Origin of the sequence: Superficieibacter sp. BNK-5 (assembly GCF_047456055.1) — a bacterium.
Taxonomy (GTDB): domain Bacteria; phylum Pseudomonadota; class Gammaproteobacteria; order Enterobacterales; family Enterobacteriaceae; genus Superficieibacter.
This window is the reverse complement of record NZ_CP179893.1, coordinates 1601832-1717174: the sequence shown is the minus strand read 5'-3', so window position 1 is coordinate 1717174 and position 115343 is coordinate 1601832. Positions and strand designations below refer to the sequence as shown.

Annotated in this window: 106 protein-coding genes, 1 tRNA gene and 4 pseudogenes (2 of these 111 cut by a window edge); 54 read left to right on the top strand and 57 right to left on the bottom strand. The window is 54.6% G+C overall.

What is annotated here, in order from left to right:
- The 7 genes from ugpA to livK form a co-directional block, all read right to left on the bottom strand.
- On the bottom strand, positions 1-631 hold the 5' portion of the coding sequence (gene ugpA / locus ACMGGS_RS08225; RefSeq protein ID WP_414165715.1) for a sn-glycerol-3-phosphate ABC transporter permease UgpA. 257 nt of this gene lie to the left of the window's left edge; the window shows 631 of its 888 coding nt (coding positions 1-631); it begins with the start codon at positions 629-631; its stop codon lies off the left edge, out of view.
- A 225-nt stretch (positions 632-856) separates the two neighbouring features.
- Positions 857-2173, bottom strand: a complete 1317-nt coding sequence (ugpB, locus tag ACMGGS_RS08220; protein ID WP_414165714.1) for a sn-glycerol-3-phosphate ABC transporter substrate-binding protein UgpB — start codon at positions 2171-2173, stop codon at positions 857-859.
- Positions 2174-2432: 259 nt separating this feature from the next.
- Positions 2433-3146, bottom strand: coding sequence for a high-affinity branched-chain amino acid ABC transporter ATP-binding protein LivF (gene livF, locus ACMGGS_RS08215; RefSeq protein ID WP_194207409.1), 714 nt, complete (start codon positions 3144-3146; stop codon positions 2433-2435).
- Between the two features lies 1 nt (position 3147).
- Positions 3148-3915 carry a high-affinity branched-chain amino acid ABC transporter ATP-binding protein LivG gene (gene livG, locus ACMGGS_RS08210; protein ID WP_176919432.1) on the bottom strand — a complete coding sequence of 256 codons (768 nt, stop codon included), beginning with the start codon at positions 3913-3915 and terminating at the stop codon, positions 3148-3150.
- Entirely contained in the window at positions 3912-5189 is a 1278-nt protein-coding gene (gene livM / locus ACMGGS_RS08205; RefSeq protein WP_176919433.1) for a branched chain amino acid ABC transporter permease LivM, read from the bottom strand. Before livM ends, livG begins: the two co-directional genes overlap by 4 nt.
- A complete protein-coding gene (livH, locus tag ACMGGS_RS08200; protein ID WP_176919434.1) occupies positions 5186-6112 on the bottom strand; it encodes a high-affinity branched-chain amino acid ABC transporter permease LivH in 927 nt (308 codons plus the stop codon). The genes livM and livH overlap by 4 nt, the downstream gene beginning before the upstream one ends.
- 48 nt (positions 6113-6160) lie before the next feature.
- Positions 6161-7270, bottom strand: a complete 1110-nt coding sequence (gene livK / locus ACMGGS_RS08195; protein ID WP_414165713.1) for a high-affinity branched-chain amino acid ABC transporter substrate-binding protein LivK — start codon at positions 7268-7270, stop codon at positions 6161-6163.
- Between the two features lie 422 nt (positions 7271-7692).
- Here livK and panM point away from each other — a divergent pair, with 422 nt between their 5' ends.
- Positions 7693-8076 carry an aspartate 1-decarboxylase autocleavage activator PanM gene (panM, locus tag ACMGGS_RS08190; RefSeq protein ID WP_194207412.1) on the top strand — a complete coding sequence of 128 codons (384 nt, stop codon included), beginning with the start codon at positions 7693-7695 and terminating at the stop codon, positions 8074-8076.
- A gap of 303 nt (positions 8077-8379) precedes the next feature.
- Complete coding sequence (locus tag ACMGGS_RS08185; protein ID WP_414165712.1) at positions 8380-10389, top strand: DUF2207 domain-containing protein; 2010 nt, start codon at positions 8380-8382, stop codon at positions 10387-10389.
- Positions 10390-10401: 12 nt separating this feature from the next.
- Here the strand turns inward: ACMGGS_RS08185 and ACMGGS_RS08180 are convergent, their stop codons facing one another.
- The 8 genes from ACMGGS_RS08180 to ftsY all read right to left on the bottom strand — a co-directional run bounded on the left by ACMGGS_RS08180 (position 10402) and on the right by ftsY (position 18671).
- Positions 10402-10932 (bottom strand): GNAT family N-acetyltransferase, encoded by a 531-nt coding sequence (locus ACMGGS_RS08180; protein ID WP_414165711.1) that lies wholly within the window; start codon positions 10930-10932, stop codon positions 10402-10404.
- A gap of 3 nt (positions 10933-10935) precedes the next feature.
- Positions 10936-11205, bottom strand: a complete 270-nt coding sequence (locus ACMGGS_RS08175) for a DUF1778 domain-containing protein (RefSeq protein ID WP_176919441.1) — start codon at positions 11203-11205, stop codon at positions 10936-10938.
- Positions 11206-11559: 354 nt separating this feature from the next.
- Positions 11560-12663, bottom strand: a complete 1104-nt coding sequence (gene livJ, locus ACMGGS_RS08170) for a branched chain amino acid ABC transporter substrate-binding protein LivJ (RefSeq protein ID WP_103675794.1) — start codon at positions 12661-12663, stop codon at positions 11560-11562.
- A gap of 217 nt (positions 12664-12880) precedes the next feature.
- The gene (locus tag ACMGGS_RS08165; protein ID WP_414165710.1) at positions 12881-14146 is read right to left on the bottom strand and encodes a 4-aminobutyrate--2-oxoglutarate transaminase; all 1266 of its coding nucleotides are present in this window, start codon (positions 14144-14146) and stop codon (positions 12881-12883) included.
- Between the two features lie 175 nt (positions 14147-14321).
- Entirely contained in the window at positions 14322-15176 is an 855-nt protein-coding gene (rpoH, locus tag ACMGGS_RS08160) for an RNA polymerase sigma factor RpoH (protein ID WP_176919445.1), read from the bottom strand.
- 270 nt (positions 15177-15446) lie between these two features.
- Entirely contained in the window at positions 15447-16505 is a 1059-nt protein-coding gene (gene ftsX, locus ACMGGS_RS08155; RefSeq protein ID WP_414165709.1) for a permease-like cell division protein FtsX, read from the bottom strand.
- Positions 16498-17166 (bottom strand): cell division ATP-binding protein FtsE, encoded by a 669-nt coding sequence (ftsE, locus tag ACMGGS_RS08150; protein WP_276161680.1) that lies wholly within the window; start codon positions 17164-17166, stop codon positions 16498-16500. The genes ftsX and ftsE overlap by 8 nt, the downstream gene beginning before the upstream one ends.
- A 2-nt stretch (positions 17167-17168) precedes the next feature.
- Complete coding sequence (gene ftsY, locus ACMGGS_RS08145; RefSeq protein ID WP_414165708.1) at positions 17169-18671, bottom strand: signal recognition particle-docking protein FtsY; 1503 nt, start codon at positions 18669-18671, stop codon at positions 17169-17171.
- 195 nt (positions 18672-18866) lie between these two features.
- Here ftsY and rsmD point away from each other — a divergent pair, with 195 nt between their 5' ends.
- The 4 genes from rsmD to zntA all read left to right on the top strand — a co-directional run bounded on the left by rsmD (position 18867) and on the right by zntA (position 22784).
- A complete protein-coding gene (gene rsmD / locus ACMGGS_RS08140) occupies positions 18867-19463 on the top strand; it encodes a 16S rRNA (guanine(966)-N(2))-methyltransferase (RefSeq protein ID WP_414165707.1) in 597 nt (198 codons plus the stop codon).
- A complete protein-coding gene (locus ACMGGS_RS08135; protein ID WP_176919449.1) occupies positions 19453-19725 on the top strand; it encodes a DUF1145 family protein in 273 nt (90 codons plus the stop codon). The genes rsmD and ACMGGS_RS08135 overlap by 11 nt, the downstream gene beginning before the upstream one ends.
- A 160-nt stretch (positions 19726-19885) precedes the next feature.
- Positions 19886-20512 (top strand): lysoplasmalogenase, encoded by a 627-nt coding sequence (locus ACMGGS_RS08130; protein WP_414166228.1) that lies wholly within the window; start codon positions 19886-19888, stop codon positions 20510-20512.
- 76 nt (positions 20513-20588) lie between these two features.
- Positions 20589-22784, top strand: coding sequence for a Zn(II)/Cd(II)/Pb(II) translocating P-type ATPase ZntA (zntA, locus tag ACMGGS_RS08125; protein ID WP_414165706.1), 2196 nt, complete (start codon positions 20589-20591; stop codon positions 22782-22784).
- A gap of 217 nt (positions 22785-23001) precedes the next feature.
- Here the strand turns inward: zntA and tusA are convergent, their stop codons facing one another.
- Positions 23002-23247, bottom strand: coding sequence for a sulfurtransferase TusA (gene tusA / locus ACMGGS_RS08120; protein WP_414165705.1), 246 nt, complete (start codon positions 23245-23247; stop codon positions 23002-23004).
- Between the two features lie 167 nt (positions 23248-23414).
- Between tusA and ACMGGS_RS08115 the strand changes: the two genes are divergently transcribed.
- Together ACMGGS_RS08115 and ACMGGS_RS08110 are read left to right on the top strand one after the other, a co-directional pair.
- A complete protein-coding gene (locus ACMGGS_RS08115; RefSeq protein WP_176919456.1) occupies positions 23415-24080 on the top strand; it encodes a 7-cyano-7-deazaguanine/7-aminomethyl-7-deazaguanine transporter in 666 nt (221 codons plus the stop codon).
- 75 nt (positions 24081-24155) lie between these two features.
- Positions 24156-24716 (top strand): DcrB family lipoprotein, encoded by a 561-nt coding sequence (locus tag ACMGGS_RS08110; protein ID WP_414165704.1) that lies wholly within the window; start codon positions 24156-24158, stop codon positions 24714-24716.
- On the opposite strand, the gene ACMGGS_RS08105 is transcribed toward ACMGGS_RS08110, so the two are convergent.
- The gene (locus tag ACMGGS_RS08105) at positions 24717-25961 is read right to left on the bottom strand and encodes an MFS transporter (protein WP_414165703.1); all 1245 of its coding nucleotides are present in this window, start codon (positions 25959-25961) and stop codon (positions 24717-24719) included. It lies immediately after the preceding gene.
- Between the two features lie 209 nt (positions 25962-26170).
- On the opposite strand from ACMGGS_RS08105, the gene ACMGGS_RS08100 reads away from it, so the two are divergent.
- The 27 genes and pseudogenes from ACMGGS_RS08100 (at position 26171) to nikR (ending at position 48622) form a co-directional block, all read left to right on the top strand.
- On the top strand, positions 26171-27220 hold the full coding sequence (locus ACMGGS_RS08100) for an AI-2E family transporter (RefSeq protein WP_414165702.1): 1050 nt from the start codon (positions 26171-26173) through the stop codon (positions 27218-27220).
- 276 nt (positions 27221-27496) lie between these two features.
- Positions 27497-27874 carry a hypothetical protein gene (locus tag ACMGGS_RS08095; RefSeq protein ID WP_414166227.1) on the top strand — a complete coding sequence of 126 codons (378 nt, stop codon included), beginning with the start codon at positions 27497-27499 and terminating at the stop codon, positions 27872-27874.
- 67 nt (positions 27875-27941) lie between these two features.
- Positions 27942-29003: a methyltransferase gene (locus ACMGGS_RS08090; protein ID WP_414165701.1), complete on the top strand. Its 1062-nt coding sequence runs from the start codon at positions 27942-27944 to the stop codon at positions 29001-29003.
- A 40-nt stretch (positions 29004-29043) separates the two neighbouring features.
- Positions 29044-29766: a beta-ketoacyl synthase chain length factor gene (locus tag ACMGGS_RS08085; RefSeq protein ID WP_414165700.1), complete on the top strand. Its 723-nt coding sequence runs from the start codon at positions 29044-29046 to the stop codon at positions 29764-29766.
- A complete protein-coding gene (locus ACMGGS_RS08080; RefSeq protein WP_194207431.1) occupies positions 29745-30578 on the top strand; it encodes a lysophospholipid acyltransferase family protein in 834 nt (277 codons plus the stop codon). The genes ACMGGS_RS08085 and ACMGGS_RS08080 overlap by 22 nt, the downstream gene beginning before the upstream one ends.
- Complete coding sequence (locus ACMGGS_RS08075; RefSeq protein ID WP_414166226.1) at positions 30559-30816, top strand: phosphopantetheine-binding protein; 258 nt, start codon at positions 30559-30561, stop codon at positions 30814-30816. Before ACMGGS_RS08080 ends, ACMGGS_RS08075 begins: the two co-directional genes overlap by 20 nt.
- Before the next feature lie 12 nt (positions 30817-30828).
- Positions 30829-31080: an acyl carrier protein gene (locus ACMGGS_RS08070; protein WP_414165699.1), complete on the top strand. Its 252-nt coding sequence runs from the start codon at positions 30829-30831 to the stop codon at positions 31078-31080.
- Positions 31081-31086: 6 nt separating this feature from the next.
- Positions 31087-31668, top strand: a complete 582-nt coding sequence (locus ACMGGS_RS08065; RefSeq protein ID WP_414165698.1) for a hypothetical protein — start codon at positions 31087-31089, stop codon at positions 31666-31668.
- Positions 31665-33014, top strand: coding sequence for an AMP-binding protein (locus ACMGGS_RS08060; protein ID WP_414165697.1), 1350 nt, complete (start codon positions 31665-31667; stop codon positions 33012-33014). The genes ACMGGS_RS08065 and ACMGGS_RS08060 overlap by 4 nt, the downstream gene beginning before the upstream one ends.
- Entirely contained in the window at positions 33001-33354 is a 354-nt protein-coding gene (locus ACMGGS_RS08055; protein WP_414165696.1) for a hydroxymyristoyl-ACP dehydratase, read from the top strand. The genes ACMGGS_RS08060 and ACMGGS_RS08055 overlap by 14 nt, the downstream gene beginning before the upstream one ends.
- Entirely contained in the window at positions 33345-35036 is a 1692-nt protein-coding gene (locus tag ACMGGS_RS08050) for a glycosyltransferase family 2 protein (RefSeq protein ID WP_414165695.1), read from the top strand. Before ACMGGS_RS08055 ends, ACMGGS_RS08050 begins: the two co-directional genes overlap by 10 nt.
- Before the next feature lie 3 nt (positions 35037-35039).
- Positions 35040-35462: an acyl-CoA thioesterase gene (locus ACMGGS_RS08045; protein ID WP_194207436.1), complete on the top strand. Its 423-nt coding sequence runs from the start codon at positions 35040-35042 to the stop codon at positions 35460-35462.
- Positions 35459-36064, top strand: a complete 606-nt coding sequence (locus tag ACMGGS_RS08040; protein WP_414165694.1) for a LolA family protein — start codon at positions 35459-35461, stop codon at positions 36062-36064. The genes ACMGGS_RS08045 and ACMGGS_RS08040 overlap by 4 nt, the downstream gene beginning before the upstream one ends.
- Positions 36033-38351: an MMPL family transporter gene (locus ACMGGS_RS08035; RefSeq protein ID WP_414165693.1), complete on the top strand. Its 2319-nt coding sequence runs from the start codon at positions 36033-36035 to the stop codon at positions 38349-38351. Before ACMGGS_RS08040 ends, ACMGGS_RS08035 begins: the two co-directional genes overlap by 32 nt.
- The gene (locus ACMGGS_RS08030; protein WP_414165692.1) at positions 38348-38932 is read left to right on the top strand and encodes a DUF3261 domain-containing protein; all 585 of its coding nucleotides are present in this window, start codon (positions 38348-38350) and stop codon (positions 38930-38932) included. Before ACMGGS_RS08035 ends, ACMGGS_RS08030 begins: the two co-directional genes overlap by 4 nt.
- Before the next feature lies 1 nt (position 38933).
- The gene (locus ACMGGS_RS08025) at positions 38934-40103 is read left to right on the top strand and encodes a beta-ketoacyl-[acyl-carrier-protein] synthase family protein (RefSeq protein WP_414165691.1); all 1170 of its coding nucleotides are present in this window, start codon (positions 38934-38936) and stop codon (positions 40101-40103) included.
- On the top strand, positions 40100-40576 hold the full coding sequence (locus ACMGGS_RS08020; RefSeq protein ID WP_414165690.1) for a 3-hydroxy-fatty acyl-ACP dehydratase: 477 nt from the start codon (positions 40100-40102) through the stop codon (positions 40574-40576). Before ACMGGS_RS08025 ends, ACMGGS_RS08020 begins: the two co-directional genes overlap by 4 nt.
- On the top strand, positions 40573-41304 hold the full coding sequence (locus tag ACMGGS_RS08015) for a 3-ketoacyl-ACP reductase FabG2 (RefSeq protein ID WP_414165689.1): 732 nt from the start codon (positions 40573-40575) through the stop codon (positions 41302-41304). The genes ACMGGS_RS08020 and ACMGGS_RS08015 overlap by 4 nt, the downstream gene beginning before the upstream one ends.
- Entirely contained in the window at positions 41301-42530 is a 1230-nt protein-coding gene (locus ACMGGS_RS08010) for a beta-ketoacyl-ACP synthase (protein WP_414165688.1), read from the top strand. The genes ACMGGS_RS08015 and ACMGGS_RS08010 overlap by 4 nt, the downstream gene beginning before the upstream one ends.
- Position 42531: 1 nt before the next feature.
- Positions 42532-43107, top strand: coding sequence for a 4'-phosphopantetheinyl transferase AcpT (acpT, locus tag ACMGGS_RS08005; RefSeq protein ID WP_414165687.1), 576 nt, complete (start codon positions 42532-42534; stop codon positions 43105-43107).
- A pseudogene (locus tag ACMGGS_RS08000) lies at positions 43097-43183 on the top strand (hypothetical protein); the annotation flags it as partial. The gene acpT and the pseudogene ACMGGS_RS08000, both read left to right, overlap by 11 nt.
- Before the next feature lie 142 nt (positions 43184-43325).
- Positions 43326-44897 carry a nickel ABC transporter substrate-binding protein gene (gene nikA / locus ACMGGS_RS07995; protein WP_414165686.1) on the top strand — a complete coding sequence of 524 codons (1572 nt, stop codon included), beginning with the start codon at positions 43326-43328 and terminating at the stop codon, positions 44895-44897.
- Positions 44897-45841 carry a nickel ABC transporter permease subunit NikB gene (nikB, locus tag ACMGGS_RS07990; protein ID WP_414165685.1) on the top strand — a complete coding sequence of 315 codons (945 nt, stop codon included), beginning with the start codon at positions 44897-44899 and terminating at the stop codon, positions 45839-45841. Before nikA ends, nikB begins: the two co-directional genes overlap by 1 nt.
- Positions 45838-46671, top strand: a complete 834-nt coding sequence (nikC, locus tag ACMGGS_RS07985) for a nickel ABC transporter permease subunit NikC (protein WP_414165684.1) — start codon at positions 45838-45840, stop codon at positions 46669-46671. Before nikB ends, nikC begins: the two co-directional genes overlap by 4 nt.
- Positions 46671-47435, top strand: coding sequence for a nickel import ATP-binding protein NikD (nikD, locus tag ACMGGS_RS07980; protein WP_414165683.1), 765 nt, complete (start codon positions 46671-46673; stop codon positions 47433-47435). The genes nikC and nikD overlap by 1 nt, the downstream gene beginning before the upstream one ends.
- Positions 47432-48208, top strand: coding sequence for a nickel import ATP-binding protein NikE (gene nikE / locus ACMGGS_RS07975; RefSeq protein ID WP_414165682.1), 777 nt, complete (start codon positions 47432-47434; stop codon positions 48206-48208). The genes nikD and nikE overlap by 4 nt, the downstream gene beginning before the upstream one ends.
- A 12-nt stretch (positions 48209-48220) precedes the next feature.
- On the top strand, positions 48221-48622 hold the full coding sequence (nikR, locus tag ACMGGS_RS07970) for a nickel-responsive transcriptional regulator NikR (RefSeq protein WP_414165681.1): 402 nt from the start codon (positions 48221-48223) through the stop codon (positions 48620-48622).
- Between the two features lie 143 nt (positions 48623-48765).
- Here the strand turns inward: nikR and ACMGGS_RS07965 are convergent, their stop codons facing one another.
- Complete coding sequence (locus ACMGGS_RS07965; protein WP_414165680.1) at positions 48766-49182, bottom strand: hypothetical protein; 417 nt, start codon at positions 49180-49182, stop codon at positions 48766-48768.
- On the bottom strand, positions 49179-49649 hold the full coding sequence (locus tag ACMGGS_RS07960; RefSeq protein ID WP_414165679.1) for a L,D-transpeptidase: 471 nt from the start codon (positions 49647-49649) through the stop codon (positions 49179-49181). Before ACMGGS_RS07960 ends, ACMGGS_RS07965 begins: the two co-directional genes overlap by 4 nt.
- A gap of 498 nt (positions 49650-50147) precedes the next feature.
- Here ACMGGS_RS07960 and ACMGGS_RS07955 point away from each other — a divergent pair, with 498 nt between their 5' ends.
- The gene (locus ACMGGS_RS07955; protein WP_176919473.1) at positions 50148-50942 is read left to right on the top strand and encodes an SDR family NAD(P)-dependent oxidoreductase; all 795 of its coding nucleotides are present in this window, start codon (positions 50148-50150) and stop codon (positions 50940-50942) included.
- A gap of 259 nt (positions 50943-51201) precedes the next feature.
- On the opposite strand, the gene ACMGGS_RS07950 is transcribed toward ACMGGS_RS07955, so the two are convergent.
- The 4 genes from ACMGGS_RS07950 to ACMGGS_RS07935 form a co-directional block, all read right to left on the bottom strand.
- Entirely contained in the window at positions 51202-51558 is a 357-nt protein-coding gene (locus ACMGGS_RS07950; RefSeq protein ID WP_176919474.1) for a DUF1971 domain-containing protein, read from the bottom strand.
- Positions 51559-51582: 24 nt separating this feature from the next.
- Positions 51583-51921, bottom strand: coding sequence for a DUF1869 domain-containing protein (locus tag ACMGGS_RS07945; protein ID WP_414166225.1), 339 nt, complete (start codon positions 51919-51921; stop codon positions 51583-51585).
- Positions 51922-51931: 10 nt separating this feature from the next.
- On the bottom strand, positions 51932-52264 hold the full coding sequence (locus ACMGGS_RS07940) for a DUF1971 domain-containing protein (RefSeq protein WP_414165678.1): 333 nt from the start codon (positions 52262-52264) through the stop codon (positions 51932-51934).
- A 284-nt stretch (positions 52265-52548) separates the two neighbouring features.
- On the bottom strand, positions 52549-53763 hold the full coding sequence (locus ACMGGS_RS07935; protein WP_414165677.1) for an NAD(P)/FAD-dependent oxidoreductase: 1215 nt from the start codon (positions 53761-53763) through the stop codon (positions 52549-52551).
- 230 nt (positions 53764-53993) lie between these two features.
- Here ACMGGS_RS07935 and pitA point away from each other — a divergent pair, with 230 nt between their 5' ends.
- The gene (gene pitA / locus ACMGGS_RS07930) at positions 53994-55490 is read left to right on the top strand and encodes an inorganic phosphate transporter PitA (protein WP_414165676.1); all 1497 of its coding nucleotides are present in this window, start codon (positions 53994-53996) and stop codon (positions 55488-55490) included.
- 54 nt (positions 55491-55544) lie between these two features.
- On the opposite strand, the gene uspB is transcribed toward pitA, so the two are convergent.
- Complete coding sequence (uspB, locus tag ACMGGS_RS07925) at positions 55545-55880, bottom strand: universal stress protein UspB (protein ID WP_176919478.1); 336 nt, start codon at positions 55878-55880, stop codon at positions 55545-55547.
- A 392-nt stretch (positions 55881-56272) separates the two neighbouring features.
- On the opposite strand from uspB, the gene uspA reads away from it, so the two are divergent.
- From uspA to ACMGGS_RS07890, 7 genes are all read left to right on the top strand, one after another.
- A complete protein-coding gene (uspA, locus tag ACMGGS_RS07920; RefSeq protein WP_194207454.1) occupies positions 56273-56710 on the top strand; it encodes a universal stress protein UspA in 438 nt (145 codons plus the stop codon).
- Positions 56711-57189: 479 nt separating this feature from the next.
- Positions 57190-57999: a sorbitol-6-phosphate dehydrogenase subunit gene (locus ACMGGS_RS07915; protein WP_414165675.1), complete on the top strand. Its 810-nt coding sequence runs from the start codon at positions 57190-57192 to the stop codon at positions 57997-57999.
- Between the two features lie 91 nt (positions 58000-58090).
- Entirely contained in the window at positions 58091-59497 is a 1407-nt protein-coding gene (locus ACMGGS_RS07910; protein WP_414165674.1) for a PTS transporter subunit EIIC, read from the top strand.
- The gene (locus ACMGGS_RS07905) at positions 59494-59922 is read left to right on the top strand and encodes a PTS sugar transporter subunit IIA (protein WP_414165673.1); all 429 of its coding nucleotides are present in this window, start codon (positions 59494-59496) and stop codon (positions 59920-59922) included. Before ACMGGS_RS07910 ends, ACMGGS_RS07905 begins: the two co-directional genes overlap by 4 nt.
- Positions 59923-59959: 37 nt before the next feature.
- Positions 59960-60661 (top strand): DeoR/GlpR family DNA-binding transcription regulator, encoded by a 702-nt coding sequence (locus ACMGGS_RS07900; protein ID WP_228066284.1) that lies wholly within the window; start codon positions 59960-59962, stop codon positions 60659-60661.
- An 18-nt stretch (positions 60662-60679) separates the two neighbouring features.
- Positions 60680-61858, top strand: coding sequence for a mannitol dehydrogenase (locus tag ACMGGS_RS07895; protein ID WP_414165672.1), 1179 nt, complete (start codon positions 60680-60682; stop codon positions 61856-61858).
- Positions 61848-62132 (top strand): HPr family phosphocarrier protein, encoded by a 285-nt coding sequence (locus ACMGGS_RS07890; RefSeq protein ID WP_414165671.1) that lies wholly within the window; start codon positions 61848-61850, stop codon positions 62130-62132. The genes ACMGGS_RS07895 and ACMGGS_RS07890 overlap by 11 nt, the downstream gene beginning before the upstream one ends.
- A 64-nt stretch (positions 62133-62196) precedes the next feature.
- On the opposite strand, the gene hxpB is transcribed toward ACMGGS_RS07890, so the two are convergent.
- The 4 genes and pseudogenes from hxpB to ACMGGS_RS07870 all read right to left on the bottom strand — a co-directional run.
- Positions 62197-62853: a hexitol phosphatase HxpB gene (hxpB, locus tag ACMGGS_RS07885; RefSeq protein WP_414165670.1), complete on the bottom strand. Its 657-nt coding sequence runs from the start codon at positions 62851-62853 to the stop codon at positions 62197-62199.
- 82 nt (positions 62854-62935) lie between these two features.
- Entirely contained in the window at positions 62936-63493 is a 558-nt protein-coding gene (gene hxlB, locus ACMGGS_RS07880; RefSeq protein WP_414165669.1) for a 6-phospho-3-hexuloisomerase, read from the bottom strand.
- Positions 63490-64209 (bottom strand): ribulose-phosphate 3-epimerase, encoded by a 720-nt coding sequence (locus ACMGGS_RS07875; RefSeq protein WP_414165668.1) that lies wholly within the window; start codon positions 64207-64209, stop codon positions 63490-63492. Before ACMGGS_RS07875 ends, hxlB begins: the two co-directional genes overlap by 4 nt.
- A 171-nt stretch (positions 64210-64380) precedes the next feature.
- A pseudogene (locus ACMGGS_RS07870) lies at positions 64381-64788 on the bottom strand (RrF2 family transcriptional regulator); the annotation flags it as partial.
- Between ACMGGS_RS07870 and ACMGGS_RS07865 the strand changes: the two are divergent.
- A pseudogene (locus ACMGGS_RS07865) lies at positions 64787-65542 on the top strand (NAD(P)/FAD-dependent oxidoreductase); the annotation flags it as partial. The pseudogenes ACMGGS_RS07870 and ACMGGS_RS07865 sit on opposite strands and share 2 nt — an antisense overlap.
- Positions 65543-65794: 252 nt before the next feature.
- On the opposite strand, the gene rsmJ reads toward ACMGGS_RS07865, so the two are convergent.
- Entirely contained in the window at positions 65795-66544 is a 750-nt protein-coding gene (gene rsmJ, locus ACMGGS_RS07860; protein WP_414165667.1) for a 16S rRNA (guanine(1516)-N(2))-methyltransferase RsmJ, read from the bottom strand.
- Positions 66545-66550: 6 nt separating this feature from the next.
- A complete protein-coding gene (gene prlC / locus ACMGGS_RS07855; protein ID WP_414165666.1) occupies positions 66551-68593 on the bottom strand; it encodes an oligopeptidase A in 2043 nt (680 codons plus the stop codon).
- Positions 68594-68746: 153 nt separating this feature from the next.
- On the opposite strand from prlC, the gene ACMGGS_RS07850 reads away from it, so the two are divergent.
- The 3 genes from ACMGGS_RS07850 to gorA all read left to right on the top strand — a co-directional run bounded on the left by ACMGGS_RS07850 (position 68747) and on the right by gorA (position 71585).
- Positions 68747-69193 (top strand): hypothetical protein, encoded by a 447-nt coding sequence (locus ACMGGS_RS07850; protein WP_414165665.1) that lies wholly within the window; start codon positions 68747-68749, stop codon positions 69191-69193.
- A gap of 97 nt (positions 69194-69290) precedes the next feature.
- The gene (locus ACMGGS_RS07845; protein ID WP_414165664.1) at positions 69291-70133 is read left to right on the top strand and encodes a 23S rRNA (adenine(2030)-N(6))-methyltransferase RlmJ; all 843 of its coding nucleotides are present in this window, start codon (positions 69291-69293) and stop codon (positions 70131-70133) included.
- Positions 70134-70232: 99 nt separating this feature from the next.
- Positions 70233-71585, top strand: coding sequence for a glutathione-disulfide reductase (gene gorA / locus ACMGGS_RS07840; RefSeq protein ID WP_414165663.1), 1353 nt, complete (start codon positions 70233-70235; stop codon positions 71583-71585).
- Between the two features lie 197 nt (positions 71586-71782).
- Here gorA and ACMGGS_RS07835 read toward each other — a convergent pair whose 3' ends face one another.
- Positions 71783-72781, bottom strand: a complete 999-nt coding sequence (locus ACMGGS_RS07835; protein WP_414165662.1) for a CAAX protease — start codon at positions 72779-72781, stop codon at positions 71783-71785.
- A 740-nt stretch (positions 72782-73521) separates the two neighbouring features.
- Here ACMGGS_RS07835 and ACMGGS_RS07830 point away from each other — a divergent pair.
- Entirely contained in the window at positions 73522-75177 is a 1656-nt protein-coding gene (locus ACMGGS_RS07830) for an alpha,alpha-trehalase (protein WP_414166224.1), read from the top strand.
- On the opposite strand, the gene ACMGGS_RS07825 is transcribed toward ACMGGS_RS07830, so the two are convergent.
- Positions 75174-76760: an STY4199 family HEPN domain-containing protein gene (locus tag ACMGGS_RS07825; protein ID WP_414165661.1), complete on the bottom strand. Its 1587-nt coding sequence runs from the start codon at positions 76758-76760 to the stop codon at positions 75174-75176. The genes ACMGGS_RS07830 and ACMGGS_RS07825 overlap by 4 nt on opposite strands.
- A 199-nt stretch (positions 76761-76959) precedes the next feature.
- Here ACMGGS_RS07825 and ACMGGS_RS07820 point away from each other — a divergent pair, with 199 nt between their 5' ends.
- On the top strand, positions 76960-77427 hold the full coding sequence (locus ACMGGS_RS07820) for a lysozyme (RefSeq protein WP_414165660.1): 468 nt from the start codon (positions 76960-76962) through the stop codon (positions 77425-77427).
- Here ACMGGS_RS07820 and ACMGGS_RS07815 read toward each other — a convergent pair.
- A complete protein-coding gene (locus ACMGGS_RS07815) occupies positions 77424-78038 on the bottom strand; it encodes a LuxR C-terminal-related transcriptional regulator (protein WP_414165659.1) in 615 nt (204 codons plus the stop codon). The genes ACMGGS_RS07820 and ACMGGS_RS07815 overlap by 4 nt on opposite strands.
- A 395-nt stretch (positions 78039-78433) precedes the next feature.
- Positions 78434-79192 (bottom strand): SDR family NAD(P)-dependent oxidoreductase, encoded by a 759-nt coding sequence (locus ACMGGS_RS07810; protein WP_414165658.1) that lies wholly within the window; start codon positions 79190-79192, stop codon positions 78434-78436.
- Positions 79193-79309: 117 nt separating this feature from the next.
- Between ACMGGS_RS07810 and ACMGGS_RS07805 the strand changes: the two genes are divergently transcribed.
- From ACMGGS_RS07805 to ACMGGS_RS07795, 3 genes are all read left to right on the top strand, one after another.
- A complete protein-coding gene (locus ACMGGS_RS07805; protein ID WP_414165657.1) occupies positions 79310-80209 on the top strand; it encodes a LysR family transcriptional regulator in 900 nt (299 codons plus the stop codon).
- A 56-nt stretch (positions 80210-80265) separates the two neighbouring features.
- Complete coding sequence (gene yhjD, locus ACMGGS_RS07800) at positions 80266-81336, top strand: inner membrane protein YhjD (protein ID WP_414165656.1); 1071 nt, start codon at positions 80266-80268, stop codon at positions 81334-81336.
- A 274-nt stretch (positions 81337-81610) separates the two neighbouring features.
- Positions 81611-82936, top strand: coding sequence for an MFS transporter (locus tag ACMGGS_RS07795; RefSeq protein WP_194207482.1), 1326 nt, complete (start codon positions 81611-81613; stop codon positions 82934-82936).
- 213 nt (positions 82937-83149) lie between these two features.
- Here the strand turns inward: ACMGGS_RS07795 and ACMGGS_RS07790 are convergent, their stop codons facing one another.
- Entirely contained in the window at positions 83150-85210 is a 2061-nt protein-coding gene (locus tag ACMGGS_RS07790) for an AsmA family protein (RefSeq protein ID WP_414165655.1), read from the bottom strand.
- 125 nt (positions 85211-85335) lie between these two features.
- A complete protein-coding gene (gene pdeH, locus ACMGGS_RS07785) occupies positions 85336-86136 on the bottom strand; it encodes a cyclic-guanylate-specific phosphodiesterase (protein ID WP_414165654.1) in 801 nt (266 codons plus the stop codon).
- 233 nt (positions 86137-86369) lie between these two features.
- On the opposite strand from pdeH, the gene ACMGGS_RS07780 reads away from it, so the two are divergent.
- A complete protein-coding gene (locus tag ACMGGS_RS07780) occupies positions 86370-87299 on the top strand; it encodes a sugar kinase (protein WP_414165653.1) in 930 nt (309 codons plus the stop codon).
- A 262-nt stretch (positions 87300-87561) separates the two neighbouring features.
- Here the strand turns inward: ACMGGS_RS07780 and ACMGGS_RS07775 are convergent, their stop codons facing one another.
- From ACMGGS_RS07775 to ACMGGS_RS07675, 21 genes and pseudogenes are all read right to left on the bottom strand, one after another.
- Complete coding sequence (locus ACMGGS_RS07775; RefSeq protein WP_414165652.1) at positions 87562-89055, bottom strand: M16 family metallopeptidase; 1494 nt, start codon at positions 89053-89055, stop codon at positions 87562-87564.
- Positions 89056-89245: 190 nt separating this feature from the next.
- A complete protein-coding gene (gene dctA, locus ACMGGS_RS07770) occupies positions 89246-90532 on the bottom strand; it encodes a C4-dicarboxylate transporter DctC (protein WP_414165651.1) in 1287 nt (428 codons plus the stop codon).
- Between the two features lie 155 nt (positions 90533-90687).
- Positions 90688-92694: a biofilm formation regulator HmsP gene (hmsP, locus tag ACMGGS_RS07765; RefSeq protein ID WP_414165650.1), complete on the bottom strand. Its 2007-nt coding sequence runs from the start codon at positions 92692-92694 to the stop codon at positions 90688-90690.
- A 157-nt stretch (positions 92695-92851) separates the two neighbouring features.
- Positions 92852-93850 (bottom strand): glycosyl hydrolase family 8, encoded by a 999-nt coding sequence (locus ACMGGS_RS07760; RefSeq protein WP_414165649.1) that lies wholly within the window; start codon positions 93848-93850, stop codon positions 92852-92854.
- A gap of 13 nt (positions 93851-93863) precedes the next feature.
- Positions 93864-94331, bottom strand: coding sequence for a cellulose biosynthesis protein BcsD (bcsD, locus tag ACMGGS_RS07755; RefSeq protein WP_414165648.1), 468 nt, complete (start codon positions 94329-94331; stop codon positions 93864-93866).
- Positions 94331-98374 carry a cellulose synthase subunit BcsC-related outer membrane protein gene (locus ACMGGS_RS07750; protein ID WP_414165647.1) on the bottom strand — a complete coding sequence of 1348 codons (4044 nt, stop codon included), beginning with the start codon at positions 98372-98374 and terminating at the stop codon, positions 94331-94333. Before ACMGGS_RS07750 ends, bcsD begins: the two co-directional genes overlap by 1 nt.
- Positions 98361-100841, bottom strand: coding sequence for a cellulose biosynthesis cyclic di-GMP-binding regulatory protein BcsB (gene bcsB / locus ACMGGS_RS07745; protein ID WP_414165646.1), 2481 nt, complete (start codon positions 100839-100841; stop codon positions 98361-98363). Before bcsB ends, ACMGGS_RS07750 begins: the two co-directional genes overlap by 14 nt.
- Entirely contained in the window at positions 100838-102952 is a 2115-nt protein-coding gene (bcsA, locus tag ACMGGS_RS07740; protein WP_194207491.1) for a UDP-forming cellulose synthase catalytic subunit, read from the bottom strand. Before bcsA ends, bcsB begins: the two co-directional genes overlap by 4 nt.
- A gap of 17 nt (positions 102953-102969) precedes the next feature.
- Complete coding sequence (gene bcsQ, locus ACMGGS_RS07735) at positions 102970-103773, bottom strand: cellulose biosynthesis protein BcsQ (RefSeq protein ID WP_414165645.1); 804 nt, start codon at positions 103771-103773, stop codon at positions 102970-102972.
- On the bottom strand, positions 103764-104390 hold the full coding sequence (locus ACMGGS_RS07730; RefSeq protein ID WP_414165644.1) for a cellulose biosynthesis protein BcsO: 627 nt from the start codon (positions 104388-104390) through the stop codon (positions 103764-103766). The genes bcsQ and ACMGGS_RS07730 overlap by 10 nt, the downstream gene beginning before the upstream one ends.
- Before the next feature lie 539 nt (positions 104391-104929).
- Positions 104930-105949, bottom strand: coding sequence for a type II toxin-antitoxin system HipA family toxin (locus tag ACMGGS_RS07725; protein WP_414165643.1), 1020 nt, complete (start codon positions 105947-105949; stop codon positions 104930-104932).
- Positions 105949-106260 carry a HipA N-terminal domain-containing protein gene (locus tag ACMGGS_RS07720; RefSeq protein WP_414165642.1) on the bottom strand — a complete coding sequence of 104 codons (312 nt, stop codon included), beginning with the start codon at positions 106258-106260 and terminating at the stop codon, positions 105949-105951. The genes ACMGGS_RS07725 and ACMGGS_RS07720 overlap by 1 nt, the downstream gene beginning before the upstream one ends.
- The gene (locus ACMGGS_RS07715) at positions 106245-106568 is read right to left on the bottom strand and encodes a helix-turn-helix domain-containing protein (RefSeq protein WP_194207496.1); all 324 of its coding nucleotides are present in this window, start codon (positions 106566-106568) and stop codon (positions 106245-106247) included. The genes ACMGGS_RS07720 and ACMGGS_RS07715 overlap by 16 nt, the downstream gene beginning before the upstream one ends.
- A gap of 202 nt (positions 106569-106770) precedes the next feature.
- A complete protein-coding gene (gene dppF, locus ACMGGS_RS07710) occupies positions 106771-107784 on the bottom strand; it encodes a dipeptide ABC transporter ATP-binding subunit DppF (RefSeq protein WP_414165641.1) in 1014 nt (337 codons plus the stop codon).
- Positions 107781-108763 (bottom strand): annotated as a pseudogene (gene dppD, locus ACMGGS_RS07705) (dipeptide ABC transporter ATP-binding protein). Before dppD ends, dppF begins: the two are co-directional and overlap by 4 nt.
- Positions 108764-108773: 10 nt before the next feature.
- Positions 108774-109676 (bottom strand): dipeptide ABC transporter permease DppC, encoded by a 903-nt coding sequence (gene dppC, locus ACMGGS_RS07700; RefSeq protein WP_176920111.1) that lies wholly within the window; start codon positions 109674-109676, stop codon positions 108774-108776.
- A 9-nt stretch (positions 109677-109685) separates the two neighbouring features.
- Positions 109686-110705 (bottom strand): dipeptide ABC transporter permease DppB, encoded by a 1020-nt coding sequence (dppB, locus tag ACMGGS_RS07695; protein WP_414165640.1) that lies wholly within the window; start codon positions 110703-110705, stop codon positions 109686-109688.
- 169 nt (positions 110706-110874) lie between these two features.
- Positions 110875-112482 (bottom strand): dipeptide ABC transporter periplasmic-binding protein DppA, encoded by a 1608-nt coding sequence (gene dppA, locus ACMGGS_RS07690; RefSeq protein ID WP_276161320.1) that lies wholly within the window; start codon positions 112480-112482, stop codon positions 110875-110877.
- A gap of 676 nt (positions 112483-113158) precedes the next feature.
- Positions 113159-113235 (bottom strand) — tRNA-Pro (locus ACMGGS_RS07685).
- 91 nt (positions 113236-113326) lie between these two features.
- Positions 113327-115009 carry a kdo(2)-lipid A phosphoethanolamine 7''-transferase gene (gene eptB, locus ACMGGS_RS07680; protein WP_414165639.1) on the bottom strand — a complete coding sequence of 561 codons (1683 nt, stop codon included), beginning with the start codon at positions 115007-115009 and terminating at the stop codon, positions 113327-113329.
- Positions 115010-115235: 226 nt separating this feature from the next.
- Positions 115236-115343 carry the final stretch of an oxalate/formate antiport family MFS transporter gene (locus ACMGGS_RS07675; protein ID WP_176920108.1) on the bottom strand. 1101 nt of this gene lie beyond the right edge of the window, so the window shows 108 of its 1209 coding nt (coding positions 1102-1209); its start codon lies beyond the right edge, outside the window; its stop codon occupies positions 115236-115238.

Genomic DNA, 115343 nt, shown 5'->3' with positions numbered 1-115343 from the left:
TCAGCGGCAGCGACAGTTTAAAGAAGCGGCGTACCGGCCCCGCGCCGTCAATCGCGGCGGCTTCCACCAGCGAGCGGGGAATGGATTGCAGCGCGGCGAAGAAGAACAGGAAGTTATAGCTGATCTGCTTCCAGACCGAGGCGAACACCACCAGGAACATTGCCTGACCGCTATTTTGCGCATGGTTCCAGTCATAGCCGAATGATGCCAGCGCGTGCGTGATTAGCCCGCGTCCGGGGTTGAACAGGAAGATCCACAACACGGCGGCGACTGCGGGCGCGACGGCGTAGGGCAGCAGCATCAACGTCTGGTAGAAGCGGCTGCCTTTGACCACGTAATCCACCAGCGCGGCGAAAAACAGGGAGACGATCAGGCCACTGAAGGTGACCAGCGCACTGAATTTTATCGTCGTCCAGAAGGAATCAAGGTAATAGCTGTCGTGAAACAGGGCGATAAAGTTAGCCAGCCCGACAAACTGGCTGGAGAAGCCAAAAGGATCGACGCTTTGCAGCGAGTACCATAGCGCTTCGCCCGCAGGCCAGATAAAGAATATAACCGTAATGATCAGTTGCGGGGCGACCAGCGCATAGGGTAACCAGCGGGAACGGAATACCGGACGGGATGATGACATAAATCGACTCTTTCCAGAAAATGCCGGGTGGCGGCTTCGCCTTACCCGGCCTACAGGGTGCATAACGCAGGCCGGGTAAGCGCAGTGCGTATCGTAGTATCGTAGGCCGGGTAAGCGCAGCGCCACCCGGCATTTTAGCGCTCGTCGGCCGGAGAACGCGCAACCACCTCCGACGTTTAAACTCTCAATGCCGGACAAAACGAAGCCGCCCTCCGGCATTTCACATTACGATTTCGTCGACTGCTCAAAGCGGCGCAGCAGCTGATTACCACGCTCTACCGCCGAATCCAGCGCCTGTTGCGGGGTTTTCTTGCCGGTCCACACGCTTTCCAGCTCTTCATCCACAATGGTGCGGATCTGCGGCATATTGCCCAGACGCAGCCCTTTGGTGAACGGCAACGGCGGCTTGTTCAGCATCTGACGCGTAGCGATATCCGCCCCAGGGTTCTTGTCATAAAAACCCTGTTTGCGGGTCAGGTTATAAGCCGCTGTGGTGATCGGCAGATAGCCGGTTTTCTGATGCCATTCCGCCGCGTTTTCCGGCTTCGCGAGGAAGTCGAGGAACTTCGCCACGCCGGTGTAAATGTCTTTATCTTTACCCTGCATCACCCACAGGCTGGCCCCGCCGATAATGGCGTTCTGCGGCGCGCCTTTTACGTCCGCGTCATACGGCATCATGCCCACACCGTAGTTGAATTTGGCATAGTGGCGAATGTCCGCCAGCGAGCCGGACGAGGCGGTTGTAATGGCGCAATCACCGTTATAGAACTTCTCGGTCGATTCGTCCTTACGTCCGAAGTAGCTGAAATCGCCTTTCTTATTCAGATCTTCCAGCAAGGCGATATGTTTAACCTGCTCTGGCTTGTTGAACTCCAGCACCGCATCGGTGCCGTCGAAGCCGTTGTTTTTGGTCGCCACCGGCAAACCGTGCCAGGCGCTGAAGTTTTCAATCTGGATCCAGCCCTGCCAGCCGCTGGCGTAGCCGCACTTCATTCCTGCCGCTTTCAGCTTCGCAGTATATTCCGCCAGATCCTGCCAGGTTTTCGGCGGCTGCTCCGGATCTAAACCGGCTTTTTTAAAGGCGTCTTTGTTGTAATACAGGACGGGAGTGGAACTATTGAACGGCTGGGACAGCAGATGTCCGGTTTTAGAATCGGTGTAGTAACCGGAAACGGTCGGCACGAACTGCGACTCGTCGAAATTAATCCCCGCGTCTTTAAACACTTCATAGACTGGTTTAATGGCCTTCGACGCCATCATGGTCGCTGTACCGACTTCATAAACCTGTAAAATGGCCGGCGCGTTGCCGGTACGGAACGCTGCAATCCCCGCGCTCAGGCTCTGTTCATAGTTGCCTTTATAGGTCGGCACAATTTTGTAATCCGGATTGGCCTGGTTAAAACGCTGCGCCAGAGAATCGACTTCTTTACCCAGTTCCCCTTCCATTGAGTGCCAGAACGGAATGGTGGTAACGGCAAGGGCGTTGCCAGCAAATGCCAGACTTAACGCCATTGCCAGTGCTGTATGTCGTAACGGTGTCATTCGGTTATCTCTCTTGTTGTGCCGGATGCGCGGAATCACGCGTTTCGTGTTCGCGAATTAACATGACATGTGCGAATGACAGAAAAATAACTGTTTGATGACGAAGAAATGACAGCCAGGCGTCGGTGGGATGATGGATTGGTGAAGGTTAGATGGCGGGAAATAGCCGGGTGGCGGCTTCGCCTTACCCGGCATATGGGAACTGCGGCCTGTGCTTCCCTCCAGGCCCGGCAAGCGCAGCGCCACCGGGCAAAACGACTTACCCGCCCAAATACGCGCTTCTTACCGCCTCATTCGCCAGCAGGGCGTCACCGGTATCAGACAGCACCACGTGACCGTTTTCCAGCACGTAGCCGCGATCCGCCAGCTTCAGCGCCTGATTGGCGTTCTGCTCAACGAGGAAGATGGTCATTCCCTGCTCGCGCAGTTGCTCGATAGTATCGAAAATCTGCTGGATGATGATCGGTGCCAGTCCCAGGGAAGGTTCGTCCAGCAATAGCAGGCGCGGCTGGCTCATCAGCGCGCGGCCTATCGCCAGCATCTGCTGTTCGCCGCCGGACATAGTGCCCGCACGCTGAATACGACGCTCGTGCAGGCGCGGGAACAGTTCATAGACCCACTTGATACGACTCTGGAACTGATCGCGATCGGCAAAGAAGCCGCCCATCGCCAGGTTCTCTTCTACCGTCATACGCGAGAAGACGCGACGCCCTTCCGGGACAATCGCCACCGCCTCGCGCATAATTTTCGCGGTTTGCCAGTCGGTAATGTCTTTACCGTCAAACACAATACGGCCGCTGGTCGCGCGAGGATCGCCGCACAGGGTACCGAGCAGCGTGGTTTTCCCCGCGCCGTTCGCGCCGATCAGGGTGACGATTTCGCCCTGATTAATGGTCAGGCTGACGTCATGCAGCGCCTGAATTTTACCGTAGTGGGCGCTCACGTTATCGAAGGACAACATCTCTTTTTCCATCTTATGCCTCACCCAGGTAAGCGCGGATCACGTCCGGGTTATTACGAATTTGCTCCGGCGTGCCGTTGGCCAGCGGGGTGCCCTGATTGACGACATAAATGCGGTCGGAGATGCCCATCACCAGCTTCATATCATGCTCAATCAGCAGGATGGTAGTGTTATGGTGACTGCGCAATTCCACGATCAGCTCGTCCAGTTCTTTGGTCTCTTTCGGGTTCAGACCTGCTGCGGGTTCATCCAGCATCAGGATCTCCGGCTGCGTGACCATGCAACGGGCGATCTCCAGACGACGCTGATCGCCATACGCCAGGTTGCTGGCCTGGCGGTTGGCGTGTGCTAACAAACCAATACGCTCCAGCCAGGTGGCCGCACGATCCAGCGCCTCGCTCTGGGCGCGACGGAAGGACGGTGTTTTCAGCAGGCCGGAGAAGACGCCGCTTTTCAGTTGCTGATGCTGCGCCACCAGCAGGTTTTCAATCACCGTCATCTCACGGAACAAACGCACGTGCTGGAAAGTTCGTACCACGCCCATGCGCGCAATCTGCTGGCCCGGTAGCCCTTCCAGATGCTGATCGCGCAGCATAATAGTGCCGCCGGTCGGTTTATAGAACCCGGTCAGACAGTTAAAGACCGTGGTTTTCCCTGCGCCATTGGGGCCGATAAGCGAGACGATCTCCTGTGGATGCAGTTCCAGCGAGACGTTATTGACCGCCAGCAGGCCGCCAAAACGCATCATCAGACCGTTAACCGATAATAATGGCTGACTCATGCCTGCTCTCCTTTCGCCTGACCGTTTTTCAGTTTTAGCTGCGGACGGGTCATCGGCAGAAGCCCCTGCGGACGCCAGATCATCATCAGAACCATCAAACCACCCAGCATCAACATGCTGTATTCGTTAAAATCACGCATCAATTCGCGCGATACCACCAACAGGACCGCCGCCAGGATCACCGCAAATTGCGATCCCATGCCGCCCAGTACCACAATCGCCAGTACAAAGGCCGACTCGGCGAAGGTAAACGATTCCGGGCTGACGAAGCCCTGGCGTGCAGCAAACAGCGTACCAGCAAAGCCTGCGAATGCGGCGCTGATGGTAAAAGCCGTCAGCTTAATACGCGTCGGGTTCAGGCCCAGCGAGCGGCAGGCGATTTCGTCTTCGCGCAGCGCTTCCCACGCGCGGCCCAGCGGCATGCGCAGCAGACGGTTAATCACGAACAGCGAGAATACAACCAGCAGCAGCGCCACCAGATAAAGGAAAATCACCCGATCAGATGGATCGTATTTCACGCCAAAAAAGTTGCTGAAGGTATCCCAGCCGCCCTCGCGCGCGCTGCGGCTGAACTCCAGACCAAACAGCGTCGGTTTCGGGATCTGACTGATACCGTTCGGGCCACCGGTTACTTCGGTATTATTGAGCAGCAGGATACGAACGATTTCACCGAACCCCAGGGTCACAATCGCCAGATAGTCGCCGCGCAGGCGCAATACCGGGAAGCCGAGCAGGAAGCCCGCCGCCGCCGACACCAGCCCGGCCAGCGGCAGGCAGGTCCAGAAGCCGAGACCGTAATAATGATTGAGCAACGCGAAAGTGTAGGCACCGATGGCATAGAAACCGCCGTAGCCAAGCACCAGCAGGCCGGACAGCCCGACCACTACGTTCAGCCCCAGGCCAAGAATGATGTAAATCATGGTCAGGGTGGCGATATCCACCGTCCCGCGCGAGACCATAAACGGCCATGCCACGGCAATCACCAGCAGCGCCAGGAGAAACAGCTTCTGCTTAACCGTTGAGCCATCAATCGCTGGCAGGACAAACTTCGGCCCGGAGACGCTTTTCAGCGACTTCTGGACCACCGGGCGCAGCATCTGGAAGAAAAATACTACCGCCGTACCGATAAAAATCCACTGCCAGCGGATGTCCGCCGCCGTATCGACCACCAGTTTCGTCCCGTTCAGCTCCAGTTGAACGCCCATAAAGACGCCGGCGAGCACGAAGAACATCGCGGCAGAAAGCAACGCCATCGCAAAATGCATCGGTTTCATACTTTCTCTACCTCCGGGCGGCCCAGGATACCGGTCGGCATGACCAGCAGCACCAGAATCAGCAGAGCAAACGACACCACATCTTTATATTCCGTACTCAGATAGGCAGAGGAAAGCGCTTCGGCCACGCCCAAAATCAGGCCGCCGATCATCGCCCCCGGAATACTGCCGATGCCGCCGAGCACCGCGGCGGTAAAAGCTTTCATCCCGGCCATAAAACCGATGTAAGGGTTAATCACGCCGTAGAACTGTCCGAGCAGCACGCCCGCTACCGCCGCCATCGCCGCGCCGATAACGAAGGTCAGCGCAATCACCCGGTCGGTATTAATGCCCAGCAGACTTGCCATTTTCAGGTCTTCTGCACAGGCGCGACAGGCACGTCCCATCCGTGAATAGCGGATGAAAATCGTCAGCGCCAGCATTGCCACGAAGGTCACAATCCAAATCACCAGTTGCATGGTGGTAATGGAGGCAGAGAAGTTTTCGCTACTGCCGACGGTCCACTGGCCGTTAAACAGGCTGGGCAGCGCCACATCGCGCGATCCTTCGGTCAGGCTGACGTAGTTTTGCAGGAAGATCGACATCCCGATGGCGGAGATCAGCGCAATCAGGCGCTTGGAGCTGCGCACCGGGCGGTAGGCCACCCGTTCGATGCTCCAGCCGTAGGCGCTGGCAATCACAATGGCCCCGATGAAACCGGCGGCCACCAGCAGCCAGCCGGTATCAATACCCATCATCATCAGCGCGGCGATGATCATAAAGGAGACGTAGCTACCAATCATGTAAACCTCGCCGTGGGCGAAGTTGATCATGCCGATAATGCCGTAAACCATCGTATAGCCGATGGCGATCAGCGCGTAGGTGCTTCCCAGCGTGACGCCGTTAAACATCTGCTGCAAGAAATAGAGAAACTGCTCGGACATAAAATAACCTTTCTCAACCCGCCCGGACGGAGCCGGGCGGCGGGACTATTATTTGGCTGCCGTGGAAGATCCATCGGCGTGCCACTGGAAGACACCAAACTCAAATCCCTTCAGATCGCCTTTTTCATCCCAGTTCAGCGGCCCAATCACGGTATTTGCCCCGTGCGCTTTCAAATCTTTCACTAAATCCAGCGGTTCCTGACTGCCGCTGCGATCCATCGCCGTTGCCAGCGACTGCACGGCAGCGTAGGTGATCCAGACGTAAGGTCCGCTTGGATCTTTTTTCTCCGCCGTCAGCGCATCAACGATACCCTTGTTTGCCGGATCCTGGTCATAACGTTTTGGCATTGTGACCAGCATCCCTTCCGCCGCATCGCCGGCGATGTTGGAAAGCGAGGCGTTACCCACGCCTTCCGGTCCCATAAACTGCGTTTTCAGGCCGACGGATCGCGCCTGGCGCAGCATCTGCCCCATCTCCGGGTAGTAGCCGCCGTAATACACGAAATCGATATTCTCTTTCTTCAGGCGGGCGATCAGCGCGGAAAAATCTTTCTCACCGGCGGTGATGCCATCAAAGAAGACGATATTAGCATTGCCTTTTTTCAGGCCATCCTGCACCGAGCGCGCCAGCCCTTCGCCGTACTGCTGCTTGTCGTGAATAATGGCGATACGCTGCGGCTTCACCGTTTCCAGAATATATTTTGCAGCGGTCGGCCCCTGCGACGAATCCAGCCCGGCCGTACGCATGATGTGCTGATAGCCTCGCTGAGTCAGTTCAGGGTTAGTTGCCCCCGGCGTGATCATCAGAATGCCTTCATCCTCATAGATATCAGAGGCAGGCTGCGTCGAGGAGGAGCAGAGATGCCCGATAACATACTGGATGCCGTCATTGACGATTTTGTTAGCGACGGCCACCGCCTGTTTTGGATCGCAGGCGTCGTCATATTCCACGCCGACCAGTTTGTTGCCCTTTACGCCGCCTTTAGCATTAATGTCTTTAATCGCCTGACGCGCGCCGTTGAACTCCATATCGCCCCACTGGGCTACCGGACCGGACATTGCGCCGACGACAGCGACTTTAATGTCATCCGCCATTGCGGTGTGTGAGCACGCCAGCGCGATGATGCCCGCAATGAGTGTTTTTGCATTCCTTTTCATACTTCTGAATCCCCGTTCGTGATGATGTAAATATTTTGTTTTTTTATGGTTAAAAAGCATTCTGTACTTTTTGTAAACAACGCTACTTTTACCAGCATCTTTAATGGTTTAGCACTGTTTTATGGCGTAATGCAGACTAAAATCTCTATATTTCAGTCTATTAAGCAGAGATAATATTCTGTATTAAGGCGGAGATAAACAAAAAAAGTCCGCATCACAGCATAAAATAACGGGACAATACGCGGAATAAAACGCTACCTGTCAGGTTAAAATTCTGCTTATTTTTCGATCCTTACTGTTTCACGCTGCGCTTTGGACTTGTCAAAAATTAATCACCTGATGAATGCTTCAAAAAAGAGAAAGCGTATGCCAGAAGAAAATGAGTAAAATCGTCATACTTTTTTGCTTTGGATATGCCGCAAATGAAACTGACCATCATCCGCCTGGAAACACTGAGCGCTCAGGATTATGTCGATCTGGGTAAAATCTGGCCGGAGTATTCACCCTCTTCGCTACGCGTTGATGATACTCATCGTCTCTACGCGGCACGATTTAATGAACGGTTGCTCGGTGCAGTCCGCGTAACGTTAAGCGGTACCGAAGGCGCACTGGATTCCCTGCGCGTGCGCGAAGTGACCCGCCGTCGCGGCGTCGGTCAGTATCTGGTGGAAGAGATTGTGCGCGATAACCCTGACATCGCCTCCTGGTGGATGGCGGATGTCGGCGTGGAAGACCGGGGCGTGATGGCGGCGTTTATGCAGGCGCTGGGCTTTACCGCGCAGGCGAACGGCTGGGAGAAGCGGTAGCGCTACATGAGTTCACCTTTCGGCGCCGACATAAGGAGTTCTTGCAACGATACCCGCCATTACTGGGTGTTTACTCCCCCAACTTCGGTACGATAACCTTCATCACGCTTATTTCGCCTGTAAATAACAGGCAGACTGGCGGTTGAGCGTCAATAACGGTAGCCCATTTTTGCCTGACGGGCAGCAATAAATACGTCGGTACCGTTTTATTGATGACCATCGGACGCCTTTTATTTTCCCGGGGAATCATTCTTCACAGTACAAACACCTGAAGAAGCCCCTTGTTATTAAAGGGGTAATGCTATGACTGGTTTATTAGGGTGGCGAGCAGCCTTACTGGCACTCCTGCTGATCCTGATAACAGAGAATACCCCTGCCGCCGTGAATATGGTCCGATTACAGCCCAATGCGGCGCGAACCTATGAACATATTCTTTCCTTCGACTCCCGCGCCCGTTTCGCCCCGGACGGCCGGATGGAAGTGCAGGAAAATATCACCGTGATTTCGTTGGGCAAGGAGATCCGGCGCGGTATTTTTCGCACTCTTCCCCTCTCCTGGCATCGTCCTGACGACAAGATGTTCAGCGTCGATTATCAGATCCAGTCGGTTTCCCGCAACGAAGTAGCGGAACCTTACAGCCTTGAAACCTCAGGCAAGACGCTGACGGTGCGTATTGGCAACACCGATCGCACCCTGAAGCCAGGCATTTACCGCTATGAAATTCGCTATCAGGTCAGCAACCATTTCAGCCGTTGTTCTGACGGGGATGAGCTTTACTGGAACGTAACGGGCAACGACTGGAACTGGCCCATTAGCCAGGCCAGTTTTCATCTGCAATTGCCTGACGCAGCGGGTTATTTGAATGAAGACGGTAAAGATACCCGTCTGCGCTCAATCGATGTCTATACCGGGCCACTGGGGGCAAAACAGCATAATGCCATTTTGCGCCCTGATGGCGGCGTTGAAACCTCGCAGCCGCTGAAAAAAGGGGAAGGTCTGACCGTTGTTTATACCTGGCCACGCACGGTACTTGCCCGGGCACCCACCCCGCAAACCACTGCGCCCCTGGCGCATGTGCTGTTGCCGACGCTGAATACCAGCATACTGTGGCTCCCTGTGCTGCTGATGGGGTTGTATTACCTGCTCTGGTGGTGGAGAAACGTGACGCCAGACGGACTGAAAATGCCGCCTGTGACGCCGCAATATAGCCTCCCCGCCGGTATGTCGCCGGGCTACCTGCGCTTTATCACCCGCCGGATTTATGATGATGTGGCTTTTACCAGCGATCTGCTGGGGCTGGTAGCCAAAGGAGGTATGACGCTCAGTATGACCTCCGACAACGCCCCATCGTTAACCCGTCTGTCTGCCGGAGGGAATCCACGTTTAACGGCGGACGACCAGAAATTACTGAACATCCTTTTTGGCGGTAATGGCAGCCGTATCGATCTGCGCATCGCCCGTCAGCCGATGGTCAACCACGCGCGTAAATGGTTAACTCAGCGCTGTGAAGCGCAACGGGAACTGCTTTTCCGGAAATGGGGTAAACCCGTACGTCGCTGTATTTTGCTTGCCCTGTTCATTCCGCTGATTTGTGGAATATTTTTTAATACTCCGGTCGCAGTACTGACGCTGCCGGGACTGCTTATGCTGATTCCGGGACTGATACTTTTGCTGGTCTTCCTGATAGCGATCTTCAATCCGCGCGAAACCGGACGCAACAGAGGTCTGGTGCTGCTGTTTTCGTTTTTAGTCGGCGCGGGATTAATTACAGGATGTACGGTGTTCCTGTCGGCCATGCTGCCTCCCCTTGAGCAGATCCCGGCAGGTTATCCCGGCGCACTCGCCGTCGCTATCGTACTGTGCCTGCTTTTTTGCTGGATCACCCCGCGTTATACCCAGCGCGGACTGAATGCGCTGGCGATGGCAAAAGGGCTGAAGCGCTACCTCAAAATGGCGGAAAAACATCACCACCAGACGGTTTACCAGCCCCGTCAGACGATACTCAGTTTTGAAAGCCTGCTGCCTGCCGCGCTGGCGCTCGGCGTGGGAAAATCCTGGATGAATGGTTTTACGGCATATCTGAGCGGCATCGGCGCGACGTCAACCGCATTCTCCGGCGCTGACTGGACACATCTGCATCATCTTAACCACGCTATTTACAGTTCTTCTCAGGAGATGCCGACGTTTAACTCGCACAGCGGCTCATCCGATTCAGGCTCCAGCGGGTCGGATTCAGGTTCAGGCGGGTCGGGGTCATCGGACAGCGGTTCGTCCGGCGGCGGTTCGGGAGGCGGCGGTGGTGGCGGGTGGTAGATGATTTACACATTACGCTATATCTGACGCAAAAAGCGATTCGATGGATTTCACAGGATAAAAGAGCGCTTGATGATTCTCGCCTGATAGTGGAATAAACCCCAGGCTAAGATAAAACGCTCTGGCGTTATCATTTAGCGCCTCCACAAACATGCCGTGGATGCCGACAGCCTGAGATGCGCCAAAAATAACCTTCATAGCATGGGTTACAAGCATGGTTCCCCATCCCTGGCCCTGAAGCCTTTTGTCTACGGCCAGACGCCCGAGCGTGATGCTGGGCACGTTTCGATAAGGTGTTTGTTTCTGTTGCGTTTTTGAGGGAAGAGACGCTTTTTCAAAGCAGCTCCCGGAAAGCGTGTAGTACCCCAAAACAGCAGGAACAGGCCCTGTGGTTCTGAGCACATAGCCACGCAGGCTTTTTCTATGGTGCTGACGCCTGAGATGTTCAAATAAAAAGCGGTTTAATGTCTCTTCGCCGCAGTCAAATTCGTTGAGGTTATATTCTGTCGCGTCAGCAAAAAGCTCAATAATTAACTCGTCCACGCTTTACTCCATGTTTTGTAGACGTCTGGCTGCTTTTTTCAGTTTTTCATTGGGTTCAGGTGGGTTGCTGAGTGCATCCATCACACGCGCCCACGATTCATCATTCAGGACCATCCGACGATGTTGTTCAATCACCTGTGCGGCACGTTCAGACGCGCTGCGCAGCATAAATTGAGTGATTGTCTGGTTGGTGAGTACAGCCGCCTCTTCAATCATGCCTTTATCGTCATCGCTGAGCCTGAGATCGATGCGCTGTTTCTTTAGTACAGGCATAGTTCCTCTCAATATGTACGGTGTTAATCCGTACATATAATAATCCCAGTAAGCGCGTATTTCAACATGGGGGTGAGGAGAGTTTCCAAAGGAATACCCTCCCCTAAACGGCTGCCTCTCGTTCAGATCTCCTGATCATGATATTGATAACCATAACGAACAAACAAATGAATATATAAGCGCAAATGAAGAAACTGAAGGACGCTCCCCCGTAATCCGCCGTCACACGGCACCAGCGTTACTGGTCGATGAGGCCGACCATAGACAGAAAAGATTCAAAAAAATCCTCCGACAATGTTGCCGGAGGATTTGTGTATAAGAGGCACCCTTAACGGAGAGGGTTAAGCAAAATCATTACTTCGCGTCGGTCGCCGTGCCGTTGGCGTGCCAGTCAAAGACGCCGAATTCAAAACCTTTCAGGTCGCCTTTTTCATCCCAGGACAACGGCCCCATCACCGTCTCGACTTTATTCGCCTTCAGGTATTTAGCGATTTCTTCCGGCTCGTCAGACTGGTTCAGACCGGCCTGGAGAGATTGCAGCGCTGCGTAGGTGGTCCACACGAATGCGCCGCTCGGATCTTGTTTCTTCGCTTTGATCGCATCCACAATTGGTTTGTTCGCCGGAACCTGATCGTAGTTCTTCGGTTTGGTCACCAGCATGCCTTCGGCGGAGTCGCCGGCGATGTTAGACAGCGAGACGTTCGCTACCCCTTCCGGTCCCATAAACTGCGTTTTCAGACCCGCCGCGCGCGCCTGGCGCAGGATCTGACCCATTTCCGGGTGATAACCACCGTAGTAAACGAAATCGATGTTTTCTTTCTTCAGACGCGCCACCAGGGTGGAGAAATCTTTCTCGCCTGCGGTGATACCGTCGAAGAACACCACGTTCGCGTTGCCTTTCTTCAGGTTGTCCTGAACCGCACGGGCCAGACCTTCGCCGTACTGCTGTTTATCGTGAACAATCGCGATGCGCTGCGGCTTCACTTTCTCAAGGATATATTTCGCGGCAGTCGGCCCCTGATCGGAATCCAGACCGGTAGTACGGAGAATCAGCTTGTAACCACGGGCGGTCAGTTCCGGCGCGGTTGCCGCTGGGGTGATCATCAGAATACCTTCGTCTTCATAGATATCCGACGCGGGCTGAGTTGAGGATGAGCACAGGTGGCCGATAACATATTTAATGCCGTCGTTAACCACTTTGTTTGCTACCGCCACCGCCTGTTTCGGGTCGCAGGCATCGTCATATTTTACGATGGTCAGTTTGTTGCCTTTCACACCACCTTTGGCGTTGATATCGGCGACGGCTTGTTCAGCGCCGGTAAACTCCTGGTCGCCATACTGCGCTACCGGGCCTGACATTGCGCCGACCACGGCCACTTTAATGTCTTCAGCCAGCGCCATGTTGCTCAACGACAGCGCGATACATCCTGCCAGTAACGCTTTACCCTTCATTTTCATCCTGAGATTCCCCATTATTGCGGTTATTACGTGTGTTGTGATGTTGTTATGCGACACATTATTTTGATTGTAAGAGTGCCGATCGTGTCTTTTCAGCATTCTATGCTAAAACATACCCCATTTTTATGATTTTGGAATAGCTAATTTGTCGCAGTAATAAGAAGCGGCAGAAGGGGATCCCCGGCAAGCGCAGCGCTACCGGGGAAAAATGGCAGATTTAGCGCGTCAACGCGCGATAAATAATATCCAGCGCCTTGCGGAACTGCGCTTCCGGGATCGTCAGCGGGTAGAGAAAACGGATGACATTGCCGTAGACGCCACAACTCAGCAGCAGCAGTCCTTCGCCCAGCGCGGTTTCCAGCACCTGTCGGGTAAACTCTGGCGAAGGTTGGCCGGTCTGCGGATCGTTAAATTCAACCGCGACCATTGAGCCTTGCGCACGAACATCGGCAATGAATGCGCACTCTGAGCGGGCGTTATTAAGCACTTCCACCAGATGCGCCCCCAGTTCACGGGCGCGGGCGCACAACTGTTCTCCGTCAATCACATCCAGTACCGCATGCGCGGCGGCAATCGCCAGCGGATTCCCCGCATACGTTCCGCCCAGGCCGCCCGGCGCTGGCGCATCCATCACGTCAGCGCGCCCGGCCACGGCAGAGAGCGGCATGCCGCCCGCCAGACTTTTCGCCATGGTGATAAGATCCGCTTTTTGCGCGTAATGTTCCATCGCAAACAGTTTGCCGGTACGGGCAAAGCCGCTCTGAACCTCGTCGGCAATCAGCAAAATCCCGTGGGTGTCACACAATTCACGCAACGCCTGAATAAAGTCCGGCGGCGCGATGTTAAATCCGCCTTCACCCTGCACCGGCTCCAGAATAATAGCGGCCACTTGATCCGGCCCGATATCGGCTTTGAAAATACGTTCGAGACTTTTCAGCGCATCCGCCGTGCTGACGCCGTGCAGTTCGTTCGGGTAAAGCGCATGGAAGACGGAGCCAGGGAACGGGCCGAAGCCAATTTTGTAGGGCGCAACTTTGCCGGTCAGCGCAAGAGTCATAGAGGTACGGCCGTGGAAGCCGCCACCAAAAGCAATAATGCCCGGACGGCGGGTATAAGCGCGCGCTATTTTTACCGCATTTTCTACCGCCTCAGCGCCGGTGGTGAAGAACGCGGTTTTCGCCACGCCATCGATCGGCACCCGGGCGTTAATGCGCTCAGCCAGCGAAATATAGCTTTCGTAAGGAACGATTTGATAGGCGGTATGGGTGAACGCCTGAAGCTGTTTTTCAATGGCGGCCACCACGTCCGGATGGCGATGTCCGGTATTCAGCACGGCGATACCGGCTGCAAAATCAATAACTTCATGTCCTTCACTGTCCCACAGCGTCGCGTTTTCCGCCCGTTCGGCATAGAAGCCACACATGACGCCGATGCCGCGCGGTGTTGCCTGTAAACGCCGCTGATTGAGTGATTCATTACTCACGATAACCCCCTGCCACAAGAAGTCCGAAACCAATAGAGCGCACAGCTAATTGTTTGCCATAGCGTGAATTAACGCCAGTGAATGTAAGGAGTCAGACAGAGGAAAGGATTATGGTAGGGAGGCAGAAAACAAAAACCCCCGGACGTGTCCAGGGGTTATCGGGGTATGACGCGAATTACGCTTCGATAGCGGCGCGCAGTTTCTTCATCGCGTTCTTTTCGAGCTGACGCACACGTTCCGCAGAGACACCGTAACGATCGGCCAGTTCCTGTAGCGTGGACTTGTTATCGTCGTCCAGCCAGCGGGCGCGAATGATGGCCTGGCTACGCTCGTCGAGGCCCTGCATCGCATCGGTCAGCTTGTTCGCCGCCTGCTCTTCCCAGTTGTCGTCTTCAATGCCGTCGGCAAAGTTAGACGTTTTGTCCTGGAGGTAGAGCACCGGTGCCATTGGCTGACTATCGGACTCATCGTCGGAAGACATATCAAAGGTCATGTCCTGCGCCGCCATCCGCGATTCCATCTCACGCACGTCTTTACTGGTAACGCCCAGCTCACGCGCCACGATTTCCACTTCATCCTGGTTAAACCAGCCCAGACGCTGCTTGTTTTTACGCAGGTTAAAGAACAGTTTACGCTGTGCTTTAGTGGTGGCGACCTTCACGATACGCCAGTTACGCAGCACATATTCGTGAATTTCAGCTTTGATCCAGTGCACGGCAAAGGAGACCAGGCGCACGCCTACTTCAGGGTTAAAACGGCGCACGGCTTTCATCAGGCCGATGTTACCTTCCTGAATCAGATCAGCCTGCGGCAGACCATAGCCCGAGTAGTTACGAGCAATATGAACAACAAAGCGCAGGTGTGACAGGATCAGCGTCTTAGCTGCTTCCAGATCGCCCTGGTAATGCAGCTTTTCAGCGAGCGCCCGCTCTTCATCGGCCGTCAACATCGGCCATGCGTTCGCAGCCCGGATGTATGATTCCAGGTTACCAACAGGGGCTAAAGCTAAAGTTTGCATTTCTTTGGTCATTCAAATCCTCTCAATTTACAGCTTACCGGCAGCGGCTTGTTCTGGGGTACAGCAACAAACGTGCCAGTGCGTATGAGCAACGAGAATATCATCCACTCTTTTATCAGACCGTGATTTTATCCACAAGTTCAATGCAACTGTGTGAATAGATTACGCACAAAATGTGACAAATCATTGAAAGAGTCAGGCAAGGGAAGACGGGGATGGTTGACTACGCTTCCCCTGCACAGGGAATATTGCATTGCAGGGGAAGAGTATATCAGAAAATCATTAGTCAGGCGTAAAGTGACGTAAATGTTGCACCGTGGCCAGCCAGGCGGCCACCCAGCCAATCATCGAACACACCAGCAGCAGCAGCAGGCACTCATCAAAAGAGAGGCCGCTGAGCGAAAACTGGGTGCCGAACACTTTCGCCACTTCGGTCACCGCTGAAGATAAGCGCATGACTAAAATCTCTGAGAGGATCAACGACAGTAGCGCGCCGGAGAAACCCAGCACCGCCCCACCGTAGAGGAACGGGCGCAGAATGAAACCGTCCGTCGCACCGATCAGCTTTTGCACGTTAATGCTGTCACGGCGGGCAAAGATGCTCAGGCGCACGCTGTTACCGATGACCAGGAACACCGCGGCGATCATCAGTACGCCGATCATCGCCGATACCCGACCCACCAGCCCGGTGAGCGAGGCCAGACGCGCAAACCAGCTGTCGTCCATCCGCACTTCATCCACGCCCTGCACGCGGCTGACGCGGTCGCGCAGGGTATTAAGCGAGTCGGTGCTCTGGAAATCCAGTTTAGGGATCACTACCGCCACGGCAGGAAGCGGGTTCTCCTCCAGCATGTCCAGCGCGCCGCCAAAGCCTGACCAGTTACGGAACTCGCCCAGCGCTTCGTCACGCGACAGGTAGTTGACTTTATCGACGCCCTGCTCTGCCTGAAGCTGCCCCACCACGCGGGCTGCGGCATCGTCATCCAGCGCTTTGTCCAGATAGACAGTGATTTGCGGAGAAGGATAATACTGCGCCGCCGCTTCGCTGACGTTCTTGTACACCATATAGCAGACGCTCGGCAGCGTCAGGGAAATGGCGATCACCATCACGGTGAGGAAGGTCGCAAACGGCTTGCTTTTAAGATCCTGGACCGCGCCGTGCCAGGCATAACGCACCTGCTCGTTAAAGACGTTAGTCTTGCGGGAGGCAGCTTTTGGCGCAGGTTTACTGCGCTTTGGCGCACCGCGGTTACCGTCGCCGGACGCGCCCTTCGGCTTACGAAAGCGGTCGAATCGATTACCAAACTGCCTGATATGATTCACAGCGTCGCGTTTATTCACCGTGATGGCCTCCATGCAAATGACCGTCGCTGAGGGTCAGCATCGGATACGTTCGACGCGAAATCAGCCCGATATCGTGCGTCGCCATCAGTACCGTGACCCCAACGCGGTTAAACTCTTCAAACAGGCGTAAAATGCCTTCAGACAGCGCGTCATCCAGGTTACCGGTCGGTTCATCCGCCAGCAACACGGCGGGTTTATTCACCACCGCACGGGCGATACCCACGCGCTGCTGTTCACCACCGGAGAGCTGAATAGGAAAGTTTTTTGCCTTATCAAGCAGTCCGACTTTATCCAGCGCCGCTGAAACGCGACGACGAATATCATCGCCGCTGGCTCCCGCGATGATCAGCGGAATAGCCACGTTATCGAATACCGTGCGATCCATCAGCAAGTGGTGATCCTGGAAGATCATCCCGATTTGCCGGCGTAAAAACGGCACTTCGCGGTTTTTAAGCCGACTGATGTCGTGACCGCTGAAGTAAATTTTCCCGGCGCTGGGCCGCTCGATGCCACAGATCAGCTTAAGCAGCGTACTTTTCCCTGCGCCGGAATGCCCGGTCAGGAAGGCCATCTCGCCTTGTTGCAGGTGAAAAGTCACCCCCTGCAACGCTTGTCTCCCGCCGAGATAGGCTTTGCTGACGTGTTCAAAGCGAATCATTGTTAATCCTCTCGGGCAAAAAGTGCCTCAATAAAATCGCCCGCATTAAACGGACGCAAGTCCTCTATACGTTCGCCGACACCGATGTAACGGATCGGAATTTCGAACTGATCGGCGACGGAGAAGATCACCCCGCCTTTGGCCGTGCCGTCCAGTTTGGTCAATGTGATCCCGGTCAGCCCCACCGCCTCATGGAACAGTTTGGCCTGGCTTACCGCATTTTGCCCGGTGCTGGCGTCCAGCGTCAGCATGACTTCATGCGGCGCGTCGACATCCAGCTTTTTCATCACGCGGACAATTTTCTTTAACTCTTCCATCAGGTGCGCTTTGTTCTGCAAACGCCCGGCGGTATCGGCAATCAGTACGTCAATATGGCGCGCTTTCGCCGCCTGAATCGCATCGAAAATCACCGAGGCGGAATCGGCACCGGTATGCTGCGCGACTACCGGAATATTATTGCGCTGACCCCACACCTGAAGCTGCTCAACCGCGGCGGCACGGAAGGTATCGCCCGCGGCCAGCATCACCGATTTGCCCTGCTGCTCAAACTGGCGTGCCAGTTTGCCGATGGTGGTGGTTTTACCCACGCCGTTGACGCCAACCATCAAAATGACAAACGGGGTTTTGCCTTCAATATTAAGCGGTTCGTCCACTTTTGCGAGGATTTCACCCATTTCATCTTTTAACAGGCCATACAGCGCTTCGGCGTCGCGTAGCTGCTTGCGGCTCGCGCCTTCGGTCAGATTAGCGATGATTTTGCGGGTGGTTTCGACGCCCACATCGGCAATCAGCAACTGTTCTTCCAGCTCTTCAAACAGATCATCATCGATTTTCTTGCCGCGGAAAAGACTGATAAATCCGGAACCGAGATTTTCTTTGGTTTTCAGCAGGCTGCGTTTGAGACGCGCGAAGAAACCTTCTTTGGTCGGTTTCTCCTGCTCCTGAACCACCTCTTCCTGCGCCGCATCTTCCTCAACCGGCACCACGATCACGGCTTCTTCCGCCGCTTCGGCGGCCAGCGCATCCAGCTCTTCGTCGCTAATCGGGGCGTCTTCCGGCGCTGACGGTTCTTCTTCACTAACCCACTCTTCGGGTTCAACCGTGGCAGGCGTCAGTTCTTCCGCCAGCGGTAGTTCTTCATGTTCGACGACGGCAACCGGTTCGGGTTCCACGATCGGTTCAGGCTCGACAACCGGCTCAACCTCAATGACCACTTCAGGCTCGACAACCGGTTCAACCTCAACGATCGCTTCAGGTTCGACAACCGGCTCAGGCTCCGCAACCTCTTCCGGTGTGGTGCTTTCCGCGACCTGCTCCGTTACCTCAACGACTTCAGCAGCAAACGCGTCGGTTTCTGCTTCGCTGCGCGGCTCTGCTTCTGGCGCGGCCTCATCAGCAACGGGCAGTTGTTCATCGGGCTTTTGCTCCGCCTGTGCCGTTTGCTCGTCATCTTTTTGACCAAAGCCCAGCCAGGAAAAAAAGCCACGTTTTTTCTCTTTCGCCATTTGCGACCACACTCCCCGCTGTTAATTCAAAGCTCAGCCCCGGAACCATACCGCCGGGCGCTGAAAATCAGGATGAAATTCGTAACCTAGTCTATCACTTAACTTAACTCGCATCACCGCTTGCGGAATAAGGTTTCACCTCAAGCGTCGCATCGTTAGAATAGCAGGCCGAAATAGTGACCAGAGCAGCATCAGATGAAGAAACCTAATCACGCAGGCAGCGGCCAGATCCGCATTATCGGCGGGCAATGGCGTGGCCGTAAATTACCGGTTCCGGACAGTCCCGGCCTGCGCCCCACCACGGATCGGGTCAGAGAGACATTATTTAACTGGCTGGCCCCGTCAATAGTCGATGCCCGCTGTCTCGACTGCTTCGCCGGAAGCGGCGCTCTGGGGCTGGAAGCGCTGTCACGCTATGCGGCTCAGGCCACGCTGCTTGAAATGGAACGCAGCGTCGCCCAGCAGCTACAGAAAAATCTTGCAACACTTAAAGCGACTCACGGACGGGTTGAGACGGGTAATACGCTCGCGTTCCTTAACCGGCCAGGGACGCCTTACGATATCGTGTTTGTCGATCCCCCTTTTCGAAAAGGGCTGCTGGAAGAGACATTAAACCTGCTGGAAAGTCACGGCTGGCTGGCGGATAACGCGCTTATCTATGTAGAGAGTGAAGTGGAGAACGGCATGCCGCCGGTCCCGGCCAGCTGGCAATTATACCGTGAAAAAGTGGCGGGCCAGGTGGCTTACCGTCTGTATCAGCGCGATGCGCAAGGAGAACAACATGCTGATTAATCTTGGTCGTTTGCTCATGCTCTGCGTCTGGGCATTTTTGCTGCTGAATGTGGTGCATCCGTTCAAATTTCCGGCCAACATTTTCATCAATGTGGCGATGGTGTTTATGGTCCTGATGCACGGTCTGCAACTGGCGCTCCTCAAAGCGACCCAGCCGAAAGAGGGGCCGCCATTAACTACCGGCCAAAAGGTGCGCATTTTCTTGTTTGGCGTTTTTGAACTGGTCGCCTGGCAGAAAAAGCTGAAAGCGACAAAAAAATGAGCCGGGATCTGGCGTTGTCATCTCCCTGCGCCAGACACTACACTGATTAACAGGGCTGTGGGCGTAAAGCCTGCGTAGTGACATACTCTGTGGACTTTGCGTTGCGGAAAGGTTTCTGCAACCTGAAAGACGACGAGTATAACGAATTCAAGGAATTATGATGCTCTGGTCATTTATCGCTGTCTGTTTTTCTGCCTGGCTGTATGTCGATGCTTCTTATCGTGGACCCGTCTGGCAACGCTGGGTATTTAAGCCGGTTACGCTACTGCTTTTGCTGCTGCTTGCCTGGCAGGCCCCCATGTTTAATGCCATCAGTTACCTGGTGCTGGCCGGGCTTTGCGCGACGCTGGTGGGCGATGCCTTAACCCTGCTGTCACGCCAGCGTCTGCTGTACGCCATCGGCGCGTTCTTTCTCTCGCATTTACTGTATACCATCTACTTTGCCAGTCAGATGACGCTGTCATTCTTCTGGCCGCTACCGCTGGTGCTGCTGGTGATTGGTGCGCTGCTGATCGCGACCATCTGGACGCGGCTGGAAGAGTTACGCCTGCCAATTTGCACGTTTATCGCCATGACGCTGGTGATGGTCTGGCTGGCCGGGGAACTGTGGTTCTTCCGCCCCACCGACACGGCACTTTCTGCTTTCGTGGGGGCAGTATTGCTACTGCTCAGTAACATTGTCTGGTTGGGTAGCCATTACCGTCGCCGCTTCCGCGCCGATAGCGCTATTGCGGCCGCCTGCTACTTCGCCGGACATTTCCTGATCGTGCGTTCACTTTATCTCTGATTTCGCTTGACTCTGGAGTCGACTCCAGAGTGTATGCTTCGGGTAATGAGAAAATTATCATTACCCGGAGGATACAATGTCGACTCCAGATGCTGATGGCAAAACAGCCCCACAGTTCGCCACGCTTAAATTTACGCCCGCTGCGCCGGAACCAGCGTCCTGCTGCGCTGATGCCTCATGCTGTGCCGAAACCGCGCCTGCCGACGCCGTCGCTGACGCCCGCTATAGCTGGAAAGTCGAAGGAATGGACTGCGCCGCCTGTGCACGTAAGGTCGAAAATGCCGTGCGCCAGGTGGCGGGCGTGACCCAGGTTCAGGTGCTGTTCGCCACGGAAAAACTGGCGGTGAATGCCTCTGCCGATGTTAGTCAGCAAATCGAACAGGCGGTACAAAACGCAGGCTATACGCTGCGTCATGAGTCTGCCCCGCCGCCGCCGACCTCGCGTCTGCGGGAAAATCTGCCGCTACTTATCCTGATAGTCATGATGGGCGTAAGCTGGGGGCTTGAGCATGTTAACCACCCGGCAGGCCAGGCCGCATTCATCCTCACCACCCTGGTGGGACTGTACCCTGTCCTGCGACAGTCGCTACGGCTGATCAAGAGCGGCAGTTACTTCGCCATTGAAATCCTGATGAGCGTCGCCGCCCTCGGCGCGCTGTTTATCGGTGCGACGGCAGAGGCGGCAATGGTACTGCTGCTGTTTTTGATCGGCGAACGGCTTGAAGGCTGGGCCGCCAGCCGTGCCCGCCAGGGCGTCAGCGCCCTTATGGCGTTAAAACCGGAAACCGCCGTGCGGCTGCGCGACGGTCAGCGGGAAACCATCGCCCAACGCGATCTCCGCCCCGGCGATACCATTGAAGTCGCCGCCGGTGGCCGACTGCCCGCCGATGGTCAGCTTCTGACGCCGTTTGCCAGCTTTGATGAAAGCGCGTTGACCGGGGAATCCGTCCCGGTAGAGCGTAGCGCTGGCGAGAACGTCGCGGCAGGGGCTACCAGCGTCGATCGTCTGGTCCAGCTCACCGTTACCTCTGAACCGGGCGACAGCGCTATCGACCGCATCCTGCGGTTGATTGAAGAAGCCGAGGAGCGGCGCGCGCCTATTGAACGCTTTATCGATCGCTTCAGCCGCCTCTACACCCCGGCGATTATGCTGGTGGCGCTGCTGGTCGCCCTGATTCCACCACTGCTGTTTGCTGCCGCCTGGCAGGAGTGGATTTATAAGGGCCTGACGCTGCTGCTGATTGGCTGCCCGTGCGCGCTGGTGATTTCCACACCCGCCGCAATCACCTCCGGACTGGCGGCAGCGGCACGGTGCGGCGCGCTGATTAAAGGCGGCGCAGCGCTGGAACAGCTTGGGCGTGTTCAGCAAATCGCCTTTGATAAAACCGGCACCCTGACCGTGGGGAAACCTCAGGTGACGGGCATTTATCCCTGCGCGATGGACGAGCATGCGCTGCTGGCGCTCGCCGCCGCCGTTGAGCAGGGGTCGACGCATCCGCTGGCGCAGGCGGTGGTGCGGGAAGCGCAATCCCGTGGGCTTACGCTGCCTGACGCTACAGAACAACGCACGCTGCCGGGCGCAGGCATTGAGGCGCTCGTCGCAGGGAAAAAAATTCTGATCTGCGCGGCGGAGAAATTCCCCGGCGAGGCGTTTAGCGCGCAAATTCGTACTCTTGAGCAGGAAGGCCAAACGGTGGTGATGGTGGCGCAGGAGGAGAACGCGCTGGGTCTGATTACGCTACGCGATACGTTACGGGAAGATGCCAGGGACGCAGTGGATGCGCTGCATCAGCTTGGCGTGCAGGGGGTGATCCTTACCGGTGATAACCCGCGCGCGGCGGCGGCTATCGCGGGGGAACTGGGGCTGGATTTTAAGGCGGGGCTACTGCCAGCCGACAAAGTTCAGGCGGTAAGCGAGCTGAACCGTCAGATGCCGCTGGCGATGGTCGGCGACGGTATCAACGATGCGCCAGCCATGAAAGCCTCCACAATTGGCATCGCGATGGGCAGCGGCACCGATGTGGCGCTGGAAACAGCGGATGCCGCGCTGACCCATAACCGCCTGACGGGACTGGCACAGATGATCACCCTCGCCCGCGCGACGCACGCCAATATTCGGCAGAACATCGCCATTGCGCTGGGCCTGAAGGGCATTTTCCTGGTGACGACCCTGCTCGGTATCACCGGCCTGTGGCTGGCGGTGCTGGCGGATACCGGCGCGACGGTGCTGGTGACAGCAAACGCGCTGCGGCTACTGCGTAAAGCTGGATAATCGTTAAATCGAGTCGGTGGAGTACAACTTTTAGGGTGCAGTTCAAAAGCGTCACCGGGCATGAGGCATGAATGATACTCTGTGCCATGTTACGCCGGGTGGCGGCTTCGCCTTACCCAGCCTACAAATTCCAGACTATCAGCGCGTTACATCATAACCGTAGGCCCGGTAAGCGCAGCGCCACCGGGCACCTGCCAGGGATGTGAACAACAGCGAATCAGTGGCGTTTACGCAATAAATACCGATACGGCAACGATCCAGTTTCCTGCGCCACCAGCTCATGCTCCATAAACGTACAAAACCCCGGAATATCGCGGGTTGTCGCCGGATCGTCGGCGACAATCGCCAGCGTTTCACCCACCTGCATATTACGCACGGTTTTACGCACCATCATTACCGGCTCCGGGCAGCGAAGGCCCAGCGCATCAAGGGTATGGTCGGCAGTCGAAAACGAATCGCTCATGGTCATCTCGCATTATTCAAAACGGCGATAGTTTACGCCGCCTTTTTTGTGACGCAAGTCAGGTTAACGATTGCGTGAAAAACAACCGTTGCAAAGCGCGGCCAAAGCAGTATCATGCGGCGGTTTTCATTGGGTTCCCTCACCCCAACCACTAAAAAGGTCACAACATGATGCATTTTACCTCTGCTCAGCGCATGAAAGCGCTGTTCTGGCTATCGCTCTTTCACCTGCTGGTGATCATCTCCAGTAATTACCTGGTGCAATTGCCGATTTCGATTTTCGGTTTTCATACCACCTGGGGCGCATTTAGCTTTCCGTTTATCTTCCTGGCAACCGACCTGACCGTGCGTATTTTCGGCGCACCGCTGGCGCGGCGTATTATCTTTGCCGTCATGGTTCCGGCGCTGCTGGCGTCGTATGTCATCTCCAGCCTGTTCTATATGGGCGCGTGGCAGGGGTTCGGCGCGCTCGCACACTTTAACCTGTTCGTCGCCCGTATCGCCGCAGCAAGCTTTATGGCCTACGCATTGGGACAGATCCTTGACGTACACGTCTTCAACCGCCTGCGGCAAAACCATCGCTGGTGGATGGCGCCGACCGCCTCAACGCTGTTTGGCAACGTCAGCGATACCCTGGCTTTCTTCTTCATCGCCTTCTGGCGCAGTTCCGATCCTTTTATGGCGACGCACTGGGTAGAGATCGCGCTGGTTGATTACAGTTTCAAAGTGCTCATCAGCCTGATCTTCTTCCTGCCGATGTACGGCGTGGTGCTGAATATCCTGTTGAAAAGGCTGACGGATAAATCTGATTTCTCCGCATTGCAGGCGGGTTAAAGGTTCGGCGTTGCGGTTGTGTTAAGATAGGGTCATGAGCCATTCATGGCCGTTTATCGAATAAGGAAGAAGTCAATGCGCAAGATGGTTAAATATGTCGGTATTGGCCTGCTGGTGATGGGGCTTGCGGCCTGTGACAACAACGACTCAACGTCCTCATCCGCTCAGGCGGCCTCGACGGAAAGCAATGCCACCGGGCAGCCTATCAGCCTGCTGGACGGGAAAGTGACCTTCTCATTACCGGCAGATATGTCTGACCAGAGCGGCAAGCTGGGAACGCAGGCCAACAACATGCACGTCTATTCCGACCCGACCGGGCAGAAAGCGGTGATTGTTATTGTTGGTGATGATACCAACGAAGGGCTGGATGTGCTGGCGAAGCGCCTTGAAGATCAGCAGCGCAATCGCGATCCGCAGCTTCAGGTAGTCTCCAATAAGCCGCTGACGGTTAAAGGCCATGAAATGCAGCAGCTCGATAGCATCATTTCCGCGAAAGGCCAGACCGCGTGGTCTTCCGTCGTCCTGAGCAAGGTCGACAACAAACTGTTGACCCTGCAAGTGACGCTGCCTGCCGATAATCAGCAGAAAGCGCAAACTGCCGCGGAAAACATCATCAATACGGTCGTGATCAAATAATCACGCTGCGGCTTCCGGTGGCAACATCGGAGGCCGTGTTTTTAACCGCCATCCCAGTAATAACGCGACTGCCACCAGCCCCGCCGACGCCAGATAAATCACCGGCACGCCCGCCCAGGTCATCAGAAGACCGGCCAGCGGTCCCGTTACCCCCAGCGACATATCCATAAATACCGTGTAGGTCGCCAGTGCCGATCCCTGATTCTCCTGCGGCACCGCCTTCACAGCCACGACGCCCAGCGCCGGGAAGACCAGCGAGAAGCCCGCGCCCGTCAACAGCGTACCGACTTTCGCCAGTAGCGGCGTTTCCGCGATCCCCACCAGCAACAGCCCGGCGATTTCGACCACAAAGCAGAGCATCGCCACGTTCAGGCCGCCCAGCCGGTTAATCGCGTTCGGAAACAGCAGGCGCGTGCCGACAAAGGCGCAGCTAAATAGCGTCAGGGCGAACGCCGCGCCGTCCCAGCCTTTCGCGTCATAAAAAAGGGTGATAAACGTGGCGATCACGCCGAAGCCTGACGAGGCCAGCGCCAACGCCATGCCGTACAGCCATACCCGGCCCAGTACGGCGCGAAACGACATCGGTTTTCCCCGACTGGCTTTCACCGCCGTTCTTGGCAACGCACAGAGCAACGCGACCATCGCCACCGCCATAATGATCAGCGACAGCCCGCGCAGTCCCGCCCAGTGATAACACAACATGCCCAGCGGTGCCCCCATCGCCATCGCGCCGTAGGTCACAATGCCATTCCAGGAAATCACCCGTCCGATATGCAACGACCCGACCACCCCAACCCCCCACAGCGTTGAACCGGTGCCGGCAAAACTCTGCCCGAAGCCGAGGATCACCCTCCCCAGACACAATAGCGCCAGGCTTAAGACTGGCCAGTCGCTACCGGACGCGGCCAGCAGATAACTGACGCCGCTGAGGAAACAGCCGCAAAGACCAAAGACAACGATTTTTTTTGGCCCCAGCAGGTCAGCGTAGCGCCCGGCATGCGGACGGCTGAGCAGGGTAGCAAAATATTGCAGGCTGATAACCAGACCCGCCCAGAAGGCGCTAAACCCCATCACATCATGCACATAGCCAGGAAGGACCGCCAACGGCAGACCGATAGTGAGGTAGCTTGCGAAGTTAAAAATAGCGACAGACAGGATCCGCAGATTCAGACGTAAGCCGCTCGGCTCCGGCCCGGCGACGGGTTCAGGCATAACAATCACCATATTTTTACAACAATGTTTCAATATTACACGTCATGACATGGAATGTTGCAGCCCTTTTCAGATTTTGTGTGTCCGGCGGATAGCAAACAAAGCGCTATACTCAACTCAATTACGTTGTGCAACGCGGCTACTCAGAAGCAGGCGATTGAGGCGAACGAGTGCGGCCCGTACAACGCTACTGGCAGGATGAAGGACATACACGTAGTGCATTCTCGAACAAGGAACCATTCATGATTACCCCACATCCCGATAAAGCGGGCCTACATATTTTGTTAAAACTGGCCTCGCTGGTGATTATTCTGGCGGGTATTCATGCAGCGGCAGATATCATTGTTCAGCTTTTGCTGGCGCTCTTTTTTGCCATTGTGCTTAACCCGCTGGTGACCTGGTTCATCCGTCGGGGTGTTAAGCGCCCGCTGGCAATCACGATTGTGGTCATTGTGATGATGATCGTACTGACCGCCCTGTTTGCGGTACTGGCATCCTCACTCAATGACTTTGTCGCGCTGCTACCAAAATATAATAAGGAACTGACCGCCAAAGTGATTTATTTACAGCGGCAAATTCCCTTACTTAATCTGCACCTCTCGCCTGAGTTAATGCTCAGACGCATGGATTCTGAGAAGGTGATGGCCTTTGCCACCACCCTGATGACGCAACTTTCCGGCGCAATGGCAAGCGTGGTCCTGCTGGTAATGACCGTGGTATTTATGTTGTTTGAAGTACGCCACGTTCCTTACAAACTGCGTTTTGCGCTTGCTAACCCACAAATCCATATTGCCGGTCTGCACCGCGCGTTAAAGGGCGTTTCACATTACCTCGCGCTGAAAACGCTGATCAGCTTATGGACCGGCGTGATTGTCTGGCTCGGGCTGCTGCTGCTGGATGTCCAGTTCGCGCTGATGTGGGGCGTGCTGGCCTTTCTGCTGAACTACATTCCCAATATCGGCTCCGTGCTTTCAGCGGTCCCCCCGATGTTTCAGGCGCTACTGTTTAACGGCGTGTATGAGTTTGTGATGGTCGGCGCACTGTTCCTCGTGGTGCATATGGTGCTGGGTAATATGGTCGAACCGCGCATGATGGGGCATCGGCTGGGGATGTCGACGCTGGTGGTATTCCTGTCGTTGCTGGTCTGGGGCTGGCTGCTCGGCCCGGTCGGAATGCTGCTTTCCGTCCCGCTCACCAGCGTCTGTAAAATCTGGATGGAAACCACCAACGGCGGCAGCAAACTGGCGATTTTACTGGGGCCAGGAAGGCCGAAAAGCCGATTGCCGGGGTAAAATCATCCGACAGCAGCATTCTATCCTATTTCATACCTGTCAGACTTTTTCATTGATCTGACTTACCAGTAAGCTTACGATTTATAGGGAATCTTTCAGAAGCGCATTGAATATTGCAACATCATTAAGTCTGTCATCTTGCCGACACAGAGCGGCATGAGCGCCATTTTAACTTAAAAAACGCTATTTATTTTGACAGCGAGCACTTAGCTTTTGAAACAAGGTCGTTCATTTGTATTTACAGTTCTTTGATAGGGTATTTACATGAAACAATACATTAAATGGTTTGCGGTTATTGCAGTCGTGGGTGCTCTGGGGGGTTGCGCACGTACAGCGCCGATTGATCAGGTACATTCTACCGTGACTGCGGGCCACACACAGGATCAGGTCAAAAATGCGATTCTGAAAGCAGGTGTCCAACGTGAATGGATCATGAGCGAAGCAGGTCCGGGCGTCATCAAAGCACGTCAACAATCTCGCGATCACGTCGCCGAAGTCCGCATTACCTACACCGCGAGCAGCTACGATATCCAGTATGACAGCAGCCTCAACCTGCAAGCTTCTGGTGGCAAAATTCACAAAAACTACAACCGCTGGGTGCGTAACCTCGACAAGGACATTCAGTTAAACCTGTCTGCCGGTGCCGGTCTGTAATTTTGCCTGACGTCGGGCTGTCTTCGGCCCGACATTTTCTTTTTACCTTTAATAAGTTGCTCTTAATATGTACGAAAAGGACGCCCTCAACGCATTGGATGCGATCACTGAAGCGCAACGTATCGCCTTCGCCCCTATGCTGTTCCAAACCTCACTTTGTCTGCGCAATACTGGTGTACTGGCCTACCTTGACCGCCAGGGTCATCAGGGGGCAACGCTGGAAGAAATAACAGAAAATAGTCGCGTTAATGAATATGCGGCTGGCGTACTGCTGGATATGGGATTAAGCGGACGCATTATCACGCATAACGCGGGGCGTTATTATCTGGCAAAAATCGGTCATTTTCTTTTGCATGACACCATGACCCGCGTGAATATGGATTTCACTCAGGACGTTTGCTACCAGGGATTGTTCTTTTTAGAGAATGCCCTGCAGGAAGGAAAACCCTCCGGGTTAAAAGTTTTCGGCGACTGGCCAACGATTTATCCGGCGTTATCGCAGTTACCACCTTCCGCGCGCGAAAGCTGGTTCGCCTTCGATCATTACTACTCCGACGGCGCTTTCGATGCCGCATTACCTCATGTATTCGCCAGTCGCCCCGCAATCCTGTACGATGTCGGCGGAAATACCGGGAAATGGGCGATACGCTGTAGCCAGTACGACGAAAATATCACGGTGACGGTATTAGATTTACCACAACAAATTGTACTTGCCCGCGAAAACATCGAAAATGCAGGTTTATCTCATCGCATTCATTTTCATGCGGTGGATATGCTAAGCGATCTGCCTTTACCGGTAGAGGCTGATATCTGGTGGATGAGCCAATTCCTTGACTGTTTCTCGCCGGAACAAATTGTTTCTATGCTCACTAAAATTGCACGCGTAATGAAACCCGGTGCAAGGCTGTGCATCATGGAGTTGTTCTGGGATGCTCAGCGTTTTGAAGCCGCCGCTTTCAGTCTGAATGCAACTTCGCTCTATTTTACCTGTATGGCGAATGGCAATAGTCGTTTTTACAGCGCAGAGACGTTTTATGGCTATCTGGACATGGCAGGATTTCAGGTAGAAAAACGCCATGATAATTTAGGCATTGGGCATACTTTATTGATATGCCAGAAAAAAAAATAACAAACTACTAAGATCACCGATTTATCGCGGACGCGCGTGGATGAAATTTGCATTAAACATTACCGACTGGCGGGCGATGGCACCAGGACTCAATGAATCGATACAGTGGCACCAGTGGTCACGGCATCCGCATGCTATCGATCCGGCAGCACCGCAAGGAAAGTTAAGTGAGTTGCCGATGATGACGGCCCGTCGTCTCAGCTCCGGCAGTAAACTTGCCGTGGAGTGCGGCCTGGCGATGCTGCGTCGCCACGCTATTGACGCGGTATTGTACACCAGCCGTCACGGCGAACTTGAGCGTAATTACCGTATTTTGCACGCGCTGGCAACCGAGCAGGCGCTTTCGCCCACCGATTTTGCCCTGTCAGTCCACAACTCTGCCGTGGGGAACCTGACCATCGCCGCAAAGCAGCCGGTCGTGGCGTCTTCTCTCTCGGCGGGTCGTGACACCTTCCAGCAAGGGCTATGCGAAGTCATCGGCCTGTTACACGCAGGCTACCAGCGCGTGCTGCTGGTTGATTTCGATGGTTTTCTGCCTGAGTTTTACCACCCGCGGCTTCCTGCAAATATGCCGACATGGCCGTATGCAATGGCGCTGGTGTGTGAAGCTGGCAGCGACTGGCAATGTCAGACCCAGACCGCTCACGCCGGCGCTGAGACTGCGCTCCCGCAAAGCCTGCTGTTTTTACAGAACTATTTACAGAATGCCGATGCCTTTACGCTCCCCGGCGAGCGTGTGCAGTGGCACTGGAGCCGGGCATGAGCACGTTCTTCTCATTCCTGAACCGCCTGTGGCGGATCGCAATGACCGGCTTTTGTTTTGCGCTCTTCGGTATCGGCGGACTGTTGTTGTCCGTGGTCTGGTTTAACATATTGCTGGTTTTCGTCTGGAACCCTGCCCGCCGACGCCGTATTGCTCGGCGCAGCATTGCGGCCAGCTTCCGCTTCTTTTTAGCGGTCACGCGCGTAGTGGGCGTGCTGGATTACCGCATTTCAGGTGGCGACATTTTGCGCCAGGAGCGAGGCTGTCTGGTGGTCGCTAACCATCCAACCCTGATTGATTACGTGCTTCTGGCTTCAGTGATGCCTGAAACAGATTGCCTGGTGAAAAGCGCCCTGCTGAAGAACCCTTTCCTCTGCGGCGTTGTGCGGGCCGCAGATTATCTGATCAACAGCCAGGCAGATGCTCTTTTGCCCGCCAGCCAGCAACGTCTGGCCCAGGGCGACACGATTTTAATCTTTCCTGAAGGTACCCGAACAACCCCCGGCGAAGCTATGACGTTGCAGCGTGGCGCGGCCAATATCGCCGTGCGCTGTAACAGTGATTTACGCATTGTGACCATCCACTGTAGCGAACGCATGCTGGATAAAGAAAGCAAATGGTATCAGGTGCCTCCAACGAAACCGCTGTTTACGATCAACGTCGGCGAACGGGTCAGGATTAGCAAAATTTACGACGCAAAATCACAAGAACCTGCGCTGGCGGCAAGACAGCTAAATCGGCATCTATTGCTTCAATTACAACCAGGTAATTTACCTCTCTCAGGAATTAATGATGCAAACGCTTTATCTTGAAATTAAAAAACTCATCATAACAACATTGAATCTGGACGAACTGTCAGCAGACGACATTGAAACCGAGGCAGCGCTGTTTGGCGATGGTCTTGGTCTCGACTCAATCGATGCGCTGGAGCTGGGTCTGGCGGTGAAAAACCAGTACGGCGTAGTTCTGTCGGCTGAGAGCGAAGAGATGCGCAAGCACTTCTTCTCCGTCGCCACGCTGGCCTCTTTCATTCACGCGCAACGGGCCTGAGGGGAGTTCGTTATGACCGAACAAAAAGCCATTTACGAAGAAGTCTCCGCGCTGCTGGTTAAGCTGTTTGAAGTGGACCCGCAGGATATAAAGCCTGAGGCGCGCCTGTACGAAGATCTGGAACTGGACAGCATCGACGCAGTTGACATGATCGTGCATCTGCAAAAGAAAACCGGCAAGAAAATCAAGCCGGAGGAGTTTAAAGCAGTGCGTACCGTGCAGGATGTGGTTGATGCGGTAGAACGTCTGCTTAAAGAGGCGTAATTCAACGTGTCGGGCGCACGTTCACTACCGGTCGTACCATTGTTGACGGGGTTATTGCTACTGGCCTGGCCATTTTTAATCTGGTTTGGTCTTGCGCATAACAGCCTGCACTGGCTGTTGCCGCTGATGGCGCTACTGCTGTTTTTGCGCTTTCGTCAGACCAGACAACAGGTGGGGCCACTGCGCGTCGTCACTCAGGTGGTTGCGGCGGCGGGAATCACGCTGTGCATTGCCAGTTATCTGCTCAAAACGCACCAGTTGCTGCTGTTTTACCCGGTGGTGGTTAACGGCGTCATGCTGGCGGTTTTTGGCGGTTCGCTGTGGTCAGCAATGCCGATTATTGAGCGGCTGGCACGCCTGCGCGAACGTGAACTTCCGGACACGGCGGTGCGTTATACCCGCCGCGTGACGCAAATCTGGTGCGCCTTTTTCATTATCAACGGTGGCATTGCGCTTTTTACCGCCCTGTATGGCGATATGCCCCTGTGGACAGCCTGGAACGGAATGATCTCCTATCTGCTGATGGGAACGTTGATGGCTGGCGAGTGGTTAGTGCGCCGACAGGTGATAAAACGAGATACCCAATGAAGCAGACCCTCACCCTTGCTGAGTGGCTTAGCGCCCCGCGTGCGGCCGAAATGCCGATCGCCTGGCAGGAAGAGCACACCTGGACGCTCGGGCATTTGCGCCATGATGTCGCCTGTCTGATCGCGCACCTGCAACAGCAGGAGGGCGACCGTTGGGCGCTGTGCTTTGAAAACAGTTACCTGTTTATCGTCGCGCTGCTGGCAACGCTGCATGCGGGTAAAACGCCGGTGATCCCCGGCCACTGTCGCATGTCATTACTCAACGAGCAGTCTGCGCTGTTCGACGGCGTACTGAGCGACAACACGCTGAGCTGGCAGGGGCCGCTGCGGGTGGTCAGTTCCACAATGACGATTGCCACGCACGATATCCCGTTCCCGCCGATACGCGACGGCGCCTTTGTCGAACTGTTTACGTCCGGCTCTACCGGGCAACCGAAGCGGGTTATCAAACCGATCAATCGTCTCGATAGCGAAGCCGCGCTGCTGGCAACGCGCTTTGCCGACCGTCTGGCAGGCTGCCGGATAGTGGCCTCGGTGGTCCCCCAGCATCTGTATGGCCTGACGTTCCGTATCTTCCTGCCGATGGCCTTAGGTCTACCGCTCCACGCGGCGATGCTGTGGTACGCCGAACAGCTGGCGGCCCTGAGTCATGAGCACCGGTATGCGTTTATCAGCAGTCCGGCGTTTCTCAAACGTCTCGACCACCAGCTTACTCCCCCGCCAGTCAGGATGATTCTGTCTGCGGGCGGTGTATTACCCTGGCAGGTCGTCGCGCATGCCGCCGACTGGCTGAACATCTGGCCGGATGAAATCTACGGCAGTACCGAAACCGGCGTCATCGCCTGGCGCTATCGACAGCAGGAAGAGACCACATGGCAGCCCTTTCCCGGCGTCAGCTTCCGTCAGGAAGAACACACCTTTCGCGTATTTTCACCGCTGATCGCGGACGTTGACGGCCTGCTACTCGACGATATTCTGCAATTCGCAGAAAACGGCCGCTTCCGCCTGACAGGACGCCGGGGCCGGGTCGTGAAAATTGAGGAGAAGCGCATTTCGCTGGGGGAAGTGGAGCAACGGCTGCTGGAACTGGACGGTATCCTTGATGCGGCAGTATTGCCGGTTACCCGCGGCAATCGTCAAAGCGTGGGCGTATTGCTGGTACTGGATGACGAGATGCGCAAGCGCTGGAGTAAAAACCAGGAGCTGACATGGCGAAAAGCCCTGCGCCCGTTGCTGGAGCCGGTCGCCATCCCCCGCCACTGGCGCGTGATTGATGAAATTCCGGTCAACAGTATGAACAAGCGTGTCTATGCGCAATTACAGGAGTTGTTTCATGAAGCCCCATGAAATTGAGCGCCATCAGGCACAGCGTCATCAGGCTGAGATCGTTTTGTATCTCGACCCTTCTCTGTTCTGGTTTCGCGGGCATTTTGCCGTACAGCCGCTGCTGCCCGGCGTCGCGCAGATGGACTGGGCGATGCATTACGCCACCACCCTGCTCGCCCCCGGCTGGCGTTTTCACAGCATTCAGAACGTGAAGTTCCAGTCGCCGTTACTGCCGGAGACGACCGTCACGCTCACCCTGAACTGGCAGGAAGCGCGCCAGATGCTCACGTTTAGCTATCAGCGCCACGACGGTGAAGCGCGGCATACCGCCAGCAGCGGGAAGATCCGATTATGCCGATAGCCTTTTCCCCCTGCGTGCTGATCCCCTGTTATAACCACGGCGCGATGATGTCGCGCGTGCTGGCACGCCTTCAGCCGTTTGGCCTGCCCTGCATTGTGGTGGACGATGGCAGCGACACCGCCACACGACAAGAACTGGATCGACTGGCGGCGGAAACCGCAAATCTGACCCTGATTCGTCTGTCAGCAAACGCCGGAAAAGGCGCGGCGGTGATCTGCGGTATGCAGGCGGCGGCAGAGGCCGGGTTCAGCCACGCGGTGCAGGTGGACGCCGACGGCCAGCACGCCATTGAAGATATTCCGACGTTTCTCGCGCTGGCACAGGAACATCCAACCGCGCTGATTTCCGGACAGCCGATTTACGATGACTCCATCCCCCGCTCGCGCCTGTACGGGCGCTGGGTGACCCACGTCTGGGTATGGATTGAAACCCTCTCGCTACAGCTGAAAGACAGCATGTGCGGCTTCCGGGTTTATCCCGTTGGGCCGACGCTGCAACTGGCGCAGAGCGTCACGCTCGGCAAGCGAATGGATTTCGACACCGAAGTGATGGTGCGTCTCTGGTGGCAGGGCAATAGCAGCTATTTTGTCCCGACCCGGGTGACCTACCCGCTGGACGGGCTGTCCCATTTCGACGCGCTCAAAGACAACCTGCGCATTTCACGAATGCACACGCGACTCTTTTTCGGCATGCTGCCGCGCATCCCGTCGCTGCTGTTGCGCCACTCGTCGCCACACTGGGCGCGTCAGCAGGAGGTCAAAGGGCTGTGGGGAATGCGCCTGATGCTGCTGGTATGGCGCTTTTTGGGGCGCAGGGCGTTCTCGCTGCTGCTGTATCCGGTGGTGGGCGCATACTGGCTAACGGCAACCACGGCGCGCCATGCTTCGCAAAACTGGATAGCCCGCGTTCGTGAACAGTTGGCCGTGCGCCAGATGCCGGTGCCATCAAGGCTCACCAGCTATCAACACTTCCTGCGCTTCGGGAATGCGATGCTCAATAAAATTGCCAGCTGGCGCGGCGAAGTGCAGTTTGGCCGCGACGTGGTGTTTGCCGCCGGTGCCGAGGAGGCGCTTAGCGTCAGCGATCCGCGAGGAAAACTTTTGCTGGCTTCACATCTGGGCGATATCGAAGCCTGCCGCGCGCTGGCGCAATTGCAGGGCAGTAAAACCATTAACGCGCTGGTATTCAGCGATAACGCCCGGCGCTTTCAGCAAATCATGCAGGAGATGGCCCCGCAGGCTGGCCTCAACCTGATCCCGGTCACTGACATCGGTCCGGAGACCGCCATCCTGCTCAAAGAGAAACTGGATCGCGGCGAATGGATTGCCATTGTTGGCGATCGTATTGCGGTAAACCCGCAGCGCGGCGGTGAATGGCGCGTCTGCTGGAGCCGTTTTATGGGCCAACCCGCCCCGTTCCCGCAGGGGCCGTTTATTCTCGCCTCCCTTTTACGCTGCCCGGTGGCGCTTATTTTTGCCTTACGCCAGCAGGAGAAGCTACGCATTCACTGCGAGCCGTTCGCCGATCCGCTGTTATTGCCGCGTGCCGAACGTCAGGACGCCTTACAGAAAACCATCGACCGCTACGCCGAACGCCTTGAACACTACGCGCTACAGTCACCGCTCGACTGGTTTAACTTTTTCGATTTCTGGCACCTGCCGGATACCAAACACAAGGAGTAAAGGGTGCTTAACGATCCCCGTTTTACTGCTGAAGTAGAACTGACCATTCCGTTTCATGATGTCGATATGATGGGCGTGGCGTGGCACGGCAACTATTTCCGCTACTTCGAAATTGCCCGTGAGGCACTGCTTAACCAGTTCGACTACGGCTATCGTCAAATGAAAGCCTCCGGCTATGTGTGGCCGGTGGTCGATACTCGCGTGAAATACCGCAATGCATTGACCTTTGAACAACGTATTCGTGTTCGCGCCCGCATCGAGGAGTTTGAAAACCGCCTGCGCATCGGCTACGAAATTTTTGATGCCGAAAGCGGCAAACGCGCCACTACCGGTTACACCATTCAGGTGGCAGTGGAAGAGAAGAGCCGCGAGATGTGCTTTATCTGCCCGGATATTCTGTTCGAACGTATGGGAGTCACGCCATGAGATTCTTACCGCTACTGGCGCTGCTTATCAGCCCTTTCGTCAGCGCCCTGACGCTTGATGACCTGCAACAGCGCTTTACCGAACAGCCGGTAGTTCGGGCGCATTTCGATCAAACCCGCACCATTAAGGATCTGCCGCAGCCGCTGCGTTCTCAGGGTAATATGCTGATCGCGCGCGATCGGGGTCTGTTGTGGGATCAAACCACTCCCTTCCCGATGCAGCTGCTTCTGGATGACAAACGGATGGTACAGGTGATTAACGGTCAGCCGCCGCAGACCATCACCGCGGAGAACAACCCGCAGATGTTCCAGTTTAACCACCTGCTGCGCGCGCTGTTCCAGGCCGATCGTAACGTACTGGAAGAGAATTTCCGCGTGGAATTTGCTGACAAAGGCGAAGGCCGCTGGACGCTGCGCCTGACGCCGATCACCACGCCTCTGGATAAGATCTTTACCAGCATTGATCTCGCCGGAAAGACCTACCTTGAGAGCATCCAGCTCAACGATAAACAGGGCGATCGTACCGATATCACGCTTTCTCAACACCAACTGACGCCAGCGCAACTGACCGATGACGAACGCCAACGCTTTACCGCCCAGTAAACGCCCTGCGCTGTCATGGGGAGTGGTCTGCCTGATACTGCTGGGCGTTTTGCTGGCGCTGCTGCCTCAGGCCAGACTTAATAGTAGCGTGCTGGCGATGCTGCCAAAGCAGGCCCTGGGGGAGATCCCACCGAGCCTCAACGACGGTTTTATGCAGCGTCTCGACCGCCAGCTGGTCTGGCTGGTTAGCCCCGGCAAAAAAGCCGACCCGCAGGCCGCTCGCGACTGGCTGGCGCTGTTACAAAAATCGCATGCTTTGGCGGAGATGAAAGGCCCGATGGACGCCGACAGCCAGCAGGCATGGGGAGCGTTCTTCTGGCAACACCGCAACGGCCTGATCGATAGCGACACCCGCGCGCGCCTGCAGAATGGCGGCGAAGCGCAGGCGCAATGGATCCTCTCTCAGCTCTATTCGGCCTTCTCCGGCGTCAGCGGCAAAGAGTTGCAAAACGATCCGCTGATGCTGATGCGCGGCTCCCAGCTGGCAATGGCCAAAAACGGGCAACGCCTGCGGCTGATGGACGGCTGGCTGGTGACTCAGGATGCACAGGGCAACTACTGGTATCTGCTGCACGGCGAACTGGCCGGTTCGTCGTTCGATATGCAGCAAACGCATAAACTGGTGACGACCCTCGGCACGCTCGAAAGCGAGTTAAAGGCACGTTATCCGCAGGCACAGCTATTATCGCGCGGGACTATGTTCTACAGCGATTACGCCAGTCAGCAGGCGAAGCAGGATGTCTCAACCCTCGGCGTGGCAACAGTGCTTGGCGTGCTCCTGCTGATTATCGCCGTCTTCCGCTCGCTGCGCCCGCTGCTGCTGTGCCTGCTGTCCATCGCCACTGGCGCGCTGGCGGGCACGGTTGTCACGCTGCTGCTTTTTGGCGAACTGCATCTGATGACGCTGGTGATGAGCATGAGCGTCATCGGAATTTCCGCCGACTATACGCTCTACTATCTGACCGAGCGGATGGTGCACGGCGCAGAAAGCTCGCCCTGGCAAAGCCTCGCCAAAGTACGTAATGCCCTGCTGCTGGCGCTCTTCACCACCGTGGCGGCGTACCTGATTATGATGCTTGCCCCCTTCCCCGGCATTCGCCAGATGGCGGTGTTCGCGGCGGTTGGCCTGAGCGCCTCCTGTCTGACGGTGATTTTCTGGCATCCGTGGCTGTGTCGCGGGCAGCCCGTGCGCCCGGTTCCGGCAATGGTGCTGATGCTGCGCTGGCTGGCTGCCTGGCGACGCAATAAAAAACTCGCTATCGGTCTGCCGGTTGCGCTGGCACTCTTGTCGCTGACCGGTCTTGCCACGCTGCGCGTGGATGATGATATCTCGCAGCTACAGGCGCTACCGCAGCCTATCCTTGCACAGGAAAAAGCGATTACCGCGCTCACCGGGCAAAGCGTCGATCAGAAATGGTTTGTGGTATACGGCAAGACCGCGCAGCAGACGCTGGAGCGGCTGGAAGCCTTTGCTCCCGCGCTGGAGCAGGCTAAAGCAGAGGGCTGGCTCGGCGGCTATCGTACCCTTTCGCTAAATTCCCTCGCCCGGCAGCAGCAGGATCTCAGCCTGCTGAAAAACGCCGCGCCCGCCGTGAGCAAAGCCCTGAACAACGCCGGACTGACGACAGTCAACCCCGATCTTAACGCCATGCCAGTAACGGTCGATAACTGGCTTGCCAGTCCGGCGAGCGAAGGCTGGCGGCTACTGTGGCTGACGCTGGAAAATGGCGAAAGCGGCGTGCTGGTCCCGGTGGAGGGCGTGAAAAACAGCGCGGCGCTGAAGGCTCTGAGCACAAAACATACTGGCATCGCGTGGGTGGATCGTAAAAGCACTTTTGACGAACTGTTCGCGCATTATCGCCACATATTGACCGCCCTGCTGTGCGTTGCGCTGGCGGTGATTGCCTGCGGCGCGGTTGCCCGCCTTGGCTGGCGTAAGGGTGTCATCAGCCTGGTGCCTTCAGTAGTATCGCTGGGCTGCGGCCTGGCGGTGCTGTCACTCAACGGCCATGCGGTGAACCTGTTTTCGCTGCTGGCGCTGGTGCTGGTACTCGGGATTGGCATTAACTACACGCTGTTTTTCAGCAATCCGCGCGGCACGCCGCTGACCTCGCTGCTGGCGATTACGCTGGCAATGTTGACCACATTGCTGACGCTCGGCATGCTGGTCTTTAGCGCTACCCAGGCTATCAGCAGCTTTGGCATTGTGCTGGTGAGCGGCATTTTCACCGCCTTCCTGCTTTCACCGCTGGCGATGCCGACGAAAAAAGAGAAAAAAAGAAGATGATTAAACCGACATTCTGGCGTACCGCCGCGCTGGTCGCCACGCTGATTCTGACCGGGTGCAGTCACTCGCAGCCGGAACAGGAAGGCCGACCACAGGCGTGGCTGGAGCCGGGCACCCGCATCACGCTGCCAGCACCCGGCATCTCTCCGGCGGTCAGCTCCCAGCAGCTACTTACCGGCAGCTTTAATGGCAAAACCCAGTCGCTGCTGGTGATGCTCAATGCCGATGATAAAAAACTCACGCTGGCAGGACTGTCGTCCGTCGGCATTCGCCTGTTCCTCGTGACCTACGATGAAAAAGGGCTACATAGCGAACAATCGATCGTGGTACCGCAGTTGCCGCCAGCCAGCCAGGTACTGGCCGACGTGATGCTCAGCCACTGGCCGATTCGCGCCTGGGAGCCGCAGTTACCCCAGGGTTGGACGCTCACCGATAGCGGCGATAAGCGCGAGCTGCGTAACGCCAGCGGCAAACTGGTCACGGAAATCACTTATCTGAACCGAAAGGGAAAACGCGAGCCGATCAGCATCGAACAGCACGTTTTTAAATACCACATCACCATTCAATATCTGGGTGACTGAGATGATCTACATTTCTGCGGCTGGCATGATCAACGCTCTGGGTAATGACAACGATGAAATCGCCGCCAATCTGGTACGCGGCGTTGCGCCCGGTATGCGCCCTCGTTCGGGCTGGCTACAGGGGCATCCGCATGCAGTATTAGCCGGCGTAGACGGTGAGCTGCCAGATATTCCCGATGGGTTCAGCGCGCATCGCTCGCGCAATAATCAGCTGCTGCTGGCGGCGCTTAAACAGATTCAGCCACAGGTCAATGAGGCCATCGCGCAGTTCGGAAACGACCGGGTTGCGGTAGTACTCGGCACCAGCACATCCGGGCTGAATGAAGGCGATGCCCACGTCAATCTGACGCTTAACGGGCAGGAAAGCATCGCCTGGCAATATCCGCAGCAGGAGCTGGGCGATCCGGCGCGCTTTCTCAGCCACTGGCTGTCGCTGGATGGCCCGGCGTTCACGCTTTCAACCGCCTGCTCCTCCAGCGCCCGCGCCATCATTAGCGGACGCCGCCTGATCGAGGCCGGACTGGCGGACGTGGCGATAGTCGGCGGCGCAGATACCCTGAGCCGAATGCCCATTAACGGCTTTCGCAGCCTGGAATCGCTGTCCCTGACGCGGTGTCAGCCGTTTGGTCGCGACCGCTGCGGGATCACCATTGGCGAAGGCGCGGCGCTGATGTTGCTGACCCGCGAACCACAGCCCATCGCGCTGCTGGGTATCGGTGAGTCGAGCGATGCGTACCATATTTCGGCTCCGCATCCGCAAGGTGAAGGGGCGATTCGCGCGATTCGCCAGGCGCTGAACGACGCGAACCTCGCGCCGGAGCAGGTGGGCTATATCAACCTCCACGGCACCGCCACGCCGCTTAACGACCAGATTGAGTCCCGAGTGGTAAACGAACTGTTTGGCGAAACCGTGCCATGCAGCTCTACCAAGCATCTGACCGGGCACACGCTGGGCGCGGCGGGCATTACCGAAGCCGCTATCAGTATGCTGATTTTGCAACGCAACCTGCCGTTGCCGCCGCAGGATTTTAACTCATCGCCGCGCGATGAAACGCTGCCGCCCTGCGGCATCATCGGGCAGCCGCAGCCGCTTGAGCGCCCGGTTATCCTGTCGAATTCGTTCGCTTTTGGCGGCAATAACGCCAGCATTCTGCTCGGGAGGATCTCATGAGCCGTTATTTATCGCCCGGCGATTATCTGCCGCACGACGCGCCAATGCTGCTGCTTGATGAGGTTATCAGTGTGAGCGAGGACACGGCGATTTGCCGCGCGGCCGTCGCCCGCGACGGCGCACTGGGGCCGTTTCTTGACCCACAGGGCAATATCCCCGGCTGGTTCGCCCTGGAACTGATGGCGCAAACCGTTGGCGTCTGGTCAGGCTGGCATCGTCATCAACAAGGTCAGGACTGTATCTCGCTAGGCATGGTGCTCGGCGCGCGCGAACTGGTCTGCGCGGCGGGGATCCTGCCCGCCGGATTAACGCTGGATATCACCGTCACGCTACTGATGCAGGACGCGCGTTTCGGCAGCTTTGAATGCGCGATCGCCGCTGGCGAAGAGACGCTGGCGACTGGCCGGGTTAACACCTTCCAGCCAACATCTGAAGAACTTCATTCTCTATTTCAACAAGGAGCGTCCGCATGAGTCGTTCAGTTCTGGTTACCGGCGCCAGCAAGGGCATCGGTCGCGCCATCGCCCGCCAGCTGGCGGCGGACGGCTTTACGGTCGGCGTCCACTATCATCGCGATGCGCAGGGTGCGCAGGAGACGCTGGATGCCATTCTCGCCGCTGGCGGTACTGGTCGTCTGCTGACGTTTGACGTCGCCAACCGCGAGCAGTGCCGCGAGGTGCTGGAGCAGGATATTGAAGCGCATGACGCATGGTATGGCGTGGTCAGCAACGCCGGAATAACCCGCGACGCGGCGTTTCCGGCGCTGAGCGACAACGACTGGGACGCGGTGATCCATACCAATCTCGACAGCTTTTACAACGTGATCCAACCGTGCATCATGCCGATGATTAGCGCGCGCCAGGGTGGACGCATCATCACCCTCTCCTCGGTTTCCGGCGTGATGGGCAACCGTGGACAGGTGAACTACAGCGCGGCCAAAGCGGGGATTATCGGGGCGACGAAAGCGCTGGCGATTGAACTGGCAAAGCGCAAAATTACCGTTAACTGTATTGCGCCGGGGCTTATCGACACCGGGATGATCGAAATGGAAGAGACCGCACTGAAAGAGGCGATGTCGATGATCCCCATGAAACGGATGGGTCAGGCAGACGAAGTGGCCGGGCTTGCCAGCTATTTAATGTCGGATGTGGCAGGTTATGTGACCCGTCAGGTGATTTCCATCAATGGAGGGATGCTATGACACGTCGTGTGGTGATTACAGGCATGGGCGGCGTCACCGCCTTTGGAGAAAACTGGCAGGATGTCTCCGCCAGGCTGCTGGCCTATGAAAATGCGTTGCGCAAAATGCCGGAGTGGCAGGTGTATGACGGGCTGCATACGCTGCTGGGCGCGCCGATCGACGATTTCACCCTTCCGGAGCACTACACCCGTAAACGCATTCGTTCTATGGGCCGCGTGTCGCTGATGTCCACCCGCGCCACCGAACTGGCGCTGGAGCAGGCCGGACTGCCTGGCGATCCGGTGCTGACTAACGGCGAAACCGGCATCGCCTACGGCTCGTCAACCGGCAGTACCGGTCCGGTAAGCGAATTCGCCACCATGCTGACCGAAAAGCACACCAATAATATTACCGGCACCACCTACGTACAGATGATGCCGCACACCACCGCCGTCAACACCGGGCTGTTTTTCGGCCTGCGCGGGCGCGTTATCCCGACCTCCAGCGCCTGCACCTCCGGCAGCCAGGCGATTGGCTATGCATGGGAAGCCATTCGTCACGGTTATCAGACGGTGATGGTGGCAGGTGGCGCGGAGGAACTATGCCCGTCGGAAGCGGCGGTGTTTGATACCCTGTTCGCCACCAGCCAGCGCAATGATGAACCCAAAACCACCCCTTCGCCGTTCGATGAAAAACGCGACGGTCTGGTGATTGGCGAAGGTGCCGGCACCCTGATTCTGGAAGAGCTGGAGCATGCCAAAGCGCGCGGCGCGACGATCTACGGCGAGATTATCGGCTTTGCCACCAACTGCGACGCGGCGCATATTACCCAGCCGCAGCGCGAAACGATGCAGATTTGCATGGAACAGTCGCTGAAAATGGCGGGCCTGAGCGCCCGGGACATTGGCTATATTTCCGCCCACGGCACAGCGACCGACCGCGGCGATATTGCAGAAAGTCTGGCAACGGCGGCCATTTACGGCGATAGCGTACCGATCTCTTCACTGAAAAGTTATTTTGGTCATACCCTGGGTGCCTGCGGCGCGCTGGAAGCCTGGATGAGTCTGCAAATGATGCGCGAAGGCTGGTTTGCGCCGACGCTAAATCTGCATCAGCCGGATGCCAACTGCGGCGCGCTGGATTACATCATGGGTGAAGCCCGCAAAATTGACTGTGAGTTTCTGCAAAGCAATAACTTTGCCTTCGGCGGCATTAACACCTCCATCATCATTCAACGCTGGCCCTGAGATGTACCGGCTCGTGCTGGGGAACGTGTCAACATTAAGTGCGGACAAGCTGCCGTCTGCATTAATCGATCATGCGCCACAGGGCGCGCGACGGGCGCGCTGGCTGGCCGGGCGCGTCCTGCTTTCCCGCATCCTTTCGCCGCTGCCGGAAATTATCTATGGTGAACAGGGTAAACCCGCTTTCACGGCGGATACGCCGCTATGGTTCAATCTGAGCCACAGCGGTGATGACATCGCCCTACTGCTGAGCGACGAAGGGGAAGTCGGTTGCGATATCGAGGTGGTACGTCCGCGTAACAACTGGCGTATGCTGGCGAATGCGCTCTTCAGCCCCGGCGAACTGGCTGAGGTTGAGACCGAACGGCCGGAGAAACAGCTGGCAGCCTTCTGGCGCATATGGACCCGCAAAGAGGCCATTATTAAACAGCGCGGCGGCAGCGCCTGGCAAATCGTCAGCGCAGACAGCACGCTAAATTCTGCGCTGTCAATCAGCCACTGCCAGCTCGGTGCTCTAAGCCTGGCCGTCTGTACCCCGACGCCGTTTATTCTGAGCGCTGACGCCGTGCAGCGTCTGTAAAATCCGGATGGAAACCACCAACGGCGGCGGCAAACTGGCGATCCTGCCGGGGCCGAAAAGCCGGTTGCCAGGATAAGTTTTTATTTTCCTCCCGGCACAACGCATAGCACTTTCTTATCGTTACCGGGCATACCTTGATTCAGGACAACGTAAAAGTATGATGAATCCCTAAAATCATCATACTTTAATCGATTTTCTCATCATTTGAGGCAATAACGTTGTCCAGATTACGCTACGTGCTGCTGGCGGTGCTTGCCTGCGCGCCGCTGCTTACGCGCGCTGCAGCACCAGACGACATCACCACCGCCTGGCCGGTTAACGTGGGTCCGCTTAATCCACACCTTTATACTCCCAACCAGATGTTCGCTCAGAGCATGGTTTATGAGCCGCTGGTAAAATACCAGGCCGATGGCTCGGTAAAACCGTGGCTGGCGAAAAGCTGGAGCCACTCCGCAGACGGTAAAACCTGGACCTTTATCCTCCGCGATGACGTGACATTTTCCAACGGTGACGTATTTGACGCCCAGGCTGCAGCAGAGAACTTCCGCGCGGTGCTGGATAACCGCCAGCGTCACGCCTGGCTGGAGCTGACCAACCAAATCACCGACGTCAAAGCGCTCGACAAAACCACCCTGCAAATCACCCTTAAAGACGCCTACTACCCTTTCTTACAGGAGCTGGCCCTGCCGCGCCCGTTCCGCTTTATCGCGCCGTCGCAGTTCAAAGATAATGAGACTATGCACGGCATAAAAGCCCCGATTGGCACCGGGCCGTGGGTGCTGAAAGAGTCGAAGCTGAATCAGTATGACGTGCTGGTGCGTAACGAGCATTACTGGGGTGAAAAACCGAAGATTCAAAAGATTACCGTGAAGGTGATCCCCGACCCCACCACTCGCGCGGTCGCCTTTGAAACCGGCGATATCGACCTGTTGTACGGCAATGAAGGGCTGCTACCGCTCGACACTTTTGCGCGTTTTAGCCAGGACCCGCAGTATCACACGCAGCTTTCCGCGCCCGCCGAAACCGTGATGCTGGCGCTGAACTCCGCAAAAGCGCCCACCAGCGAACTGGCGGTGCGGGAAGCGCTGAACTATGCGGTGGATAAAAAATCGCTGATCGACAATGCGCTGTACGGCACACAGCAGGTGGCCGATACCTTATTCGCGCCCACCGTGCCTTACGCCAATATTGGCCTGAAACCGCGCCAGTACGATCCGCAGCAGGCCATTACGCTGCTGGAAAAAGCGGGCTGGGCGCTGCCCGCCGGACAGACTGTCCGTGAAAAAAATGGTCAGCCACTACACATCGAACTGGCCTATATTGGCACTGATGCGCTGAGCAAAACGATGGCCGAGATTATCCAGGCCGATATGCGCAAGATTGGCGTCGATGTCGCGCTGATCGGCGAAGAAGAGAGCAGCATTTATGCCCGTATGCGCGATGGCCGCTTCGGTATGATTTTCTCCCGCACCTGGGGCGCGCCTTACGATCCGCACGCTTTCATGAGTTCGATGCGCGTCCCCTCCCACGCGGATTATCAGGCACAACTCGGCCTGCCCGACAAAGCGCAAATCGACAAAGAGATTGGTGACGTGCTTACGACCACCGATGAAACGCAGCGTAAGTCGCTGTATCGCGACATCCTTACCCGTCTGCATAACGAGGCGGTATATCTCCCCATTAGTTATATATCGATGATGGTGGTGGCGAAACCTGAACTGGGCGAGATCCCTTATGCGCCCATTACTTCTGAAATTCCGTTTGAACAGATTACCCCGGTGGCTCCCTGATGTTGCGTTATGCTTTGCGGCGCATGCTGCTGCTGATCCCGATGATCTTCGCTGCCTCGGTGGTGATCTTTTTGATGCTGCGCCTGGGCACTGGCGACCCGGCGCTCGACTATTTGCGTTTATCGAACCTGCCGCCGACGCCGGAGATGGTAGCCTCCACGCGTGCGATGCTGGGGCTGGATCAGCCGCTTGTCGCGCAGTACGGCGACTGGCTGTGGAAAGCGCTGCATCTCGATTTCGGAATCTCGTTTGCGACGCAGCGGCCGGTACTGAATGACGTACTGCATTTCCTGCCCGCCACGCTGCAACTGGCAGGGGCTGCGCTGGTGTTGATTCTGCTGACCTCCGTACCGCTGGGTATCTGGGCGGCGCGCCATCGCGATCGCCTGCCGGATTTTATCGTCCGGCTGATCGCCTTTCTCGGTGTGTCGATGCCTAATTTCTGGCTCGCCTTTCTGCTGGTGACGTTTTTCTCGGTGTATTTAAAATGGCTGCCCGCCATGGGTTACGGCGGCTGGCAGCATCTTATTCTGCCAGCGGTGTCGATTGCCTTTATGTCGCTGGCGATTAACGCCCGTCTGCTGCGCGCCAGTATGCTGGACATCGCCGGGCAGCGGCATGTCACCTGGGCGCGGCTGCGCGGTCTGAGCGAGAAACACACCGAGCGTCACCACATCCTGCGCAACGCCTCGCTGCCGATGATCACCGCCGTGGGGATGCATATCGGCGAACTAATCGGCGGAACGATGATCATCGAGAATATCTTTGCCTGGCCGGGCGTCGGGCGCTATGCCGTCTCGGCGATTTTTAACCGCGACTACCCGGTCATCCAGTGCTTTACGCTGATGATGGTGGTGGTTTTTGTGGTCTGTAACCTGATTGTCGATCTGCTGAACGCCGCGCTGGACCCGCGTATTCGTCGCCATGAAGGAGCGCATTCGTGAACTTTTTTCTCTCTTCACGCTGGTCGGTACGCCTGGCGCTCATTGTCATTGTCCTGTTGGCGGTAATTGCGCTCACCAGTCAGTGGTGGCTACCCTGGGATCCGCAGGCCATTGATTTACCGTCGCGTTTGCTGGCACCGAATAGCCAGCACTGGCTCGGCACCGATCATCTGGGGCGGGATATTTTCTCCCGTCTGCTGGCAGCAATCCGGGTCTCGCTCGGCTCGGTGATGGCCTGTCTGCTACTGGTACTGGCGTTGGGGCTGATTGTCGGCGGTAGCGCCGGGCTGATCGGCGGCCGTGTCGATCAGGTGACCATGCGGGTCGCCGATATTTTTATGACCTTTCCGACCTCGATCCTCTCCTTTTTCCTGGTGGGCGTGCTGGGGACCGGGCTGACCAACGTGATTATCGCCATCGCGCTGTCGCACTGGGCCTGGTATGCGCGCATGGTACGAACGTTAGTGATCTCCCTGCGCCAGCGTGAATTTGTGCTGGCTGCACGGTTATCCGGCGCGGGGCATATGCGGGTGTTTATCGATCATCTGGCAGGCGCGGCGATGCCGTCGCTGCTGGTGCTGGCGACGCTGGATATCGGCCATATGATGCTGCATGTCGCCGGGATGTCGTTCCTCGGCCTCGGCGTGACCGCGCCGACACCGGAATGGGGTGTGATGATCAACGACGCGCGCCAGTATATCTGGACCCAGCCGCTGCAAATGGTCTGGCCGGGGCTGGCGCTGTTTATCAGCGTCATGGCCTTTAACCTGGTCGGTGACGCACTGCGCGATCATCTCGACCCTCATCTGGAAACGGAGCATGCCCACTGATGCCGCAATCCATCGAACTGCAAAATATTGCGCTTGAAGCGGACAAACCGCTGGTGCAGGGTGTGTCGCTGACCCTTAAACGCGGCCGCGTGCTGGCGCTGGTCGGCGGCAGCGGCAGCGGGAAATCCCTCACCTGCGCGGCGGCGTTGGGCGTACTGCCCGCGGGCGTGCGCCAGACGGCGGGAACGCTGCTGGCGGATGGCCAACCCGTCACCTGCGCTGCGCTGCGCGGGCTGAAGGTGGCGACCATTATGCAAAACCCGCGCAGCGCCTTTAACCCGTTGCATACCATGGCGACGCACGCGCGCGAGACCTGCCGGGCGCTGGGCAAACCGGCGGATGACGCCACGCTTATTGACGCGCTGGAGGCCGTTGGGCTGGAGAATGCGGAGCGTGTACTGCGGCTCTATCCGTTTGAGATGAGCGGCGGCATGCTACAGCGAATGATGATCGCGATGGCGGTGCTGGCCGACGCGCCGTTTATCATTGCCGACGAGCCGACCACCGATCTGGATGCGGTCGCCCAGGCGCGGATTCTGGATCTGCTGGACGCCATCCTTCAGCGCCGCGCGCCGGGGATGCTGATCGTCACGCACGATATGGGCGTGGTGGCGCGCCTGGCGGACGAGGTGGCGGTGATGGATCAGGGGCGGATCGTCGAACATAACCGCGTGGACGCGATTTTTAACGCTCCGCAGCATCCCGTCACGCGCGGCCTGCTGGCCGCACATCTGGCGCTTTATGGCATGGAGTTACCCGCATGACGCTGCTTTCCGTTTCCGGCCTGGGGCACCGCTACCCCCACCAGCCTGCGGTGTTGCGCGATATTTCGCTGACGCTACAGGCAGGCGAAAGCGTGGCCCTGCTGGGCCGCAGCGGCTGTGGCAAAAGTACCCTGGCGCGTCTGCTGGTGGGGCTGGAGCGCCCGGAATCAGGCGATATCGTCTGGCGCGGCAAAACCCTGGCACGCTTAAACCGGGCGTCCCGAAAGGCATTTCGCCGCGATATCCAGCTCGTTTTTCAGGATGCCATCAGCGCGGTGAACCCGCGCAAAACCGTCGGCGATATTATTGCCGAGCCGATGCGCCACCTGATGACGCTGGCGAAAAAAGAGCGGCGGGATCGCATTGAGGAGATGCTTCGCGCTGTCGAGCTGGATATTGATATCATAGACAAGCGGCCGTCTCAGTTGAGCGGCGGCCAGCTCCAGCGCGTTTGCCTGGCGCGCGCGCTGGTTGTCAGGCCTGCCCTGTTGATTCTGGATGAAGCGGTCTCCAGCCTGGACCTGGTATTGCAGGCGGGCATCATCCAGCTTCTTAAGCGTTTACAGCAGCAGTTCGGCACCGCCTGCCTGTTCATTACTCACGATCTGCGTCTGGTCGAGCGTTTTTGCCAGCGAGTGATGGTGATGGATCGGGGGGAAATTATCGAAACCGCTCCCGTGCAGTCCCCGTTACAGTTACAGACGCCGCAAGGTCAGGCGCTACAGCAGGCGGCGCTTCCCGCCTTCCCCGTTCCGCGACGCACGCAACCCTGAGGGCTTATTCCAATGCAACGAATCACCATTACGCTTGACGACGATCTTCTCGTTACGCTGGACGCACTAAGCCAGCAGCGGGGCTACAACAACCGGTCAGAAGCGATTCGCGATATTCTGCGCAATACGCTGACGCATGAACACACTCAGCACGGCGGGCAGAACGGCTATGCGGTGCTGTCGTATGTTTATGAACATGAGAAGCGCGATCTCGCCAGCCGCATCGTCTCGGCGCAGCATCACCACCACGATCTGTCAGTCTCCACGCTGCATGTGCATATCAATCATGATGACTGCCTGGAAGTCGCGGTACTGAAGGGCAATATGCACGAGATCCAGCATTTCGCCGACGATGTGATCGCCCAGCGTGGCGTGCGTCACGGACATTTGCAGTGTCTGACGGAAGAGGACTAGAGCATATTCGTAGCAATGCACCCGCCGCACAAAAGATTAATCCTTGTATGTAGAAGAGATGACGACATTTATTACGCCTCTCTTCTTTATATACATATTTTTGTCTTTGCAAAGCAGATTCCTGCACCAAATTTAATAGTGCACTAATCTTCATTTAAAACTTTACGTGTTTTTTCACCCAGTTTGAAACAAATCCCCGCCATTCCCTTTGGACATAATTCTTTTACGTTAACTATAATTTTATTAAGATCTTCATCATTCACAGTTTTATCAATATGGTTTAAACTCCAGTATTCAAACCCGAGATTTTTTTTGCTCTCCACCTCAAACTCAGGCAATTCATTCCAATGATTTGCCAGTAAAGAGGTTATTATTTCAGATAATCCTTCAGAAACAGAACCTTCATCACATTCTTTAAATTTGTTATAGAAGCCGCTTAAATCTGCCCATGTATTTAAATTGTCAATAGCACTCTCTGCCTTATCGTATTTTGCGGAAGTGCACTCATAAGCGTTTGCAGAAAAATTAATCATGCACAGCAATAAAAAAATCATTTTCATAATAAATATGCTCTTATCGGGGTATAAATATGCGATGCATTTCTCAAGGTGTCATTTAGCGCAGAGAGGCCACTATTATTTATAATTTCAATAGTTGTTAAAGGCGAGTCACCCATGTAGTTCTTTATCTTTAACATGGCATCATCAGTTGTTCTTATACATCCCATAGTGGCGTGTTTTGGGCCGGCATCATGCAAACTATTAGCCCGGCCAGAATGAATACCTATACCTGGATGGCCCGGATAATTAAATCTAATTATTCCATAAGAGCCGTAAGGTCCATTTGGATCTGGTATGTGCCAATGAGGTCTTAAGGTGTCAATAATCTGATAATTTCCATTATTTATATGGCGAAATGATGCTCGGCTATCAACATTATTATAAGCAACCCACTTTCCTTGCATAATATTATCATTTGAAATAAGCATTATAATATGTTTTTTACCATCAAAGATGATTTTTGCCATATGTACCTCTTTTTACCACATTAAAGAATATCTTACAAAAAATTAAAAACCATTATACAAAGAACCTCAAGCTGTATAAATAAGATGCATACAGCAACAGCATTAAATGTATCCTCAATGTATAAACTAATTGATACAGATTATCAAAAAATAAGCAAAAATTGATAATTTATATATTCTAAATAACTCGTATTTTAGGAAAACGATGACGCGGTGACAATCTCGTCCGGAACGAACTCGAACAACCTAAGGCTGCACCTCGCCGGAAGCGTACTCCGCTTAATAATCGGGGTGAGCGAGGAAAGCCAACGCACATGCAACGTGAAATATGACGGATATCCTTTTATGTTAATAGCTGGTTACGATTCCTCATTGTATTTTTAAAAGAATATATAGCGTCCATCCTTCTTTTTCTGCCGTCGTAACCCTACACGATGCAGGCTATCTTCGCCTGCTATGCTTAATGATCCGAACATTCATCACAATCCGGAGCGAAGCATGAAAATCGATTTTACGGGAAAAGTGGCGCTGGTGACCGCCTCCACCGGGGGGATTGGCTTAGGGATCGCCAAAGGGCTGGCGGAAAGTGGCGCAGAAGTGATTATCAACGGGCGCAGCGAAAGCAGCGTGAATCAGGGCATCCAGCATCTTCAGCAGGCGGTGCCAGGCGCGCAGCTTCGCGCGGCGATTGCCGATCTCAGCACACCGGAAGGCGTGGAGTCGCTACTTAAAGTGGCACCGGATGTTGATATTCTGGTTAATAATGCCGGGATTTTCGGCCCGCAGGCTTTTTATTCGACCGATGACGATACCTGGGATAACTACTGGCAGACGAACGTGATGTCGGGCGTACGCCTGTCGCGCGCGCTGTTGCCGGGCATGGTGCGCAAAGGCTGGGGACGCGTGGTATTTATTTCATCAGAATCGGCACGCAATATTCCGGCGGATATGATCCACTATGGCGTGACCAAAACGGCGCTGCTTTCCCTCTCGCGCGGGCTGGCGAAATTCGTCGCGGGCAGCGGGGTGACGGTGAACAGCGTCCTGCCGGGGCCGACCTTGTCCGATGGTTTTGCCGCCATGATGAAAGATGAAGTAGAGAAAACCGGCAAATCGCTGGAGACGGTGGCAAAAGAGTTTGTGATGCAAAACCGCCCGAGTTCGGTGATCCAGCGTGCCGCCACAGTCGAAGAAGTGGCGAATATGGTGGTTTACGTCTGTTCAGAGCAGGCTTCCGCCACGTCGGGCGCGGCGCTGCGCGTGGATGGCGGTGTGGTGGACGATATTGTCTGACGTGAGCCGCAGCCAGGGCTGATGAGCGCAGCCATTCGGCCAGGCATGTACCTTATAATGCCTGGCGGCGCTGCGCTTGCACAGGCCTACAAATTACGTTAACCCTGTACCAAAGGCAGAGTCCATCGGCAAACCAGCAATGTAGGCCGGGAAAGATGCCGCCGCCTCCTGGCAGACCACCGATGTAGGCCGGGCAAGGCGCAGCCGCCGCCCGGCAAACCACCAGCACAGGCCGGCAATACGTCCTTCGTGACCGGCGTTAACCGCGGTGCGTATTCACCACCTGGCCAATCCCCTTGCCTTCCAGCGCTTCATCCGGATCGGCAAAGAAATCAATATTGAAATACGTGTCGTCGGTCAACAGCTCAATACGATGCCAGTACTGCGGCGGGCTAATACCGAAGTGCCCGGCCTCAATCACGACCTCAATTTCCGCCGTGGTATCATTTTCGCTGGCAAAGCCGAAATATTTCACCGCCCCTTCCATCACCGAAAGGCGGCCATAAACGCCTTTTTTGGTGTTGTGATGGGTTAACAACGCCTGAGGAACCGTCTGTTTATCCCAGAACGGCGTGGAACGGGTGTGACGAAAATGAGCAGGAATTTGAAACGCCATAATCAATCCTCCAGAAGGGTGGAATTACCAGCCACATACGTTAGTTTCTTCGTCAGATTCATAACCGCGAACGATATTAATCAAATCTTTTACGCTATCCGCAGCATTCAGCGGGTCCTGCAACTCACTCAGACTGGCAAAATTTTTATCTACCGAAATGCCGTTATTGTTATTCGTCACCGTCAGGACAAATTCATCCGCACTTTTCTTTGCCGCTGACAAACCTGAAACCAACTCCGTCACCGCCTGCACGGCAAGATCCGGCACATACAGGGACATTGGTTTCAAATAGACTTTGTCTTCGGTTTCATTGTTGCTACTATTCGTTACTGCCAGAGAATAACCTTTATTTTCTGTCGTCATCATGAACACCTCAGCCTTCAATCAAAATTTTCGGGTCAACATAAAAATCTACGCAAAATAGCGTATCGTCCGTTAACGCTTCTATGTTGTGCCATTTTTCCGGCGGGAAAACGCCAAATTCGCCGGCGTTAATCGTCAGCGTTTCCACCGGCTCAGGGCTGGTCTCATCTGCATAACCGTAATAGCGGATCGCGCCGCGCATTACGCTTAAGCGGGGGTAAACGCCCTGCCGCGTACCGGCGTCGAGGTGACGTTTCCAGATAGATGCAGGCGCGGTCTCATTATTCCAGAACGGCGTAGAACGGGTGTGAACATAGTGAGCGGGGATAGCGATACGTTGCATATTTCAACCTCTTGCGGCTCCCTGAAACGTGCTCAGAGAAAAAGGAAATCATATGTTGCATATCATATACCTGTTTTTGAATTTATGCGGTGCTTTTTTTGGTGGGTATTTTTACACTGTTTTATCTACTGCGGGAATAATCCATGATGGCTTCAACAATAATATCGCTCTGCTACCTGTGCCTGAGCAACTAATGAGAATTAATAATTGTACCCCCTAAGGATTAATTAAAATGCCGCACATTTTATGCACGGCGGGAATAATAAATAAGGACGAACATTACTTTATGACGACTTCTCAGTGCCTTGCGACGCGATTAACGCCTGGGCGCACGCCCAGGCACTCGACCACGCCCACTGGAAATTATATCCCCCCAGCCAGCCAGTCACATCCATCACTTCGCCGATAAAATAAAGCCCAGGCACATTACGTGCTTCCATCGTGCGCGATGAAAGCTCATGCGTATCGACCCCGCCAAGGGTCACTTCCGCCGTGCGGTAACCTTCTGTCCCGTTGGGCTGCACGCGCCATGCGGTTAACGTTGTTACCAGTGCCTGCTGGTCGCGCGCGTTAAGCTGTTTCAGCGTAACGTCAGGGATTTGCCCTAACTGCTGTAAACACTCGACCAGCCGTTTAGGAAGCTGCATCGCGAGCGTATTTTTCAGGCTTTGATTAGGATGCGCCGCACGTTGCTCATCCAGGAAGCTCTCCAGATCGCAGTCCGGCAGCAGATTAATACTGACAAACTCGCCGGGTTGCCAGTAGCTGGAGATTTGCAGCACTGCCGGGCCTGAAAGCCCACGGTGGGTAAACAGCAGGCTTTCGCGAAACAGCGTGCCCTCCTGCGCGGTAATAACTGACGGCACCGAGACGCCGGAAAGCGTCTGTAACGGTTCCAGCAGCGGTTTATGCAGGGTAAATGGGACCAGCCCGGCGCGCGTCGACAGCACCTTCAGACCGAACTGCTCCGCGATTTTATAGCCAAAAGGAGACGCGCCCAGTCCCGGCATCGAAAGGCCGCCGCTGGCGATAACCAGCTTATCCGCCGCCACCGTATCGCCGTTGAGTTGCAGGATATACCCGTCGTCATCGCGCCCGACGCTCAGCACCTCGCTGCGCAGTCGCAGCGTCACCTGGCCTTTTTCACACTCTTTCACCAGCATATCGACGATTTGCTGCGCGGAATCGTCACAAAAGAGCTGGCCCAGCGCCTTTTCATGCCAGGCGATATCGTGCTTCCCTAACAGCTCGATAAAATCCCACTGGGTATAGCGCGCCAGTGCTGACTTACAAAAATGCGGGTTCTGACTCAGATAGGCGGCAGGTTCGACGTAGAGGTTGGTAAAATTACAGCGTCCTCCGCCCGACATCAGAATTTTGCGGCCCGGTTTTTTGCCGTTATCAAGTAGCAGTACACGGCTTCCGGCCTGACCTGCCGTGGCCGCACAAAACATTCCTGCGGCACCCGCACCGATAACAATGGCATCAAACCTTTCCACAGCAACATCCTCTCTCAAATCAGGGCGTGAATTGTAAAGATTACCCAGTGGTCGCACCAGCGTAAAAATGCGCTGCATCTATCATTTCATTGAAATCTATAAGATAAATCTTTAGTACTTTCGCGCAGAGCACGACTAATATCAAAAAAAGGCGATATTTCACTTTGCCCGCGCCGCCAAAGTCACTGATAATGCGCCGCGTTCATGTCCTCAAAATGGCGTAACGTCCTATGCTACATTTGTTTGCTGGTCTTGATTTCCATACGGGCCTTTTATTATTGCTTGCTCTGGTTTTTGTGCTGTTTTACGAAGCTATCAACGGTTTCCACGACACTGCGAATGCTGTTGCAACCGTGATTTATACCCGTGCAATGCGCTCGCAACTCGCGGTGGTCATGGCTGCGGTATTTAACTTTTTCGGCGTTCTGCTCGGCGGATTGAGCGTGGCCTATGCGATTGTGCATATGCTGCCAACCGATCTACTACTGAATGTCAGCTCCGCTCACGGCCTGGCGATGGTCTTCTCCATGCTGCTGGCGGCTATCATCTGGAACCTGGGGACCTGGTATTTTGGTTTGCCAGCCTCCAGTTCTCATACCCTGATTGGCGCCATCATCGGCATTGGTTTAACCAACGCATTGATGAGCGGTACCTCGGTGGTCGATGCGCTCAACATTCCCAAAGTTATCAACATCTTTGCCTCGTTGATTGTGTCTCCCATCGTTGGCCTGATCTTCGCAGGGGGCCTGGTGTTTATTTTGCGTCGCTACTGGAGCGGCACCAAAAAACGCGCCCGTATCCACCTGACGCCAGCCGAACGTGAAAAGAAAGACGGGAAGAAAAAACCGCCGTTCTGGACCCGTATCGCACTGATCCTGTCCGCCATTGGCGTGAGTTTTTCTCACGGTGCGAATGACGGACAGAAAGGGATCGGCCTGATTATGCTGGTACTGATTGGCGTTGCGCCTGCGGGATTCGTGGTCAACATGAATGCCTCTGGCTACGACATTACCCGTACTCGCGACGCGATCAATAACGTAGAAGTCTATTTCCAGCAGCACCCGGACTTCCTGCAAAAAGCGATCGAAAAAGAGCCGGCTATTCCGACGCCGGAACAAACCGGTAACGCACCAGCCGAGTTTCATTGCCATCCCGGCCTCGCGGTTAATGCGCTAAACCGCGCTAAAACGATGCTGGGCGACATTGATAACTACGATAAGCTTCCGGTAGAGCAACGTAGCCAGCTGCGCCGCATCATGCTGTGTATCGCGGATACGACCGATAAAGTCGCTAAGATGCCAAATGTCAGCGCTGACGATCAGCGTCTGCTCAAAAAGCTGAAAGGCGATATGCTCAGCACCATTGAGTATGCCCCTATCTGGATCATCATGGCCGTCGCGTTAGCGTTGGGTATTGGTACCATGATTGGCTGGCGACGTGTTGCCACCACTATCGGTGAAAAAATCGGTAAAAAAGGCATGACCTATGCACAGGGGATGTCCGCTCAGATGACGGCAGCGGTCTCCATCGGGCTTGCCAGCTATACCGGCATGCCGGTTTCCACCACCCACGTTCTCTCATCCTCCGTGGCGGGGACGATGATCGTAGACGGCGGCGGTCTGCAACGGAAAACCGTGACCAGCATACTGATGGCGTGGGTCTTTACGCTTCCAGCTTCAATCGTGCTGTCAGGCGTACTGTACTGGCTGGCCCTGCATATCATTTAACGGTGGGTATTGCAGAAAACAGAAGCGGGTCAGGAAACTGGCCCGCTTTTTTTTTCAGTGCCAAATCATCAACGCGATCAAACTGACCACGACCAGCCCACACAGAAAGCTGGTCAAAATAAACTGCCCGCGCACGCGTTCACAGCGGCGGATAAACTCATCATCATGATGATCAAGGTAGCGTTGGGCATAGATATACCACACCAGACGCACCTGCTTGCCGGGCTGACCGTGAGACGTAAAGAAACCGCCACCATCGACGTACTGGTAAAGCAAAGGGTCACAGCCGCGTAATACCACTAACAGCGCACGCAGGGATGAAAAATAGCGTGCCATGTTAACAACACAAACAACACATAAAGCCCAAAAAAGCGCGATGGTGCTGATCATACCGCCTCCCCGGCAATCACCCACCGTTAAAGCCTGCGGGCAATCGCTCCCCAACATACAGACAAAGAGTTCATTGAAAGAGTGAGAAACCGATCACGTTTATTTATCCGACCGGCTCATTAAATAGTGTAGGAGATCAGTTAATTTTTTTACCATAACGTTAATCATTATCAATGCAATTGTCTGAAAATTTTGTTCAACTTTGAGTTGAGCAAGCGACATTGACGAAGGACCTGGCGCGCTATAAGGTAGGATCATCCTCTACACCAGGCTTCTAAAGGCAGGGCTTATTCATCCCGCGCGTGTAGTACGCAGGACGCGGAACAAGACAGCCAGCGACAGCAGGCGGTCCGGCCCACTGGTCATCGACAACTTATGGAAGGAGTAACACTATGGCTTACAAACACATTCTCATTGCGGTTGACCTGTCTCCAGAAAGCAAAGTGCTGGTAGACAAAGCGGTATCCATGGCGCGTCCTTACGATGCAAAAATTTCCCTGATCCATGTGGATGTTAACTACTCCGATCTATACACCGGCCTGATTGATGTGAACCTCGGCGATATGCAAAAACGCATCTCTGAAGAAACGCATCATGCCCTGAGCGAACTGTCCGCCAATGCCAACTACCCTATCACCGAAACCCTGAGCGGCAGCGGCGATCTGGGTCAGGTGCTGGTTGATGCAATTAAAAAATATGACATGGACCTGGTCGTTTGCGGCCATCACCAGGATTTCTGGAGCAAACTCATGTCATCTGCTCGCCAATTGATTAATACCGTGCATGTCGACATGCTGATCGTCCCGCTGCGCGACGAAGAAGACGAATAAAACCGCACTTTACCAACAAAAAACTGCGGGGGGTCCGCAGTTTTTTTATGCCTGCCTTTCACCCATTTCTCCTGCTCACGCCTTAATTTTCTCTCCGACGCCACGCCTTCGCATTGTTTATTTCACCATTAAATAACAATCATCAAACACACAAAAAACATACTCATGCATGTAAATGCATTAAAAATATTAATAAACGCATTTACGCGCACTATTAATTGATTAATTAACCATCAACCCCGAAGTGCGATCCTCTACGCAAAATAAATGAAAAAATGTAATTAATTGAATTATAAAGAATAATACATTTATGATGTGATTTACCTCGCATATTAAGATCCTCTTCGTAGTCAATGCGTTTTTCTGCGCATAAATTACAAACGCGCACAAAAACGCATTTATTCCTGGCAAGCATGCCACGTTACGTACCCGCACCGTGGCATGTGCAAACCAACGTAAAAACAGTGAGAGAAAGAAAAATGGATCAAGCAACAAAGTGGTTGGATCTTTCCGGAAAAGTGGTGATTGTGACCGGCGGCAGCATGGGCCTTGGCGAAAAGATGGTTGAAAACCTGCATGCCAATGGCGCAACCGTGGTGTATGCCGACCTCGCACCTAACGCCGCGTTTAGTCAGATTGACGGGATCACCTATATCAAATGCGATGTGACCAAAAAAGCAGAAGTCGAGCAGCTTGCCGCTAGCGTGGTCGAGAAATTTGGTCATATCGACGGACTGGTCAATAACGCAGGCGTCAGTCGCCCGCGCCTGCTGGTGGATGTCTTCAAACAAAAACCGGAATACGAGCTGAGCGAAGATGACTTTGACTTTATGGTGAATGTTAACCAGAAAGCGGTCTATCTCGTCTCCCAGGCCGTCGCCCGTCAAATGGTTGAACAGGAGTCCGGCGTGATTATCAATATGACCTCTGAGGCTGGCGTTCAGGGTTCACGCGGTCAGAGCTGCTACTCCGCCACCAAAGCCGCCGTTAACGCCTTTACCTTCGCCTGGGCAAAAGAGCTGGGGCCATACAATATCCGCATCGTCAGCGTTGAACCTGGCATTAACGTCCCTACCCCGATGAACAGCGAAGCGAATTTCCGTGCGCTGGCCTATACCCGCGGCACCGATCCTTCCCACGTGCATAAAGACTACAAAGGCATTATTCCACTGGGACGTCCTGGCAAACTGGAAGAGATTGCCGATCTTATTTCTTACCTGGTTTCAGATCGTTCCTCTTACATCACAGGCTCCGTCATCAATATCACTGGCGGTAAATCACATCATTAATCACTCATCATAAGAAATGGAGCCGACCATGGGGAACAATCGAATTGCCAATAGCCCTACGTTAGCGAAAATTAGAAAGTTCGGTGGAGTTATGAGCGGCATGGTTATGCCGAATCTGGGTGCATTTGTCGGATGGGGATTAATGGCCGCCATTTTTATCCCAAATGGCTGGTTTCCCAATGACAAATTAGGAGAGATGGTCGGTCCTATCCTGAATTATCTTTTCCCATTATTAATTGGCTACACAGCAGGATATAACATTCACGGTCAGCGTGGCGGGGTCATTGCCGCCTTCGCCACCATGGGCGTCATCGTAGGATCCAACATTACGATGATCAGTGGTGCGATGGTCATGGGGCCACTCTCCTCCTGGTTGTTGAAGAAATTCGATCAGAAAGTGCAGCCCAAAATTAAACCCGGCTTTGAAATGTTCGTGAATAATTTCAGCCTGGGGATCATCGGTCTGCTGTGCGCGATTTTTGCTTACATGACCGTTGGGCCAGTGATCCGTCTGCTGATCGTAATTATTACGTCAGGCGTCAACTGGTGTACTACTCATAACCTTCTGCCGCTGTTGTCCGTCTTTATGGCTCCGGCCCAGGTACTGTTCCTTAACAACGTCGTTAACCACGGTATTCTTGCCCCGATCGGTTTTGCGCAGGTTCCTGAACTGGGTAAGTCGATCATGTTCCTGGTGGATACCAATAACGGCCCATTGCTGGGAACGCTGATGGCTATCGCCCTCTTCGGACGTGGACGCGCTAAAAAGACCGCGCCGATGGCAATGTTCATTGCCGGGATTGCCGGAATTGGTGAAGTTTACTTCCCCTTCGTGCTGGCAAACCCGCTGCTGGTCTTTGCTACCATGGGTGGGCTGGCGGTCTCGCTATTCCTGCAAGTGATTATGGGTGGCGGCCTGATTGGTGTAGCGTCTCCGGGCAGCTTGATCGCTATCGCGATGATGACACCGAAAAGCGCTATCATCGCCAACCTGGTCTCGATTAGCGCGGGCTTTATCGTCTCCTGCACGCTTGGCTGGCTACTGTTGAAAATCAGCCCCGGCTCAGAAGATGGTGAAGAAGAGGATCCTGTTATTATCGGGGGTCGTCAGGTGAAATCCGTCACGGATTTTGTACCAGGCATGGCAACGCCGACTTCTGCACCTGCAACGGCAAGGAAAAGCATCCAGCGAATACTCGTCGCCTGCGATTCCGGCATGGGTTCCAGCGCAATGGGAGCATCGGTACTGCGAAAACGGCTGAAGGAAGAAAATCTCGACACCATCACCGTTGTTAATGATTCCGCTAATCGGGTGGGTAAAGATTACGACATTGTTATTACCCTCTCCGGGTTGCTCGAACGCGCGAAACTTAGCTGCGAAAATGCGAACACGGCGTTTATCACTGTTAATAACTTTATTAAGTTAAGTGATTACGATGAAACCGTTGCATTTATCAAGCAACGCAATCAGGCGGCGAATCAGGAAGCAACAACATGAATGAAATTTTTTCTCTAAAAAACATTGTCCTCAATGCCAAAGCTGACGATAAATTTGCCGCAATAACGTTAACCGGGGAAGTTTTAAAACAGAACGGTTATATCACTGAGCGATACATTGAAAGAATGAAGCTCAGGGAAGAAATAGTTTCAACGTATCTGGGGAATGGGTTAGCGATCCCTCACGGTACGGATGGATCAGACTGTGAAATCATTAAAACCGGGATATCGTTAGTGCAGTTTCCCAATGGCGTCGACTTTGGTGATGGAAATACTGCATATATAACCATTGGTATTGCTGGCAAGGAGGGCGAACATATGGACTTACTGAATAAAATCGCCCTTATATGTATTGAAGAAGAGAATGTTATGGCGTTACGTAATGCCACTTCACCAGAACAAATTTTACAAGTCCTGAACTTATAAGATATACTCGTTATTCTTTGAATAACATGAGTATGTAATGATGAAGGCAGCCAGACAAGACATTATTCTTCAGATACTTGAAAAAGAAAAAAAGATCGTTGCCAGTAAATTAAGTGAGCGCCTGAAGGTTTCTGAAGATACCGTAAGGCGCGACTTAAATGAACTTGCAAACCAGGGATTAATTCGGCGCGTACACAGTGGCGCAATACGCGTTGGCCCGGCAGTCACTGACTTTAATGTCAGGCAGGATCTCAATATTAATGAAAAGGTTAAACTTGCAAAGAAAGCAGTGCATTTAATCAAAGAGAATAGTGTCATTCTGATTGACGGAGGAACAACCAATTACGAATTAGTTAAACAAATACCTAAAGATATAAAATGTACAGTTGTCTCCAACAACATCCCTATTTTGCACTTACTCAGTGATTATCAAAATGTGGAGGTTATCGGTTTAGGTGGCAGACTTTACAAAAATTCTTTGGTATTAATTGGTGCAGAAACCATCCGTGAACTGGCCGCTATTCGCCCCGACATCTATTTTATGGGCGTCGCCCATGTTGATAGCGAAGTCGGCGTAACCATTCCAGGACTGGATGAGTGCTACACCAAACAAAAAATGGCTGAGGTCTCGAATGAAGTTGCCATCCTTGTAACTGAAGAAAAACTTGAGACCAGGTCTAATTTCGTTGTGTCCTCACTCAAGGATATCACTCATATATTCACGAGTAAGGACATCTAAATATTATGAGGTATGTTAATGAAACGCGTATTAATTGTAGGCGCTGGCCGCCTTGGTAAAGGCTTTGTTGGCGAGACGTTTGATAATGCAGGCTGGAATATTTCGTTCCTGGATAAAGACCCCCGAGTCATCGACGAATTAAAGAAACATAACAAATATACCGTCCAGGTATTTCGTACCGATGACATCATCATGCATGACATCACCAACTTTAATGCATTTCTGACTGATGATAACTATTCCGTAATGGATGATTTCCTCGAATCTTCCGTTATTATGTGCCCGCTCTACCCGGAAGATTTCCCGGCCTCCGCAAAATATCTGGCTGCATGTTTTGAAAAGCAGTATGAAGTCGATCCTGACAAAAAAATGACGCTGATCTGCTTAACCAACAAAAACCATATTATTAAAGATATTGAAGGCTATTACCGCGACGCAATTTCTTCGCCGGAAGCCCGCGCCTGGTTTGATACCCACGTTGCTATCCGTGACTCCATCGTTCGCCGCTCCACGGATGCCGAAACCAACTACGCCACTAACATTGATAGCACCGCCGTCGCGTCACTGCTGATTCAGACCCCGCTGTACAACGACATCAGCGATGTCGAATGGCTGGAGCCGAGAGAGCACCTCGAAATGCTGAAAGACATCAAAGTGTTCACCATTAACGGTCCGCATGCCACCACCGCCTACTTTGGTTTCCTGAAAGGTTATAAAACGATTCCTGACGCCTCTGCCGACCCGGAAATCGCCGAGCTGGTGAATGAGGTCCACGATGTCACCATTAAAGCTGTGATGCTGGAATATCCACAAATCACCCGTGAAGCGCTGACGGATCTTGAATATCTGCCGAAAGCGAAAAACGAACTGCCGGATTCTATCCACCGCGTTGCCTGGGACCCCATCCGTAAACTGGCCAATCGCGACCGTCTGATGGGTGTGGCGCATCTGTGCCTGAAATTTGGCCTGGATTACACGCCGATTGCCAAAGCCATTGCCTGCGGTCTGGCCTATTACGCACCTGACGATAAAGCCTCAGTGGCTATTCAGCAATCGCTGCAAAGCCAGGGTCTTCTGGCGACCGCCGCGACAATTATTGGCCTGCCTGAGGATCATGAAATTACACGCTGCGTGGCGAAACACTATACCGATGCGGCTTATTCCATCCAGCAATCTGTAAGTCACTATGGTCAATAAACACTGTCACGCGCAATTTATTATCCGTAATGAAAATGGGCTGCATGCCCGGCCCGGGGCGACATTCGTCTCGACCCTGAAGCCTTTTGCCTGTTCAGTTACGGTCGCTAACCTGTCGCGCAGCGATAAGTTTGTTAACGCCAAAAGCCTGATGGCGCTGATGTCTTTGGGTATTAAAAGAGGTCATGAAATACGGGTGGAGTTTGAAGGTGATGACGCCACCGCCGCTATGGAAAGTTTGACGAGTGAAATAGAGAAAGGTTTAGGCGAATAATAATCCCTTTTCGCCTTTTAACAGGTTTACCTGACAGTCGGTAAACCTGTTTTTTTTACGTTTTTTACCACGAATTCAGAATGAAAGGTAAGACCTCATCATGATGATCGATAATCTGGTCCGCTAACGTAAAACGCGGATCGTGGCGCTGATGCGGTGCCGGCAACGCCAGCGCACGCATTCCGGCAGCTTTGGCGGCGATCAGGCCGTTAAGCGAATCTTCAATCACCAGACAATATTGCGGATCGGCGTCCATCATGGCCGCAGCATTGAGGAAGATTTCCGGATGCGGCTTACCATGCGCCAGCGTCTCTGCTGAGATCGCCGCCTGGAAATAATGGCGAATATTGAGCGTATCGAGGACGTTATCGATCTGACGCAGCGGTGAAGAAGAGGCCACCGACATGGGAATATTACGCTGGCGTAGCGCATCAAGGAGTTCGAAGATGCCAGGCACAGGTCGGGGCTGCTGGCGGATTTTGTCCGCCACCTGCCCGACGATAAGGTCGTGAACGAGGGAGAGATCGTGCGCGGGTAGCCGGTGTCTTTCATGCAGTTTGCGTAAAAAAACCATTACTGGCATTCCCGTGAAAGCATCAAAATCATCGTCAACCAGCGTCAGCCCGTGATGCATTAAATAGAACTCTTTTTCGACATCTCGCCATACTGGCTCCGAGTCGATAAGTACGCCATCCATATCAAAAATAACGGTTATCGCCATTTCTATTCCTTACAGATAAAGAAAATGCGCCATCGTGCGGCTTGAGCACAATGGCGCAAAGAGAAGCGCAGGAACGCGAACCTTATTCAAGATTGGCGTGAAACTGCCAAAGCGCGTCCATGTTTATTTGTCGCTTTTCGATCAGCAGGAGCGCGAGGATGTCGCCCAGTAAAAGTAAGGACTGTTCAAAAAGCGAGGTCATCGGCTGTATGGAAGGCGTTTCCGACGGCAGGTTAAGTTTGGTTTTTACCGGGATGCGAATAAACAAATCGCTGACCTCTTTCATACTGCTTTGCGGGTTAGCGCCTATATGCGCAATTTTGGCATGAAAGGTTTTCGCTTTTCGGGCAATCCCTAACGGGAACATGCTCTCACCGCTACCGGAGCCGACAATAAGCAAATCGTTAGCGGTAATCGCCGGTTCCGTTATTTGCCCGACAATACAGGTCTGGATGCCGAGATGCGCCAGGCGCTTGGCTATTGCCTGCAAGGAGAGCAGTACCCGGCCCACGCCGACAAAAAAGACCCGATCTGCGGATTCGATCATCTCCAGCAGTTGCCCGACGCTCTGCGAAGAGACGTTGTCGAGGGTAGCGTTGAGTTCATTAATGACATGGCTTTTATTGAGCTGATAATTCATGCGTTCACTCCCTGATTTTCAACCCGTGCCAGACCTTCTGTCACCGTCTGATCGAGCGTGCGCTTGTTCTCTTTAAGCGTATGTCCGGCAACGAACAACCCCGTACTGCCGAGCACCAGATTAGTGGCACCGGCAGCAATCAGCCCAGGAATAGTGGCAAACGAGACGCGGCCATCGACCTGAATCGCGGTATCAGCCCCGGCCGCTGAAATTTTTGCACGAAGTTGCCGGACTTTTTCCTCTGCATAGGGAACCTGCTGCTCGCTTTTATCGCCGGCAAAGCCTGGATTGATAAGCATCAATAATGCGTAATCAAGTGAAGGTAAAAGGTAGTCGAGCGTGGTCAGACTGGTGGCTGGATTCAGCGCGATTCCCGCCTCAACGTTCTCTTTTTTGATGAGGTTAACCAGTCTGTCGGGATGCAAAGAGGTCTCATAGTGGAAGGCAATACGGTGCACGCCGATATCCAGTACCCGTTTGATAAACCACTCATTATTGACAGACATAATATGGATATCAAAATCCAGACGGGTCTGTTTACGTAGCTGTTTAATCGTCTCCAGCCCCAGCGGCATGCTGGGACTAAAGGCGCTGTCGATAAGGTCGATATGCAACGCATCGACACCCGCCTCTTCAAGCTCCCTGACGGCATGACTTAAGTTAAGTAAATCAGCACACATCAGAGAAGGCGATAAAATGACCGATTTAAACGCCATTTCATTCAATCCTTAGCATTGTTACATAATGCGTTATTTTGCGTGTTTAATAATATTACACGCAAAATAATGCATATCCTATGCAGCCCGAAGTGAACTGTGATCGCGATCGAAAACAATTCTGGACGAGATTAAAATTCAAGGAGTTAACGACAGGATAAGCGGGACGCGCTACCCTTTTCTGGCAGCGATCCACTCCTGCACTTCCATAACAAATTCATCTGGGGCTTTACGATACATTTTCCGCGTGAGATCGAGGATCGTATGTTGAGACAGCGCCTCTTCCATCCGCTGCTGCGCCATATCCATAACTGACCGCACGCCGCAGATCCCTTCGCAGGCCCAGGCGGGAGCCTGCTCATCAAAAACAGCCAGTCGTTGACGGATTTCGCGGCACTCAAAAATCGACTTATCGCCGTCAATGGCCGTAACCACATCCAGCACCGTAATATGTTCTGCGGGCTTCGCCAGTTTAAAACCGCCGCCTTTACCTTCAGTGCTGCTCACCAGTCCAGCCTTTGAAAGCCGGGTAAAGATTTTTGCCAGGTAGTCGTAAGGGACGCTTTGCAGCGCAGCAAGCGCGGCGCGTAATACCGTTGTCGTCTGCGGCGGTGGCTTTACCGGAATTGAGATGGCGATGGAACTACCGGCCCGTTTACGCTGTATTGTTGGCGAGAAAGCTAAGACCAGAGTAGTCGTAGTTGAACGGGGGCCAGCGCCAGGCGGACGTTACAGCCAGGCGCTGCGCGAAGTCATTATGCAGGCGTCCGAAGAACTGGGCGTTGAATGGATGGTTAACGCAGAAGTTGAACAGATTGATGCCGACGGCGTGACCTTAAAAGACGGGCAGAAAATCGCGTCTAAGACGGTGATCTGGACCGTCGGCGTGCAGGCCAATGCGCTCACCGCGCAGATTAGTGCACCGCGAGACGCTCAGGGACGCCTGCACGTAAATCGTCTCCTCCAGGTCGAGGGGCATGATGATATTTATGCCACCGGCGATGTGGCTTATGCCGCAACCGACGATAAGGGCAACCATGCGCTGATGACCTGCCAGCACGCCATTCTGCTCGGTAAGTTTGCCGGGAATAACGCCGCCGCCAGCCTGCTTGCGGTCGAGCCGCTGCCTTATCGTCAGGAAAATTACGTGACCTGTCTGGATCTGGGCGCATGGGGCGCGGTGTATACCGAGGGCTGGGATCAGCAGGTGAAACTGACGCGCGCGGATGCTAAAAAGCTGAAGCTTTCGATTACCAGCGAGTTGATTTATCCGCCGAAAGCGGAAAGAGCGGCGGCGTTTGAGATTGCCGATCCGTTAGCGCCGTTTGTGTAGGGGTGACCTTTTCGTTTAACGCATAGTACGGTGGAATTCTGCCCGGTGGCGCTGCGCTTACCGGGCCTACAACGAGCAAAACCACAACCCAGGCACCAAACCGGATACATGGGTAACCCCCAAACCGGATACATCGGTCACAGATTACGCCAATGATCCGTAGGCCGGGTAAGGCGAAGCCGCCACCCGGCAACGCGACAACTCGGTGGCTTGCGACAACGCGACAACGCGACAATGAGCCGGCTTACCCCGTTACGCCGTCCCCGCATAAATATCAAACCGGTGCCCTTTGGTCACAACCGCGTTCTGGGTGGCGACATTGCCCAGCGGCGGCGCATAATCCGGGCGTTTAACCACCACACGCTTGCTCGCCAGTTGACGCGCAGGCTCCAGCAAGCCATCGGCGTCTAAATCCGGCCCCACCAGCGACTGAAATACCCGCATCTCCTTTTTCACCAGCGCGCTTTTCTGCTTATGCGGAAACATCGGATCGAGGTACACCACCTGCGGACGCGGCGTAATCTCCGCCAGCCCGGTCAGGCTTGAGGCGTGGATCAGCTGCAAACGCTGCTGTAACCAGCCGCCGATTTCCGCATCGGCATAGCCACGCGTCAGGCCGTCGTCCAGCAACGCTGCTACCACCGGGTTACGCTCCAGCATCCGCACCCGACACCCCACCGAGGCCAGCACAAACGCATCGCGTCCCAGCCCCGCCGTGGCATCCACCACATCCGGCAGATAATCGCCCTTAACGCCGACCGCTTTCGCCACCGCCTCGCCGCGACCGCCGCCGAATTTGCGCCGGTGCGCCATCGCCCCGCCGACAAAATCGACGAAAATGCCGCCAAGCTTCGGCTCATCCCGCTTGCGCAGTTCCAGATGTTCCGGCGTCAGCACCAGCGCCATCAGATTATTATCGTCCTGTTCCAGCCCCCAGCGGGCCGCAAGAACAGATAAGGCACCGTCTCCGGTGCCTGTTTCGTCAATCAAGCAGATTTGCACGTAAAATCAGCCTTTGATGCCGTAGTGATCCAGCATCGCATCCAGCTGCGGTTCACGCCCACGGAAGCGTTTGAACAGCTCCATCGGCTCTTCGGAACCACCACGGGTCAGGATGTTATCCAGGAAAGACTGCCCGGTTTCGCGGTTGAAAATCCCCTCTTCTTCAAAGCGGGAGTATGCGTCCGCCGCCAGCACATCAGCCCACAGATAGCTGTAGTAGCCCGCCGCATAGCCGCCCGCGAAGATGTGGCTGAACGCGTGCGGGAAGCGGCCCCAGGCCGGGGACGGCACCACGGCAACTTGCTTTTTAATCTCCGCCAGCGTTTCGAGGATTTTCGCGCCCTGCTCCGGGCTAAATTCAGCGTGCAGGCGGAAGTCAAACAGGCCGAACTCTAGTTGACGCAGAATAAACAGCGCCGCCTGGTAATTTTTCGCCGCCAGCATCTTATCCAGCAGTTCCTTCGGCAGCGGTTCGCCGGTTTCATAATGGCCGGAGATAAACGCCAGCGCATCCGGCTCCCAGCACCAGTTTTCCATAAACTGACTCGGCAGTTCGACCGCATCCCACGGCACGCCGCTGATACCGGAAACGCCTGCGGTTTCGATTCGAGTCAGCATATGGTGCAGACCGTGACCGAATTCATGAAACAGGGTGATCACTTCATCATGGGTAAACAGCGCCGGTTTGCCGTTGACCGGACGGTTGAAGTTACAGGTCAGATAAGCAACTGGTTTTTGCAGCGTGCCGTCCGCTTTACGCATCTGGCCCACGCAATCATCCATCCATGCCCCACCGCGCTTGTGTTCACGCGCATAGAGGTCAAGGTAGAAGCTGCCGCGCAGTTCGTTTTTGTCGTCATACAGTTCGAAGAACCGCACGTCCGGATGCCAGACGTCGATGTCTTTGCGTTCTTTAGCAGTGATGCCATAAATACGTTTCACCACTTCAAACAGACCGTTAACCGTTTTCTCTTCCGGGAAATAAGGGCGCAGCTGCTCATCGCTGATGCTGTACAGATGCTGTTTTTGTTTTTCGCTGTAGTACGCGATATCCCACGGCTGGAGTTCGTCCACGCCATACTCCGCTTTCGCAAAGGCGCGCAGCTGAGCCAGTTCTTTCTCACCCTGCGGACGGGCGCGTTTGGCGAGATCGGTCAGGAAGTCCAGTACCTGCTGCGGGTTTTCCGCCATTTTAGTTGCCAGCGATTTATAGGCGTAGTTTTCGAAGCCCAGCAGTTGCGCCAGCTCGTGACGCAGGGCGAGGATTTCCGCCATAATTGGGCCGTTATCCCACTTACCGGCATTTGGTCCCTGATCGGAAGCGCGGGTGCCGTAGGCGCGGTACATCTCTTCACGCAGCGCCTGATTGTCGCAGTAGGTCAGCACCGGCAGATAGCTCGGGATATCCAGCGTTAACAGATAACCTTCCTGCTCTTTGGCTTCGGCCTGCGCTTTTGCTGCGGCCAGCGCGCTTTCTGGCATTCCGGCGAGTTCAGATTCATCGGTGATGAGCTTCGTCCAGCCCATCGTCGCATCCAGCACGTTATTGCTGTAGATATTCCCCAGTTCAGATTTGCGGGTCGCGATCTCGCCGTAGCGTTTCTGCTTCTCTTTCGGCAGCCCGATACCGGACAGTTCAAAATCGCGCAGCGCGTTATCGACCGCTTTCTTCTCTGGTGCCGTCAGCGAGGCATAGTGATCGCCATCGCGCAGGTCGCGGTATGCCTTGTAAAGCCCTTCGTGCTGCCCGACCCAGGTACTGTACTCAGAGAGCAGCGGCAGGGTTTGCTCGTAAGCTTCGCGCAGTTCCGGGCTATTTTGTACCGAATTCAGATGGCTGATGGGCGAAAAGATCCGCCCCAGCACGTCATCCGTCTCCGCCAGCGGCTGACACAAATTCTCCCACGTATACGGCGCACCGTGCGCCACCACGCTTTCGACCGTGGCGCGGCAGTCATCCAGCGCTTTGGTGACAGCAGGAACCACATGTTCAGGTTTGATTGCAGAGAAAGGCGGGAGATCGAAAGGCGTCAATAAAGGGTTGGTCATATGCGCGGTCCTGTTGGATAGGGTAAATGAAGCGCACGTTCCGGCGCTTATCTGTTAGATCTAGCATGGGGCTAAGTGTAGAGAATTTCAATGGCGAGCGTGGCGGGAAGCTCACTATAATGTCACTCTCGCACCTTGATACAGGAAGTGCTCATGGCAGCGTTTTTACCGCTTATTGTTTTGCTCGTCATCCTTTATCTGGTGACCAAAAAACTGTCGCATACCCGGCCTGCGGATGCTCCCAATGGCCCGGGCGATCGCAAATTAATTTCTTCATCGTCGTTTCTGCTGCGCATCTTCGGCAGTTCTCGTAGCTATAAGGCGAGTTATTACTTTGATACCGAGAGCTTTTATGAAGTCACCGACGCGAACACCACTACCATTCCACTGACCGCTATCACCGGGGTAAAACGCGAATCGACTGAAGTTAATAACCGCTCTGTCTGGTCGGTGAGCTGGTCAATTAACGGCCAGCAGAAGCAGGCGCGCTTTCTGCATAATTACACCCTGTTTAACCGCAGCTTTGCGGTATTTCTGGAGGCCGTGAAGCAGGCCAACCCGAACGCCAGCGTCAGCAAGCTTACGCTTTTTACGTTATGACCGGTTTGGGCAGAATTAAAAGTACCAGGGCGGTAATCATGACGGATCTACGGTAAACTGTTCGTCATTGTGTTCACTTCCCGGAATTCGCTTTTTTATGCTCAGTTATCGCCACAGCTTTCACGCTGGCAACCATGCCGACGTCCTCAAACATACCGTTCAGACTCTGATCATTGAATCGCTGAAAGAGAAAGATAAACCGTTTCTCTATCTGGACACCCATGCGGGCGCGGGACGTTATCAGTTAAGTGGCGAATACGCCGAGCGCACTGGCGAGTATCTCGAAGGCATCGCGCGCATCTGGCAGCAGGACGACCTGCCTGCCGAGATGGAGCCGTACATCAATGTAGTTGAGCACTTCAACCGTAGCGGTCAGCTTCGTTACTACCCTGGTTCGCCGCTGATCGCCCGCCAGTTGCTGCGCGAGCATGACAGCCTGCACATGACTGAACTGCATCCGAGCGATTTCCCGCTGCTGCGCGGCGAGTTTCAGAAAGATAACCGCGCCCGCGTGGAACGCGCCGACGGCTATCAGCAGTTAAAATCCAAACTGCCACCCGCATCACGTCGCGGCCTGATCCTCATCGACCCGCCGTATGAAATTAAATCCGACTATCAGGCGGTCGTAAGCGGTATCCACGAAGGCTACAAACGTTTTGCCACCGGCACTTACGCGCTGTGGTATCCGGTGGTGCTGCGCCAGCAAATCAAGCGCATGCTTAAAGAGCTGGAAGCGACCGGGATTCGCCGCATTCTGCAAATCGAGCTGGCGGTACGTCCGGACAGCGACCGGCACGGTATGACCGCTTCCGGCATGATTGTGATTAACCCACCGTGGAAGCTGGAACAGCAGATGAATAACGTGCTGCCGTGGCTGCACAACAAACTGGTGCCGACCGGTATCGGACACGCCACCGTAAGCTGGGTCGTCCCGGAGTAATCGCAACCATCGGTGGACGCTGTCCAATCGCGCGCTACAATCCACTTATTTCTGCGGATGCGCCTGGCGTATCCGCCCCTTTCAGGTTAAGGAACGGTCATGACGAAACATTACGACTACGTTGCCATCGGCGGCGGCAGCGGTGGCATTGCCTCCATCAACCGTGCGGCCATGTACGGCCAGAAATGCGCGCTGATTGAAGCCAAAGCGCTGGGCGGCACCTGCGTGAACGTCGGTTGCGTGCCGAAGAAAGTCATGTGGCATGCGGCGCAGATCCGCGAAGCGATCCATCTGTACGGCCCGGATTATGGTTTTGATACCACGATTAACCACTTTAACTGGGACACGCTCATCGCCAGCCGTACCGCCTACATCGATCGTATTCATACCTCATACGATAACGTGCTGGGGAAAAATCAGGTCGATGTTATTAAGGGTTTCGCCCGTTTTATCGATGCAAAAACGCTGGAAGTGAACGGCGAGACGATCACCGCCGATCACATCCTGATCGCTACCGGCGGCCGTCCGATCCATCCGGATATTCCGGGCGCGGAATACGGCATCGACTCCGATGGGTTCTTTGAACTGCCTGCACTGCCTGAACGTGTCGCGGTCGTTGGCGCAGGCTATATCGCCGTCGAACTGGCTGGGGTTATTAATGGCCTCGGCGCAGAAGCGCATTTGTTTGTGCGTAAACACGCGCCGCTGCGCAGCTTCGATAACATGCTGTCCGAAACGCTGGTGGAAGTCATGAACGCCGAAGGCCCGACGCTGCATACCCATGCGGTGCCGAAGGCGGTAGTGAAAAATGCCGACGGCAGCCTGACGCTTGATCTGGAAGATGGCCGCTCGCAGACGGTGGACTGTCTGATTTGGGCAGTGGGACGCGAACCTGCCACGAACAATTTCAACCTGGCCGCGACAGGCGTGCGCACCAGTAAAAAAGGCCATATTGAGGTCGATAAATACCAGAACACCAGCGTGGAAGGTATTTATGCTGTGGGCGACGTCACCGGCGCGATTGAACTAACTCCCGTCGCCGTCGCCGCAGGCCGCCGCCTCTCCGAGCGCCTGTTTAACAATAAGCCGGATGAGCATCTCGACTACAGCAATGTACCGACCGTGGTGTTCAGCCATCCGCCGATTGGCACCGTCGGGCTGAGCGAAGAGAAGGCGCGTGAAGAGTACGGCGACGATGCGGTTAAGGTGTATAAATCGTCCTTTACGGCGATGTATACCGCCGTCACCTCTCACCGCCAGCCGTGCCGCATGAAGCTGGTCTGCATCGGGCCGGAGGAAAAAATCGTCGGTATCCATGGTATTGGCTACGGCATGGATGAAATGCTGCAAGGCTTTGCGGTGGCGCTGAAGATGGGCGCAACGAAAAAAGATTTCGATAATACCGTCGCCATCCACCCGACCGGAGCGGAAGAGTTTGTGACGATGCGGTAAGGTCTAAAACGCTCTGGAACTCTTTAATCTCAAAAAAAGGTATAACCAGGCCAGTGACTTTCTGGCCTGGTTATACAGCACAAGGTATTAGCCTCTCACTTATCTTCTAAGAACACACCCGCAGAGCGCTTCTGCGCTGACAACAATGAAGGATCAGTGATTTAAACTGTTCTCCGGCATGTAAATCCTGGGCCAATCTATATTCGAATGAAATCCGGGCCGATAATGGCTACGATCCGGGCACTACTGGTCAGACGGACTATTTTCCGCTGTCCAAGCCCGCGTAGCAGTTTTCTGACTTCCCTGCTGCGTCTGATGTTCAGGCCGTTTGCCAGTTGCTGACGTTCGGTAAAACTCAACAGTCCGTCCAGAGTGGCCAGCGCTTCAAAGCGGATGTGGTGCCCTTCGTTCAGAAACGCCGCATGCCGGGAAGGACTGAGCCACTTTAGCGCTTCCAGCATATCGTCCCAGGCTCTGCGCAGCAGTTGCAGAGAGGCCTGAAGACCGTACACTGGACGGCTATAATCCGGGACACCAGTCACTGGATCGATCTCCTGAAATTTCCAGATAGCTTCATGATGCGCCAGACGATTACGCAGATCGCGGATACGGAAAAATTTCTTTTCCAGCACATGACGGGGAGTTCCGGCTGGCGTACCGGGGAAGACGGTTGACAACAGTGGGGGCCACAGCAGTGAACGGTTCCGGGGCTCATCATAATTTTTGGTCAGAAAATTAGTCCAGAAACCGAAATCCAGCCCGGAAATGACCCGCTCAGCCGTCGGAATTTTTCCCGCATCACGGATCCGTTTGGATACTTTGCGGATACAGTCTTCTTCCCAGGCCGTCCGGTCGTAAATGGGCTTGCCGTTACGAAACAACGTCTGACCACGCGCATCGGTTTTGTAACGTTTGTTCTGACGTACCCAGATTTTGTCGCCTATGTAGCGAGGTAAATCGAATATCCAGTTGGCATCGGTGCGCCAGTGCCCAACGGCACCGGGTAGCGGCTCATGACGAATACTGTAATCAATTGCATTACGCAACGTCACCTCAAGGCAGTGCATGAGTGGCTGCATAGCTGCGGCAACTGCCTTGTTCCAGTTATAGCCACCCAACTCCTCGCCGTGTTTAAGCTTCAGTATGTCGGTATAAATATTTAGCCGCTCAGACGAAATATAATCTTCCAACTGCATATCGCCCTCCCGGGGACAGGTTGACGGGCAAATCCAATACTGGTAAATTTATCCCATCAAGGCGCGGATTTCTTCGGACCCGTGCGTAAAAGTTAGTACTGGAAAAGCCACCTTAGGGTGGCTTTTCTCGTTTCTGAAGCTCAGAGTATTTGCTGTTCTGGCTTGAGCGGTGATTGCCGCATCAGTATTAGCGGGAACGTGGTGTATGGTCGGCGATGAAACTGTTGCTGTTTTATCTTTTCGGGTTTCAGTGACCCAATCCATCTCCGCTAGCAGAAACGCTCCCTGTACTGGATGCATCATATAGCTTACAGCTTTGCTTTTCATTTTGTTTTAACCAATGATCAGGTTCTGCATCTCTATCTTTCTCTCTGAATTTTTATACATCCGAACAACACAGCGACAACAGCGGTTATTTAGTAACCCAATTTTACACTCCACCTCACTGCCCCCGGTTCCATCCTGACACCCATACAGATATAATATGTTCTTACCCTTTTCACCCGGCCCAATGCCGTAAAGTAATTACTCTGAAAGTGAAAGCGGGCCAACAATAACGATTCCCATTTTTCCTGTTTATTAACAGCGACCTGAACGTTTTTTGCTCTTTACTTGCTCACGAAGAAGTGTGATCCACCGCACATTTTGCCGATCAATGATCGCGTCGAATGTCTACCCTTAAAGATGAACCGGGCTATACCCGTGTATTAAAACGACCTAATCCGGAGGTTTTTGTCATTATGCTCAACCAGAAAATGCGCAGTGTGGAGGAAGAGTTGTTGATAGATTTGCATCTCAACTACGCAACCGATCCATGCGAATTAAAACTGGATGAAATGACCGAGGTCGAGCCGGAGCCGGAGATGATCGAAGGGTTTCCCGACTCTGACGCCCTGACGCCTGCCGATCGCTATCTCGAACTCTTTGAGCATGTGCAGTCCACGCGTATTTTTGCCGACAGCAAAACGTTTCCGGACTGTGCACCGAAAATCGATCCGCTGGATATTCTTATCCGCTACCGCCGGGTTAAACGCCGGCCGGGGTTTGATCTGCGCGAGTTTGTTAATGCACACTTCTGGTTGCCACAGGATTACAGTAAGGAATACATTTCGAATCCTGAGCACTCCCTGAAAGAGCATATCGATAACCTCTGGCCAACGTTGACGCGCGAACCGCAGGATCATATCCCGTGGTCGTCGTTGCTCGCCCTGCCCCAGGCTTACATCGTGCCGGGCGGACGTTTTAGCGAAACCTACTACTGGGACTCCTATTTCACTATGCTGGGGCTGGCGGAAAGCGGCCGGGGCGATCTGCTGAAATGTATGGCGGATAACTTCGCCTGGATGATCGAAATGTACGGTCATATTCCCAACGGCAACCGTACCTATTATCTGAGCCGTTCCCAGCCGCCGGTGTTTGCCCTGATGGTTGAACTTTTCGAAGAAGATGGCGTGCGCGGTGCGCGTCGTTACCTCGACCACCTGCTGATGGAATACAACTTCTGGATGGACGGTGCAGACTCGCTGATGCTGAATCAGGGCTATCGCCATGTGGTGCGTATGCCTAACGGCGCGCTGCTTAACCGCTATTGGGACGATCGCGATACGCCGCGTGATGAATCCTGGCTTGAGGACGTGGAAACCGCGAAACACTCCAGCCGTCCGGCGAGTGAGGTGTATCGTGACCTGCGCGCCGGTGCAGCATCCGGCTGGGATTACTCTTCCCGCTGGCTGCGCGATACTGATCGTCTCGCCAGCATCAGGACAACGCAGTTCATCCCTGTCGACCTGAACGCTTTCCTGTTCAAGCTGGAAAGCACTATCGCCAATATCTCCGGCCTGAAGGGAGACCGGGAAACAGAAACAAAATTCCGCCAGAAGGCGGCTGAGCGTCGCGCTGCCATAACCCATTATCTGTGGGATGAAAAAGACGGTTGCTTCCGTGACTATGACTGGCGACGCGAGCAGCAGGCGCGGTTTTCAGCGGCCAGTATTGTTCCGCTGTACACCGGAATGGCAACGCATGAGCAGGCAGACCGCCTTGCTGAGGTTGTGCGTGCGCGTCTGCTCACGCCGGGCGGGCTTATGGCCAGCGATTATGAAAGCGGCGAACAGTGGGACAAACCCAACGGCTGGGCACCGCTACAATGGATGGCGATCCAGGGCTTTAAGCTTTACGGCAATGATGCGTTGGGCGATGAGATCGCCCATTGTTGGCTGAAAACAGTCAACCACGTTTACCAGCAGCATCATAAGCTGGTTGAGAAATATCATATTGCCAACAGCACGCCGCAAGAGGGTGGCGGTGGTGAATACCCGTTGCAGGACGGCTTCGGCTGGACAAACGGTGTGGTACGCCGTCTGATTGCACTGTATGGCGAACCGCCGCGCGACTAGTGCACCTCATTGTAAATCGCAGTCTGGATCGCCAGCCATTGTTTATTCTGCGCGTCCGGCTGCGCCTTTGCCCGCCGTCTTGCCTGTTCAGTATCATAACGCTGCCGCTCAACGACCGCCGGTGCGGTACAGAAAGTCTGAAGATACTCCTTACGCATCGACGTTAACGCATCGCCCTGCGCCATCGCGGCACCCACGGTGGTCATAAAGCGGCGGCAGGGCCTTCTCTCATCCATTTGCAGACGGTAACGCAACAGCAGCATCAGTACCTTATCATTCCCGGCCGCGTGAGCGGCTTCGGTCCACGAAAGCTTCCAGTTCATTCCGCCGCGCAGAAAAAGCTGCGTCACCTGCGCGTCATTACGATCGATAGCAGAACGCAGATTGCTGGTATCCCAGGTAATGCCCATGCTGGTCAGTTGTTCACGCGGGGAGGCCGGTTCGCGTTCCACCTTAACGCCGCTCCCGGTGCTTTGCGCGCTGGCTTGCGGCGTGGCGCTACTCTGATTGATCATCCATAATCCGCCGCCACACATGCCCAGCACGGTAATACCAACCAGCGCCCACAACACCACGGAAATAAGCCGATCGCGCTCCTGCGCCGAGCGTTTGCGCCGGGGTTCGGGCCGCTCAATGCTGTCGCTGATTTCGGTATTGTCGCCGCCGGAAAGCCGATCTTTCTTACGTGCAGCCTCCCAGAAATCCTCAAGCTCGCTCTCCTGCCGGGAGATAAACGCGGCAGGATTGACGCGAGTTTGATTACGCGCAAAGGCTTGCTGAACCGGGGCGATAATTTGTTGACTGTAGTGATCGAGCAGCGCTCGCTGCGCCAGACTTAGCGGTTCTCCGGCAATAACTTTATTACGGATCTGCCGGCAGTCTTCGAGAAAATGTTGCAGCGTGGCGCGCGGTTCCACAAACAAACTGAGTGTAGACGGGTCGTTGAACAGCGGGGCATAGTGGCGGGCAAACTCTTTTTTATCGACCAGCATCAGGGCCAGCTCGCTAAAACGCATTCCGCTCAGCACATCGTGACGTTCACCCAATTTGAGCCAGCGTCGCACCTTGTCGGCACCAAACTGTATTTTTAGCTGGTTATTAAGACGCACCGGATCGGGCCAGGCCTGAGCGATCAAGGCTTTGAGCGTCAATTCCAGGGTGCGTAATTGCCCCTGGGCCTGCTGCTGAGCGTGAGCCTCTGTCTCTTCCGGCGCGGAGAATTTCAACAGCGGCTGCTTCTGGCGCAGGTACTCCAGCTCCGTCACGAAACGCAGAGCGACAATCAACTGATGATGACTCACCTCTTGCCCGCGTTCATACTGCGGAACCCACTGCTGGAGATGACGTAAGTGCAACGTAAAACGGCTCATCTGGGCATCATTCAGATTAAGCCTTTGCGCGACGCTGGCCCAGCCGCCAAGGCTCAGGCGAGCCTGATCCAGCTGTTCCAGAAACCAGCGCGGATCCTTTCCCTCCGTCACCTTAACGTTAAGCAGGAGCAAAATTTCAAGCGACGCCTGGCGAATGATCGCAAGGCAGTGTTCAAACTGCTCACGAATCTGGTGTGATGTACTGGTGACCATTCTCTTTCTCGCGCCGCCTAAAGTTGAACCCCGTGGTAAAGTGCGGTTAAAAGATATAACAAATTCTGTTTCAATACAGTGATCTATACACCTCCATAACGGCATTTTTTTGTCTGCGAATTCACCCTGGGCCATCTGGCAAGTGTTTCCCCTCCGCGCTTTACCTTAGACTGCCCGGCAGTAACAAGAGGAAATAACTATGGCGCAGCAACCGTTGACGATCAGTCTGGCAGGCATTGAGCTGATAAAAAAATATCAGGGCCTTAACCTTGAACAATATCAGGATGAAAGTGGACTGTGGGTGATTGGCTATGGGCATATGATCGCCTGCTATGAAAACTTTGCCGGGCCGCTAACGCCGGAAACGGCTGAAGCCCTGTTAATTCTGGATATTCAGCGCTGCCAGTGTTTGCTGCAACAGTGCCTGGAAATTAGTCTGAATCAGCCGCAATATGACGCCCTGGTTTCTCTGGCATTGAGCTGTGGTAATGAAGCGTTTTACCAGTCAGCGATCCTCAAACATATTAATGCCCAACAGTTCGATAAGGCGCTGACAGAATGGGAAAAAGCGATTGTGCTTAATGGAAGGAAGATTCACAGCCTGACGCCGCAACGTCAGGCTGAATGCGCGTTATTTCTTCAGGGTGGTGAAGTCATCACGCTTTAGTGGCAGCTTGTCTCGTTAAACATCATCGCTGCCTGAGTGCGATTTTTAACATCAAGGCGGCGGTAAATAGATTCAAGGTGCGCCTTAACCGTGCCGGCGCTGATATTCAGCGTGCGGCTAATTTGTTTATTGGAATCACCTGCGGCCAGTAGCTTCAGTATTTCGCGCTGCCGGCTACTAAGGTGCTGTAACTCTTGATCGTTTTCACTTTCTTCATGTGTTACCAGCCAGTCGCCCGGCAGACACATCAATCCCATTGCCACACTATTAATGGCTACCGCGAACTTATCAGGCTCTGAATCGCGCTGTACAACCGCCAGGACGTTATAACGCAACGCGTCCTGTAACCACTCTTTCGTACAGTCAGACGTTACTAATAGCACCCGGCACTGGGGAAAACGCTCGTTTTTCTCCTGAAGGACGGACTGGCAGAGATCACGATCCATATCACCATCGAGGATTAAAATAGCCTCGGGGCGATCCTCCAGACAACGCCACAGATCCTCTGCCTGACTGAGTCCCTGGATATCTATTTCCGGAATCAACTCCTGTAAACTTATCTTCATTCCATGTATAAATATTGACTGCCTGTCAAACATGATTACCTGCATTACTCTTTCTCCATCGAAAAGCTATTGACCCATAAGCATGGTGGAAGGGTATTCTCAGCAAACTGAAATAAATACTTGCTGCTTAGCCTGGGGCATTTTACCGATGATGATGAGAAGTAAAAGATAATGTTCTTCAATAATTACTGGCATGCCATAATTATTACAAATTAGTGATTTACATCAAACTTTTATTAAGGATTTCCTTAAAGAAATAAACAGCAGGCATATTATTAATATTAATTCAGAGGGATATTAACGAGCCTGCACCAAAAGGGGAAGGGGAATTCCCTGAGAGTTTGTTACAAAGTAATATTTAGCATTTAAAGTGAAAAAACATTCTATTTAAGATTAATGAAAGTAATGTCAGCTTTTCTCATAAGAAAAGCTGATTTTTATTACAGCAGCATCCCGCCAGAAACTTCCACTCGCTGTGCCGTCATCCAGCGTAGTTCGTCGCTTAAAAGCACAGCAATGGCATTGCCGATATCATCCGGTAAGCCTGCCCGTCCCAGCGCGGTTTGTGAAGAGACGAACTGATTAAGCTGTGCATTATCACGCACCGCGCCGCCGCTGAAGTCGGTTTCAGTGGCACCGGGTGCAATGCTATTCACCGTGATCCCGCGCTCGCCCAGTTCTCTGGCCTGGTAGCGTGTCAGCACCTCCATGGCACCTTTCATTGCGGCATAGGCGCTGTGTCCCGGCAGCGTAAATCGCGCCAGCCCGGTTGAGACATTCAGAATACGTCCACCGTCAGCCAGCAGGGGTAATAAGCCCTGCGTCAAAAAGAAGGGGCCTTTAAAATGGATGTTCATTAATTCGTCAAATTGCGCTTCTGTCGTGTCAGCAAAAGAGGCGTGTAAGCCGATACCGGCATTGTTTATTAAATAATCAAAATTGTGACGCTGCCAGAGGGCATTAAGCTGTTGCCGGACCTCAGCGATAAAACCGCCAAAACCTGCTGTATCGCCGACATCCAGCGCCAGTGCTACCGCCTTGCCCCCTTTCTGCTCAATTTCACGCACGACATCCTGCGCGGCGAGCGGGTTTTTATGATAGGTGAGGATAATCGCAACTCCCCGCTCCGCCAGTTTTAGCGCTGCGTTTTTCCCCAAACCGCGGCTGCCACCTGTCACTAATGCAATACGTTGCTTCATAAAAACCTCATTTCAGGGTTGTGTTGATTGTTAAACAGCTTATTAGCTGCTAAAGAATCAATAAAGATTGCAATTTGTGTTTCACTGTTTCAATTACAACAACAATAAGGGGCCGCGATGGATAAAATTTACGCAATGCAATTATTCGTTCGCGTAGCAGAGCTGGAGAGTTTTTCCCGTGCAGCAGAAGCGCTCAGGCTACCGAAAGGGAGCGTGTCGCGGCATATTCAGGCGCTCGAAAATCAGCTTCAGACCCGGTTGCTGCACCGAACTACACGCCGTGTTCAGCTTACTCAGGATGGAATGGTATATTACGAGCGGGCGAAGGATCTGCTCAGCAATCTGGAGGAGCTGGATGGCATGTTCCAGCACGATCCCGGCAGCCTGAGCGGAATACTGCGCGTGGATATGCCCGTGGCGATGGCTAAAAATATGGTCATTCCCCACCTGCCCGCGTTTGTACAGCAGTATCCAGGAATTGAAATCGAACTCAGCAGCAGCGACCGGCTGGTGGACGTGATCCGTGAAGGCTTTGACTGCGTGGTGCGGGTCGGGACGTTGAAGGACTCCGGTCTGATTGCCCGCCCGCTCGGTAAGATGTCACTGATTAACTGCGCCAGCCCGGATTATCTGGCGCGTTTCGGCTATCCGGATACGCCGGAGGATTTAGCCAGTCATGCCCTGGTTTACTACGCGGTGAATACCGGCGTGCGTCCGCAGGGATTCGAAATTTACAGCAATAACGTTACGCGCTGGGTGAAGGCGGGCGGCATTTTAACGGTCAATAGCACCGAAACGTATCACGCGGCGTGTCTGGCGGGGCTGGGGATTATTCAGGTTCCACGGGTGGGCGTGAAGGACGCGTTGCGCAGTAAAAAACTGGTCGAGATTTTGCCGCAGTATCGCGCACAGCCGATGCCGGTTTCGCTGATTTACCCGCACCGGCGTAATCTCTCCCGGCGCGTACATCTGTTTATGGAGTGGTTAACTGGCGTAATGAAAACCTACGTCGATTAACCGTGACTATAATTGCCTTATACGTCACATATTCATAAAAAAGGAATCTCTCTCTAATGACGCCGGAAAATGATGAAAAGCGCCCCGTAACCGAGCTGGACTATAAGCCCGTCAAAAAGGTGGTAACGGAAGATCCTCCGGCTACAACGCCGGATGCCCAGAAAGACGAGAAGGAAAAGCCAGAACCTGAAAAGAAAGAGTCTGACGGCGGTGTCATCGCGACGGTGACGGAGACGGCGGAAAAAATCCAGCGCCGTCCCATGATTGCACACCTGATCCGCGCTACGGAACGCTTTAATGACAGGCTGGGTAATCAGTTTGGCGCGGCCATCACCTATTTCTCTTTCTTATCGATGATCCCTATCCTGATGGTCTGTTTTGCGGCCGCTGGTTTCATCCTCGCCTCTCACCCGACGCTATTGCAGGATATTTTCAATAAAATCCTCGATAGTGTGAATGACCCGACCACGGCAACGACCCTGAAAAGTACCATCAGTACCGCCGTGCAGCAGCGTACCACGGTCGGGATCGTCGGCCTGCTGGTGGCACTCTATTCCGGAGTGAACTGGGTGGGCAACCTGCGTGAAGCCATCCGCGCCCAGTCGCGCGATGTCTGGGAGAGCAAAACGCAGGACGATGAAAAATTCTGGGTAAAATATATCCGCGATTTTATCTCGCTGATCGGCCTGCTGGTCGCGCTGGTGATCACGTTGTCGATTACCTCTATCGCCGGGGCGGCGCAGGAAAAAATTATCTCCTGGCTCTATCTGGACTACATCGACTGGCTGAAGCCGGTCTGGCAGCTGATCGGCCTGGCGATATCGATTTGCGCCAACTACCTGCTGTTCTTCTGGATCTTCTGGCGTTTGCCACGCCATCGTCCGCGTCGCAAGGCGCTGATGCGCGGGACGCTGCTTGCGGCGATAGGCTTTGAGGTCATTAAAATCATCATGACCTGGACGCTGCCTTCGCTGGCTACCTCACCTTCCGGTGCGGCGTTTGGCTCGGTTCTGGGCGTGATGGCTTTCTTCTACTTCTTTGCCCGTCTGACGCTGTTCTGCGCGGCGTGGATCGCAACGGCAGAATACAAAGACGATCCGCATATGCCGGGTAAAGGACACCATTAAAATCCCATCGCGGGCTGAGCGAAAAAGTAAAATCTCAGCCCGCGCCTTCATTTCAGCAGATAAAACTAACCTGTAACTTTTATTTAACCTAAACCTGGTTTTAAATGCTAACTTTTAAATTCTGTGAAGCATTTCATAGACCATAACTTGCAGGTATGAACATTATTCACTTTTTGTTTGTTTTTTGACCACTACGCTATCCCCTTCAGGATTGAAATGTCGCTTTTGCTGTGCGTAATATGGCCTTTCGATGGTCATAAAATAAGAAATATTTATGCAAGCAACCGCCACAACTACGCTCGACAATGCCGCCGACATCGCACCGGTCAACTCCCGTAATAAGGTCGTCGTTGCCTCCCTCATTGGTACTGCCATTGAGTTTTTCGACTTCTATATTTACGCCACCGCTGCGGTGATCGTTTTTCCGCATATTTTCTTCCCGCAGGGCGATCCGACCGCGGCGACGCTACAGTCACTGGCGACGTTCGCCATTGCCTTCATCGCGCGTCCTATCGGCTCAGCGCTATTTGGTCACTTTGGCGACCGTGTCGGCCGTAAGGTGACGCTGGTCGCGTCGCTACTGACCATGGGAATTTCGACGGTGGTTATCGGTTTGCTTCCCAGCTACGCCACCATCGGTATTTTTGCGCCGCTGCTGCTGGCACTGGCTCGTTTTGGGCAGGGTTTAGGTCTGGGCGGTGAATGGGGCGGTGCGGCGTTGCTGGCGACAGAAAACGCTCCACCTCGCAAACGGGCACTGTACGGCTCTTTCCCGCAGCTTGGTGCACCGATTGGCTTCTTCTTTGCCAACGGCACGTTCTTGTTGCTCTCGTGGCTGCTGACCGACGAGCAGTTTATGCAGTGGGGCTGGCGTGTGCCGTTTATCTTCTCTGCGGTGCTGGTGTTGATCGGCCTGTACGTGCGCGTGTCGCTGCATGAGACGCCGGTCTTTGCCAAAGTCGCTGCCGCGAAGAAACAGGTGAAAGTCCCGATGGGAACGCTGCTGTCGAAGCACCTGCGCGTGACCGTGCTGGGCACGTTTATCATGCTGGCAACGTATACGCTGTTCTACATTATGACCGTCTATTCGATGACCTTCAGCACCACGGCGGCCCCGCAAGGGCTTGGTTTGCCGCGTAATGAAGTGCTGTGGATGCTGATGATGGCGGTAATTGGTTTTGGCGTGATGGTGCCGATTGCCGGGCTGCTGGCGGATGCGTTTGGCCGTCGGAAAAGCATGATTGTGATCACCACGCTGATTATCCTGTTCGCGCTGTTCGTGTTCCCGCCGCTGCTGGGTTCGGGAAATCCACTGCTGGTGATGGCGTATCTGCTGATTGGCCTGAGCCTGATGGGGCTGACCTTCGGCCCAATGGGCGCGCTGCTGCCGGAGTTGTTCCCGACCGAAGTACGTTATACCGGGGCGTCATTCTCCTATAACGTGTCATCGATTCTGGGCGCATCCGTTGCGCCGTATATCGCCACCTGGCTCCAGGCGAATTACGGTCTGGCTTACGTCGGGTTCTATCTGGCCGCGATGGCGGCGCTGACGTTAATTGCGCTGCTGCTGACCCACGAAACCCGTCATCAGTCGCTGTAACGCCTTAACGCCGGATAAGCGCAGCGCCGTCATGCCGGGCGGTAATCCCGCGTTGTCATGCCGGGCGGCGCTGCGCTTGCCCGGCCTACGATTAACTCCAGCCTGACACTCTCCTTCTGAATCAATCCCTTGCACCAGACCGTAGGCCCGGTAAGCGCAGCGCTACCGGGCATTTTACCATCGCACTATAACGTCATACGCGTGCGTCCAGCCTTACTTCTTCATCTGTGACAGGATGGTGCGGCACTGGTTTTCATTCCCTTCTGACGGGGAAATCAACGCTACCAGCGCGGCGGCTGGGGCGACCAGCGTTGCCAGCGCCGCGGCTACCGCACCACGGGCAATCAACGGCCCTGCCTTCACACCCGCCTGCGGATTCTTGAAGGTGCCACGCACGTACAACGGTGAACGCAGGGTGACGATACGGATGCCTTTACTTTCCGGGTCGATGGTCAAATCCATCTGCTCGGAAGCGAAGCTGGCAGTACCGGTCACGTTGATCAGCGCATTCTCAGTATCGAAGGCGAAGATTTGCGGACGCGCCACACCGTTCACGATATCCAGGTTCGCCGCCGCACAGTTGACGCGAACTTCCTCATCACCAAACAACTGGCCGACGATGAAGTTACCCACGTTAAGCCCGACGATCTCCATCAGGTTGCGGCTGATCAAGCCATCGTTCATCAGCAGCTTCAGGTTACCGTTACTGCTGCCCAGCAGCGCCGCCACGGAGTTACCCGTTCCGCGGAACTCGGCGTCACCGTTCATTTCACCCAGCGTTTTCTGCATCATCTCTGAATCAGGCATCAGCTCTTTCAGCTTCAACCGACGAGCCTGAACGTCTGCCACGCCGCGCATCGGTTTTTTATCGCCTTCAAGATGAATATTGGAAGAAATCGTTCCGCCTGCCAGGCCAAACTTCAGCGGCTGCAAACGCAGATCGGCATTTTTCAGGATGATATGCGTTGAGAGATCGCTAATCGGCAGGCTACTACCATGCTCAATACGACGCCCCTTAAAGCGCACGTCCGCATCCATCACATCCCACTTATCGGTTTCAAAGCGATCATACGGCAGCACTTTGTCAGCAGGCTGTACGCTCTTCTCGCCTTTTTTCTGCTCGGATTGTTTCGACTTCTCAGCCCCTTTGCCCGAGTCCACGCCGATCAGCGGCCCCAGATCCGCCAGTCGTAGCTGGCGCGATTCCAGATCGCCTTCCAGCTTCGGACGCGGTTTACCGGTGGTGTAGGTCAGCGATCCATGAATATCACTGTCGCCGATACGACCGTTAAAGTTGCGATAGTCAAAGACAGAGGATTTCTCGGTATCGATTTTGGCGACCAGGCGGCCGTCCGTTTCGAACGGCGGGGTATCCGGCAGCAGCACGCCGGTTAAGTCATACAGCTCGCCCAGCGAATCGCCGGAGAACTTGAGGCGCAGATCGACGCCGCCCATTTTCATCGGATCGTTAACCGTACCGTCAAACGCCACGCGGGTATTGCCCGAACGGAAATCTGCCTGCACCGGGAACGGCGTGCCTTCACTGCGCAGCGCCAGCATACCGCCGATTTTACCCGTGCCGGTGAGCGGCTGCCCGTTGTAGCGCCCTTTCGCTTTCAGGCCAAATACGTAGTCGCCGACTTTACCTTTGTCTTCCTTACCTTTACTGCCGGTAACTTCGCTAAAGGGCAGCGGTTTACCTAACGGATCGACCAGAATTTCGATATCGGCGCGGCTGACTTTATCGTCAATGGCAATCCGACCACGGTCGAAGAGAATATTGTCGAGACGGAAAGACCAGGCGGAAGGCTGGGCGTTCTCTTTTTTCTCGTCATCCGAGGCCAGATTAAACGTCCAGTTATCGTTTTTCTCAGACAGACGGATCAATCGCGCGTCAGGCTGCACGAATTTCACCCACGGCAAATAAACCGTTTTGCTTAACAATGACAGCGGTGCCAGCGTCGCCTCTACGCGCGGCAGATGCACCATGGTGACTTCCGGAATATCCGGCGGATTACCGAGAATAATATCTTCCGCATGAACATGCGGCCACGGCACCCAGCTTCGCCAGCCCGTTTCCTGTTTTTGCCGCTCCCATACCACGCCCAAATCGCCACGAATGGCGAAAGGACGATTAAGCTCCGTAGACACTTTTTGGTTGATGGTCGGCTTCAGGCGATTCCAGTCAAAGGTCGCGATAATAATGATGGCAACTACAATGAGCAGCACCAGCGTCCCTAAGATAATGGCAAGTATTTTACTTGTTTTCGACATGCCTCACTCCGCTTTCTGATTACCTTACCTGTCCTAAAGATAGTTGAGGCTGGCAGAAAAGGGAGCGGCAGTTTCCTTAATTATGAAAGAGTAACCTGATTACACGCTTGCAGAACGCCTGAGGATCATGCGCTTTCCTGAATCATCCATTCCGGCGAGAGTTGCATCACGACATCGTCGAGAGTCGCCATAGGCACTGGCCGGGAGAGGAAGTATCCCTGAGCGGCAAAGGCGGGCGACTGCTGGACATCATGCCATTCTTCCAGCGTTTCAACGCCTTCTACAATCACCCCCTGGCAATAGCGATTCATTAACTGGATTAGCAGGGTAAACAAGTTGCGGCCTTCCGGCGTTTTGCGCAGCATGATGAATAGATCGCGCGCCACTTTGATGTAGTCGTAGCGTACTTCACTCAGCGCGGAGAAATTCGCCATCCCGGTGCCGAAGTCGTCCAGCCATAGCGGACCAAATTCGCAGAACGAAGCGAAGGACGAATCGACCGGCAGGCTAATATGCTCAACCAGTTCGAGACGCAGCCAGGAAAGGCTGTCTATCGTCGCCAAAAGCACTTTGTCCTGCCGCATAGCGAGCAGCGTTGGCCCGTCCACGTTTACCGATGCCAGAATCTGATTACGCTCAAAAAATGCCTGCTTTTGCTGTAACACCGCGAGCTGTGCTTTCACCACGTCCATACGTTGACGCACCGCGACCTCGGCAAAATAGCGGTCGGGAGGAATACGCTGCCCGGGATTATCAGGATGGGTCACAATCGTCAGAATTTCGATCGCCATCAGGCGGCCGTCCGTTCTGTAGATCGGCTGATAGGTCCAGGCAAGCTTACACTGCAGCCAATAGTGCCGCTCCTGAAGGGTTGCAATCTCTGCTTCAGGAATGTTCAGCCGCTGGATAACCTGCTTTAACTTCATCTCAGATGTCCTGTGCAAAGGGGATGATCTGTCGGTACTCGTCACAGAGTTATCGGCGCACGAATTGAGAACTTTATGTTCAACGGCGGGCAAATTGAAAATCTGCGTGCCAAAAGACGCTAATAACACGCGTCAGCTCAAAAAAATTATGGAACGTTGTTTTAATATAGTTGACCGAAAAATCTTCACAGAGCAGACTAAGCTCATTTCCCGCTTCAGGTCAGGTTAACTGTATGTCTAAGAAAATTGCCGTCATTGGCGAATGCATGATTGAGATGTCAGAGAAAGGTGCAGAAGTGAAGCGCGGCTTCGGCGGCGACACGCTTAATACCTCGGTTTATATCGCGCGTCAGGTCCCTGCTACCACGCTGAGCGTTGAGTACGTGACCGCGCTGGGTAACGATAACTTTAGCCAGCAAATGCTGGATGCCTGGCAGAGCGAGAATGTCGGCACTGGCCTGATTCAACGGATGGCAAACCGCCTGCCGGGACTTTATTACATTGAAACTGATGATACCGGCGAGCGCACATTCTGGTACTGGCGTAATGAAGCGGCAGCCAAATTCTGGCTGGAAACGCCGGAAGCCGTTGCCATCTGCGAGAAGCTGGCAACGTTCGATTATCTTTATTTAAGCGGCATCAGCCTGGCCATTCTCAGCCCATCCAGCCGCGAGAAACTGTTCTCCCTGCTGCGCGAATGCCGCGCCAACGGTGGCCAGGTGATCTTCGACAATAACTATCGCCCGCGCCTGTGGGCCAGTCAGCAGGAGACGCAGCAGGTGTATCAGCAGATGCTGGAATGCACCGACATCGCCTTCCTGACCCTGGATGATGAAGATGCGTTGTGGGGTGAGAAACCGGTTGAAGACGTGATTTCACGCACTCAGGCGGCGGGGGTGAAAGAAATCGTCATCAAACGCGGCGCAGAGTCGTGCCTGGTCGCGGTGGGCGATGAGCCGATCGTTGAGGTCGCGGCGGTGAAACTGCCGAAGGAGAAGGTAGTCGATACCACGGCTGCCGGAGATTCCTTCAGCGCAGGTTATCTGGCGGTACGTCTGACCGGCGGTGATGCGGCTGAAGCGGCGAAACGCGGACATCTGACCGCCAGTACGGTGATTCAGTATCGCGGCGCGATTATTCCGCGTGAAGCCATGCCGCAGTAATATTAAACCTGATTGGCTAGTGTAGTGACGTTTTGCCGGGTGGCGGCTTCGCCTTACCCGGCCTACAAATTATTCTATATCAACCCGTTGCACCACTTCTGTAGGCCCGTGCAAGCAAAGCGCCGCCGGGCATCACTTCACGGTATAACCGTTGTCAGCGTTCTGAGTAATTTTGTATCATCAGGCCAGCAACCTGTAGTCTCGATAGCCATTTCCACGCCAGCGGCCCCACCAGGAGGCCGCCAGTCGAAAGGTGAAATGCTTACTGCGCCGGCGGAATATCCGTCACTTCCGGATGCACATCTTCCTGTGCCGTAGAAGACGCGGCAGGTTCAACGGGCAGCATGATGTCATTCCAGCTCGCCTGAAGTTCCTTCATGTCATATTCCGGCTCGCCTTTCGGCTGTAGCAGGACCAGCGACATATCCTGAGAAAGCTGCTGGCGGAGATCCTGATTCAGCACGTCCAGCGTCAGGCCATCAAGGAAGTTCTGACGCAGCTTCTGATACTGCTCCGGCGCGATATCCACCACCTGATTTTGCAGGGAACGCATCCGCTGGCTGATCAATACGTCGGTATCGGTACGCGCATAGGTCGCAAAGAGTTTTTGCAACTCCAGTTTCTTCTGGGCTACCAGCGCGTTGAACTCCTCTTCCGTCAGCCCTTTCTCGCGCAGGGTTGCCAGTTCACGAGCAACAGTGACCAGATTGGTATTCAGCTTCTCATTTGGGGAATCGATATTGATACCGCACTGCGCGCGCTGGTAAAGCACACGGCAGTCGAAACCCATACTGATATCTTTGGCGTTGCTTTTGCTAAGGTTTTGCTGGACGTGCCAGTACAACGCTTCACGCGCCAGATCTGCACGCCAGTAGCGCTGTAGTGCCGCGGATTCGCGGATCGGCTGCCACGGGTTATCCCACATGACCGACAGGCGATCCTGCGTCACGGTGTCGGTCATGATGCTTACGGCATTGCGCGGCAGCGGCGACAGCGTTGGCATCGGCGCAGGCGTTTCGCGCTTGCCTTTCAGTTCGCCAAAGGCTTTGTTGATTTGCTCTGAGACGCTACGGCTATCGACATTGCCCACCACAATCAGCGTCATGGCATCCGGGGTGTACCATTTCTGATAGAAGGATTTCACCTGTTCCGCATTCACCGGTTTTTTCAGCGGATCGGCCGGATCGTGGCCCAGCATAGTCGATCCTTTCAGGCGGTAGCGCCACCAGCCTTCTTTGGTATCCATCGGCCAGGTCATGACTTTATCTGCACTGTCAGGCGTTGCGCTGATGGTTTCAGGCGTAATGTTCAGTCTGCCGGAGCTGTCCGCCAGCCAGGTCAGCGCCTCTTTCAGCAGATCGTTGCGGTTATTCGGCAGGCTGAGATTAAACATGGTGTGGTCGTAGGAGACGACGGCGGGCGGCAAAGGACGGTTAGGATCGGTCCCCTGCTGCCACAAGGATTGCGCCTGCACCGGCTGTAAACTGCCGTGCTGTGAAAGCGCAATCTGAGGAATAAAGTGGCTAAAGCCAATCTGCTGCGTATTTTCAGTGAGTGAACCGGTGTTAATGAGCAGACGAATTTCAATACGATCGCTGGGACGTTGCGGAGTGGATAACACTTGCCACTGAAAACCATTCGCCAGCGTTCCCTGTTGCCAGGCCGGGTCAGGCTGGAGTGCTTCTGCCTGCACATAACCAGCCGTCGCAATCATCAGCAAACCACCGGCTAAGAGTCGAATTTTTGTGCCCTGCATGTAAACCCCTGATCAACATTCCTGGTAATAAAGACAAAGACCATCCTGCAATGAGGATTATTTTGAGTATGGAAAAGCCCTTTCTAAGACCACGCAAAGCGGAAAATGTCGCGCTGGCTTCAGAAAATAATCACCAATTATGCTCAGGAGGCCGTAGCCCTTCAAGGGACTACGGCGATAAGGGGCGGAATTAAGAGGATATTTCGTGCGTTTTGCCGTCTGGCGCACGGTTATTCAGGGTATCGGTGAGCTTTTTATGATCAAGTTCTTTCACGCGTTTGGCGACGACGATGGTGGCCACGCCGTTACCAACCAGGTTGGTCAGCGCACGCGCTTCCGACATAAAGCGGTCAATCCCGAGGATAAGCGCCAGCCCGGCAACCGGCAGATGGCCTACCGCCGAAATGGTCGCCGCAAGGACGATAAACCCGCTGCCGGTTACGCCCGCCGCCCCTTTCGACGACAGCAGTAGCACCACCAGCAGCGTGATCTGGTGGAAAATATCCATATGACTGTTAGTGGCCTGAGCGATAAACACCGCCGCCATCGTCAGATAGATCGACGTTCCATCGAGGTTAAATGAGTAGCCCGTCGGGATCACCAGCCCGACCACCGATTTACGGCAGCCCAGCCTTTCCATTTTATCCAGCATACGCGGGAGTGCGGATTCGGAGGAAGACGTACCCAGTACAATCAGCAACTCTTCGCGAATGTAGCGGATGAACTTAAAGATGCTGAAGCCGGTCGCACGCGCGATAGAACCCAGCACCACCACCACGAACAAAATACAGGTGGCGTAGAAGCACAGGATCAGCTGCCCGAGTTGCACCAGCGTACCGACACCATATTTACCGATGGTAAACGCCATCGCCCCAAATGCGCCAATCGGTGCCAGACGCATGATCATATTGATGATGCCGAAAATGACCTGCGAGAAGCTCTCAATCACGTTAAAAATGAGCTGGCCTTTGCTGCCCAGACGGTGCAGGGCAAAACCAAACAGTACGGCAAACATCAGCACTTGCAGGATGTTACCGCTGGCGAAGGCGCCAATCACGCTTCCCGGAATAATATCCATCAGGAAAGCCACAATGCCCTGGTCTTTCGCCTGCTCGGCGTAAACCGCCACTGCCTGCGCGTCGAGCGTCGCCGGGTCGACGTTCATGCCGGCCCCTGGCTGCACCACGTTAACGATAATCAGACCAATAATCAGCGCAATGGTACTGACGACTTCAAAGTAAAGCAGCGCGACAGCCCCGGTCCGGCCGACCGCTTTCATACTCTCCATGCCGGCAATGCCCGTCACAACAGTACAGAAGATGACCGGCGCGATAACCATTTTAATGAGCTTCACAAACGCATCGCCCAGCGGCTTCATTTGTGCGCCCAGTTCAGGGTAGAAGTGGCCCAGTAAAATACCGATGGCGATGGCGCTCAGGACCTGAAAATAGAGGCTTTTAAACAGTGAGGTTTTCATTAGGATGTCCTTAAGATAAAACCACAGGCATTGTAGGGTTGGTTCCACCTGCGGTTTTAAAATAACACCCAAGAAACATTCCAGAAATGAACCCAGTTCAAATTTGAAACATTTTTGTTAAAAAGTTAGAGCTGACTCGCACAAGCGCAATAAACTTACTCACCTTCCTTAACATGAAGCGCCCTGAACCAGGTTTGCTCAAACTGTTCCGGGGTCAGCGCGCTGGCAAACAGGAATCCCTGAACATAATCAACCCCGGCGGCTTTCAGCCACTCATACTGCGCCTGCTCTTCCACGCCTTCCGCCACGATACTGAGATTAAGGCTTTGCGCCATCTGCACTATCGCCGACACCATACTGGTGTCTTCAGGAATGCCATCCACGAAGATTTTGTCGATTTTCAGCATGTCTACCGGCAGCGATTTCATATGCTGAAGCTGACGCAGCCCGGCGTAGCCCATCCCAAAATCGTCCAGCGCAATACTCACCCCCGCGTTACGCAGCGGACGCAGGATGGCAATGGCCGCCTGCGGATCGTCAATGCGGCGGCTTTCGGTCACTTCGAGGATCAGCGAACCCGGCTCAATACGATAGCGGTTCAGCAGCTCAAGCAGGTCGGGCACCATATCGTGATGCAGCAGTTGCAGGGCCGAAATATTGACCGACAGCGGCAGACGCAGGTCTTTAGCCCGCCAGGCGGCAAGCTGGCGACAGGCTTCTTCCAGCACCCAGTAGCCGACCGTGACCATCAGGCCACAGGATTCGATGGTATCAATAAGATCGCAGGGCAATTCCCACTGGCCGTTGGGCTGAAGCTGGCGCAATAACACCTCGGCACTACAGACTTTCCCGCTGCGGGTATCAATCTGCGGCTGTAGCCAGATGGCAAACTGTTGATTATCCAGCGCATTGAGGATATCGCTCTCTTCTGTCAGACGGCGCTGTGCTTTTTCCATCTGCTCCGGATCGAAAAATTCAATCTGGTTTTTGCCTTTGCGCCGCGCGGTAAAGGCGGCGGAAAATGCCCGACGATAGAGTTGCTCGGCAGAGAGGTCGCGATTAAACATGGCGATGCCAATGCTGGCGCTGGGGCGCAGCTGAATCCCCTGCACCGGCAGCCGCTCGTTAATAGAAGTGAGCACTTGCTGACCTAACGTAATCGCGTGCCACGGCTCTTTGACACCGTGCGCAATGACCGCAAAATCGTAGCCGCTGACCTGGGTCAGGACCATTTTAGGCGATAGCACGGCTTTCAGTCGCTCAACCAGCGTTAACAGCAACATTTCACGCTGGGTTTCCTGCAATACGCCTGCCGTATCCTGCAGCGTTTCACAGGCGATCACCATCAGCGCCGAGCCGCTGCTGCGCCCGGTGTTCTGCTCCAGCAGCGCCAGCAGGAAGCTTTTATTCGGCAGTCCCGATACGGGGAATGCGGTGGAATGATTATTTAACTCTTCATAGTGCCGCAACAGGGCCTGCTGGTTGCGGTTGTAGATGCGCGCCAGCATACCGATCTCATCGTCATGATGCAGATTTGGCAGACTAAGTTGATGGCCCGGCGCATCATGGGGCGAGGTGTCGTTGAGTTCGCGGGCGATTTGCCGCAGTGGGCGCACGAGTAAGCGACTACTGCCCCAGGTGATCGCCACGGTCATCACCAGCACCAAAAGTAAGTAAGCAGTCACTAACGTAGATAGCGCACTCATCACAAAGCGGTACATGCGCCATGAGTCTGCCTGCAACACCAGATACGCCAGCGGCTGTGGATTAGCAGGCCGTTCCAGCGAATAGATCGGTAGCGAGATTTGGACCGGCAGTTCGAAAATACGCGTGATGGTCACCGGCACGGGCCTTTCGGTGATAAAGCTCATGCGCAGCGCCTGGAACTGATTCGGTAAAACCACGTCGGCACGGCTGACAATCCCGGCAGGCTGGATGCGGCGCAGAATCGTCTCCGCTTCCGGAATATCACCTTTCAGAATAGAGGAGGAAAGCGGTTCGCGGACCGAGCGGGCAATGCTTTCAAGTTGAGATGCCGTGTCATAGCGACTCTGTTGCACAAAGTGAAAGAGTAAAATAAAGCAAAAAATAAACAAAAAAACCATGGCAACGACGGAGACCATCGCCATGTGTTTTATGGTTAGAGAACGGCTGACGCGCAAATTAACTCTCCACTAATACTGATCCAGAGCATCAGGTCAGGAAATGTCTCCTGGCCGGGGCCGATTATACCCGATCGTAAGACAATGAGAGAGAGAACGCGACGAATCCGCATTTGCCTGTCAGCAAATACGGAAGAATGCCATTTTTGCCAGCAGCTTAATTGCCTTTCGCAGCCATCCAGACCAGCATTTTGAGGCTGGCGGCGTAGTAATCATCCTGGGCTGTGATCTGAGGTTCTGACTGACTCTCTCCCATCGTCAAATCGCGCACGGCCAGTAATCCGGCATTCATATTATATGGCGCACGCTCGCCGTTCACGACGTTAATCCACGCAGGCGTTTGCTCGCGCGGGAAAGCCTTCCACCACTGCCGCCAGGGCTGAAGCAGCGGGCTTTGCGCATTTTGCCAGCGGATATAGAGCGGAATGCGGATCGCATCGTAGCTGACGCGTGGCGGCCATTCCTGCGCCGGACTCAGACTACCGTCAGCGGAAAGCGCCACCCAGTCCGTTGGCAACTGTGCCTCTCCCCACGCCATTTTACCAATCAGCGTCTGCCCGTCGCGCATCAGCTCCTGCCACACTTTAAGATAGCTGCGGCGGGCGAAATCCTGCCAGGCGGGAAAAATAAAGTAGGACGGATTCAGGTTAACCCGGGTGTTCAGATTAAAACCGTTTTGCCCCGGCAGCATAACGCGGTAGCCAGCAAAGTCGATCACCGTATATTTGACTAATGCCTGAGTGATGGCATCCGACGCCGCACCATAGCTATTATCCTGCCAGCGTTGCTGCGCCTTCAATAAAGCCCAGGCAATTAATACGTCGCCGTCCGAAGCATTGTTTTTATCGGCAATCGGATCGGCAGCGACCGGGTTATAGCGCCAGTAAAACAGCCCCGTCGATTTATTTTTTAAATGACCGTTGGTCCACAGCCAGAGCTTGTCGAAGGTTGGGCGGTCATTATTGGCGACCGCCATCAGCATGGCGTAGCCCTGCCCCTCGGTATGGGACACGTTGCCGTTGCCGGTATCGACAATACGGCCATCCGGCATCAGGAAGCGGGCCTTATAACTCTCCCAGGCCGTACCTGCCTGAACAACAGAGGTAAACAGCAGCGCGGTCATGACTACAGTGGCAGATAGCGTTCGCAAAACCATAATTCACTCATCGTTACGGATTGAAATAGCGGAACTGCACGTCATCGACGGCAAAGAGCTGCTCCCGCTGAAACAAGAGATGGGCTTCTCCGCCCTGTCCCTGTAGCCAGCGTGCGTAAAGTCCTTCCAGTATTGCACAAAAAGCGTTACACCAGCGGACCCGTTGCTCTTCGTCACGACTGACCGGCAGCGCCTGATGGCGGACCACCAGCCCCAGTTCACCAACGCTGACCGCCACCACGCCCCAGTTAAAGGAGGCTAACAGATGATTCATATTCTGCTCCAGGTCGCCCAGCGTCTCCGCCTCAGGAAGCGGAAAAGCATCGGCCAGGGCTTCTCCCATCTGACGTAAAAATGGCTGACTTTCGCGTTCACCCGCGTTGCGGATCATGCCGTCAACCATAATGGTCAATAGATCAAACCAGCCCGGCGGCGTTTGTTGATGCTGGAAATAAACCTTGAGCGCATTATTGTTATCCATTATTCATTCCCTAACATATAGCGGAACCATAGCCCGGCGGTGCTTTCGTTATAATCACCGAAAGTATCATAGCCAACCTGACCGCCAATACTCATCTGTTTGTTCACTTTATAATCAGCGCCAGCCCGTACCGTATAACCCAGACCGTTTTCCGAGGTGGCTTTATACTGCGCTTCTTTAGCAAAACCGTTGGCCACTGCCGTTTCAAGCTGCTGCTGCCAGCCGGACTGCGTCGGGAAGTAGTCGCTGCTGTCCTGAGAATAGGACTGATAACCCACTGAACCGCCTACTTTCAGGGTCCAGCTATCATATTTTTGCGTCAAATCGACCGGCAGGGAAACGCTGACATAGTTTTGTGGACTGAAATAGCCGCCCTGGCCAAAGGTAAACTGGCTGAGGTTTTTCGAGTAGTCCATAAAGCTCATACTCAGGCCGGTTTGCAACTGACTGTAGTCATCATGGAAAGGCCGCAAATAGACGCCCGCGTTGGCGTTAACGCTGGTGTTACTGGCGACGTTTTCACCGAGGTAGCTATAGCCGCCCCCGCCAATGTAGAAGCCCGCGTCACCATCGTCGTAGCTTAATTGCAGCGTACCGCCGTTTTTGGTGACCTGGCCCCAGCGCTTGCCGGAGTAGGAATCTTTCGCCCCAACATAGGACAGCAGGCTATCGGTAAGCGCACGCCGCTCACCGATCAGGATCAGCGACAAATAATTGGTCAGCTTAGGTGACCATTTCACGCCGCCCACCAGCGTATTCAGATCCTGGCCCAGCGGCGTACTGCCGATATCAACACGGTACTGATCGCCGCTCAGCGCCATGCTTAACTCTACGCCGTTAGCCTTCTGCGAATCGGTTGAAGAATCCCCCGCCTCATTCACATCGGGCTTGAGGCTGGAGGCCGCAAGATAGCTGGCTACCTGACCGGAATCGTAGTTACGCAGCCGCGCCAGATTCTCAATACCCGTGCTGGTGGTCGGATTCAGCGTAGCCGCATCAATCGTACCCAGCGTGCTCAAAAACTGTGCGCCCGGATTGCTGGCAAAATAGGTTTCACGCTGAGTTTCAGTCATCGCCGCAATCGCCTGCTGCTCGCTGGCAGCGGTAGCCGCGATATTAGAGACGGCATTCGACAGCGGATTTGATCCATAACGCCGCCAGGCATCCCCCGAGGCGCTACCGGCACTGAGGGTGACTGGCGTGGCGGTAAATTCAAAGCGCGACTCGCCGAACGGTGACGAAGACCAGGTCAGCGGCGCTTTAACTTCGGTCAGCTTGCTGGTGCCGGATTCGCCATCGCGGCTGCGCACTTCAACGCCGCCCTGTAACCAGGTGCCGGTTTTCTCTTCCAGTTGCTCCATCATGGAATCGATTTGCCGCAGCGTGCGGTTTTGCGCCGTTTCGACCGGCAGATCGGTACGCTGACTGCCCGGCATCGTCATCTCCGGTTCACTGGTAGAGACTGTGCCAACCTGCCAGGGCAAGGTGCGTCCATAGGTTGAGGCCGTCCGCGCCTGCGGCTGGAGCCGTGACGTGCCGACAAAAGGATTATCCGCCGCCAGCAGACCGCCAACGCTCGGCGTCGCGGAGCTATTGGTGGTCTGTAAGCCCAGAACCCGGCCACGTGCGCTACGCAGGTAAGTAAGCGCTCGCTGGTGGTTACCCTGAGCCTCTTCCACGCGCGAAAGGAGGATCAGGCGATCCGGCGTATTATCGTTGCGCAATCCGCGCGCCAGTTGTTCTGCCCGCTCATTGTTGCCTTCCGACAGTGCCACATCAATGGCCCCGGCGCGCGCCGCCTGATCGGGCGTGTCGCGGGTGATCAGATAGTCGTAAACGACCCCCGCTTCTTTGTTCATTTTGCCGCTCTGATAAAGCCGCGCCATCGCGAACATCAGATCGGTATTCTGCGGGTCCTGTTGCAGCGCGCGGATCAGTTTGTCATAAGCCGCCGCATAGTTGCCCTGCTCACGCAGGCGGTCTGCGTCGTTAACCACATAGCCATTTTGCAGGCTGGCGAGCTGGGTCGGGGTACTTTCCGCCCGCAGAGTCGGGTTCGCCAGTAGCGACTGCGCTTCACTGGTGAGGCCCGCCTGATTCAGGACCGTCACCTGATCCGCATAGTCGCCCGCACCGCCGCGCACGCCGGAATTGATATTGTTACGCACCAGCGCGACGGCGGTGGTGATATCGCCGCTCTGCGCCAGCAACCGGGCCAGTTTACCGACATCTGCCGGATCTTTCGGCGGCTGCGACGAGAGCGCTTTAAGGGTGTTCATCGCCGCCACGGCATTCCCCTGCGCGAGGTAATTCTGCGCCATGGCAATCTGCATGTTGTAGTTCACCCGCTGGCGGAGATCGCGCATCTGCGTATTCTGGCTGGAGGCCGGAATGCGGGAAAGCAGCGTTTGCGCCTGCTGCCATGCGCCGTTTTCGCTGGAAAAAAGCGCCGCCGCGTACAGCGCATTAGCGTTTGCGCCCGCGCGGTATGCCGGAGACATGACGGCAGCCGCTTCATTTTCTGCGCCGGATTTTTGCAACAGCCGCGCCAGATCCAGACGCAGCCAGAAATCATCAGGATTACGCGCCACGCCCTGACGCAGAGTGGTTATTGCCTGCGGAATATTTCCACTGGCCGCCTGCTGCTGCGCCTGACGACGGATAGCATCACCCGGTACGCCAGTGACCACCCGCGGCTGAAGGCGGTTCTGTAGATTTTGCGGCAGCGTGCGCAGCACCGTTTGCGCTTCCGCCGTTTTGTTTTGATCGCGCAGGACGTAGTAGAGATTTTCTCGTGCCGCCGCGTTCTGCGGCTGCTCGTTTAGCACCGCGCGCAGCGTCTGCTCGGCCTGGGCGTAATCTTTGTTCTGCCGCAACAGGTCAGCGCGGAATAATTTGCCTGCCGTACCGCGCTCGCCGCTCTGTTGGGCCAGCGGCGCAGAGAGCGCCAGCGCCTGACTGATATTGCCCTGCTTATACGCCTGCTGCGCCTGCGCCAGTCGTCCGTAGAATTCAGCGTCATCGGCCTGATTTTTACGCTCGTCCGCCGCGTCGCCCCCCTGACTGGCGGCCCGGTTAAGGTATTGCGCCGCCGCCTGATAATCCCCGCTACGCTGGGCAATGTAGCCCATGCCCGCCAGCGCGTCGGCATCGGCCGGGTTGGTTTGCAGAACCTGCTCAAACTCTTGCTTTGCCGCGTCAACGTTTCCGCTATTAAGGGCGGTATAGCCTTCACCTTTGGCAATGCCGCCGATACGCTCACGATAGTACTTCTGTACTTCCGTATCCTGCGGATGCCGCTGAAGCCAGTTATCATAATACCGCTGATCGCCCTGCTCCACGCCGAGCCACAAGAGCGACTGCCGCAGGCCGCTATCCGCGTCTTTATTACCGCTGGCTAATGGTTCGAGCATCTCCATCCCTTCCCGACGCGTCTCTTCCCGCCAGGTCAGGGCTTTGCCCAGCGCCACGCGAATAGCATTATCCTGCGGACGCTGCGCCACATAACGGCGTAGTTCGCTTACCGCCTGAGGATAAAGTGCTTTATCGCTTGCCATGGTCAGGTAATATTCTGCCGCAATGCCCTGCGGCGGCGTATCACCGTTAAACATGCTTTTCCACGTTGCCAGCGCGGCGGGAATGTTACCGCTACGCGCCTGCTGACGGGCAAGGTTAAGCTGACCCTGCGGCACGGCAGAAAGCTGACGGGCGTTAGCCAGCGCTTCCAGACCCGCATCATTGGGCGAGACTTTTTCCAGCCGCGCACGCCACTGCGCCGAGGCCTGAGTATCCCCGCGCTGCTGGGTCCAGAGCGCCATCAGATACAGCGCCTGCGGATTATTGGCATCCACCAGCAGCACTTTTCTCAGCGATTCCATCGCCAGTTCGTCGTGGGATTTCTCGTGCCAGTATTTAGCCTGTTCAAAGAGCGCATTGAGCGCCGCATCATTCGCGGCGGCCAGCGCGTCACCCATCGTTCCCAGTGCCAGCACGCCGGTCAGGCACAGCGTGGATAAACGGCGTCCCGGATCATGCTTCATCATTGTGGTCGCTCCCTGAATAGAGACGTTTACGGGCATGCCGTCTGAACATGGCGGTTAATGCCACCCCCAGGATAGACGCGGCAATGAGTCCCACAATCGCCAGCAGCGCTGAATACTGGTTCGCATACCAGATAGCCATCATATAGCCTGGCATTTGTCCGCTCGGAAACTGGGTGCTGACCCGGAAACTGCGAACGCCGTTTTCGTCGGTGATAATTGAGGTATCGCCGCGGATACCTGCGTTAATGCGCGATGAGCTGAGATCGTTGGGTAACCTGGCAAGTTGATCGTCATTACTGCCCACGGCAGCGACCACCACCCGTTCGGGATTCCACGGCGAGCGATAACTAACAAACCCGCGCCACGCCTCGTTTGAGGAGAAATAACGGTCAGCATCGATATTATCCGTCGACCAGTCGCCAAGCAGCCAGCGCTGTACCTTCTGCCAGGGGGTCGGTGACCGAACGCCCAGCGTACTGTCGCCAGCAATGTATGGCGATTGCGACAGCAGCCCCTGAATAAAGGCTTTCTGATCGAGGCCGCCCACCGCCAGCACATCGCGCTGGCGCAGATACTCAAGGCTGGTGCCGCCGCCGGGGATCCCCATCACTACGCGGTTATTAGCCAGCGCCATTCCGGTCGCATTACCGGAACGCGCCGCAAGATTCAGCAGTGTCGCCACCTGAGTCTCAGACGGCGTCTCTGGTAGCAGCATCACCGTCTGTGAATAGTCCGCCAGCCGGGTAAACGGGAAAGATGCACCGACAAAATAGGAGAGGTTCGGCAGCATAGCAAAGTGCTGCGTATGGCTCAGGTCGATCCATGAATCCTCATTAAGACGGCTCTTGATGTTGTTATTCAGCAACACGCTACAGGGCGCGGTTTCCTTTGGCACCACGTTAAAGTAGAGCGAAAGCTGGTTATCGCCATAAATCAGATACGGTTCCAGCGGGATCGTCACCTGCTCCTGGCGCGCATCACCGCCCGCTTTACGCCACAGCATTTCGAGGAAGCCTTGCTTGTTCATCGGCAGGTTGCTGAGGAACGTGTTATTCAGCGTGACGCTCAGGCGTGATTTTTCTTCGTCAATCCAGGTTTCGGAAGGAAAACGATAACCAATGTGCAGCGGAATAGTTTCGCCGTCCCACAAATAGAGATCCGGCGCGGCGCGGAACGCCACCTGAAGCGGCGCATGCCAGACGCCGGAAACGGTGGTGCTTTGATCTTTACGGATCAGCGACGACAGTTTTACCGGATGGGACGTCGGGATCCAGCGTGGCGCATCATAAGGTTTACTGGCCGGGATCGCCTGCGCTTCAACGTCAGCACTCGCCGTCTGAGCAGGGAAATTGCCTTTCGCCAGCCGCCAGGCCGCGGCCCGCAGCGCCGCATCATCTTTGCCGACGACCAGCAACAGTTTATAGACCGGGTTAACCGGGTTATCGATAAGTCTCAGCAGCGGTCCGTTCGTTTGCGGCAACGTCAGTCCACCGATTTGTTCACCGGGATGGCCGACGATGATGCCGTGCTGTTCAGGCAGGCGATTACTCAGCGCGGTAAATGAAATGCCGCGATAGTCAGCCTGCATCCCCATCCACGACGAAATCAGTGCCGCCGCACTGACCGCATCCGGGGTGAGTTTTTCCGGGAAACCAAAGGCCAGATTGACCGGCGTCATCTGCTGGCTGTCAAAAAACGGTTTCGGAAAATGGCTGAGGTCGGAACCAATACTCAGTTGCTGTCCTTCAAGCTGGAAGCTCGATGTAGGCAGGATCACCACCCGATATTTATCGCTGATATCGCGCAGGCATTGCTGGGCATCGCCATCGTTGATCTTAAAGCTCAGGTTGTTGCTGGAGACCATCAGCGCTGCCGGGATATCCAGTTCAAAATGCGAGACGTTATTTTCCGCCGCGCCCAGCGGCACGTTGCCCAGCGGCTGACCGTTAAGCTGAAGTTGCAGGGTCGCATTGCGAGCTGCCATTTCCGGGGAAACCTCGACGTCCAGCGCGAGCTGTGCGCTGGTGATCACCCGGTCGCCGGGCAGAGTAAAATCGATGCCGCCCTGGAGTTGTCCGCCGCTGAGGGCAATGCCTTGTGGGCTTCCCATTTGCGCAAAGGTCAGGCTACTGTCTGCCGGAGGCATAAATCCGGACGCGGTAGCAGTGATGGGCGGCATGGCAGGCGGCGCGTCGGCGTTAGCGGCGTCAGGCGTCGGTTCCGGCGTCAGCGTGGCGGGCGCGGTGGTATCCTGCGACTCAGGCGGATTTTCTGGTGCAGGCGCGGATGTTCCGGTTGTCGCAGCATCTGAATTTACAGGTGCAGGCGTCGCTGGCGTCACTTCCGACCCAGGTAAAGGGAAATTCAGCGGCGGGGTTGTCTCATTGTCAGCCGCCGTCTCCTCTCCGTGGAGCGCGGGCACAAACAATGTCCCTATGATCAGTGCCAGCGTCGTGAATCGCTTCATACGCGACTATCCTCCTTCGCCACCGCTGCGGCGGTAGCCCGATGACGCCGACGGCTACGGCGCGATTTCCATGTCAGCCAGAACAGTTCAAATACGCAGCGCAGGATCGTCACGAACGAGCGGAACGGATTATCCTGCTGACGCGGCGGATTGATCCACGCATCGGCACGAGAGAGTACGACGCGGACCAGTTCACGACGACGGGAGAGCGGAATATCTTCATCAAACATCACGCGGATAAAATGGTTATCGACCGCCACCAGCTTCGCCGGAATGGCAATCGCCCCGGATTCAAGGATAAGTTCGATCTCTTCAATTTCATCGTGGGTATGGCGGTCATCCACGATGGAAATACGGCAGCCGCCCATAGAGAGATCCGCCGTCTGGCTGCGGGTCACAAAGCCGCTGGCGTAGTGGATCAGCACCGGAATGGTCACCTCAATACGAATGGTTTTACGCGTCTGCCGCGTCTCACGGGCAACGGCAATGGCGGCCAGCAGGAAGATAAGGCTGTAAACGCCCCAGCCGATGTTCAGCGCGATAACGCTGGGATCGGCGGTAAAGAAGTCATGGGCAAACGCGCGCACGATCCCGGCAATCACCGCGACCGCCAGCAGGAAAGCGACTACCAGATGCGGTCTGACCACGCTGAAATCGAAGTAGCCGACGTCCAGCAATCCGCCTTTATCGGTCACGTTGAACTTGCCGCGTTTCGGGAAAACCATCGTCACCAGCGTCGGCAGAATTAAGTGGAACGCCAGCACGATATCGTAAATCTCGCCCCAGAAACTGTAGCGGTAGCGGCCGTTCATCCGCGATCCGACATAGATCGCGAGGAACAGGTGCGGCAGCGCATAGCCGAGGATCAGGCTGGCGGAAGAGTGAATGATATTCAGGTTAAACAACAGGTAAGCCAGCGGTGCGGTCACGAACACCACGCGCGGAATGGCAAATTGATAGTAGAGCATGGCGCTGAGGTAGCACAGCCGCTGCTGGAAGGTCAGCCCGCGCCCGAACAACGGGTTATCGAGGCGGAAAATCTGCGTCATGCCGCGCGCCCAGCGGGTACGCTGGATCACATGGAGTACCAGACGCTCCGTTGCCAGCCCCGCCGCCAGCGGAATATCGACAAACGCCGATTTCCAGCCGCGACGCTGCATTTTCAGCGCGGTGTGCGCATCTTCCGTCACCGTCTCAACGGCAAAACCGCCAATCTCTTCCAGCGCGCTGCGGCGGATCACCGCACAGGAGCCGCAGAAAAACGTCGCGTTCCAGTTATCGTTCCCCTGCTGGATCGGGCCGTAAAACAGCATCCCTTCGTTAGGAATATTACGCCCGACCGACAGGTTGCGTTCAAAAGGGTCCGGCGAATAAAAGTAGTGTGGGGTTTGTACCAGCGCCAGCATCGGATCTTTCAGGAAGCCGCCAACGGTGGCCTGAAGAAAAATACGCGTCGCCACGTGGTCGCAGTCAAATACGCAAATCAACTCACCCTGGGTGATTTTCATCGCGTGGTTGAGGTTACCTGCTTTGGCATGGTTATGCTCGGTACGGGTAATATACCCGACGCCCACGTCCTGAGCGAAAACGGCAAATTCCCGACGACTGCCGTCATCGAGAAGATAGATTTTTATTTTATCTCTTGGATAATCAATACATTGCGCCGCCAGCACCGTGTCACGCACCACTTCCAGCGGTTCGTTATAGGTCGGTATATAAACATCCACCGTCGGCCATAACGACATATCGTCCGGCAAAGGAACAATTTCGCGTTTTAACGGCCAGACGGTTTGCAGATAATTGAGCAGCAGCATCACCCAGATATACACTTCCGCCAAAAATAGCCCCATTCCAAGAATGGCCTCTATCTCGGAATTAAAATGCAGGGTTTGCGTCAGGCGGAAATACATATAGCGGGTGGACATCAGCAACGACATCACCACCATAATCACCGAAATACTGCGTCGTTTACTGAACCCCATCAAAAACAGAATGCCGATGCTCAGCAGTCCAAAAATATACTGCTTCTGGCTGTCCATTGGCGTCACGATCACCAACAGCGCAACCGGCGCTAACGCCAGCACCAGCATATAAAACAGGAACTTTTTCATATGTCGTCCTGAATAAATTAAAGTCCGGATTTACGCGACACGTTATGCACCGTGCCATCACCAACATTGATCCCTAATTTGGCAACAATTTTCCTGGCAATGATTTCGATATCAAATGCCGCCGCTGATGAAGGGCTAAAGTCAAAAATCGACTTTTGCGAAGCGTTGGCTTCGCAGACGCTTTCATCACGGTGAATAATGCCCAACAGCCGATCGCCCAGGCGTTCTTCAAGGAAAGCCGTCACATCACGGCTGATCTGACGGCGGGTGTCGCTCTGATTGATAACGAAAAAGTGGCCGTGGTTAGGGTTGAGTTCACCGCCGGTCAGGCGCTGGTTTTCAATATGCGGAAGCAGAGACATTGATGCCGTATCGGCCAGTAATGTGACCAGATGCAGGTCGGCAAAAGGCGTAATCGCTTTCAGCGCCGCTGACGGGCCGGGAGGAAAGTCAGCGACAATCACCAGTCCCGGATAATTCAGCAGCGTGCCCAGACCGCGCGCCAGAAAATGTTCGTCGCTGGCCAGATTTTTTTCAAAGGTCAGCCGCTGTTCTTCGGTGACATCGCCATAGGGGAGGACAAAAATATTGCCACCGGCGGTCAGCACATCCTGGCCCCAGTCGTAAGATTCTGCGGATTTCGCGACATAGCCCCGCTCGTCGGAAAGGGGTACGCCAAAATGCAGGCGCAGCGCGTTCTGCATATCAAAATCAATGGCCAGAACCTTGCTCCCCGAGCGCGCCAGCGCATAGGTCAGGTTCGCCGCAAGGGTTGTTTTCCCTACGCCCCCTTTGGGTGAACACACACAGATCAACGGCATGAAGCAATCCTTTCTAACAGTGATTTGAGAGGCAACGTCTTCTCTTCATTGGTTTTCTCGTCCGGAGCAGGTGGCTCGGCGGTTTTCGGCGCAAACAGACGGGAATAATTCACCGCCTCAGGCGGTGGCGTGACCACGCGCGGCCGGGCAACCGGTTGTGCCGTTGGCGGCTCCGGTTGCTGATGGGCAACGGGCGCTTCAGACCCGGCGACCGGCGGCGGGCTGGCGAAGGTTTTCGCAATGGAAACGGAAGATGCTGGGGTGTCGTCCTTCAGCGGCGCAGGCGCAACGGTCGCAGATTCCGGTTGCGCGGGGGTCGGCGGCAGCATAGCCACGCTTTGCATCAGCGGCGGCAGGTTGTGTGGCTGAGGCGTGACCGTTTGCACCGGCGAGGCTTGCGGCGTGCTAAAAATATGTGCTGCCACGGTTTTCGGCACCGGTGACGAGACGTGTCCACCCATAGCCAGACCGGGTTCTTGCCGGGTCGGCGATAATTGATTGATGAGCGCCCAGTCCCCCCGCTCCTCGGCAGATGACTGCGCAGATAAATCTTTATAGTTTTCTAATTGCGACCGGGTTTTATCCTTAAACCGCTGCAAATCATCATAATGGTTCATCGCTAACACCATGACTTAAAAACATTAATTGATTCCCGCTTCTCTTATGACGCATCCATTCATCTACAGCATAGATTACTTTGCTGTTTTAGGAATACTTCGCACGCTAAAAGTCTTACTGATAATATAATTAATATGCGCAATCATTTTTTAGATATCAGTACGTTAATGAGGTGCACCATTATCATATTAGCCGTAGCGCTGGCAAATTTCTCCCATTAAAACGGGCGTTATATCTAATAGATAATGCGTATTTTAATAAGGGGCGCTATAAGACTTTGCTTAGCAAGCTAGTAATAATGGCTGGCAAAGCAAAAAGATTTATCGGCACTGTGCGTAATTTGCTTAAGCCGGAATAGCCGCCTTGCCGGGTGGCGCTGCGCTTATCCGGCCTACAAATTCTTTGTTATCAGTTACCTGAAAAAAATACTAACGACCGGGCGCAATACCGTAGGCCCGTGCAAGCGAAGCGCCGCCGGGCAAAGTGGCACAGAGCCTGAGCCGGAGTGGCTGTCTGTTAGACAGATGGCTCTAATACCCTAACCAATATGTTGCAACAGACGCAGCCGATGATGATAGCATGCCAGTACAGACTGGATGTGCTCCGGCGGCATAAATGAAGACGAATACGTCTTTTCCACTGCCACTGATTCTTTACGCAGATCGGCGTACAGCTTATCGAGTAATCTCGTCGTTAATCCCATCGCACTGCCCAGCAGTAAAAAATCTTGCCCCGTATATTCCCCCCAGACAGAATCAAAGCCAGGGGCCAGTTCATGTCCCCCCTCTTCCTGTGTCAGTAACGGCAGCGCCAGATAACCTGACAGCCAGGCTTGGGGATACGGCGCAACAGAGACAAAATCATAGATGGGTGCGAGCGTCGGAGTGATATCTGCATACAACAGGCCGAAATTTCGCAAATGCATATCGTTATTGCCCAACAGCCATGCATATACAATACGGCGAAACAGATCGATTCTGAAAGCAAGGTTATCGTTAACATGCGCAATCAAAAAACGCGCTATCGTTTCATAGCTGACGTACTGTTCGCCATCATTTCCTGTCTTACCATACTTTTCCATAATCCCCATTGCTCCATCCAGTTGTTCCTGATGAATGGGCTGCCCGGCAACATCGCGATCAAAACGACGGATGACAAAGGCGTACTCAACGTCGTCGTCGGTGTTTTCAGGAGTAAAACTGACCAGTCCGTGTGGCGGTACATTGAAACCAAGACGCGACATTAACGACATCGTCGCATGTTCATTTTCTGCCAGGCCGGGAAAATCAGCGGGTGAGGGTTTGAGAATATAGTCGCCCTGATGTGACACGACATTAAAGACACCTTCCGTTAGCACCATTTGCAATTTAGGTTGATAGCCGGAAATACTCATGCCACGTTGCTCAAGGGGCAGTTCCTGAACAAACTGATTTCGGCTAAACGCCAGGCGCGGGAGCAGTAAAGTGCCGTTACCGAGACGTTTAAGTCCCTGGGCAGAATATCCATTTCGGGCATCCCCCTCGTTTAGCGGGGTTAATAATATGCGGCAGCGTTCCATTACTCCTCCAGCGGCAAAATCTGCACGGCTCCCAGCAAATTTTTACCATTCTCAATCAGCATACCCAATTGATCGTGTTCATCGCGCTTCTGTAGGTGACTGTAGCGTTGTCGCAGCCATCCCTCCGGTGCCAGCGAGGCAAAATAGGGATGTAGTCGCTGGCTCAAAAATTCACGTTGTTGAACGGGCAGGCTCAGAGAAAGCGATGGCCCCTGGTAATGGGGGTAATAACGGAATAAAAAGCCTTGTTCACTTTCCGTTAACTCCCCTACAGCTTGGCCGTAAAGCAAAATTTTTACGCGACGGTGCATAGTTTCATTCCCAGCGCTTTTGCGACGGTAAGAACACTGCCGAATTTTACCTGTTCGGGATCTTTAAATAATCTTTTTAACGTTGAGGTAGAAATATTGGTTTGTAGTTCAAGAGTATAAAGATCGATACCCAGCGCCTTACGGCGTTCATTCAACTGCTCGCCAAGTGCAGAAGGACTACCGATGAACAGCGGCTCCGCTTTTGTGGTCAACCGCGCAGTCATCGCCATCTTCTTCTGTAGGGTATTCAGGCGATCGCTCAGAAAGGCTAACTCTTCAGAAAGCTCTCGCGAATTTTCGTAAAACATGGATACCCCTCCAGTGCTGCCTCGTGACGCGGGCAGTCTTCAGTCTCAGATATGGCCTTTTAAAGATGATAAAATATAAAATAGCTCAAAAATGAGCTATTAACAATATTTAGGTGCCATAAAAGAGCTATAAAGGATAAAGACAAGGGGAGAGGTTCATATTTGACTGGAGACCAGCAACCAGCTGGTCTCCTGATTAACGTTACACCCCTGGCTTTTCGCCATTCACGTCCTGATCGACGGCAAAGCAGGCTACCAGTTGACCATTGTACTCTTTAAGCTGCGGCTGCAACTGAGTGCAGGGGCCGAATCGGCGACGGCAGCGGGCGTTAAAGGCACACCCCGGCGGCGGATTCAGCGGGCTGGGCAGCTCGCCGGTCAGCTTGATACGCTCGCGGCGATCGTCCGGGTTCAGGCGTGGCGTGGCAGAAAGTAGCGCCTGGGTGTACGGATGCAGCGGATTAGAGAAAATCTGATCCTTGGTTCCTTTCTCCACGCAGCGGCCCAGATACATCACCATCACTTCATCGGCGATATGCTCGACCACCGACAGATCGTGCGAGATAAAGACGTAGGAAAGCCCTAAATCCTGCTGCAAATCCATCATCAGGTTCAGCACCTGCGCGCGCACCGAGACGTCCAGCGCGGAGACCGGCTCATCGGCAATCACCACGTCCGGATCGAGCATCAGACCGCGGGCGATAGCAATACGCTGACGCTGACCACCGGAGAACATATGCGGATAGCGATCGTAATGCTCAGTTTTAAGCCCCACCTTCGCCATCATCGCCAGCGCTTTTTCACGGCGTTCAGCTTTGCTCAGTTCACTGTTGATCAGCAGCGGCTCTTCCAGAATCTGCCCGACTTTTTTACGCGGGTTTAGCGAACCGTAGGGGTTCTGGAAAACGATCTGAATTTTCTGCCGGCGCAGCTTCTGCGCATGTGGATCGTGCTTGAGCAGATCCTGCCCCTGAAAATAGAGTTCGCCACCGGTAGGCGTTTCAATCATTGTCAGCAGGCGGCCAAGCGTGGACTTCCCGCAGCCGGATTCCCCGACCACCGCCAGCGTTTTGCCGCGCTCCAGGTTAAATGACACGCCATCCAGCGCTTTTACCAGACGTTCCGGCGCAAACAGCCCCTTCTTCACCGGGTAATGTTTTTTCAGGTCGATAGCCTGCAACAGCGGCTGTTGCAGGGTGGCCTCTTGCGTACTCATAGTGTGGGCCTCCCGGCATCATCGAGTGGGTAGTGACATTTAGACTGACGACCGTTATCGACGGTATTCAGCGCGGGTTCTTCCGCGCGACAGCGATCGGTCGCATACGGACAGCGCGGGTTCAGCAGGCAGCCGTTGGGACGATCGTATTTCCCCGGCACCACGCCCGGTAGCGACGCCAGCCGCGCTTTATCCTGAGCGAACTCGGGCAGCGCACGCAGCAGCGCCTGGGTATACGGATGGCGCGGCGCGCGGAAAATCTCTGTTGCCGCGCCAGTCTCTACTACCTGGCCTGCATACATCACGATAATTTTATGCGCAGCTTCCGCCACCAGCGCCAGATCGTGCGTAATCAGGATCAGCGCCATGTTCTCTTTCTGCTGAAGTTCCAGCAGCAGTTCAATGATCTGCGCCTGAATGGTAACGTCCAGCGCCGTTGTCGGCTCATCCGCAATCAGCAGTTTTGGCCGACAGGCGATTGCCATCGCGATCATTACGCGCTGACTCATCCCCCCGGAAAGCTGGTGCGGATAAACATCAAGGCGCGAGGCCGGATCGGGAATACCCACCAGGTTTAGCAGATCGATGGCCCGCTGACGCCGGGTTCTCTTGTTTCCCCCTGATGCACCTTAATCGCTTCCATAATCTGAAAACCGACGGTGTAGCACGGGTTGAGGCTGGTCATCGGATCCTGGAAAATCATTGCCACTTCGGAACCGACCAGACTACGGCGTGCTTTCTCAGAAATACGCTTCAGATCCTGGCCGTTGAATTCCAGATTTTCCGCCATCACGCGGCCGGGGTAATCAATCAGCCCCATGATCGCCAGCGAGCTGACCGATTTACCGGAGCCGGATTCACCAACAATGCCGACCACTTCGCCCTGATTCACGCTATAACTGACGCGATCCACGGCGCGGAACGGCGCATCTTCGTCACCGAAGTGCACCGATAATTTATCTACATTTAATAACGCCATCTCGAACCTCTTACTGCTTCAGTTTGGGATCGAGCGCGTCACGCAGACCGTCACCCATCAGGTTAAATGCCAGCACCGTCAGCAGGATCGCCAGACCAGGGAAGGTCACGACCCACCAGGCGCTTTGTGCGAACTGCAACACGTCGGAGAGCATAGTGCCCCACTCCGGTGTCGGCGGTTGCGCACCCATGCCAAGGAAGCCAAGGGCGGCCATATCGAGAATGGCGTTAGAGAAGCCGAGCGACGCCTGAACGATCAGCGGCGCAAGACAGTTAGGAAGAATGTTAACGAACATCTGGCGCAGCGCGCCTGCGCCCGCCACGCGCGAGGCGGTAACGTAATCGCGGTTCACTTCAACCAGGACGGCTGCACGCGTCAGACGCACGTAGTGCGGCAGCGCCACGAAGGTCAATGCCAGCGAGGCATTAACTATTGACGGTCCGAAGATCGCCACCAGTACCAGCGCCAGCAGCAGGCTCGGCAGCGCCAGCATGATATCGACGATACGCATGATAATGTTGTCGATAATGCCGCCGAAGTAGCCCGCCACCAGACCCAGCACCACGCCCATGATCAGCGACAGTACCACTACCAGACAGCCGACCAGCAGCGACAGGCGCGCGCCGTACATCAGGCGCGAGAGGGTATCGCGACCCACATCATCGGTACCGAGGATATGCGTCCAGCTTCCCCCATCCTGCCATACCGGCGGAGCCAGCAGCGCTTCGCGGAACTGATCCGCCGGGTTATGCGGCGCAACGAAATTGGCGAAAATGGCAATGAGTACCACGATTACGACGTAAGCCAGGCCGACGACCGCGCCTTTATTGCGCTTGAAGTAGTGCCAGAACTCCTGGAGCGGCGTCATCGGTACAGGTGCGGCGATAACTTTATTTTCAGTAACTTGTGACATGACGGCCCCTTACTTCTTATGACGAATACGCGGGTTCACCACGCCGTACAGCAAATCGACCAGCAGGTTGACGAGAATAATCATCGTCGCCACCAGCAGTACGCCACCCTGCACCACCGGATAATCGCGGCGTTGCAGAGCATCGATCAGCCAGCGTCCCAGGCCCGGCCAGGAGAAGATGGTTTCCGTCAGGATCGCCCCTGCCAGCATCGTCCCGACCTGCAAACCGATAACGGTGACCACCGGGAGCATCGCGTTACGCAGGGCGTGAACGATGATGACGCGCATCCGCGTTAAGCCTTTGGCGCGCGCGGTACGGATATAATCTTCACCCAGCACTTCCAGCATGGCGGAGCGCGTCATACGCACGATCACCGCCAGCGGAATTGTGCCCAGCACCATTGCAGGCAGAACCATATGCGCCAGCGCATCAATGAAGTTGCCCTCTTCGCCCCAGATGGCCGTGTCGATCAGCATAAAGCCGGTTAGCGGGTTGGAGTCGTCAAGGAACACCATATCGCTGACCCTTCCTGAGACCGGCGTCAGGTTCCACTGGACGGAAACCAGCATGATCAGCATCATGCCCCACCAGAAGATCGGCATGGAATAGCCAGTCAGCGCGAGGCCGACCGCGGTATGGTCGAAAATAGAGCCACGCTTAACGGCGGCCAGCACGCCCACGGGAATGCCCACGGAAACGGCGAAAATCATTGCGCAGACGCCGAGTTCAAGCGTCGCTTTAAAACGCGGCACAAACTCTTCCCACACCGGGAGACGGCTTTTCAGCGAGATGCCCAAATCACCGTGCATCACGCCCCAAATATAGTTGAGATACTGCTGCCACAGCGGCTTATTCAGGCCGAGTTCAGCCAGTAACTGCGCATGGCGCTCAGGGGAAATACCACGCTCACCAGCCATGATCATCACCGGATCGCCGGGGATCATATGGACAAAGGCAAAGGTGAGAAGGGTAATACCGATAAACGTCGGGATCACAAGTCCCAGACGTCGGAGGATGAACTGCAACATAACCCGGATTCTCTGTAATGACGTCTCACCTGGAGATCAGACGTCTGTATTGCTCACAAATCTCATTCCCTTTTACGGGAATAAAGCACTACTGCCGGGTGGCGCTACGCTTACCCGGCCTACCCTCGCAGGTCCGTGTAAGCGCAGCGCCGCCCCTTTGACATTTTAATTATTCGACAGACACGTTCTCGAAGTGGTGTTTACCCAGCGGATCAACAACATAGCCTTTAACTTCTTTACGCACCGGCTCATATACGGTGGAGTGAGCGACGATCAGGGCAGGTGCCTGCTCGTTCATCACTACCTGAGCCTGTTTGTAAAGCTCAATACGTTTGTTGTGATCTTCGGTCGCGCGCGCCGGTTGGATCAGGTCTTCAAACGGCTTGTAGCACCATTTGGAGTAGTTCGACCCCTGTTTTGCCGCATCGCAGCTGAACAGCGTGGCGAAGAAGTTATCCGGATCCCCGTTGTCGCCGGTCCAGCCCATCATTACGGTCTGATGCTCGCCGGATTTCGCACGTTTCAGGTACTCGCCCCACTCATAAGTGACGATTTTCGCCTGCACGCCGACTTTCGCCCAGTCCGCCTGAATCATCTCCGCCATACGGCGCGCGTTCGGGTTGTACGGACGCTGTACCGGCATAGCCCACAGATCGATGCTAAAGCCTTTTTCCATACCGGCTTCTTTCAGCAGCGCTTTGGCTTTCTCCGGATCGTAGGTGTAATCCTTAACGTCGTCGTTATAGCTCCACATGGTCGGCGGGATCAGGTTTTTCGCCGCTACACCCGCGCCCTGGTATACCGCTTTGATGATCGCTTCTTTGTTGACCGCATAGTTCAGCGCCTGACGCACTTTCACGTTATCCAGCGGTTTTTTCTCAACGTTGTAGGAGAGATAGCCCACGTTCAGGCCCGCCTGCTCCATCAGGTTGATATTTTTATCCTGCTTCATACGCGCGATGTCGGCCGGATTAGGATACGGCATCACCTGGCACTCGTTTTTCTGCAATTTCGCGTAACGCACAGAGGCGTCAGGCGTGATGGAGAAAACCAGACGGTCGATCTGCGGCTTGGTGCCCCAGAAGCCCGGGAAGGCTTTATACAGAATGCGCGAGTCTTTCTGATACTGCTGGAGCTGGAACGGACCGGTACCGATTGGGTTCAGGTCAACTTTATCCGGCGTGCCCGCTTTCAGCATGTTGTCAGCGTATTCTTTAGAAAGAATAGATGCGAAGTCCATCGCCAGATCCGCCAGGAACGGCGCTTCCGGACGGGTCAGCACGAACTGAACGGTATTATCGTCGACTTTTTTAATTTCGCTGATTAACTCCGGCAGGCCCATGCCTTCGAAGTATTCATAGCTGCCGCCAGAGATTTTGTGGTACGGGTTGCTTTCGTTTTTCTGACGATCGAACGAGAACACAACGTCATCAGCATTGAACTCACGCGTCGGTTTGAAATCTTTGTTGTCCTGCCATTTCACGCCTTTGCGCAGATGGAAGGTATAGGTTTTGCCATCTTCACTGACTTCCCATTTCTCAGCCAGACCAGGGATGACTTCAGTGGTGCCGATTTTGAATTCGACCAGACGGTTATAAATCGGTACAGAGCTGGCATCGTAAGTGGTACCAGAGGTGAAAAGCTGCGGGTTAAAGCCTTCAGGAGAACCTTCTGAACAATACACCAGCGTTTTCGCCTGAACGCTTGCTGCGACAGTCATAGCCACCAGGCTCAAACCAAGCTTCAGCATCCCTGACTTCTTCAAGGAAATACTCATTCTTCTGCTCCAATGTGATGGGTGTTGTGTTTACCCCTGCAACGGGGCCATACCGCCAGCCTTTATTTATAATTTCACCGGTCTGGTCAGTAGCAATGAGGGTGGGAGAATCCGTGCAATCGATTGACTGAGTAGCAGTACAGATCGTCCGTGAAATGCCCCTCATGGCCTACAATCTGTCAACAGAATGTCAAAACGTCAATACAGGTAACCGGGATTTACATCAGGGATGAGAATTAACAAACAAAGATTAAAAAAAGTTCAAGCCACCATTTCCAGCAGGGAAAATTATGCTAAGGCCTCTGACGCAGAGGATTGTTCTGGTTATTTTCAGTAACGCAGATGTTAACTTTTAAACATATTAAGAAAAATTTCTTGCAAAATGGCGAATATATGAGCGATTAATACCGCGAACGTTAAAACGCACAGCGGAAAATGCTGGCTTTATCCATAAGCAACGCGAAAAAAGGTTGATGCATATATAAAAAATTACAATGGATTATGTCACAAAATCGGGAGGCGGCAGTGGGAGTCACGGGTGAATTGTGATAACTGATAGAGATATTGTTATGGGAAGGTTGGAAAAAGGTTTCTTGAGTTGATTGGATGAAGGAGTTTCTCATCCTCATAAGCTTCAGATGCAAAAAAGCCTGCTCAAGAGCAGGCTTTTCAAATTTGGTCGGTGATAGAGGATTCGAACCTCCGACCCCTTCGTCCCGAACGAAGTGCGCTACCAGGCTGCGCCAATCACCGAATGCGGGGCGCATCTTACTGCGCGGCCAGATGCCCGTCAATCCCTTAGCTAAAAAAAGCCAGCCGATCGGCGAGAAACTCGCCGGACCGCTTATTTCTTAGCTGTTGAGGGTAAACGACACCAGTTATTGTTCTCATTAATCCCGCCATCCGGCGAGGTATACCCCAGGCAACCCATGATGGTATCGAACAATTCGATATGATGGCGCGGCACTTTCATCTGCGCCTGGGTCTTCATCTTCGTCATTGCCTGCGCATGATCCGGGTTCTCCAGATACTTATCGGACATCCAGACCATCATCGGCACGCGGAACTGCTCTGGCGGAGCCATATTGCGCGGGGTGCCGTGCAAATGCTCTTTCTCATTGATCGACTCGCCGTGATCGGCAGCATAGAAAACAATCGCCTTCTTATCCCGGACCTGGTCGATCACTTTGCTGATAAAGTAATCCACATAGCTGACCGAGTTATCAAAGGAATTGATCATCTGCGCTTTGGTACAGCCGCCGTCAACGCCCATACACTCCGGCGTCCACTGTGCGAAGCTGCGCGGGTAGCGCTGGGTATAGTTAAAGTGCGAACCTTTGGTATGCAGAATAATCAGGTGCTTGCCTTCGGCATTGTCCTGTAGCGAGCGCTGCATCTCATCGACCAGCAGCATGTCATCTACCGGCTTACCGCGATTACGCGGTTCGGCACCGATTTGCTCGCGATAGGAAATATTGTCCGCCATCGTGTTGCTGTAGAACCACATTTCACTTTGCATCGCGTACAGGTCTGAACTGAAACCTAACTGTTTCAGCACCGCAAAAACGTTCTGCTCTTTCAGCGTCCGCTGTGGGTTAGTGTCTGCACCACCTTCTCGCACAAACATGCAGCGCAGGGAGAGTTTGGTGGCGGTATCGCAGGAGTAACCGCGAAACGCCGCCAGGTTTTTCTCCTGAGACAATCGCGGCGTGGTGTTACGCTCGTAGCCGAAAAGACCCATATGATCCCAGCGGGTCGTTTCACCAATGATGAACACCACGTAAGTATCATCCAGATCTTTCGGCGCTTGCCAGGTGAATTTCTTCGCCGGGTTGATCAGCGACTTATTATCCGAAGATTCATCCACCTGCGCCCAGGCATACAGCCCCAGCGCGGAGAGCCAGTTTGATGGCAGATAAGAGTTAGCTACCACGCCACCGTAGCTGGGTAAATCAATCCCCGTCTGGTGCTCAACTTTCTTCTGCTGAATATCCAGCAGACGAATGGGTCCCCAGACCAGCAATCCGGCGACGACAACCGCTGCGACACTGCCTATGCGCTGGCCCGGCGTGCGTAGCTGGCGCATTAGCGTATAAGGGCTGCGATTACTCCAGATGAAAATCAGCGGCACGATGCTCACAAAGAACATCCATAGCAGGAAATGTAGCCCCACCACTTCTTTAGAAAGATCGATGTCGGTGGTCATCACCGAGGCAATAATGCCGTAACCAATGACAACATTAAGGAAGGTCATGTAGTAGCTGGCCCCGGCTGAGCACAGCACCAGCAGCGTGACCAGAATGCGCCAGACGCGGCGACCGAGTAGCGACAGGATACGAAGCAGGAAGAAGGTCACAAGCACAGTGGCAACCAGCTCAACAGCCGCAGCGAATCCTTTCCAGATGGTAAAATTCTGCGCGTAACTGTCAAAACGACGGACAAAAACCGCGCAATTCATAAACAGGCCGATATAGATGGCCAGCAGGAGGCTCAGCGTTTGCTGAGACATCGCTTTAATATATTTCATGCAAACAACCCTGGGAAAAGGGACTTATAAATCAGCCGTCACCCGCGTGATGGCTAAACAAAGCGCGTAATCTCTGTTATTAGACATGGCTAAGCGCGGCTAAGTAGACCACAGGGAAAAGGAAAAGTGTCCAGGAGAAATGTGATCTGACCAATTATTTACAAAAATAGTTGGTCAGATCAGGGAGATAGGTTAGCAGACTAAGTAAACGGTTCTATTAATACCATCAATATGTGGCGTGGGCTTCATGGTAAATTTCGCGCTGCGGCTGACGAATGGTGGTTGAGAGCGCCAGCGACAGGATCAGCAGGGCAAAGATGACGCAGAAGGTGAC

Coding starts and splice junctions, on each gene's coding strand:
- ACMGGS_RS08020 (WP_414165690.1), top strand. CDS start 40,100: ATGAGCCGTTATTTATCGCCCGGCGATTATCTGCCGCACGACGCGCCA.
- tusA (WP_414165705.1), bottom strand. CDS start 23,247: ATGAGCGATTCGTTTTCGACTGCCGACCATACCCTTGATGCGCTGGGC.
- ACMGGS_RS07850 (WP_414165665.1), top strand. CDS start 68,747: ATGGCAGCGTTTTTACCGCTTATTGTTTTGCTCGTCATCCTTTATCTG.
- ACMGGS_RS08075 (WP_414166226.1), top strand. CDS start 30,559: ATGCAAACGCTTTATCTTGAAATTAAAAAACTCATCATAACAACATTG.
- gorA (WP_414165663.1), top strand. CDS start 70,233: ATGACGAAACATTACGACTACGTTGCCATCGGCGGCGGCAGCGGTGGC.
- ACMGGS_RS07945 (WP_414166225.1), bottom strand. CDS start 51,921: ATGACGACAGAAAATAAAGGTTATTCTCTGGCAGTAACGAATAGTAGC.
- ACMGGS_RS07910 (WP_414165674.1), top strand. CDS start 58,091: ATGAGCGGCATGGTTATGCCGAATCTGGGTGCATTTGTCGGATGGGGA.
- dppC (WP_176920111.1), bottom strand. CDS start 109,676: ATGTCACAAGTTACTGAAAATAAAGTTATCGCCGCACCTGTACCGATG.
- ACMGGS_RS08175 (WP_176919441.1), bottom strand. CDS start 11,205: ATGCCTGTACTAAAGAAACAGCGCATCGATCTCAGGCTCAGCGATGAC.
- panM (WP_194207412.1), top strand. CDS start 7,693: ATGAAACTGACCATCATCCGCCTGGAAACACTGAGCGCTCAGGATTAT.
- ACMGGS_RS07830 (WP_414166224.1), top strand. CDS start 73,522: ATGCTCAACCAGAAAATGCGCAGTGTGGAGGAAGAGTTGTTGATAGAT.
- dppA (WP_276161320.1), bottom strand. CDS start 112,482: ATGAGTATTTCCTTGAAGAAGTCAGGGATGCTGAAGCTTGGTTTGAGC.
- ACMGGS_RS07940 (WP_414165678.1), bottom strand. CDS start 52,264: ATGCAACGTATCGCTATCCCCGCTCACTATGTTCACACCCGTTCTACG.
- bcsA (WP_194207491.1), bottom strand. CDS start 102,952: ATGAAAAAGTTCCTGTTTTATATGCTGGTGCTGGCGTTAGCGCCGGTT.
- ftsE (WP_276161680.1), bottom strand. CDS start 17,166: ATGATTCGCTTTGAACACGTCAGCAAAGCCTATCTCGGCGGGAGACAA.
- ACMGGS_RS08110 (WP_414165704.1), top strand. CDS start 24,156: ATGCGCAAGATGGTTAAATATGTCGGTATTGGCCTGCTGGTGATGGGG.
- ACMGGS_RS07725 (WP_414165643.1), bottom strand. CDS start 105,949: ATGGAACGCTGCCGCATATTATTAACCCCGCTAAACGAGGGGGATGCC.
- ACMGGS_RS07790 (WP_414165655.1), bottom strand. CDS start 85,210: ATGTCGAAAACAAGTAAAATACTTGCCATTATCTTAGGGACGCTGGTG.
- uspB (WP_176919478.1), bottom strand. CDS start 55,880: ATGATCAGCACCATCGCGCTTTTTTGGGCTTTATGTGTTGTTTGTGTT.
- ACMGGS_RS07810 (WP_414165658.1), bottom strand. CDS start 79,192: ATGAAGCAACGTATTGCATTAGTGACAGGTGGCAGCCGCGGTTTGGGG.
- ACMGGS_RS08185 (WP_414165712.1), top strand. CDS start 8,380: ATGACTGGTTTATTAGGGTGGCGAGCAGCCTTACTGGCACTCCTGCTG.
- ACMGGS_RS07965 (WP_414165680.1), bottom strand. CDS start 49,182: ATGAAAATGATTTTTTTATTGCTGTGCATGATTAATTTTTCTGCAAAC.
- ACMGGS_RS07905 (WP_414165673.1), top strand. CDS start 59,494: ATGAATGAAATTTTTTCTCTAAAAAACATTGTCCTCAATGCCAAAGCT.
- nikR (WP_414165681.1), top strand. CDS start 48,221: ATGCAACGAATCACCATTACGCTTGACGACGATCTTCTCGTTACGCTG.
- ACMGGS_RS07760 (WP_414165649.1), bottom strand. CDS start 93,850: ATGGTTTTGCGAACGCTATCTGCCACTGTAGTCATGACCGCGCTGCTG.
- nikD (WP_414165683.1), top strand. CDS start 46,671: ATGCCGCAATCCATCGAACTGCAAAATATTGCGCTTGAAGCGGACAAA.
- livG (WP_176919432.1), bottom strand. CDS start 3,915: ATGAGTCAGCCATTATTATCGGTTAACGGTCTGATGATGCGTTTTGGC.
- ACMGGS_RS07890 (WP_414165671.1), top strand. CDS start 61,848: ATGGTCAATAAACACTGTCACGCGCAATTTATTATCCGTAATGAAAAT.
- livM (WP_176919433.1), bottom strand. CDS start 5,189: ATGAAACCGATGCATTTTGCGATGGCGTTGCTTTCTGCCGCGATGTTC.
- ACMGGS_RS07795 (WP_194207482.1), top strand. CDS start 81,611: ATGCAAGCAACCGCCACAACTACGCTCGACAATGCCGCCGACATCGCA.
- ACMGGS_RS07915 (WP_414165675.1), top strand. CDS start 57,190: ATGGATCAAGCAACAAAGTGGTTGGATCTTTCCGGAAAAGTGGTGATT.
- rsmD (WP_414165707.1), top strand. CDS start 18,867: ATGAAGAAACCTAATCACGCAGGCAGCGGCCAGATCCGCATTATCGGC.
- livJ (WP_103675794.1), bottom strand. CDS start 12,663: ATGAAAATGAAGGGTAAAGCGTTACTGGCAGGATGTATCGCGCTGTCG.
- nikB (WP_414165685.1), top strand. CDS start 44,897: ATGTTGCGTTATGCTTTGCGGCGCATGCTGCTGCTGATCCCGATGATC.
- livK (WP_414165713.1), bottom strand. CDS start 7,270: ATGAAAAGGAATGCAAAAACACTCATTGCGGGCATCATCGCGCTGGCG.
- uspA (WP_194207454.1), top strand. CDS start 56,273: ATGGCTTACAAACACATTCTCATTGCGGTTGACCTGTCTCCAGAAAGC.
- ACMGGS_RS08010 (WP_414165688.1), top strand. CDS start 41,301: ATGACACGTCGTGTGGTGATTACAGGCATGGGCGGCGTCACCGCCTTT.
- nikE (WP_414165682.1), top strand. CDS start 47,432: ATGACGCTGCTTTCCGTTTCCGGCCTGGGGCACCGCTACCCCCACCAG.
- ACMGGS_RS07955 (WP_176919473.1), top strand. CDS start 50,148: ATGAAAATCGATTTTACGGGAAAAGTGGCGCTGGTGACCGCCTCCACC.
- ACMGGS_RS07960 (WP_414165679.1), bottom strand. CDS start 49,649: ATGGCAAAAATCATCTTTGATGGTAAAAAACATATTATAATGCTTATT.
- ACMGGS_RS08115 (WP_176919456.1), top strand. CDS start 23,415: ATGATGCATTTTACCTCTGCTCAGCGCATGAAAGCGCTGTTCTGGCTA.
- ACMGGS_RS07835 (WP_414165662.1), bottom strand. CDS start 72,781: ATGCAGTTGGAAGATTATATTTCGTCTGAGCGGCTAAATATTTATACC.
- ACMGGS_RS08070 (WP_414165699.1), top strand. CDS start 30,829: ATGACCGAACAAAAAGCCATTTACGAAGAAGTCTCCGCGCTGCTGGTT.
- rpoH (WP_176919445.1), bottom strand. CDS start 15,176: ATGACCAAAGAAATGCAAACTTTAGCTTTAGCCCCTGTTGGTAACCTG.
- pitA (WP_414165676.1), top strand. CDS start 53,994: ATGCTACATTTGTTTGCTGGTCTTGATTTCCATACGGGCCTTTTATTA.
- ACMGGS_RS07775 (WP_414165652.1), bottom strand. CDS start 89,055: ATGCAGGGCACAAAAATTCGACTCTTAGCCGGTGGTTTGCTGATGATT.
- ACMGGS_RS07845 (WP_414165664.1), top strand. CDS start 69,291: ATGCTCAGTTATCGCCACAGCTTTCACGCTGGCAACCATGCCGACGTC.
- ACMGGS_RS07820 (WP_414165660.1), top strand. CDS start 76,960: ATGGCGCAGCAACCGTTGACGATCAGTCTGGCAGGCATTGAGCTGATA.
- ACMGGS_RS07750 (WP_414165647.1), bottom strand. CDS start 98,374: ATGATGAAGCATGATCCGGGACGCCGTTTATCCACGCTGTGCCTGACC.
- ACMGGS_RS08025 (WP_414165691.1), top strand. CDS start 38,934: ATGATCTACATTTCTGCGGCTGGCATGATCAACGCTCTGGGTAATGAC.
- ACMGGS_RS08100 (WP_414165702.1), top strand. CDS start 26,171: ATGATTACCCCACATCCCGATAAAGCGGGCCTACATATTTTGTTAAAA.
- dppF (WP_414165641.1), bottom strand. CDS start 107,784: ATGAGTACGCAAGAGGCCACCCTGCAACAGCCGCTGTTGCAGGCTATC.
- bcsD (WP_414165648.1), bottom strand. CDS start 94,331: ATGGATAACAATAATGCGCTCAAGGTTTATTTCCAGCATCAACAAACG.
- eptB (WP_414165639.1), bottom strand. CDS start 115,009: ATGAAATATATTAAAGCGATGTCTCAGCAAACGCTGAGCCTCCTGCTG.
- prlC (WP_414165666.1), bottom strand. CDS start 68,593: ATGACCAACCCTTTATTGACGCCTTTCGATCTCCCGCCTTTCTCTGCA.
- ACMGGS_RS07780 (WP_414165653.1), top strand. CDS start 86,370: ATGTCTAAGAAAATTGCCGTCATTGGCGAATGCATGATTGAGATGTCA.
- ftsY (WP_414165708.1), bottom strand. CDS start 18,671: ATGGCGAAAGAGAAAAAACGTGGCTTTTTTTCCTGGCTGGGCTTTGGT.
- livF (WP_194207409.1), bottom strand. CDS start 3,146: ATGGAAAAAGAGATGTTGTCCTTCGATAACGTGAGCGCCCACTACGGT.
- ACMGGS_RS08035 (WP_414165693.1), top strand. CDS start 36,033: ATGACGAACGCCAACGCTTTACCGCCCAGTAAACGCCCTGCGCTGTCA.
- dppB (WP_414165640.1), bottom strand. CDS start 110,705: ATGTTGCAGTTCATCCTCCGACGTCTGGGACTTGTGATCCCGACGTTT.
- ACMGGS_RS07715 (WP_194207496.1), bottom strand. CDS start 106,568: ATGTTTTACGAAAATTCGCGAGAGCTTTCTGAAGAGTTAGCCTTTCTG.
- bcsQ (WP_414165645.1), bottom strand. CDS start 103,773: ATGCCGTTGATCTGTGTGTGTTCACCCAAAGGGGGCGTAGGGAAAACA.
- ACMGGS_RS08090 (WP_414165701.1), top strand. CDS start 27,942: ATGTACGAAAAGGACGCCCTCAACGCATTGGATGCGATCACTGAAGCG.
- ACMGGS_RS07720 (WP_414165642.1), bottom strand. CDS start 106,260: ATGCACCGTCGCGTAAAAATTTTGCTTTACGGCCAAGCTGTAGGGGAG.
- ACMGGS_RS08040 (WP_414165694.1), top strand. CDS start 35,459: ATGAGATTCTTACCGCTACTGGCGCTGCTTATCAGCCCTTTCGTCAGC.
- yhjD (WP_414165656.1), top strand. CDS start 80,266: ATGACGCCGGAAAATGATGAAAAGCGCCCCGTAACCGAGCTGGACTAT.
- ACMGGS_RS07805 (WP_414165657.1), top strand. CDS start 79,310: ATGGATAAAATTTACGCAATGCAATTATTCGTTCGCGTAGCAGAGCTG.
- livH (WP_176919434.1), bottom strand. CDS start 6,112: ATGTCCGAGCAGTTTCTCTATTTCTTGCAGCAGATGTTTAACGGCGTC.
- hxlB (WP_414165669.1), bottom strand. CDS start 63,493: ATGAATTATCAGCTCAATAAAAGCCATGTCATTAATGAACTCAACGCT.
- ACMGGS_RS08130 (WP_414166228.1), top strand. CDS start 19,886: ATGCTCTGGTCATTTATCGCTGTCTGTTTTTCTGCCTGGCTGTATGTC.
- ACMGGS_RS07900 (WP_228066284.1), top strand. CDS start 59,960: ATGATGAAGGCAGCCAGACAAGACATTATTCTTCAGATACTTGAAAAA.
- bcsB (WP_414165646.1), bottom strand. CDS start 100,841: ATGAAGCGATTCACGACGCTGGCACTGATCATAGGGACATTGTTTGTG.
- ACMGGS_RS08030 (WP_414165692.1), top strand. CDS start 38,348: ATGATTAAACCGACATTCTGGCGTACCGCCGCGCTGGTCGCCACGCTG.
- ACMGGS_RS07825 (WP_414165661.1), bottom strand. CDS start 76,760: ATGGTCACCAGTACATCACACCAGATTCGTGAGCAGTTTGAACACTGC.
- hxpB (WP_414165670.1), bottom strand. CDS start 62,853: ATGGCGATAACCGTTATTTTTGATATGGATGGCGTACTTATCGACTCG.
- ACMGGS_RS08055 (WP_414165696.1), top strand. CDS start 33,001: ATGAAGCCCCATGAAATTGAGCGCCATCAGGCACAGCGTCATCAGGCT.
- ACMGGS_RS08135 (WP_176919449.1), top strand. CDS start 19,453: ATGCTGATTAATCTTGGTCGTTTGCTCATGCTCTGCGTCTGGGCATTT.
- dctA (WP_414165651.1), bottom strand. CDS start 90,532: ATGAAAACCTCACTGTTTAAAAGCCTCTATTTTCAGGTCCTGAGCGCC.
- ACMGGS_RS08085 (WP_414165700.1), top strand. CDS start 29,044: ATGAAATTTGCATTAAACATTACCGACTGGCGGGCGATGGCACCAGGA.
- ACMGGS_RS08050 (WP_414165695.1), top strand. CDS start 33,345: ATGCCGATAGCCTTTTCCCCCTGCGTGCTGATCCCCTGTTATAACCAC.
- pdeH (WP_414165654.1), bottom strand. CDS start 86,136: ATGAAGTTAAAGCAGGTTATCCAGCGGCTGAACATTCCTGAAGCAGAG.
- ugpB (WP_414165714.1), bottom strand. CDS start 2,173: ATGACACCGTTACGACATACAGCACTGGCAATGGCGTTAAGTCTGGCA.
- acpT (WP_414165687.1), top strand. CDS start 42,532: ATGTACCGGCTCGTGCTGGGGAACGTGTCAACATTAAGTGCGGACAAG.
- ACMGGS_RS08015 (WP_414165689.1), top strand. CDS start 40,573: ATGAGTCGTTCAGTTCTGGTTACCGGCGCCAGCAAGGGCATCGGTCGC.
- zntA (WP_414165706.1), top strand. CDS start 20,589: ATGTCGACTCCAGATGCTGATGGCAAAACAGCCCCACAGTTCGCCACG.
- ACMGGS_RS07730 (WP_414165644.1), bottom strand. CDS start 104,390: ATGAACCATTATGATGATTTGCAGCGGTTTAAGGATAAAACCCGGTCG.
- ACMGGS_RS07815 (WP_414165659.1), bottom strand. CDS start 78,038: ATGCAGGTAATCATGTTTGACAGGCAGTCAATATTTATACATGGAATG.
- ACMGGS_RS07895 (WP_414165672.1), top strand. CDS start 60,680: ATGAAACGCGTATTAATTGTAGGCGCTGGCCGCCTTGGTAAAGGCTTT.
- ACMGGS_RS07950 (WP_176919474.1), bottom strand. CDS start 51,558: ATGGCGTTTCAAATTCCTGCTCATTTTCGTCACACCCGTTCCACGCCG.
- ACMGGS_RS07875 (WP_414165668.1), bottom strand. CDS start 64,209: ATGGCGTTTAAATCGGTCATTTTATCGCCTTCTCTGATGTGTGCTGAT.
- ACMGGS_RS08060 (WP_414165697.1), top strand. CDS start 31,665: ATGAAGCAGACCCTCACCCTTGCTGAGTGGCTTAGCGCCCCGCGTGCG.